Source organism: Bacillus sp. 166amftsu (genome assembly GCF_900107445.1).
Taxonomy (GTDB): domain Bacteria; phylum Bacillota; class Bacilli; order Bacillales; family Bacillaceae_G; genus Bacillus_A; species Bacillus_A arachidis.
In genome coordinates this window covers 1-104,790 of sequence record NZ_FNQA01000011.1, presented here as the reverse complement: position 1 = coordinate 104,790, position 104,790 = coordinate 1, and the positions used below count along the sequence as shown (strand labels likewise).

Here is a 104,790-nt window from a genome sequence, read left to right as displayed (position 1 = left end):
TGTTCGGTGGCTTCGCGCCTTCCAGCGAGGCAAAAATCGCCTCTAGGTCAGGAGCTCCATCCTCCTCACATTCTAAGCGAGCCGCTGCCGCTTTTTGTTATTATAGCCACGGCTTATATGTCGAAAAAACAAAATGGATATATGAATAGAATATATTTCCTTTAGTGGAATAAATTTTTTAAAAACTGAACATAATGAGATGTACAAACAGTAATAAAGTGAGGGGTAGAAAATGTTATATCTACATGATGTATGGGTAAATTGGTTTGAAGGTGAAGAAAATGGGTATAACGTTTGTAATTTTTACGAATGGCGGAAGGATGATACGATCGAATTATTAGATCAAGTGCCATTATTAAAAGTAGATTCTACATTATATCATTACATCGAGAACGAATTATTGGAACTTCCGCAAAAATTATTGGAAGACGTACATCATAAGGCGTATATTCGTAAAAATCATGAGCGTTTGCAACAGGAGTATTGTTTTGTTGTTACAGATGGAAAAGGAATTATTGCAGTGGATTCAATTGGCTACAATGTGCCGATTCGAAAAAGTAGGCTTATTCCACGTCAAGAGCAGATGGTATATGAGATGGTAGAAAATGTACAAGCAGAAAAGTATGAGTTTCAAATGGAAGAATCACAAAAAGAACATCATATTTTATCGCCATCGCCATATATTATGAATGGCTTAACGCGTAAAGAAAGACAATTAAAACAATTGCTTTTTATGGCGTTAGATCAACTACATACAACGAAAAATCCAGCTGAGATTCGCTATTGGTATACAGAATGGAATCCATCTGCATATGGAACTGTTCAACATATGAAATTTGAAGATGTTTGGGAGCGCCTTTATGAAGAAGCGCAATATGGCTGGTCAGAGAAGCATGAACAGCTATGTGAACGCCTTGTAAAAGGGCAACCATTCTTTGAAAAGCTATGGGAAATGGAAAATGAGCAAAAGGTAAATTAAAAAAACCGCCAAATTTGGCGGTTTTTTTAATTTAGTCGAGCTCCAGTGGGAAGAATGTTCGGTGGCTTCGCGCCTTCCTGCGAGGTAAAAAGCGCCCCTGCGTCAGGAGCTCCATCCTCCTCACATTTTAAACGAGCCACTTCCGCTTTTTGTAGTAATCCAGCTCCGGCTCCTAGCCCTTCGCTTTTTATTATTACCTACGTTTTCTGCTTAATCCCATTGCATTTTCAACTTTACGTAGTTGTTTGAATGCAACGCGGTTTGCTTTTTCAGCACCTTTGTCAAGGATTTCATCTAATTCAGGAGAGTTGATTAGTTCGTTATATTTTTCTTGAATTGGACGAATTGCTTCTACGACCACTTGGGCTAAGTCACCTTTAAAGTCGCCGTATCCTTTTCCTTCGTACTCCGCTTCTAGTTCTTCAATTGTTTTGCCTGAGAATGAAGAGTAGATTGTTAATAAGTTGGAAACACCAGGTTTGTTTTCTTTGTCGTATTTTACGATGCCGTCAGAATCAGTTACGGCACTTTTAATTTTCTTTTCGATTGTTTTTGGTTCGTCAAGCATACTAATCATTGACTTTGGATTTGGATCAGACTTACTCATTTTTTTCGTAGGCTCTGTTAATGACATAACACGTGCACCTACTTTTGGAATACGAATCTCTGGAATTGTGAAAATTTCACGGAAACGTTTATTGAAACGCTCTGCTAAATCACGAGTTAATTCCATATGTTGTTTTTGATCATCACCAACTGGCACAATCTCAGTATTATAAAGTAAGATGTCAGCTGCCATTAATGGTGGATACGTAAGTAATCCAGCTGGAATAGACTCTTTACCAGATGATTTATCTTTATATTGCGTCATGCGCTCTAATTCTCCAACATATGCGATAGATTGCATAATCCATCCTAGCTGAGCGTGCGCAGGAACCTCTGACTGTACAAATAAAGTTGATTTTTCAGGATCAATACCACAAGCTACATATAGTGCAGCTAGGCTACGGATATTTTTGCGAAGCTGTACAGGATCTTGGGCTACTGTAATTGCATGTTGGTTTACAATGCAGAAATAACAATCATGTTCATTTTGTAACTCCGTAAATTGTTTCATTGCACCTAAATAGTTCCCAAGCGTAATTGTTCCGCTCGGTTGAATACCAGAAAAAATAACTGACATAAGTAATTCCTCCTTAAATTGGATATGTATTGTTAAAGAGTAGGGAGTCGCTTTTTGAGTAATCTAGCTCCAGCGGCAAGAATGATCGGTGGCTTCACATCTTCCTGAGAGGCAAAAAACGTCTCTACGTCAGGTGCTCCATCCCCCTCACATTCTGAACGAGCCGCTGCCGCTTTTTAAATACAAAAAAGCCCATTCATCCCAAATGATATAGGGACGAATGGACCGCGGTACCACCCTAATTATTTCACAGTTGTGAAATCTCTTGCATCCATTATAACGTTGGATATAACGCCAAAGCCTACTTCTTTCGGTTCGGTTTGGTGCTCAAAAGCCCATTCCATACTGTACAATTACTTGTTCTCACCAACCACAAGCTCTCTGAAATTGCTGCAATATGTACTCTTCTTTCTCATCGCATAAATATGAATTTATTATAATATAGCTCTGTTTTTAACAGCTGAGCAAGCCGCCACTTTTTGATATAAAATGTTTTGCAAGTAATTATATCATATAGAAAATCGTTTGCAAACTACATCAAAATAGTAAAGCTAATAAGTGTAGAGATGAGACCTAACAGAATACCTGTAAGGCAGATAGGGTATGTCCATGTGAAAGAATACGTTTTATATATTCTTTCTTTTTTGTTTGTTGCTGGTTCTTCTTCTTCAATTAAAGATTCTACTTTTTTGTTCGTTCCAAATACTTTTTGGAACGCATATATCGTTATGTTGAAAAAACCACTTTGAAATAAGAATAAAAACCCTCCTATAATGATGAAAAAGAGCGCAATATAAAACATAATATTGACAAAATTCAACAAATATTGAGCTGAAGATAAGAATGCTCCAATACTAGAAGCGATTATTGCCAACGATATTAGTATACAAGTATGAAAAGAAAGTTTATTCAAAATATTCCCCTCCGTCAAAATATTACTAGAATTATTATACTATAAAAGTTATAATGAGTACTAGGAATAATTATTTGAAAATTATACGCAATTTCGTATTTTATTTCAATATGATGGGAGCAATGTTAAGTACTCCATTTACAAAAAATAAAAAAAATAAACATTTTATTAAAAATTTTAACAAAAAAACAAAAAACTATATTCACAATCGTCACATTATATGTATAATGAAAATTGTAGAAACTTGGAGATTATTCTTTCAATTCTGCTTTTTAGCAAGTGGGGGTACAGGAAGTGCACTTAGGGGAGGCAGTTCAACATGAAGAAAAAGACGTCGCTATTACTTGCATCGACATTGACTGCAAGTATGTTACTTGGGGCTTGTGGGTATCAAAAAGATGATGCCAAAGCAAAAGGGAAAGAAAAAGAGAACAGCAGTAGTAATGGAAAACAAATTGTTAATTTAACGGAACTATCTGAAATTACGACAATGGATGCGTCTATGACATCAGATTCCGCATCTTCAATGGTATTAAATAACACAATGGAAGGATTATACCGTGTTGGAAAAGACCAAAAGGCTACCCCAGGCGTAGCGGAATCCTATGAGAAACTAGAAGATGGTAAGAAATATATCTTCAAATTACGAAAAGATGCGAAATGGTCAAACGGAGATCCTGTAACAGCACATGATTTTGTTTATTCTTGGAAACGTGCAGTGAATCCGGATACAGGCGCTACATATTCTTATATCATGTTTGATATAAAAAATGCAGAGAAAATTCATAAAAAAGAGTTACCAGATACTGAATTAGGTGTAAAGGCAATTGATGCCCATACATTAGAAGTAGAGTTAGACAATCCTGTTCCTTACTTTGTTGATTTAACAGTTTACCCTGTGTTCTACCCATTAAATGAAAAGTATATACAATCACAAGGGAATAAATTTGGTTTAGAGGCAACTACAACACTTTACAATGGACCATTTGTACTGAGTGAATGGAAACATGAAAGAAGCTTCCAGTTTAAGAAAAACCCGTCATATTGGGATAACAAAACAGTTAAGCTTGAAGAAGTTAACTTTAATATTGTGAAAGATACAGCAACGGCCGTTAATTTGTATGAGACAAATGCAATTGATCGAGTAGATTTAAAATCTGAATTTGTGGACAAGTACAAATCAAGTTCAGAATTTAAAGCAACGAAAGAAGCAGGAGTTGCATACTTACGTTTCAATCAAGGAAATAAATTTTTAGCAAATAAAAATTTACGTAAGGCAATTTCAATGTCCTTTGAACGTGAAAATGTTGCGAAAGTTATCTTAAATAATGGAGCTATCCCGGCGTATGGATTTGTTGGTAAGGATTTTGCTGAAGGGCCTAATAAGAAAGACTTCCGAGCTGAAAGTGGAAAACTTGTAGACACGAATGTAAAAGAAGCGAAGAAATTATGGGACACAGCAAAGAAAGAGCTTGGTACAGACAAAGTTGAATTAGAGTTGTTAAACTTTGATAACGAAGATTCTAAGAAAATTGGTGAATTCTTAAAAGGTGAGATTGAAAAGAATTTACCAGGAGTGACAATCAAGATTAAACAGCAGCCATTCGCACAAAAAAATAAATTAGAAGATGCGCAGCAATATGATGTTTCTCTTGGTATTTGGGGTCCAGACTACCCAGATCCAGTGTCATACTTAGATATGTTTGTTACTGGTGGTACACAAAACAAAACAGGGTATTCAAATCCAAAATATGATGAACTAATTTTAAAAGCAAAAACAGATACGAAAGATTTACAAGCTCGTTGGGACAATCTTTTACAAGTTGAAAAAATGTTAGTTAAAGAAGATGCGGTGATTGCACCAGTTTACCAAAAAGGAGCATCTTATATACAAAAGGGTACCGTAAAAGATATTGCCAAACATAATTATGGTGGTAAATATTCCTTTAAATGGGCATCTGTTGAGCAAAACTAATTTTTATTCCATCGTTTACAAGGGTATATGCCTATGATGGGCGTATGCTCTTATTTTAAAAAAATAAAAGTAAGAATATTTCAAACTATCTTATTGCTTTTGAGAAAAATGGGGAGGTGCTTGATTATGGGACGTTATGCATTAAAACGTTTCGTGTACATGGCTTTGACGTTATTTTTAATTACTACGTTGACATTCTTTTTAATGAAATTACTGCCGGGTTCTCCGCTTAAAAACCAAGAGAAATTATCTCCGGCACAAAGAGAGATCATTTTGGAAAAATATGGTTTGAATGATCCGGTACCAGTGCAATATGCGCGCTACTTAGGAAACTTAGTAAAAGGTGATTTAGGAGTATCATTCCAATATGATAACCGTCCAGTAACTGAGATGATTGTTGATCGTATTGGACCATCAGCACAACTTGGATTCCAAGCAATTCTATTAGGAACATTTATAGGCCTAATTTTAGGGATTGTTGCAGCACTTCGTAATAATACATGGGTGGATTACGGGGCAACCATAATTTCCGTACTCGGGATGTCGGTACCATCATTCGTATTCGCAGCATTATTACAATATTTTGTAGGGGTAAAACTTGGTTGGTTCCCAGTGGCATTCTGGAAAGGACCTGAATTTACAGTTATGCCTACGGTTGCTTTATCGATGGCGGTTATCGCAACGATTGCTCGTTTTGCTCGTGCAGAATTGATTGAAGTTATGCAAGCTGATTACATTTTAACAGCGAAAGCAAAAGGGATTAGTCAAGGAGTTATTATTATAAAACACGCACTTCGTAACGCATTGATTCCAGTTGTTACAATTTTAGGACCAATGGTTGCAGGGTTAATTACAGGAACACTTGTTATTGAACAAATCTATGCTGTACCTGGACTTGGGGAACAGTTTGTTAAATCCATTCAATTAAATGACTATACAGTTATTATGGGAACAACAATTTTCTATAGTGCAATCTTTATTTTAGTTATTTTTATCGTGGATATTCTATATGGAATTATTGATCCTCGTATTCGTTTAGCGGGAGGGAAAAAATGATGAAAGATTTACAGAAATTATCTCCAGATCTATTCCAAATAGCTAATCAAAGTAACATTGATAATGAAGTCATTGCCCGTCCGAGCTTAACGTTTTGGCAAGATGTGAGAAGACGTTTGTTTCAACATAAAGGAGCAATGTTTGGACTTGTATTGCTGATCCTTATTGCGCTTTTGGCAATTTTTGGGCCGATGGTAAGTAAATATTCTTATAAAGATCAAGATTTAGGCCGTGCAAAAATGCCGCCGAAAATTCCAGTGCTTGAAAATGTTCATTGGTTACCATTTGATGGTACAGACCAATATGGCGTTGATCAATATGAGAAACGTGATATTAAAGAGTATTTCTGGTTTGGTACAGATGATCTTGGGCGTGATCTTTGGACAAGAACATGGGAAGGAACACGCGTATCATTATACATCGCTCTTTTGGCAGCGGCAATTGACCTAGTAATTGGGGTTGCATACGGAGGTATCTCAGCGTTCTATGGCGGACGAGTAGATAATATCATGCAGCGTATTATGGAAATTATTAATGGTATTCCGTATTTAATTATCGTTATTTTGATGGTAATTATTATGGGATCAGGTATTTGGTCCATTACACTTGCGATGGCCATTACCGGTTGGATTGGTATGTCACGGATTGTGCGTGGACAGATATTAAAATTAAAGAACCAAGAATATGTATTAGCATCTCGTACATTAGGTGCAACAAATACACAATTAATCGTAAAGCATTTAATTCCGAACGTAATGGGACCAATTATCGTTATGACAATGTTTACAATTCCTACAGCAGTGTTCGGTGAAGCGTTCTTAAGTTTCATTGGACTTGGTATTCAACCACCATTTGCATCGTTAGGTTCTCTTGTAAATGAGGGGTATAAATCGATTCAAACATATCCACATATGATGTTCATCCCTGCGGTTGTCATCAGTGTGTTAATTTTAGCATTTAACTTAATGGCAGATGGATTACGCGATGCGCTAGATCCAAAAATGCGTAAGTAAACGAGGAAGGAGAGGTAAAAATGAAAACATTGCTAGAGGTAAAAGATTTACAGGTCTCCTTTGATACACACGCTGGCGAAGTACAAGCTGTTCGCGGAGTTACATTTGATTTGAAAAAGGGAGAAACATTAGCGATTGTAGGAGAATCTGGTTCTGGGAAATCAGTTACTTCGAAAGCACTAATGGGATTAATCCCTAATCCTCCAGGACGCATTAAAGAAGGAGAAATTGTATTTGATGGTCGTGATTTAACAAAATTAACGGAAAAAGAAATGCAGCAAGTGCGTGGGAAAGAGATTGCAATGATTTTCCAAGATCCGATGACATCATTAAACCCAACGATGACAATCGGTAATCAAATTATGGAAGGTCTTATTAAACACCAAGGGATGAGTAAAGCGGATGCTCGTAAAGTTGCTTTAGAGCTTCTTGACCTTGTTGGAATTCCAAACCCAGAAGCGCGTTTAAAGCAATACCCACACCAATTTTCTGGTGGTATGAGACAACGTGTTGTTATCGCAATGGCGCTAGCTTGTAATCCGAAATTATTGATTGCGGATGAGCCGACAACAGCACTTGACGTTACAATTCAAGCGCAAATTTTAGAACTTATGAAGGACATTCAGCAGAAAACAGAAGCAGCGATTATTTTCATTACGCATGATTTAGGCGTAGTAGCAAACGTTGCGGATAGAGTTGCAGTTATGTATGCAGGTAAAGTTGTTGAAATTGGTACGGTTGATGAAATTTTCTACAACCCAAAACATCCGTATACATGGGGATTGATCGCGTCTATGCCAAGTTTAGATGGTTCAGAAGCTGAGTTATATGCAATTCCTGGAACACCTCCAGATTTATTAAAACCGCCAAAAGGGGATGCATTTGCACCACGTAACCCACAGGCGTTAAAAATTGATTTCGAAATGGAACCACCGTTATTTAAAGTAAGTGATACACATTATGCAGCAACATGGTTACTTCACGAGCAAGCACCAAAAGTACAACCGCCAGAAGTCGTTCAAAAACGAATTCTTCAAATGAAAGCAGGTGAACAACATGACTAATCAACGTGAGAAATTAATTGAAGTAAAAAATGTGAAGCAGCACTTTAATGTTAGTGGTGGTGTTGTAAAAGCGGTCAACGATATTTCATTTGATATTTATCGCGGTGAAACATTTGGACTTGTAGGGGAATCTGGTTGCGGAAAATCAACAACTGGAAGAACGATTATCAGGTTATACGATGCAACTGGTGGAGAAGTGTTGTTCGATGGTGAAAATGTACATGGTAAGAAGTCACGTGCAGAATTAAAGAAATTTAATCGTAAAATGCAAATGATTTTCCAAGATCCATATGCGTCATTAAATCCTCGTATGACAGTTGGAGATATTATTGCAGAAGGCATTGATATTCACGGTTTAGCAAAAAGTAAAAAAGACCGCATGGATCGTGTGCATGAATTATTGAACACAGTTGGTTTAAATAAAGAGCATGCCAATCGTTTCCCGCATGAGTTCTCTGGTGGACAACGTCAACGTATCGGAATCGCTCGTGCACTTGCGGTAGAACCAGAATTTATTATTGCGGATGAGCCGATTTCAGCACTTGACGTATCGATCCAAGCGCAAGTTGTAAACTTATTGAAGCAACTGCAAAGAGAAAAGGGTTTAACATATTTATTCATCGCTCATGACTTATCTATGGTAAAATACATCAGTGATCGCATTGGTGTTATGTATCGGGGGCAAATTGTTGAATTAACAAGTAGTGACGAGTTATACGAGAATCCAATTCATCCGTATACAAAATCACTATTATCAGCAATTCCGCTTCCAGATCCAGATTACGAGCGCAATCGTAAGCGTATCGTATACGATTCATCTCAGCATCAATATGGAAATGAAGAGCCAAAGATGCGAGAAATCCGTCCAGGACATTTTGTTCTTTGTTCCGAAGCAGAATACAAGAAATATAAAGAAATCTATCAATAATAGAAAAGAAGCGGCCTGGGAGGTCGCTTCTTTTTTTATACATACAAATTAGAAAACTGATATAAACTCTTTCTTTTTGGATGGGAGAGAGTATCAGCTCATGTAGGCGGTCAGATCGCCATACTTTATGAATTTCCTTTTGTATTAAGCTTGAACAGGTGCTGACTCTTCAGAAGTCTCCGGTTTAACAAGTGCATAATTTTCCCAAGCTCTACTTCTCCAGCGGAAGAACATGATGATCGCGCGCGTCCACTCATCAATGGCAATGGCTAACCAAATACCAGGCAGTCCCATGTGTAAATAAAATACAAAAAAGTAGCCAAGTGGTAAACTCATTAAGACCATTGAGAATGCCCCGATTAAAACAGGATATTTTGCATCACCAGCAGCCCGCAAAGAATTAATGATTACAATATTCATTGTTCGCCCTGTTTCTAGCAGAATACTTAATAAAAGAACGGTTGATCCTAAAGTGATAATATCATGGTTATTTGTAAATAGTCCCATTAACTGTGTACGGAATGTTATGACGAGAATGACCATACACAACGTGACACCGATGGCCCATTTTACACTTTTCCACACGCGTATATATGCTTCATCTTTCGCATTTCCACCAACTAGACGCCCAACGATGATTGCTGTTCCCATTCCGATGGCGATAGCAAATAAATAAGTAAACATTGAAATGTTTGTCGCGTATTGTCTTGCGGCCAAGGATTCTGTTCCTAAGTATGTCGCATAATATAAAAAGACAATTTGACATGCTTGATACATAACTTGCTCAAAAGCCGATGGGATACCAATTTTTAAGATTTTTCCTACATATTCTTTTGATAAAGTGAAGTAGTATTTTAATTTGACGCGGTATTCCATGACGCGATATAGTAGCCAGAAGAAAACAATGAGTGCGATAAGTCGGCTGAAAGCAGAGGAAATAGCTGCCCCTTGAACACCGAGTTCAGGCATACCGAACTTTCCGAAAATAAGTATATAATTTCCAGCAATATGAAGAATATTCATCCCTAGTGAAATGAACATCGCTTGTTTTGTAAATCCATGAACACGAATAATTGCGGCCAGTGAATTGATAATGGCTTGAAGAAAAATAGCTCCCCCGACAATCGATAAATAATTTTGAGCGTAAGTCAATACATCACCTTGTAAATTCATTGCAGTCATCATATGTTTTGAAAATAAAAGAAAAACTGCGCTTATAACGAGCCCGACTCCTAAATTTAAAGTGATTGCTAATGCGGATATTTTTGATGCTTCCATATATCGTTTAGAACCAAGATACTGCGATACAACAATAGCAGCCCCATTTCCGATTACTTCTAGTACTAAGATTGCGATATGAAGGTATTGATTCGCAGCTCCAACACCTGATACGGCGTCATCTGATAGTGCACTTAGCATAAAAGTATCAGCAATCCCCATTAACATAAAAAGAAACACTTCTAAAAAAATGGGCCATGTTAAGAAGAATAAATTTAACTGTTCTTCTTGCCCTTTTTTGGATGTAACCTCTGTCATATCATCCCTCACTTTACTGATATCTTTTTAAACAAAATGTATCTTAACACACTTTAGCAACACTTGCATTGATTTTGGAACTTGGTTAACAAATATATATTTCAAAGAAAAATAGGACATATATAGGTACAAATATAGAAGCGGTCGGATCCTTTTTTAGCCCCATGCCGCGTGAAGACAAAAGGAGAGAAGAGTGGAGATATCTTTTTTAGATCAGCAACCTATATAGAAAAATCAAAATGGATTTATGTATGGTGCATGTGAAATTATAATAAAAGTTTTGCAGACTTGATGAAAGGGAGAACTAACGTATATGAGAAGGGAATAATCATGCGAAAAATATTATATAATATAAAATTAATTATACTCTGATAATTTAGATAATTAAAAATGTGGTTAAATTTAGTATTTTAGGTGTTTAAATACGCAATATAAAACGTTTGCAAAAAAATGCTGTATTAGCAGAAAATTTTAATAAGATAGGAAAATAAATATACAAAGAATGTATTTATGTGTATAATATGAATTATTAGAACATACATATATTTCTTTCTGTTTGAAAATGAAAGGGCTAACATTTTTGGGAGGGGTAGCAGAATGAAGAAAAAAGTACCAGTTTTTGTAGCATCGACATTAGCAATGAGTATGATTTTAGGGGCGTGTAGTAGTTATCAAAAGGACGAGCCACAAGCGAGTGCAAAAGGGGATAGCGGCAAGGCTAACGGGAAACAAGTCATCAATTTAACTGAAACACAGGAAATTCCAACAATGGACCCAGCATTATCAGCTGATGCAGTATCATCACGAGTGATGAATAATACGATGGAAGGGCTATACCGCCTTGATAAAGGAGACAAACTTGTCCCCGGTGTAGCAAAATCAAGTGAAAAATCGGCAGATGGGAAAAAATATACGTTTAAATTACGCGAAGATGCGAAATGGTCAAATGGAGATCCTGTAACAGCGAAAGATTTCGTATATGCTTGGCAGCGAGCGATTAATCCAGATAAAGCTGCAGTATCAGCATATATCATGTTTGATGTGAAGAATGCACAGAAAATTAATAAAAAAGAAATGGCGCCAGATCAATTAGGGATAAAGGCCGTTGATGATTATACATTAGAAGTAGAATTAGAACATCCAGTTCCTTACTTTGAAAATTTAATGATTTATCCACTTTTCTATCCAGTAAATGAAAAGTATGCAAAAGAGCAAGGGGACAAATTTGGTTTAGAGGCAAATACGACACTATATAATGGACCGTTTGTATTAAGTGAATGGAAACATGAAAGAAATTTCCAAATACAGAAAAATCCATCATACTGGGACAATAAAGTAGTGAAGCTAGACGAAGTGAACTTTAATATTGTAAAAGACATGGCAACATCGATTAACTTATATGATACAAAAGCGATAGATCGTGCTATTTTGAGATCTGAGTTTGTTGATAAATATAAAGGGGATAAAGAGTTTAAAACTGAAAATGAAGCTACTATATCCTACCTTCGTTTCAATCAGAAAAATGAAGCTTTAGCAAATAAAAATATACGTAAAGCAATTTCTCTTGCCTTTGAACGTAAACCACTTGTTGAGACGATTTTAAACAATGGCTCTACTGAAGCGACAGGATTAATTCCAAGCAAATTTATTACTGGGCCAAATAAAAAAGACTTCCGAGCTGAAAATGGGGAGTTAGTAAAAGCAAATGCGAAAGAAGCGAAGAAATATTGGGAAGCTGGTAAAAAAGAATTAGGAAAAGATAAGATTGAGATTGAGCTATTAAATGAAGATGTAGATTTATCTAAGAGAACAGGGGAGTATTTAAAAGGAGAGTTAGAAAAGAACTTACCTGGTTTTACATTAAAAATTAAGCAACAGCCATTTGCGCAAAAGCTTAAACTTGAAGAAAGTGGAGACTATGACATGACATTTTCTTTATGGAGTCCAGATTTCCCAGATCCAGTAACGTATCTTGATATGTTTGTAACAGATGGTGCGCAAAATAGAATGAAATATTCTAATCCGAAATACGATGAAATTATTATGAAAGCGAAGACTGACGGTAGCGATGTACAAGCACGCTGGAATAGTTTACTTGAAGCAGAAAAAATGCTACTGGATGATGCGGCAATTGCTCCTGTATATCAACGCAGTTCAGCTTACTTACAACGAGGAACAGTGAAAGATATTTATAAACATAATTACGGCGGAGATTTAAGCTTCAAATGGGCATCGGTAGGAAAATAATTTAAAAAGAAGCAGGAGAAATTCCTGCTTCTTTTTAGTATGTTCGTTTTTTATAAATCCCTTTTCCGCCAACTTGCTTCCAGCCGGATTGTACTTCCGCACTTTTATCAACAAATTTCATTTTCTCTTTCCCGCCAAATAGCGTTTCGCCAATGCCATTTGTAATGACACCAATCAATGCTGTAATTCCAATAACGAGGGCAGCGACAATGGCAAAATCAATAAAAAAAGCAACCATATGGAATTCCTCCTTTTGCCTGTCCGTAACTTTATTGTATGAAAAAAAAGAAAGAAAAGAAAGAAAAGTTAGAAAATAAATTTATTTTACTTGAAAATAAGCTAGACAGTAACTAGGGGATTTAATAGAATAAAAAAAGAACAAACGTTCTGCGTACTCGTATGTCTTACATTTCACCGCTGTTTTATGATGAAAAGAGTAAGGAAACGATATCTTTAGCAACTGGTTGATTGAATGGACAGCTTCTATAAACATGTTAAGAAGTAGCACCAAAGGTATATATATTAATAAAGTAGAAGGATTTGTTCCATGGAAAATCCATGACAATTTTAGCTTAATGAAAGATGAGTTTTCCCATTGAGAAAGGAAATTTCCTGTATATTTCTTTCTCAATCTATTGTATAATGATTATAGAAGTTACTTATTTAAAGTAATTGTTGTTTAATAAGAGTTACTTGCTTAAAAGTTGTTGTTTACATGTAAGGCAATTTTTCATTATGTTGTAGGATAAGTTATAGTGGGGAATTGCTGGAAAATAGAAATTTAAACTGTAAGTAGTACAGAATTTGTACTCTTTAAGGAGAGTGAGTCTTGTATGGTAACACTATATAGTTCTCCAAGTTGTACGTCTTGTAGAAAGGCGAAATTATGGCTAGAGGAAAATCATATTCCTTATACAGAACGCAATATTTTCTCGGATCCATTAACGATTGAGGAAATTAAAGAAATTTTACGCATGACAGAAAGCGGAACGGATGAGATCATTTCAACTCGTTCGAAAGTTTTCCAAGAGTTAAATGTTAACTTAGAATCTTTACCACTTCAAGATTTATATAAGATGATTCGTGACTACCCAGGCATTTTACGCCGCCCTATTATGATTGACGAAAAACGCCTTCAAGTAGGTTATAACGAAGATGAAATTCGTCGTTTCTTACCACGTACAGTAAGAACATTTCAGTTACGTGAAGCACAGCGTCTTGTAAATTAATAATAAAAGTTTTGTATATGAAAACCTTCTACTGTAAAGTAGAAGGTTTTCGCATACATATATTCATTTGTATACAACCCATTTTGATTTTTGGCTATATAAGTTGCTACTATGCTTGGGAGGATGCTCTCTTCCGCCTAAATAGAAAGGTTTTTCAGTTTGAGTTTATATAAATCTATATCAAATTAGAAAATACAAACTTCACTTTGCATTTCCTAATTTGATATGTTGCACAATAAATCCAATTGTTAATACTGTGAAAATAAAGAGGAAGGGCATACTTGTTGCAAAGATAGGGTTTTGCTGAAAAAAGTTTGTAAGCCGTGTTTCATGGGTGATCATTTTTCCAGCGGTGTAAGCAAGAACTGCTCCTCCGCAATAAATGAGAAAGGGAAAACGCTCCATAAGTAGTAAGATGAGCTTGCTTCCCCAAATAATAATAGGAATGGAAATTAATAATCCGATAATCACGAGTGTGAAATTTCCATGAGCAGCCCCCGCAATCGCAAGGACATTATCAAAACCCATAACGAGATCGGCAAATACAATTGTACGAATCGCTTGAAATAATGTCGTTTTTCCTTGTATAGAAGAAAGATCATCGCTATTATCAGTAAGTAAATTTACGGCAATCAGTGTAAGTAAGATGCCACCAATAAGCTGTAAGAAAGGAATATCGAGTAAGTAGACGGCAAGTATTGTAAGGAGAATTCGCAGTACGATTGCTAGGCCCGTACCAATAAAGATCGCTTTATTTCGTTTCGATTCGGGCAAGTTTCGGCTTGCAAGTGCGATTACAATTGCATTATCGCCGCCTAATACAACATCGATACCGACAATCATTAGTATAGATGTCAAAAAATCTAACTCCATTATTTTGCCTCCATTTATTCTGTTTTAATAAAGAGTACAGGTGTGGATATATGTATAGAATAAAAAAAGTCTGACCAGCTCTATTACAATTGTACGGTGCGAAGTGTAATTGTATGTCCATTTTTTTATTAATGAGGTTTATATGGTAAGTGTATATAATGGAATATATAAGAGTAAGGAATTATACTTGATTTGCGAACAATAATCTAGGCGAATGACTGTTTTTGTAAAATAAAACGATTTTATTTCCATTCTGGAGAATCTTATCATAAAATGAAAGTACAAGAATCTATTGATTTGTCATATGAGTGGGGAATCCCTTCATAACAATTCCAAATAGGAAGGGAGAGTTGTATTTTGGACATTGAAAGAATTAATGATCATACGATGAAATTTTTTATTACGTACATTGATATAGAAGATAGAGGGTTTAATCGTGAAGAGATCTGGTACAATCGTGAACGAAGCGAACAATTGTTTTGGGAAATGATGGATGAAGCGCACGATTATGATGATTTCTTTATTGATGGACCACTGTGGATTCAAGTACAGGCGCTTGATAAAGGCATTGAAGTACTTGTAACAAAAGCGCAGCTTTCAAAGGATGGACAAAAATTAGAATTACCAATAGGTCTAGATAAAATTATTGATATCCCTCTAGATGAGCGGATTGAATCACTATTTCAACAAGAATTAGAGGAAGAGATAGAGGCGGGGACAAACTTTAACGAAGATGGAACATTAGGCTTTTTAATTAAATTTGATGATTTTGAAGATGTCATTTCTTTAAGTCATCGTCTCATATTTGAAGATATAAAAGATGAATTGTATTCGTTTGAAGACCGCTATTATGTATATGTTGAATTCGATGAAGTGCTACACGATGAAGAAGAAATTGACCGTATTTTAAGTATTATTTTAGAGTATGGGGAAGAATCTACATTAACGGTTCACCGTGTAAGTGAGTACGGCAAACAGGTCGTTAAAGAACATGCACTTGAGACGATTCGCAGTCATTTTCCTTCTAAAACTTAGGCCGATTTCAATATTATGAAATCGGTTTTTTATATGCTGGGTATGACAATAGAAATGCTTCGTAAGTAGGGGGGAAGAAATGAAAAATACGCTAAAGTTACTTGTCTTTTTTCTAGGTTTATTCGCAGCGTTTGTTTCGTTACGCATGTTTATTGATGTAGCATTTTATTCGGATGTTATAGGCATAAAAGATATTTCGTTTTTAGGAATTATAAGTATCGTATTTACTGTTTCTGCATTTTTAATTGGGTGTGTTATTTTCTTAGAAAACAGGCATCCATCTAAAACACTGACGTGGTTAATTGTACTAGGCATTTTTCCTGTAGTTGGTTTTTTTGCCTATTTATTATTTGGACAAAATTTTCGCAGAAAACGAATGTTTCAAAAGAAGGCTCTTTTGGACGAACAAGCTTTTTTGCAGTACAAAGGGCATGATGATTATAACGAACGCATTTTGCAAAATCATAAACATCAAGAATTATTATTTCGTTTAGCGGATAGGCTTGGCGCCTTAAATATTTCATTTCAGACAGAAACAAAAGTGTTAACGAATGGTGATGAAACGTTTCAATCGATTTTAGCAGGATTGCAAAGAGCGAAGCATCATATTCATATGGAATATTATATTGTACGTGATGATAAGCTCGGTACACAAATTAAAGAGATTTTAATGCAGAAGGCGCAGGAAGGTGTTACCGTCCGTTTTTTATATGATGCGGTTGGAAGTTTCAAACTGTCAAACGCTTATATTGATGAACTAAACGATGCAGGTGTAGAAATGATTCCATTCTTTCCGGTTCGTTTTCCGATTTTAAACGATAAAATTAATTACCGAAATCACCGGAAAATCGTTGTGATTGATGGAAATGAGGGGTTTGTAGGCGGGCTAAATATTGGTGATGAATATTTAGGGAAAAATAAATATTTTGGATTTTGGCGAGATACACATTTATATTTACGAGGTGAAGCAGTTCAAAGCTTGCAACTCATATTCCTGCAAGATTGGTTTTATATGACAGGTGAAGCTGTATTAGCACCTGAATATTTACAGGCGAAAGCTGTTGATGGAGATCATTGGGGCGGTGTACAACTTGTTGCAGGCGGGCCGGATAATAAATGGGAGACAATTAAGCATCTTTATTTTGCAATGATTGCTTCGGCAAGGAAGTCCATTTGGATTGCTACGCCATATTTTATTCCAGATGATGATATTTTATCTGCATTAAAAGTAGCAGCTCTTGCTGGCATTGATGTCCGTTTATTAATGCCGAGTAAACCAGATAAACGGACTGTATTTTATGCATCGAGGTCTTATTTTCCAGAGTTATTAGATGCAGGGGTAAAGATATATGAATATGAAAAAGGTTTCCTGCACAGTAAGATTGTCATTGTTGATTCTGATTTAGCATCAATTGGTACAGCGAACATGGATATGAGAAGCTTCCATTTAAATTTTGAGGTGAATGCCTTTTTATATGATACAAATAGTATTCGAAAGCTTGTTAAAGATTTTGAAGATGATTTACAAGTATCAAGTGAAATTCATGTGGATCGCTTTCATAGACGCCGTCTTCATAGGAGGATTGTGGAATCAGCGTACCGTTTACTATCGCCTTTATTATGAAGAAGAGGATATTCTTACAAGGATGTCCTCTTTTTGTTTAGAAAGGAATTTGTAATAAATTGTAGAATACAAAGCAATATAGAAAGGATGTGGTATGATGTTTGTCGCAAGGCGAGAAAATGGAGGGAAGGTTCACCTTCTTGAAAGCCAAGATGAAAAGGAACTGCTTACAATGCGAAAGAAAGAGCGCTTTTTTTGTCCGGCTTGCGGGCGGGAGGTACAACTCAAGTTAGGTAAGCAAAAGAGATGGCATTTTGCTCATAAGAAAGTAAATCAGTGCCTCGTTTCATCTGAGCCGGAATCTGCTTATCATATGTGCGGAAAGGAACAGTTATATAAATGGCTTAGGTCACAAGGGTTTCATGTGAAAATCGAACATTACCTCCCAGGGATTCGCCAAAGACCCGATCTTTTTATTGAAATGAAAGAGAGACAGATTGCAATTGAATATCAATGTGCCTCTTTATCCACGGAACAGTTATTAAAACGAACTTCTTCCTATTGGAAAGCAGGAATACAAATCATTTGGATATTAGGCGGAAATCAAATGAAAAAGCACTCTGCTTACTGGATTTCATTATCCTCATTTCACTTTCTCTGCATACAATCTTATCCTCAGCCTTTCCTTCTCTTTTTTTGTCCAAATACAAAATCATTTATGAAATGCGAACTGCTTACGCCGTTTTCTACAAATGTTTATTTTTCACACATCACTCATTTTTCGGTGCGCACCGTTACTTTTGAGGATCTCTTTTGCCAAGCAGTCATTACGAAAGAACGATTGGAGCGGGAGTGGCAAAAGAAAAAGATTTATTTTCGAACGAATGTCCTTCCAATTTGGAATTATAGTCATAAATCACTTTTACACCTTTTATATCAATATCATCTTTCACCTTCTTGTTTTCCATCTGAAATTGGTGTTCCTCTTCCATCTGCATTTGCGTTTCAAACACATCCTTTTATATGGCAAGCTCTTCTTTGTATAGATTTTATTGGTAAATTTAAAACTGGAGAATATTTTTCATTACATTCCGTTTTTTCCTATGTAAATAAAAGACGTAATATTCAGTGGCGCACGTTACCTTATTTTTCGCAAAATGTATGGAGGTTAGCGATTCTAGAATATATAACATTTTTATGTAAAGCAGGAATGATTGAAATGGTGAATGTGCATAAGTACCGAAAAATCAGGCAATTTATGATACTGAAAACGGAAGAGGAGATACAAGAATATGATGCGATTTGTTTGTCGCATGCACTATCGTTATTCGAAACAAAGTACAACATGAGAGAAGGAAAAGCGGATATAATAAGAGAGTACATGGAAGGAATTACATAACAAGAATCGAATTGTACTAAATAGAGATTCGAAGGAGGGTTTATAATATGGCTGATCAAAAAACAGCAAAAGCATTGCCGGACCGTAGTGAGATTGAGGAAATGAACACATGGCGCTTGGAAGATATTTTCCAAACGGATGAAGAATGGGAAAAAGAATTTCAAGCAGTGAAAGAGTTATTGCCGAAGTTAGCTGAATTTAAAGGGAAACTAGGTGATTCTGCTGATTCATTATTAGCGGCTTTACAGTATGAAGATGAAGTTTCGATGAGATTAGAAAAATTATATACATATGCTCATATGCGTTACGATCAAGATACAACAAATTCTGTTTATCAAGCGTTAAATGATCGTGCAACCAACTTATATTCTCAAGCTGCCAGCAGCACGGCGTATATCGTTCCTGAAATTTTAACAATTGCAGAAGAAAAGTTACAATCCTTCTTACAAGAAAACAAAGAATTAAGTGTATATGAACATGCTTTAGAAGAAATTACACGTCAGCGTCCACACGTACTATCAGAAGCTGAAGAAGCATTGTTAGCTGAAGCATCTGAAGTCCTGAGTGCATCAAGTAATACATTTGGTATGCTGAATAATGCGGACTTGAAATTCCCATCTATTAAAGATGAGAATGGTGAAGAAGTAGAAGTAACACACGGTCGTTATACTCAATTTTTAGAAAGTGATGATCCTCGTGTTCGTCATGATGCATTCCATGCAGTGTATGAAACGTATGGGAAATATAAAAATACATTTGCAAGTACACTTAGCGGTGCGGTGAAACGCAATAATTTTAATGCGCGCGTTCGTAAATATGATTCGGCACGCCAAGCAGCGTTAAGCAATAATAACATTCCTGAAACAGTATATGACCAGCTTGTTAAGACGGTAAATGATAACTTACATTTATTGCACCGATATATTGACATTCGTAAACGTGCATTAGGTCTTGATGAATTGCATATGTACGATTTATATACACCGCTTGTACCAGAAGTGAAAATGAATGTGAAATATGAAGAAGCACAAGACATTCTACTCAAGTCATTAAACGTCCTTGGGGATGAGTATGTTGAAATTTTGAAAGAAGCATATGAAAACCGCTGGGTAGACGTGTATGAAAACAAAGGAAAACGAAGCGGTGCATATTCATCTGGTGCATATGGAACAAATCCGTATATTTTAATGAACTGGCACGATAATGTAAACAATTTATTTACACTTGCACATGAGTTTGGTCATTCTGTGCATAGCTACTATACAAGAAAAATACAACCACATGTTTATGGTGACTATTCAATCTTCGTTGCAGAAGTTGCATCAACTTGTAACGAAGCACTTTTAAATGATTATTTACTAAAAACGACAGAAGATAAGAAAGAGCGTTTATATTTACTAAATTATTATTTAGAGGGATTCCGTGGAACTGTATTCCGTCAAACGATGTTTGCTGAATTCGAGCATATCATTCATAAAAAAGTGCAAGAAGGTCATGCAGTAACGCCAGATATGTTAACGGAAATTTACTATGATTTAAATAAAAAATACTTTGGCGATGCTTTAGTCATCGATAAAGAAATTGGTATAGAGTGGTCTCGTATTCCGCACTTCTATTACAACTATTATGTATATCAATATGCAACAGGATTTAGTGCGGCAACAGCTTTATCAAAACAAATTTTAGAAGAAGGACAACCAGCTGTAGAGCGTTATATTAACGAATTCTTAAAAGCTGGAAGCTCCGATTATCCAATTGAAGTACTGAAAAAAGCAGGAGTAGACATGGCATCTCCAGAGCCTGTTAAAGAAGCACTTCAAGTATTTGAAGAAAAGTTAAATGAATTAGAAGCATTATTATTTGAAGGGAAATAATAATGAAAGAAGAAGGGCGAGAGGAAAATTCTCGCCTTCTTTCTTTTTAGCCTTGTTACATAATATTGTTGATTTCAGTAAAAAGTAAGGGAACTCCTAATTGATGGAGTTCCCTTGTTTTGTTAAGCCCTCGATTATTAAATAGAAAAATCGGTCCAAGTATGTTAAACGATCGTGTTGATTATTTATCAATTTCATCTTAACTACGTTTTTTGAAAGAGTTTCAGTTGTTTCATGTAGTCAACAGCCTTTGTTTTATTCTTTTGCTTAGAAACATATTTAGCCTCGTTTTTATCTCTATAATAGTGATTAAATGTATCTTCACAAAGAGTACCGTCTGAAATGGCTTTTTTAACGGCACAGTGTGGCTCGCTTGTATGTGTGCAATCAGAAAATTTACATCCTCTGGATAAACCTGCTATATCTTCAAATCCAAAATCTAAGTTTTCTTTCGGGTCTATCATTTCAAATCCTAGTCTACTAAAATTCAATCCCTCACCTACTTTTAATAATATCTAACAATTGAAATCTTATCTTGCTAGTTCTCTAAAAGAATTTAATTTTGTAAATTCTGATAATTAAAGTGTATCATACGTCATTTCCGTTGAGAACAGATAGTTTTCAACCATCATTTTACTAACTGTTGTATCGTCATTTCGAGCTCTGATTTATTCAAGAACTCTTTCAGGCCGTATTGATTTGCTATGCTTAACATTCTAATTTCTTAGGTGATGTCCTTCAGTGTCATGCGAAACAAACCGCTCTCGTACTTTTTGTATGAAGAACAATCGTCTGTTGCTTTCGAATATCAACAGAGAAATTTAACATAGCGTTCTTTTTAAAAACCTTTAAAACGCTTTCTATGATTGAAATAAGAGAGGCTAACGAAGATGATTGCAAACAAAAGCGGCAAGGCAATAATCTTTGGGAATGCTTGTAATAGTGAAAGGATGTACAGGAAAAAAGAAATACAAGTACAAAAAAGAAGAAAGAAGATATGTGTTTTTTTCATCAAATCCCTCCTAAAAAGTTTCTTTTTATAGCTTATTCAGTAATGAAAACGTTTAGAATGTGACAGAAGTGTGAAATTCGACAAAAAGGGTTGTCATCTGACGTCGAATCTTGTAATATAATAGATGTGAACGAATTCACATACAAACATATACCCCTTTGTTTGAACGTGAAAATTTCTCCCATCCCCTTTAATATTTTTATAAGCCGTAAAGAAAAAGACCTGGTGTTTACACCAGGTCTTTTTCTTTTGCAATCCATTTCCAATAACGCTCACATTTTACTTCAACCATTCGTACTTTTCTTTTTAATGACAATTTTTTGAGCTCGCGTTCTATTTCTTGCTCCGAGCAGTCATAGATAAATGCAATTTCTTTAGATGACATAAATTGAGCCATCTCTAGCAATGTCTCTAGTGGTGGTAACGGAGCAGGCTCGATATCAAATTTTACAAGTTCTTTTAAGAGTTGTACGTATACATTATATGAATAAATGCCCGCAATCTTAATGCCTTCCTCATCTGAATTTGCATGGAAGAATACAAGAGAAGGGATTTCGGTGATGTGCATTTCATTTGTGAACTTTAGATCACATTGGAATGCTTTTTTTGCACTAATTGAATGCAAATCTTTTTTAAATTCTTCTACATCAATACCGCTTTGCTCTGCGCAAGCAAGTAGTAATTCTAAATCTGGTTTTGATACATTTTCAAGAAAAATGTATTCTTGGAGTTTCCGCAAAAATTTCGAACCTGCTTTTCGGCCTTGTAACTCAGCTGCTTTAATTGCAATAGAAACTAAATACGGTGTAGATGAGGCATCTTGCATATGCACTTTTCCATCACATGAAAAGCCTTGCAAACTTGTTGTTTTTTCCCACACAAATCGAATATTAGCAGGTTTATTCCATTTGTGTGGGGAGGCGATTGCCCCTTCCACTTTGCCGGTTAATATGTGCCGAATCGAAAAATATGTTCCGTATTCGAGCCATAATTTAATAATAACTGGTTCAATGTCCCAGCAATCTTTGCAGAGCGGATCAATAAACAAATAGGCTTCTACAGATTTATGTTCGCACTTGGAAAGAGAAGGAATGCGTATATGCTTTGCTTCCTGTTTATCCATTACGCTTCACCTGTTTCGTTTGGAGTGTTGACCATATGCTGCGCAGTTAATGTTAAACGTTCAAAAACAAATTCTCGAATCTGCCCGTGTACTCCCGTATCTTCCATCGCTTGTTCCATACATGCTAACCAGGCTTTTGCTCGCTTTGGTGTAATCTCAAAAGGGAGATGGCGTGCTCTTAGCATAGGGTGACCATGTTCCTCTGTATACAAATTCGGTCCACCTAAATATTGCGTTAGAAATTGCTTCTGTTTCCTGGCTGTTTCTGTCAAATCGTCTGGGAAGATCGGAGATAAGTCAGGGTGTTTACTGACATAGGAATAAAACGTATCGACTAATGTTGCAATGGCTTGTTCACCGCCAATTGCTTCAAATGGTGTCATCGGTTGCTTGTTCATCCTGTATAAACTCCTTTTTCCATCAAATGTATATCTATTGTAGCAATGGATTGTCACGAAGAGCAACTAAAGAGCTTTCGTACAATCTTTTGCTTAAAATAAAGTGAAACTTTAATCAGTTAGAGTCTTACTGACCGTAAGAACCCGATTGGTGAGGGCTAACCATCAGTGAGAAAAACGTTCGCTCATGGAAGTTTCACTTTAGCGTGCTTCGTTTTGTTTTGCAAGAAAAAAGCGTTGCACTTTATTTTTTGTATGACGAACAGGTATATGATATTTGTTTAACAAATTGAGGAAAGCCGCTTTGCCCGCTGCTTCATCTTGTACTTCATACTCAAGTTCATAATCATCGTGATTGTAATAGAAACTATGATCAAATACAAGTGTGCCGCCTTCGAATGTAGTTTCTGCTCGCTTTGTTGTTAAGCTTCCCATATAAGCTAAAGTAGAAACAGGGATTTGAAGTTTATGTAGTTGATCTAGCACAGGGCCCGTAATGAGCTGATTTGTTTCCATCATTTGCATTGCTTCCTGCTTTGTTACAGATTGATGAGTTTCTAGTAATCCAACTTCAGCGGGTTGTTTTAAAGTGAGTGTATACGCTCCACCTTTATAGCGAATACGAAGAGCAGAGCCCGCTGCTTTTAAAGAGAACTGAGGTGTTTCAAAATAATGATTCACTTGCTCTGCAAGTGATTGAATGGAAAAGGCGTTACATAATACTTGAAATTCTTCTTCTGTGACCATATTTTTAAATTCAATTTCAATTTCTTGTGTCATGGTTTAGGCTCCTTCTTAAAAATAATTCTTTAGACATTATCGCTTTTTCACAAATTTGGTTCAATGTTTTATTTGTTTGCGTCTATGTTATGATACAATAATAGTGTGAAGTAAGACAGGAAGTTGATATGGAGGAGTTAGAGCATGCAGAATAAAATTCAAGTTAAGAGCGTAGAAGAAAGAGAAAATGCTCTTATTTTTTGTGCGGAAAATACTGAAATACAAGTGGAGGAGTTAACAGCGCGTAATCACGTACTTGTAGACTCAGATCATTTATCATTTTTATATATTTTAGAAAACGAATCATCTTTCATTTATGTAAGTATTCCGCATACATGCTGGGAAGCAATGCAAGATGCAATGAAGAATGATAAAACGATGTTTGTTCGCGTAAATAATACTGAAATTGAGTTAGAGCAATTGAAGGAAGAAGTAGAATATTTAATTGAAAATATTGAAGGTAATGCAAATTATGGAGAAGAGCTTGTAACGGCTGTAGAAAAAGTATTTCTATAAGCAAATGGATTGACTTTGGTGGTGGTTGAAATGAATCGTAATTGGGAAGAATTTTTAGCGCCATATCACCAGGCGGTGGCAGAGCTAAAAGTGAAATTAAAAGGAATGCGTTCTCAGTTTACAATGTTAACAGAACACTCTCCGATTGAATTTGTAACAGGTCGAGTGAAGTCGGTTGCAAGCATTATTGATAAGGCGGAAAAGCGAAATGTACCGCTTGACCGGCTCGGAGAAGAAATGCAGGACATTGCTGGTCTTCGGATGATGTGTCAATTTGTTGATGAGATTAAGCCTGTTGTTGAATATCTTCGAAAACGGAATGACTTTGAAATTGTGGAAGAACGAGATTATGTAACGCAAAAGAAAGAAAGTGGCTATCGTTCGTATCATGTTGTAATTAGTTATCCCGTTCAAACGATTTGCGGAGAGAAAAAAGTATTAGTTGAAATTCAAATTCGCACGCTAGCAATGAATTTTTGGGCAACAATTGAGCATTCTTTAAATTACAAATATAGTGGGCGTTTTCCAGAAGATATTAAAGTACGTCTTCAGCGTGCGGCAGAAGCTGCATTTTTATTAGATGAAGAAATGTCTTCGATTCGTCTTGAAATTCAAGAAGCACAAAAGATTTTTTCGCGCAAACAAGAAGCGAAAGAATCCGAATCATAAACTAAAGGGTGTTGGGCGATGAAATTTGCAATTATGTCAAAGGGAGATCAATCATCAAACGCACTTGCAAGTACAATGACCAATTACTTGCAGGATTTTGGATTTACAATGGATGAAGCAAAGCCGGATATTGTCATTTCTGTTGGGGGAGATGGCACGCTCTTACATGCGTTTCATCGCTATTATAACCGATTAGATGAGACTGCATTTGTCGGTGTACATACAGGGCATTTAGGATTTTATGCCGATTGGTTGCCTACAGAGGTAGAAAAACTTGTCATTGCGATTGCTAAAACGCCGTTTCAAGTAGTGGAATACCCGCTTTTAGAAGTCATTATTCGCTATGTGAATGGCAGTAAAGAATCGCAATATTTAGCAATGAATGAAGCGACAGTGAAAAGCGCAGAAGGTACATTAGTAACAGAGGTAGAAATTCGCGGGGAATATTTTGAAACATTCCGCGGGGATGGTCTTTGTATCTCTACTCCTTCGGGAAGTACAGCGTACAATAAAGCGCTAGGCGGAGCGATTATTCATCCTTCTATTGAAGCGATTCAAATTGCAGAAATGGCTTCGATTAATAATCGTGTGTTCCGTACAGTTGGTTCACCGCTCGTTTTACCAAAGCATCATACATGTGTTCTAAAACCAACTGCAGGAATGAATTTACAAATTACAGTGGATCATTTAACGATGGTGCATCAAGATGTAAAGTCAATTCAATACCGCGTTGCAAACGAGAAGGTAAGATTCGTTCGTTTTCGTCCGTTCCCATTTTGGAAACGTGTCCGCGATTCGTTTGTTGCGGGTGAGTAGAGAGGATTTATGCATTTGAGAAGATTTACATTAAAATGGTGTATGACAGAAGCAGAGAAGGGAATGCTCATCCGGGAGTTTCTAAAAGTGAAAGGGATCTCTAAAGCTGCTTTGACAGATATAAAGTTCCAAGGCGGGGCAATTGAAGTTGACGGTAAGCATGCGACAGTGCGGCACGTATTACAGACTGGGGAAGAATTACAAGTGTTCTTTCCAGTTGAGGAGAGAAGCGAAGGAATGCTTGCTGAAAATATTCCTTTACACGTCCTATATGAAGATGAATCTGTACTGGTGATGAATAAAGAACCATACATGTCTACGATTCCGTCTAGGGAACACCCAGCAGGAAGTGTCGCCAATGCGCTACTTTATCATTATAATAAGCAGAATCTCGCAAGTACAGTGCATATCGTAACGCGACTCGACCGTGATACGTCAGGACTTATGCTGATTGCAAAAAATCGTTTCATTCACCACCTTTTATCAAAACAGCATCAGCAAAAGCAAGTGAAACGAACTTACGAAGCAATTGTTCATGGAGAATTGATAGAAGAATCAGGAACGATTGATGCCCCAATTGGAAGAAAAGATGATAGTATTATTGAACGAATTGTATGTGAAGACGGCCAAAGGGCAGTTACGCATTTTCAAGTGCTAGAGAGATTTTCTGATAAGACGCGAGTTTCATTGCAGTTAGAAACAGGAAGAACGCATCAAATTCGTGTACATATGGCATATTTAGGCCATTCGCTATTAGGAGATGACTTGTATGGAGGGAGTAAGTCGCAGATAGGGCGACAAGCGCTCCATAGTACGAGTTTAACGTTCTATCATCCTATTTTAGAAAAACAGATGACATTTCATGCGGATGTGCCGGAAGATATGAAAGAATTATTGAAATAAGCTGCCTTGAGTATTGAAGTGACCGAAAAAAGTTAGACAGGTTATTTCATTAGGTAGCTTTTGGGGCATGAGCCTGGGTATTGTACCGGGCTCATGCCCTTTCGTTTTGTCTTAATTCTTTTATGGTATGTATGATTTACTTTGTGTCCGCGATTCGTAAGTTCATCACGAATATGACGATACACATAAAGCCCTTCAAGTTCGTTATAAATGGCTTGAATTACCCCTTTTAGTTCTCCATCTGGATCAGGACGATCGAGTTTTTTATCCAATAATAATACGTGCTTCGTGGAATACATATTCACTATATATTGTTTTTATAACGAACTCTACATGGAATATTATATCCATATTAAGTTATTAGGAACACCCAATGTTGTTTCACAACTGAAAGGAATTTGAAAAAAAACTGAAACTTTTCTCATTAAAATTCAATCTTACTTAAAAAATGAAAGAAAAGTGAAATTTTCCAAAAGAAATTCTTTGTTAAAATAAAAAGCATAAATAAAAAAAGTGTTGACATATGGAGAAGAATGTACTTTTTCAAGATGTAGTGGGGGAAAAAATGAGATTAGAAAAACAATTAATAAAAAAGACATATTATGAAACATTCCTAATGGAGAATGAAACAAATCCACCTCTTCAAGTACTTGGAGAAGCATATTTAAACGAACAAAAAAATGAGATTTCCGATGGATCTTATATTCGTTTTGCACAGGGTGAATTTTATTATCACCATCAAGATTTTGAAACAGCTATTTTTAAATGGGAGAAAGTCAGTAATGAATTAGCGCCATGGGCACAAAAAAATATTGCGGATGCTTATTTCGAACTTGACCAATTATCAGTTGCTGAAAATGTTTATACCTCGATTACTACTGATAACAAAATACTTATGACTGAAATTGTACTGCAATTACTGTCTCTTTACATCGAGCAAAATAATCTTGATTCAGCTTTCGGTGTTATTAAAGAAGCGGTTTCTTTAAATCCCGATTATCCAAACGTCACAACAATTGCACGTTCCTTTTATGAAGAACAGCAGGATTTTGACAGTGCAGTAGAGCTTGCTGTGAATGAGTTAATTCGAACAGAATCTTTTCCATGGTTTGAGGTTCTAAAAGAATATATCGATAAAGGATTTACTAAAAATCTTTCACCAGACTATTTTTATCAAGTATTAGCTACATTAAATAATGTAGATCAAGTACAATTTACGCAAATTGTTTCATCGCTTTGGCACAGCTATAAAAATGAACAAAATTACTTATTATGGCTTAAAACAATAAATGAATTTTTATTACATATTGAAATACATTCGTCCGATAGATGGGACGAAATTTCTGCTCTTTACGAAGAAACGTACTTTGAATTAATTCAAGGTCAATATATGCTAAGACAATTACAGGATATCATTCCTAACTTTTTAACAAATTGGTTAAAGATAGCCAATCCGTCTCATTCTGTATTTCCATCTGCAGCAGTATTGGCATGGAATGAGAGTTTCCCTTCCAAAATAGATTCAGAAAATATAAAACATGCGGCAAGCCTACTGTCATATTCTATTAATCATGTGAATGGCTTAGAGCATAGTTTACATCTTTTTGAATCTATTACACAGTGGGCACAAAAACATGATTTAGAAATGGGTCATCGATTTAGATGGTTAGTTGGTGAGCTTGCAGATTTAAGAACAAATCGCCTTTTAGTAACTGGAACTTCAGGAAATGGAAAAGCTTCATTTATTAACTCTATACTAGGAGAAAATATATTAGAAAACTCAATCTCAAATGTAGTTGTCTTTAAAAATGACGCTCATACAGAAATTAACGCGATAACAGATGCAGCAATTACAACAACTGAGAATTTCTCGGATTTCTATAACATGATGTCCATGCATCGCCAAACATATAGAGATAGAGCATGTGTTGAATTTAAATTACCATGTAGATTTTTAGGTGAAAATAAACTTACATTCGTTGTTGCACCTAGCTTTAATAGGAACAACGACACTAGAGATGAGATATTCGAATATTTGAATTCTGTAGACGAATTATTATTCGTATTGAATGCGGATTCACCTTTTACTGATAAAGAACGTGACATTCTATTAAGTATCCAAGAACATATACCAAATCTACAAATTCATTTCTTATTAAATAAAATCGATAACATTTATAGTGAAGTAGAAGTGAATAGAGTTATACATGATACGCAAGCGAGAATAAACGCATATTTTCCGTATGCGAGAGTTTTCCCTTACTCTTCGTTATATACAAACAGTCAACAACTAAATGATTTAACTGAGTTTATTCATTTTAACTTTAACCATAAAAACATCGATGCAGAACGTACTGAAAAGCTATTGTTTTTCATTCGAAAAACAATTACATATCTTTTGGATAAACGCGTCGAGATGGAAAATGATCTAGTGGATTCTATTAATTGGAATGAAGATATGTTAGTTAAACTAAATGGTTGTATTAATAACCTTACTGCTTTTCAGAAGGAAAAAATTCATTTAATTACAGAATCATATCGTACAATGAAAAACGAAATTACGAATGATCTTACAGAACATATTCCGAAACTATTGCAGAGTTGTTCTGATTTAATTAGTGAAGAAAGCGATTTTGGGCACATTGATATTGAACTAAATACAGCGATGAACGAAAGAGTTCAAAAATATCTAGAACAAACTGTGTTACCTAATCTTGCTCGCTCTATGCAAAATTGGATTGAAACTTCTAATAACGAGTTCCTTCAAAGTCAATCGTACTTAGAAGAAATCAGTGAAGGACTTAATTCTTTATGTGGAGAAAATCGAATACAGTTAGAATGTGACTTTAAAGTGCTTGATGATTGGCGCAGAGATACTGATAGAATGACAACTAGAATACAAATGGAAGAAGTAAATATCTTACGCCGATTTACACCAGCACAATTTTTACTGAAAAGTGCCGGTAAATTATTTGGAGTTCTTCCTAAAAATAAAGCTATGCTATATAACAAATACAAACAGTATTTAGAAAATGAAGATTATACAGATGTAACGGCTTCTATTATGAACAAATTTTTCTTGCAATTTGAGCTGTTTGAAAACGCACTAGAGCGAGATATTAATATATTCTTTAGAAATCCATTTGGCTCATTGAAACAAGCTGTAGAAAACACTCATTTAGAAATACAAGAAAAACAAGATACACTGCATAAAATGAAATCAAATCCTGAAGTTTATCATGATTCTATAACGCTCTTTGAATTGAGATTACGTCAATGTGAAGTGATCTTAAATATAGGTGAGGATAATTCCTATACAGATTTAACTTTAGAAACAAGCATAGAATAAACGTAAAGTAACTCCAAAATCTACAATAAAAGTTGATTTTGGAGTTGTTTTTTATTTCCTTTTCTTTTTTTGGCACTCTGCATTTAGACGGTAAATCCTTTAAACGCGGCAAGACTTTATTATGTAATTGCACGGAATTTTTCTGATACAAAGGGCATCGAAGAAGGAACTGAAACAGTTTCCATCTCTGGATAAAGCAGTCCTGTTAATTTCCCGCCAAATACAGCACCTGTATCAATATTTACCGTATGATTTACAAAACGGGGTTCTGCGACAGGTGTATGTCCATATACAATCCACGCTTCCCCTTCATAATGCTTCGCCCAATCATGGCGGACAGGTGAACCATCGGGATGTTTTTCTCCTGTAATGTCACCGTATAATACGAAAGTTTGGACTTTCTTATCAGTCCTTCCAATATACTCTTGGCGAATACCAGCGTGACAGACAATGAGTTTACCGTTATCTAATACATGGTAGAGAGGAGATTGTTCATATAAATCAATAAACTTTTTCTGCACTATTTTTTGCTCACGAGTAGGTAATGCTTCATATTCAGCGACAGTTGTTTCTAAACCATGTGATACTTGTACTTTACGTCCAATAAAATAACGATACAGTTTGTTGCAATGATTCCCAGGAGCATAATAGGCTTCTTTTTTATTCATAACAAGCTCCCACACAATTTCAATCATGCGAAGGGATGCCGGGCCACGGTCAGTAATATCTCCGACAAAAGCAAGCTGTCTCTTCTCTGGATGGACAGGAAGACCGCTATCCCAGTTATAACCGAGCTGCTTTGTTAATGATTGAAACTCTTCTAAACAGCCGTGGATATCTCCGATAATGTCGTATTTCATTTCACAACCTCCATCTAATTTTTACTTAGTATACCTAAATTGGGTATAGAAAAAACCATACCCACTGGATATGGTCTAATCAAACATAAACGTTTTCGTTCGCGATCGTACGTTCAGTATGAAGCCAATCGCAATCATATATGTGAGTAAGGAACTACCTCCATAACTCATAAGAGGAAGCGTAATCCCTGTAATCGGAAGCAATCCAATTGTCATCCCAATATTTTGGAATACTTGGAACGTAAACATTCCAATCGTTCCTGCACATAAATAGCTACCGAATGGATCATTACTTTCTAAAGCAATATGAATCATTCGATAAATAAGAAGGAAGAAAAGTGAAATAACAACACTTGCTCCTAAAAATCCGAATTGCTCGGCAATGTTTGTAAAAATAAAATCGGTATGCGGTTCCGGGAAATATACTTGACCATTTTCCCAACCCTTACCATGCAATTCACCTGATCCAGTTGCTAAAACAGATTGCCTCAACTGATATCCTTGCGTTTCGTATTCATAAGGTGCTAGCCAGCCGTAGAAACGATCTAATTGATATTCTTTTAAGATATGTTCTTTAAAGAATGCTGTATGTTCAAAATAAATATACGTTAGCGTAGAAGCAGCTGCTATAACGATCCCAGCTAACCCGAAAATAAAGCGCCAGCGTACACCTGAAACTAAAATCATTGCTGCAATCATTGCTGAAATAACCATTGTATTTCCTAAATCAGGTTCTTTCGCAATTAAAAGTAGCGGCGGTAAACTTGCGCCGAATATTTTCCCGAGTAAAATTAAATCCTCGCGTGGAGAGCGAAACGGATATTTTTCATTATGATTGACGATAATGCGGCCAATAACAATGATTAAAAATAATTTCATAATCTCGGAAGGCTGGAAGTTACCAAGACCTGGCACACTGTACCAGGCAGTAGCACCTTTAATTGTTACAGCTCCAGGAATTTTTAATTCAAGTCCAATAAGTAAAATCATCGCAAATCCATACAAATACCAAGCAATTTGCTTATATCGGTCAAAATCAATAACCATAATTGCAACAACTGCGATGGACCCAATGACATACCATTGAATTTGTTTTGCTACAAAGTTTACTTTTTGTAAGGCTGGTGGTAAAGATGGCTGAGCACTTGCAATGGCAAAACAACTAACAATTGCAATTGCAAGTACAATCAGGATCAATATGTAATCTATTCGATATTGGGAATTCTTGTCTTTCACCGTACGTAGTCCTTTCTATTACTCTTTGCGAAATGAAAAAAAGACGCTATTACCATATTAGCGGATTTTGAGTGGTTTGCAAATATGTTGTTTTGATTTTGATTGTGAGATGTTAGATTATATAAATATAAATAGAGATAAAACCTTTCTTTTTTAGATGGGAGAGAGGCTCCGCCCGTGGATAGAAGCGGTCAGTGCCTATTTTATCCCCATGCCATGTTTAAAATAAAGGAAGAAAATGAGTGCGGTTCCCCTTTTATCTTTCATATTCGCAATCTATATAGCCAGTACATGTAACATAAGAAAAATTGAAATTATATCATTGCAGGAAAGTGAAAGAGTAAAAGAGAAGTAAAGAACCAGTCATACTAATAATTTTGTTTTGCCTTATTTTGAATTTGTGATATGATATAAACATATTACCAGGTACTAATAACTGATGTTATTTAATAAATTTAGGGGGATAAATAAATGAATCTTCTCAACTTAAAAGGAAAAAACATTATCGTAATGGGAGTTGCGAACCAACGAAGCATCGCTTGGGGTATCGCTCGTTCACTACATGAGGCAGGAGCAAACTTAATTTTCACATATGCAGGTGAGCGTCTAGAAAAGAACGTACGTGACCTAGCAGAATCATTAGAAGGACAACAATCACTTGTTTTACCATGTGATGTAACAAACGATGAAGATATCGCACGTTGCTTCCAATCGATTAAAGAAGAAGTTGGAGTTGTTCACGGATTAGCACACTGCATCGCATTCGCAAATCGTGATGACTTAAAAGGTGAATTCGTTGATACATCTCGTGATGGATTCTTACTTGCACAAAACATTAGCTCATTCTCATTAACAGCTGTAGCAAGAGCTGCGAAGCCATTAATGACAGAAGGCGGAAGCATCGTAACATTAACATACCTTGGCGGAGAGCGCGTTGTATCAAACTACAACGTAATGGGTGTAGCAAAAGCATCACTAGACGCAAGTGTAAGATACTTAGCAAACGACCTAGGACAACACAACATTCGCGTAAACTCTGTATCAGCAGGTCCAATCCGTACATTATCAGCAAAAGGTGTTGGCGACTTTAACAGCATTCTAAAACAAATCGAAGAACGCGCACCACTTCGTCGTAACGTAACACAAGAAGAAGTTGGAAACACAGCGTTATTCTTATTTAGTGATCTAGCAACTGGAGTTACTGGTGAGAACATTCATGTGGATTCTGGGTATCATATTTTAGGGTAATACAATTCCATATACTTGAAAATCGAGCAGCCAGCTGGAGACAGCTAGCTGCTTTTTTGTGTACTAAATTTAGAAATAGGCATGAAATGAATTGTACTCTCTCATATACAAATTGTACATGGTTCGGTTAGTACCATATGACTATAAGTGGTATATATACCGCAATTGAAAAGTAAAATGGGTAGAGATAAGGTTTAGGGTGAAGAGCATATTAGGTTTTGCGGGTAGAAATATATAATAGTTCAGCCAACAGATTTTTAGAAATGAAACAGGTTTATTCACAATAAAAAAGAGTAATAAGATGGATAAAGGGAATTATTCTTGCCGGCGGGTATAGGATCACGTCTATACCCCATTACAAAGGTAACAAACGTTTGCTTCCTGTGGGAAGATTTTTTCCTTCATAGAAATAAATATCGACACATCGTTTATCCCGCTATTTGAGGGCAGTAAGACACCACCTCAAAATTCAGCAAAGGCAAATAAGTTCGGTGGGGGATCAACTACCCGAAAAAGCCCGATTCGTGAGGGCTGATTAAAGTTTCACCTTATTTCTATGAAGGAATTTGGCGTAGTGACTAAGCATCCAATTTATTCGATTTTAAATTATCATGTATTGTGATGAAAAGGATTTCATTCTGTGAGGTCATGGAAGGGGGGGCTTGAAGAGAGGGAGAATGAATGACTAAGACAATAAATTTCTATGTACATAACTCGAAATTTATTTGGCTCATAGTGATATATAATAAGTTTCTTTATTCTGAAACCTTTACTTCCTTACGTCATATTATAATTATTAAGTCGATAACAGAGCGAAACACTATTTTACTAGAAGTACTGTTCTAATATTTGTTTGAAAATATTTGTAATTCTCCTACAAAAGTTGGTAAAGCGTCTTTATGAAAATGTTGATAATCCTATATTCTAAAGTAGAAGAAGGAGGTTCGGTTATGAAAGAAATTTTCAAGCGTATTTATCAAAATAATTTATGGGGAGGAAAACAATCTGTATCTGGACCTGGATCAGATGTTGAACAGACTGAAACAATTGTAACGCAAATTCCTATTTTAATTCATAATTTTAAAATTAAAACTATGTTAGATGCACCTTGTGGGGATTTTAACTGGATGACACATATTAATTTAAATGTAGACTACACAGGGGTGGATATTGTTCCAGAGTTAATCGAAAAAAACAATAAAATGTATGCTAACCCCAAAAGAAAATTTCACTATTCGGATATTACTCGGGACCCTCTTGCTAAGGTAGATCTAATTCTTTGTCGCGATTGTCTTGTACATTTCTCGTTTCAGGATATTCAACTAGCACTTCATAATTTTAGAAGAAGCGGTTCAAAATATCTTCTTACTACAACATTTACTCGAATAGAAAGTAATATAGATATAGTTACAGGAGATTGGCGTCCTTTAAACTTTGAAAGACCACCTTTTAACTTTACAAAACCTTTGTTCATTATTAATGAAAATTGTACTGAGAATAATCTGCGATATTCAGATAAGTCCTTAGCGCTGTGGGAAACGGAGAGTATACCTCCCTGCTAAGTGTAGAATACCTTAATCTTAAAATAGAGAAAGATGGAACTTTACATTAAGAAAGGGGACTATCAAAATGGATGATTCCCAGTTCTTTATTTTTACCGGAAATGAGAAATTCTGCGCACAGAATCTATTTCACTCTGTTAAAAATTCCTTTACGTATGAGTTTTTGGTAAAGCCCCGAGCCGTTCATAAAATAGATAGAGAGTCTCAAAAAGGTTGCTCTGGCACCTTTGGACAAAGATATTTAATTAGTGCAGAATATGGTGGGGATGAAGAAACAGCAGGGGTAGGAGTATCTGTAGGGACAAATGGAATATCTGTTTATGAGCATTCGGTCAATTATCTACCTGCAACTCTAGTTTTCCAAGGTTTCATCTCTGATTGGACGCATGTAACAGTAGTATATGAAGATCGGACCCCTACTCTCTATATAAATGGAGAATTAATAAAAAGAGGATTACCTAGTACAAAAGCTAATGTCCTAGCATCGGGAGTTTTTGGTGGACTTGATCCCTATGGTTTTTTTATTGGGCAGCTAAAATATATTAGAATATGGGATTATCCAAAATCAGCAAAACAAATTAAGGAAATTTTGACTCAAAAGCTAAAGAATAAAGAGAAGGGTTTAGTTGGTTATTGGGAATTTCAGCGTGACTCTTCTGAGGGTTTAGTATTTAGTAATCATAAATTGAACGATATACCGAGAAGAGGGATTTTATTTGTTATGAATCCTATAGGTGGGGGAACTGAACACTATCAAAACTTATATATAGAGAAAAATAAACATAAGTATGAAATTTATAAATTATGGTTAAATTATAATACTTTTCATATCAAAAATATAAATAATGAATTTAATCAATCGTACAATTTTAAATCTTATAATTTTACGATTGAAAAATTTCGAAATATATTGAGTATATTGGATATTGAGTTAATCTATATCAATCACTTGATTCTTTTTCCTATACCATTATTAATGAATCTTATTCAGGATTCTGGCGTAGACTATATTTATTTTATACATGATTTTTATTGTGTATGTCCTCTAGTGAATCTAATAAATAGTGATGGAATATACTGTAATAATGAAACGAATGAATTTATATGTCAAAATTGTTTGAATAAAAGTAAAGCTATAAACATTAAGAATTGGAGAGAGAATTTTTTATCTTTTTTACAAGGGGCCAAAAAGGTAATTGCTCCAAGTAATAGTACAAAAGAAATGATACAGAAACATTTTCCGCTTGTTCATATAGATGTTAAGGAGCATTCTCTATCTAGTACTGTTCGTTATACCTTCAATCCTCAATTTGTAAATGAAGAAAAACTTAATATAGCGTTTGTGGGATATAATTATTATATTAAAGGATCCCATATTTTGTATGAGTTGAAAGATGCTATAGAAAGAGAAAAACTGCCTATCTATATAAAAGTCATTGGTTCAACAGATAGACATCAGAGTTTTAGAAGTACAGATGGGAAATTTATTGTAACAGGACCCTACGATAATACTCAAATCTCGGATCTTCTTGCAAGTCATAAGGTATCTCTTACCATAATGTCTTCTATCTGTCCTGAAACTTTTTCTTATACAACAACTGAAGCTATGTTCTCTGGTTATCCTGTTATAACTTTTGATATGGGGGCACCAGCTGAACGAGTTAGAAGGTATAATGGAGGCTGGATTTTAGAATCTGTAAATAGTACTAGTATTTTGCAACTTTTAAAACAACTGTTGAATAACCGGAATGAAATCTTGGAAAAGGCAAATAATCTATTAAATATTTCTCAGAATAAACTCTAATTAATAAATCTTTAATAAGGGTGTGTATATATGTCATTAACAAGTATTATCATATTGACTTTAAACAATTTTCAAAAAACTAAAACATGTATAGATAGTATTTATAGATTTACTGGTCAGCCATACGAGTTAATCATGGTTGACAACGGTTCGACAGATGAAACTTTAAAGTACTTGAAAAAACTTTCAGATATCAAGTTAATATGTAATAAGCAGAATAAAGGGTTTGCTGCAGGATGTAATCAAGGTATGAAGATAGCAAAAGGAACACAAATATTATTATTAAACAATGACACAATTGTCTCACATAATTGGCTCTTTAACCTTCTTCAAACGCTAAACTCTGATTCTCAAGTGGGCATGGTAGGACCATTGTCTAATATGACGCTTCCAAAACAGTTATATCGAGTAAACTATGCTAATGAAACAGAATATCATGATTTTGCTCTAAAGCACAATATACATGATGCCTCCAAATGGAAACCAGCAACTATTCTAAGTGGTTTCTGCTTATTATTTAAACGTAAAGTAATGGAACAAATAGGGGAAATGGATGAACAATATATGATAGGAAACTATGAAGATGCTGATTATTGCTATCGAGCATCTCGATGTGGTTTTAGGTTGCTTATAGCAGGTGATACATTTGTTCATCACGATGGAAACTCAACCTTTAAAGATAGCGAGCTGAATATAATATCAATATCTAATGAAAACAGGGCAAAGTTCATAAAAAAGTGGGGCATTGATGCAAATGAATTAATTTAAAGATTAGTTGAAATGATGCAGATAATTTTATAGATTTCTCTCATTTACATGAAACTTGTCACAACACTTATGCATATACAAAAAACATAGAAAATTATACCGTTTCAATTGATAGTAGACACAAACAAACTATATAAGGAAAACCAGTCATTAGTATGTCTTTTGATGCATATGCACAAATTGATTTCACAAGGAAGAATATGTGAAAGTTGATTCCAAATGGTTATGACAGTTTCAAGAGAGAAAAAAGCCTATTCTTATGATTCTTGACAACATATCTCTACAAAGCTGACAATCTGGAGAAGTTTCCCGTGACACAAATGATTTCATAACTTTCAGCTGCATGCCTTGCCACTATGTAACTTCTAGTTAGTTCCTTTATCAAAGACGTGGGATATTACGGTACGAAGAATATGGATGTTAGAAGAAAAGATACATATTGTTCTAGAGGAAATGCTTTTAGGTACGATTACGAAGAATTAAAAAAGATAGTGTGCATTACAAAGGGGAATATCTATATTTTTCTATGCGACATCAAGTTTTTTATATAGCGTCTTTCTGAGTCTAGTTACTTCGCTTTCTAGAATGAATTAATTCATAACTCTTACCTTTAGGCATATTATGTTTTGTGTCACCCACTTTTATGAAATACATGAAAAATTCAAAAGAGGTGTTTTATATGAGTGATTTTATTCAAGAGTTTCATAAACATTTCTATGATAGCTTAGTATGGTCCACAAACAAATGGCTAGGTGTTCCAGTTCACAAGTCTCCTTTAGATTTATTTTTATATCAGGAAATCATTTATGAAATTAAGCCTGATCTTATTATTGAATGTGGGACATATGAGGGAGGAAGCGCTCTGTTTTTTTCATCAATGCTGGATTTAATCCAAAAGGGGCAAGTTCTTTCTATTGATATCGCACCTCAGCCCAACCTTCCTAATCACCCACGATTAACTTATTTACGAGCATCTTCAACATCCTCTGAAGCTATGGAAAAAGTACAAAGCATGATTAATCCGGAAGATGTGGTCATGGTAATTTTGGACTCCGATCATAGTAAAAATCATGTGCTAAATGAATTGGAATTATATAGTAAAGTAGTTACTAAAGGAAGCTATTTAGTTGTAGAAGATACGAACATAAATGGTCATCCTGTATTACCAAATTGGGGACCAGGGCCAATGGAAGCACTAACAGAATTTTTAAAGGAAAATAATGAGTTTGTCATAGATAAAAGTAAACATAAGTTTTTTGTAACCTTTCATCCTAACGGGTTTTTATACAAGATAAGATGAGAGGTACATGAAAAAGTTTTACGAAAAATTGCTTCTACAAGTTGCTTATGCCATACAACTTCCAATTAGCCATGATGTTTTGCTATCAACAGTTCGTTTCCGTAAAGGATATGCGTATGAAGGCTTATGTGCGATTTACGTAGATATAACGCATCAGTTTTATTACCGAAATGTTTATCTGAGACACTAATGGAATGGTTGAAATGTTAGTGCACATTTAACATGCTTTATTAGAAAAATGTTAAGACCAGTTCTACTCCCTTGGAATATATATTCACATCGATAAATGAATTTTAGGAGGATTGTTTATGAAATGGGTATATTATAATCCTGTATTTGATGTTGATCGTATTAATCCATCTGTTAGGCTTCTTTCGACATGGAGTGGACATAATAACTTTGCATATGATCTAGTAAGATTTATGAAACCTGGAAAAATAGTTGAATTGGGGACATATTATGGTTCTTCTTTTTATAGCTTTTGTCAAGGGATTAAAGATGAAAAACTTGCAGTTAAATGTTTTGCTATTGATACTTGGCAAGGCGATTTACATGGTGGGTTATATGGAAATGAGGTTTTTGAAACTGTTACTAACATCACAACCCAGTGCTATCCAAGTATAGGATGTATGATTCGTTCCACATTTGACGATGCATTGAATTCATTTGAAGATGAAAGTATAGATTTATTGCATATTGATGGTTATCATACATTTGAAGCTGTTTCGCATGATTTTGAAACATGGTTACCTAAAGTTGCAAAGAGAGGTATAATTTTATTTCATGATATTGCAGTATATGATCGTGATTTTGGGGTATGTAAATTATGGGATACTTTAAAACAACAATATCCTTATCTTGAATTTACACATTCATATGGTTTAGGGGTCTTATTTCCTAAGGGATATGATGAAAAATTTAAAGATATATTTAATAAATCACATGAATTACAAAAGAAATATACAGGAAATAATATTTAAAATATCATAAAAACCAATAGAGCGGTTCTATTGATTAGTGAATGACCCCCATTTTTAACCGTGTGGAATCTATTTAGCCCTTAATGAATTTGGACACCTGTTAAGAGTGGTTTTATACTTATTGAATAAATATGTACCATTAAAAACTCCTCTGAAATAGGAAAAAAATAAACAATATAGTGCTAATCCCTAACAGCCTGTTGTTTGAAAACTTTTACAAGTACTTTCAGCGCTAAGGAATTTCATGAAAGCAGGAAAGGAATCGAAAAGGCGAAGACATAATAATGATTTCTAGGCATAAACTACAAGTTTATCTATGCTCAAGCGAATTCTTTCCTGCGCAGAACAAAATAGCTTTGAAAAATGGTTGATACAAGTAAAGAAGAATGACATATCTGAAATACAACAATTTATCAAATATATCCGAACAGATATAGAGATTGTGCAACATGTCTTATCTTATTCTAGGAGTAATAGACTTGTTAAAGGTTATGTTAATCGACTCAAGGTTATCAAATGACGAATATATAGGCGAGCTAGAGAAGTATTCTATCAAACTACATAATATATTCTTGAAATAATGTGGATTAGGGGTATTATGATACCCTGTATTCCTTCACTAAAATTACAGAAGAACTATTTTACCAACGTTACTAACAGTCATGGCATTAATAAAACTTAGAGTTACTTTCGACAACACTTGCTATATGTGGTGGTAATTGTTTGATTTTAGATTGAAGACGTTTCTGAGCAGCACGACCTAAGTGGCGTTTGTTTTCGATATAGTACGCACATATGGAAATTTCATAGTCAAAAAGATAGTCGTAGACATGGTAATCTACAAAAAGAATATCTTCTTTTGGGAAAGGAATTTCTTTTCCTTGTAACGCATACATCAAACTTATGCTATTTTTTGCTTTCAGTCGATACATTCTTGCAAGGTGGGATAAAGGTTCCGCTCTACAGGGTCTGTACTCCCAAGCATTTTGAAGATAAGTAGTAGCAAGAGAAAAAAATTGTTCTTCCTGATGGATGAAGGTATCTATTGTAGATTGATCAACTTTTGATTCGTTTTTTTCTGACTCTATAATTAATTGCTCACGTTGGAAAGAAGCTGTATTTGCCAAACGTTCATAACGGAGACCAATTTGTAAGAGGGCATAAAATACTTCTTCCGCCCATCCGCCCGCTTCCACTCTTTTTTTATACCATTTGATTGCTTCATCTAGTTCATTGAGAACGGATAATGTTTGTGCTAAGTAAAACATGTATCTGATTTTTAAATCGGGTGGGGTTGCTTCATCGTGAATTCCTTCTAATAGCAACCGTTTATCTCGTTCAAATTTATCACTCTTACTCCCACCGTCTCCTTGATCATTGATAATTAGACTATCGAGTTTCTCAACTGTATCAAAGTAAGTAAGCTGATCAGCCTTTAATTTAGAACGATCTAAATCCCAATATTCATGTGTAACTCCAACGGATCGCCATGGTAAAGATGTTTTAAGAATACGAGAAAGCCAATATTTAATGTGACTATCATATTGCATAGTCAAATAATGATCCTTATCTAAGCTACACTTATCAAAATGAGGTTTAACTTCTAAAACCATATCAGCATCGAGCAACAACAAATAATCAGCCTCTGGATAAGTTTTTTGCGCCAAAGACACAGCTAAACTTCGATTATATCCAAAATTTTTAAAAGGTTCATGGTGCACAGTGCCAGGTATATTATTTTCCCTGCACCAGTTTTCAATAATTTCAGGTGTTCCATCAGTCGAACCTGTATCACAAATCGAAACAAAATCAATGATAGATTTAGTTGGATTTAAACATCTTTCTATAATTTTTGATTCATTTTTTACAATCATACAAAGACATATTTTCTTTTGTGATTCTATGCGTTTTTTTGTTTTTAATTTATTTTTAGCCACTATTTTCCCCCCTATTTTGTTCAAAAGGTTTTATTCGTACAACAACATCTGATTTTATATACTTTGAACAAGTGCTAATAAAGAGTTATATGTCTTCTAAAGTATTGTTAATAACTTTCAATCTTACAAATTCTCCTCATTTTAATCATTTGCCTTGCAATCTAATGGGTGCGCTATTGGTATGTGCAACTTCATATACGTAATTAATTACAATGGTAAAGCATGTAAGTATTTTGTTTTACTTTATGTGCGGAAACCATATTAGGCATGCGCTAGATGTATCATATGCAGTAGGCTTTAATTTTGTGAGTCTCTTTAAGCTGACGTTAAAGAGTTATAGGGCTTACCGTAGTAAAAAGTATATCGTCAACATAAATTATAACGACATTAATGTTATAGAAACGATTATTCTATTGATTGGGACATCAAATATTTTTAGTTGTTTTATATTTAGGGAAATATAATTTTTGGGAGAGCAAATATTTGAAAGCTTTAGTCACAGGTGGACCTGTATCTATATTGTTGATTTCTTATTGGAAAACAATATAGATACAGTGGTTGTTGATAATTTAGTTACTGGGTATGAGTATAATATTCCATCAAAAGTTGCCTTCTATCATTTTGATATAAGGGATCCAAATATCGATAAAATCTTCATGGCTGAAAAACCTGATTTTGTGATACATCAAGCGGCACAAGTATCTGTACAGGAATCTGTAAAAAAGCCATTTTACGATTACAGTGAGAATGTAATGGCTACTGTTAATATTCTTCAAGCTTGTATAAAGTATAATGTGAAAAAAATTATTTATGCATCAACTGCTGCTGTATACGGTAATCCCCAATACTTCTCTATTGATGAGAACCATGTTCTTAATCCTGTATCATTTTACGGTTTATCAAAACTGACCAGTGAAGCATATATTCAATTATTTGCAAAGCTTTATGGTTTAAAGTATACAATTCTTAGATATTCCAATGTTTATGGTACAAGGCAGAATACAGATGGAGAGGCTGGTGCCGTTTCCATTTTTATAGATTGTTTATTAAAGAATGATAGTCCAATTATATAAGGTAAGGGAAATCAAACACGAGATTTTATTTTTGTTAAAGATGTAGCGCATACTAACTTCTTAGCATTAAAAAATGCTGACAATCAAATATGTAATATAAGTTCGAATCAACAAATTTCAGTCAATGAACTGCTGGATACAAATTATAATTTAATAAAAATAGAAGATAAAAGAATATACAAAGAGGAGAGACCGGGGGACATTATTCATAGTTATTTATCAAAGGATAAAGCTAGAAAATACTTGAATTGGCACCCACAATTTTCATTGCTTAAAGGATTAGAGGAAACGATTTCTTTTTTTTATAAAGAATAAAGAAATATTACAACAAAATTATGAAATGTAAAGTAGAATATATTTAATTACTGGGGCTTTCTCATGATTGATGAGAAAGCTCTTTTCTTATGATAGGTATTCTAAAACTTGTTAAATGGTTATTTTTTACATAACAGGGTAATGAAAACGATTTCTTTATTTTCTGCTTTCAACTATATCGCTTGTACGAAAGACATATATATGTAGATAGTAAATATAATGTGTAAGGGAAATAAAAGATAGGAGTTGTTTAAAGGTATTTGGAAATCTATACGGCTATTCTGAAGTAGGGTAGGTTAGAGCGTAAAAAGCGGTGTGTAGCGAGTATTTTTCTTTATATAAAAGACGAAATAATTGTTTATCAACTGCAGCTAAATGATGGCTAGAACAATAGTCAGATCTAATTTCACTGTAATCAAGGTGCTGAAGCGGTTGAGGAGAATAAAAAATACTGTTTCTAAATAATAGTGTAGCTGTTGCTTCGGTGCAAATGATGTTTTCAACTGGCTCTTAAACGGTAAATTTAAGGAGAGTGAATTGGACAATGAGTGAAAATACATTTTTATTTGTTACGTGTGTGAATGATGATCATCTATATGAAAAATGTAAGAGACATATACAATGCTTGTACGTTCCAGAAACGTATACTATAGAATTTTTAGCGGTTCGTAATTCTAAGAGTATGACACAAGGATACAACCAAGCAATGCTACATGATGCCAAGTATAAAATTTATCTACATCAAGATACATTCATTATTTCCCCCTATTTTTTATTTAGCGTATTATCTTTATTTCAAAATGATTCTTCGTTGGGAATGCTTGGAATGATTGGATGTAAAAACATCCCTAAGAGTGGGATATGGTGGGAGGGAAAGGAGAGAGTTGGGAAAGTTATTGAGGAGAGAAGAGGAGCTTTTCGCACGCTTACATTTGAGCAGCACGAGCATTGTATACCTTATGTGCCCGTGCAAGCGATAGATGGACTGTTAATGGTTACACAATATGATTTACCTTGGCGAGAAGACTTGTTTACGGGCTACCACTTTTATGATATTTCGCAGTGTTTAGAGTTTCTTAAGAAAGGATATAAAGTAGGGGTAGCAAGTCAATTAGAATCATGGTGTATACATTGTTGCGGGGATGACTTTGATGCACGTTCATATGAAGCGTATAGAAAAGTATTTATACAAGAGTATATGCCTTTGCTTATAAAATCATAGATAGTAAAGTAAGAGATTAAATGTGCCAATATTTTTAGATGATAGAACAGAAGAGCGTATAAACGGTTTAGTAGTTCTTTAATGGAAGATAAGCTCCTTTACAAGCAAGGAATTAGCTAAAGAGGAATATAGAAAAGCATTATGCACATATATAGGGTATGTAGAGAGTTTGCAGGATCCAACTGATAATGTATGGAGATTGAAAGTTGTAGTGTATGAACCAAAAATAAAAATGTTTTGAAGGGGGAGGGATAAAATGAAAGGGATTATCCTTGCCGGTGGAACTGGATCTCGATTGTACCCTATTACAAAGATCACAAATAAACATTTACTGCCCGTCGGTCGCTATCCAATGATTTATCACTCTGTATATAAGCTTCGAGAATGCGGCATAACAGATATTATTGTCATTACCGGGAAAGAACATATGGGTGATGTAGTCAGTTTTCTTGGCAGTGGGGCTGATTTTGGGGTGTCCTTCACATATCGTGTGCAAGAGAAAGCTGGAGGAATTGCTGAAGCACTTGGATTATGTGAGACGTTTGTAGGAAATGAGAAGATGATTGTCGTTTTAGGAGATAATGTTTTTTCTGACAGCTTGAAACCGTATGTGGAAAATTACAGAAAACAAGAGGTGGGAGCAAGAATTTTATTAAAAGAAGTAGATGACCCACAGCGCTTTGGGGTTCCTCATATTCAAGATGGTAAGGTTGTATGTATTGAAGAAAAACCGGCGTCTCCAAAAAGTAACTATGCTGTAATCGGAATTTATATGTACGATAACAGTGTGTTTTCGATGATCAGTCAGTTAAAACCCTCTAATCGAGGAGAATTGGAAGTAACAGATATTAATAATGAGTATTTGGAAAGAGGAGTACTTACCTATGATACGCTGCAAGGATGGTGGACGGATGCTGGAACGCACCATTCACTGCATAAAGCGAATACATTAGCGCAGCATGTAGATTTTGGTGATGAGTTTAATAGAGGGGGAGAGAAGGTTTGAAGACGATTCCTGCATCGCTTTCTGATGTTAAGTTCATTGAACCAAGTGTGTTTCATGATGCGCGTGGGTATTTTAAAGAAAGCTATAATGAAAAGGTGCTGCAGCAATTCGGCATCCATCACAAATTTGTACAGGATAATACATCGTACTCAAAGGAAGCGGGTGTAATAAGAGGGCTGCATTTTCAATTGGAACCAAGAGCTCAAACAAAGCTCGTACAGGTTATACAAGGTGCGATTTTCGATGTCATTGTAGATTTGAGGAAGGGATCTCCAACCTATAAGAAATGGCAAACATTTTTGCTAACGGGTGATAATCATCGACTGTTACTTGTACCAAAAGGATTTGCACATGGTTTTTGTACACTCGTTCCTCATACAATTGTACATTATAAAGTTGATGAATTTTACGATGCGTCATGTGATAGTGGAATCGCATGGAATGATGAAGAATTTGCTATTTCATGGCCCGTAAGTAACCCGGTTTTATCAGAAAAAGATGGCATGTTGCCTAAGTTCAACGAAACCACTCATTACTTTCAATTTAAGGAGATATCGACATGAATGTACTAGTCACAGGAGGAGCAGGATTTATCGGTAGTAACTTTGTTCGTTATTTTCTCAAGAAGTATCCTGATTCCCGTGTTATTAATTATGATCTGTTAACATACGCTGGCAATTTATCTAGTATCAAAGATATAGAGCCTCTTAGTAATTATACCTTTATACAAGGAGATATAAGAGATGCTGAGAAAATTCAAGCTGTAATGCAAGATTACAAAATTGATAGTATTGTGCACTTTGCAGCGGAATCGCACGTAGACAGAAGTATACAAGGTCCTATGGAATTTTATACGACAAACATAGTAGGAACAGCTGTATTATTAGAAGCTGCTAAAGCTTTCGGTGTTCAGCGATTTCTTCACATTTCAACAGATGAAGTGTACGGATCTCTAGGAGAAACGGGTCATTTTACGGAAGAGACTCCTATCTCACCAAATAGCCCTTATTCTTCTAGTAAAGCCAGTTCGGATTTAATCGCTCTTTCTTATTTCGAAACGTACAAACTTCCTGTAATTGTTACACGCTGTTCTAACAATTATGGTCCATATCAATATCCAGAGAAACTCATTCCGCTTATGATTACAAATGCAATGGAAGATAAGGAACTTCCTGTATACGGGACGGGACAAAACGTGCGGGATTGGCTTCATGTATTCGATCATTGCGCAGCAATTGATTTAGTTCTGCATAATGGAAGAGACGGAGAAATATATAATGTTGGAGGCAATAATGAAAAGAGAAACATAGAGATTGTGGAAACGATTTTAGAAAAGCTAGGAAAATCCAAGCGTATGATATCATTCGTTCCAGACCGCCTTGCTCATGATTGGCGATACGCGATTGATTCGTCTAAGTTACAGAGAGAGTTGGGATGGAAACCGGTATACTCATTTACAAAAGGCTTAGAGGATACAATAGAATGGTATAGGGAGAATGAACAATGGTGGAAGCCGTTGAAGAGTAGGTGAGATAAAGTGAAAGTACTCGTTACAGGAGCAGGAGGTCAGCTTGGTAAAGAATTTGTTGCGTATTTTGCAGAAAAGGACTGCACATTGTATCGTTTCACAAGGAAAGAATTAGATGTTACAGATACAACATCAGTTTTCTCTACTATAAAAAATCTAAATCCAGATATCGTCATTCATTGTGCTGCATACACAAAAGTAGATGCTGCGGAAGAAAATTGGAAAGAAGCATATGCTGTAAATGCATTGGGGACAAGAAATATAGCAGTAGCTTCGGAAGCAATAGGAGCGAAACTTGTTTATTTTAGTACGGATTATGTATTTGATGGAATGCAAACACGTGATTATCATGAATTTGATCAAACAAATCCCCTTAATGTGTATGGTGCTTCTAAGCTAGCGGGGGAAGAAGCAGTAAAAAACTTTCACAGTCGGTACTTTATTACGAGAACATCGTGGCTGTATGGCGGAGAGGGTCCAAACTTTGTACGGACAATGCAGACGTTGGCTCAGACAAAAAAGGAGCTACGCGTTGTGGGAGATCAAATTGGGTGTCCTACTTATACAAAAGATCTAGTATGTAAAGCTGGAGAGATTATACAAACGAATCAATATGGAACTTACCATGTGTCCAATCAAGGGGAATGTTCTTGGTCTGAGTTTGCTGCTCGTATTTTTCAGGAAATGGGAGCGGATGTTAATGTTATCCCTGTGAAAACAGAAGAATACGGAGCGAAAGCAGAAAGACCACGCTATTCAGTTTTACAGCACCTGTGCCTAGAACTGAATGGTTTTGCTCCTATGAGACAGTGGGAGGAAGCGCTGAGAGAATATGTAATCGAGACTTTGTAATGACAGATGAAAAAGCATTCAGATACAAAACAGGCTGTGGAGAAGACTTTCTCCACAGCCTGTAAATCGTAGCTCCATTAAGGAGCTGTGATTTTGTCAATTAATTAGACAAAATTCTGCACACAACCATCACAACCTCCGCCAGTAGGTTGGAATACGACGTTGTCAATAAAGGCCGTTCCTCCATTTCCATTGTCGACTAAGATGTTTTGGAAAGTAATACACGCTAATGTGGCATTGTCAGGCACACATACAACGAGAGTGTAAGGTTGGAAGGAACTCTGACCTTGATGACCTTGTAGGACAATGTGTGGAATAGGATTTTGAGTATTCTGTGAACCTGCAATATCCGCAGGGCTAGGAGGACATGGCGTTCCCGTTGGCAGTGGAATCTGTGGGAAAGAAACGGATGCTACAGGTATAGCTCCATCCCTTACATCAGCAGTAAAGGAAAGCGTATAACAACAACCCGGATCGACATGGACAGTCTGGCTGACACTTGTGAAGACCGCTGCGCCTACTGAAGTTGGTTGAAGCTCTAAGGCTAGGATGCGTGTTCCGCCGGCTGGGCCTTGTTGGTTGGGTGGGCTGGCTGAGCCTGTGACCAAAATACCGCTGTGGGTGTTTTGCTGCTGGTCGTTTAAGAGTGCTCTAGCCGTCGGATTCCAACCTGTAACAAATGCTCCAGTCGTACCATCAAATCCAGGATCGTGGAGTAGGTTGTTACATGGACAACAACCTGGCCCCGTAGGTCCAGTCGGCCCCGTAGGTCCAGTCGGCCCCGTAGGTCCAGTCGGCCCCGTAGGTCCAGTCGGCCCCGTAGGTCCAGTCGGCCCCGTAGGTCCAGTCGGTCCCGTAGGTCCAGTCGGCCCCGTAGGTCCAGTCGGCCCCGTAGGTCCGGTCGGTCCAGTATTACCTGTTCCAGCAGCTCCAGTTGGCCCAGTTGGCCCAGTCGGTCCGGTCGGTCCAGTATTACCTGTTCCAGCAGCTCCAGTTGGCCCAGTCGGTCCAGTATTACCGGTGTTTCCGGTATTTCCAGTGTTACCAGTCGGTCCAGTCGGCCCAGTTGGCCCAGTCGGTCCGGTCGGTCCAGTAGGTCCAGTTGGTCCGGGTTGAGGTAAAGGGAATAAACAATTAAGCGGTATGCAGTTATGTTGATTAAACCTATCCAAGTTAGTTCCTCCTCATCTTCTGTATAAAATTTATTAATAAATGGTGACAACAATACAGTGTATGAATGGTAAAAATAATGGTACCAGGTATTTACTCTAAAAGGTGTAAAGGAGCTTTCTCTTGTAAACAGAAAAAAGATAAGGAATTCTTAGATTTGTGAACAAACTAAAAAAGAAGTATTCTACCTTTATGAATGATAGTATACTGATATTTTTCAAGAAATAGGAACTAGTGTTACGATTCTTCCTGTGAAAACAGAAGAATATGGAGCGAAAGTAGAAAGGTCATACTATTTGGTGTTACAGCTATTATGTTTGGAACTGAATGTTTTTGCTCCTATGAGGAAATGGGAAGAAGCGCTGAGAGAATATGTAATAGAAACTTCGTAATGACAGATGAAAAAGCATTCAGATACAAAGCAGGCTGTGGAGAAGAGTTTCTCCACAGCCTGTAGATCGTAGCTCCACTATGGAGCTACGATTTCGTCAATCAATTAGAAATTCTGCTCGCATGAATTTGGATCACAACCTCCACCGGTAGGTTGGAATACGACGTTGTCGATAAAGGCTGATCCTCCCGGTCCAGGTGAGACTAAGATGTTTTGGAAAGAAATACACGCTCTTGTCGCACCGGCAGGCACACATACAACGAGAGTATAATGAGAGAAGGTAGATTGAGGGTGATTATTATTCGGTACAATGTTCGGAATATTCTGACCAACGATGTTCTGAGGTGAAGGCGGGGTCACGCAATCTAAGCCTGCGCTAAAAGATACAGATGCTACGAGCAGTGCCTGAGCTCTTGCACTAGCAGCAAAGGAAAGTGTATAGCAACAACCTGGATCAACATGGACAGATTGGGTGATAAATGCTCCAGGTTCAATTTGTACAGCCTGGATGCGAGCTCCGGTTGGACTGATCAAAACGCCGCTGTGGGAGTTGTTGTCTGGCTGAGTTCCTGTATCTACTACTGTGGCTCCAGCTGAAAAATTCCAACCTATAACACCACCTGTAGCTCCATCATCAAATCCAGGATTGTTGAGCAGGTTGGTACATGGACAGCACCCTGGCCCAGTCGGCCCAGTCAGCCCAGTCGGTCCAGTCGGCCCAGTTGGTCCAGTCGGCCCAGTTGGGCCAGTATTTCCTGTTCCAGCTTGCCCAGTAGGCCCAGTCGGTCCAGTAGGCCCAGTCGGCCCAGTTGGTCCAGTCGGCCCAGTCGCCCCGGTTTGGGGTAAAGGGAATAAACAATTAAGTGGTATGCAATTATGAAACCTATCCAAATCAATTCCTCCTAATTTCTTGTATGAAATTTAAAATATAGAAACTTTAATATATTGTATGAAGGATAAAAAATAATGGTACTGCTTATCTTTGAAAATGGGACACCTCTTTTTGACACATTTTGGTTTGCAATATTCCTATAAGAAATGATGTCTATTCCTTATTATTGATAAATTTAAAGGCAAGTTCTTCACTTTTGGGAATATACTTTGAAGAGAAGTGTTGTTGACAGGAGGGAGAACCTTGACTAAAAAGCAAACTGAGGATATAAAAAACCAGCCTCGTCTTTATACGGCAGAACCTAATTTGGAGAAAAGTAAGTGGAATATACAACAAACGTTTATTCTTAAATTGAATCAAAGCGTTTCTGAAAAAAAAGAAGAAGTGCAAAATGTTGTGAAAGAAGAGCAAGTCGTCGAGGAAGATAAAGTAGGGCCATTTGTTCAAGAAGAAATCGTTACATCGGATGAAGAAATACTAACAGAACAAGAACAACAAGGAAGTTCAGACATTATAGAAGGTATTGAGTTAGTGGAAGTAACAGAAGTAACAGAGGTGTTAGAAGAAGCCGAAGAATCAACAGAGGTGATAGATGAGTTAGCGGAAGAAAAAGAGGATGGGAAGCCACAAATTTTTTTAAAAGATTTGACGAAAAAATCGTTTAAGGATATGGACAATGAAGAGAAAATATATTTTTTTCTTCATAGACCGCATTACATTCCAAATGTAAAATGCCGCATAATAACAGTGAAGGATATATATGTAGGGTTTATCATTTCGTATGAAGATGGTTATGTATCTATTAATTCAGCACAAACATTCGAAAAATTCCAAGTGAAGTTTGAAGAGATTGTATCGATTCAAATTATGGGGATATAGAAAAGGTGGTAGGAACACCTACCACCTCATAGTTTTTTTGTTTTACAAATTGTTCTAATCAAGCGATTATACGCCTGGAACATTTACATCACGTAAACATTGAATCGCACAGAAACAATTTAAATCGACTGTAATAGATAAATTTGTAGAGATTAATTGTGGTATTGTTTGTTTTAAAAACGCACAAACAATATCCTCAGGTGTTGCAGCCGTTTCTGGAGTAAGTCCAGGCGGAACTAATATCTGTAATACAGCGCAGCAATCATCTACGCTCGCTACGCGATAAATAGGGGCACTTGCACAGATATCATCACTTGATATTCCAGGATTGTTTTCTTGGAAGAATACGGAAGAAAAAAGCTCTCCTTCTGTAGTATATAACAAGAAAGGGCGAGTGTTTGCGAATTTAGCGCCTTGATTTGCTCCTAAAAATGGAACGTCACAGCCTGTTGGGCAAGCAGAAGAAGCACAATCTTGCAATTCATCGATAAATTTTACCACGTCACATACGCAGTTTGAGCGGTGATGGTGATGATCATGTCTTTCATCTTTACAACTCATGAATTTCACTCCTTATATTTAGTTTTCATTTACACTATTAGAGTATTGAAATAGGAGCAAATCGGTTACGGTTCATAGGATGTTTTTTTTTCGGGATAAGCCTTTATTTGTCCTCATTTAAAGGAGAGTAAAGTCTTCGGCTTTGGATGCTTACGATATGTTTTATGTTTCGGTAAATAGAAATAAGGAGATGAGAAGAATGTTCTCCAATAGTTGGTTTTTATTCTTTATTTTTTCGTTAGCTGTGTTTCGGTTTACGCGTCTCATTGTATACGATAAAATTACCAGCTTTATACGCTCTCCTTTTATTGAAGAAGTACAAATTCAAGAACAAGACGGAACCATGTCTACATATATGAAAGTGAAGGGGACTGGACTCCAAAAATGGATTGGTGAATTGTTAAGTTGTTATTGGTGTACAGGTGTATGGATTAGTGCATTTTTACTTCTCTTTTATCATTGGATTCCTAAAGTTGCAGAACCTGTATTAGCGTTATTGGCACTCGCCGGGGCAGCGGCTATTATTGAAACGATAATTGGACGATTTGTTGAAGAATAGAGGTTTTTAACTGATGATTAGTTGAAAAATCGGACTTTAATAGCGTAAAAATAGGTGAACAGAAAGGATAGGCTGTTCATATAGTGAATAGATAGAAATGCACAGCAGAGGAGATGTTTGTTATGGAAGATAATCTGCAATCCAATCCATATAGTCTTCAACAGTGGCAGCAAATGCAGCAACAAGCGCAGCAACAACAGTTATATCAGCAACAGGCACACCAATTACAACAGCAAGGCTTCGTAAAGAAAAAGGGTTGTAATTGTGGTAAGAAAAAAAACATTTCTAATCAACAAAATCAAGGTTGAAAAACACTCATGTTATCGTGAGTGTTTTTGTTTTGTATGAAAATATATGAAAAAGAATTTTTGTAATAAGACAATGAAGCTATATTGTATCGGAGGGGGGATATGCCTTTAAAGCATGGCATATAGCGAAGGGGTAATTTTGCGGACATATTGAGATACTACAGTGAAGAATCGGGAAGCTAATGGACGAGAAAAATTATATATGTTAAAAGGTTATACTATGCTGTTATATGCTCAGCAGATTGTAACAAATGCATCACGCAAACATTGAATACCACAAAAACAATGTAAATCAACCGTGACACGAGAGGAAGTTGCATGCAATTCAGCATGTGGAATACTTAAGTAAGTACAAACAGGGTTTGGGCTCGTGTCAGGTTCTTTTCCTACAATAACGATCAATGCTTGAAGCACGGCGTAGCAATTTTTATCTACACTTTGTACACGGAAAATAGGAGAGCGGCAATATTTATTTGCAGAAGGAACAGATAATTCGAATGGGTTTCCTGAATTTGTGAATAAAATAAATGGCCGTGTGTTTGCTGCTTTTGCTGCATAATGCGAACCAAGGAATGGAGCATTATACTGCGATGAATAAGCAGTAGATGTGCATTCTTGTAATTCATGTATGAATTTGACAACATTACATACACAGCTTTCATCAAAGTATGTATCATGCCCGTCGCTAGAATTACAGCTCATATTGTTCACTTCCCTACCCTCAAGTTTTTACTATTAGAATATGAGTCGAGAAGAGTCGATATTACGGAGGACAAAGGTGATTCCTGTTTAAAGCAGTGGCGGATTTGACGAATTGTATTGGACAATAAGCAGGATATTATTTGAGGAATATATGAAAAAATCCAGCACCATATGTTAAGGTGTTGGATTTTTTTGTAAGTCTTTCTGGGCAATATATAAAAATCTCGATACATCTAATTTTTTTCCTCTAAAAAATTGCGGAGAGGAAATATACAGTTCTTCTTTTGCGCGAGTGATGGCGACATACATGAGCCTTCTTTCTTCTTCTAACGCTTCAGAAGTATCAGTCACACGGTCATTTGCATCTTTTAAAGAAGAAGAATGAGGCAGTATACCATCGCTTGCTCCAAGTAAAAAGACACATGGGAATTCCAGTCCTTTTGCATTGTGAATTGACATGAGAGAAACTGCATCTTTTTGTTGCATTGTTTTTAATGCTTCCATTTCTTTTTGGCTTTGAATCGCTGCGCTTACAAATTCTAAATAGGAAGGGATATCGGTAAATCGAGTAGCCGATTCCATTAATTCTTCGAGCATTTCTTCTTGTATGTCTTTATGCATCGTAAAGGAAGAGCGGTCATTGCTTTGTAGGTATTCTAGATATTTACCTTTACCTTTAATAATTTCTTTTAGTGCTTTCTTTGGTTCTAATTCTTTAATGAATTTAATGAAGTCAATCCGTTCGTTTATTTTTTTGACTTGGAATGGTTTTAAACTCGGATTTAGCAATAGAAAATGGAGGAGGGAAGGGAATCTTCCTTCGCCGTATTTCCACTGCTCGCGTTCAATAAATGAGATGCATTCATCACGGCCGATATACATCGTCGGCAATATGTTTGAGAGCGATTCGATTCGAAACGGTTCATATGCGAGACGTAGCTGATCGAGTACGGGCTTAATTAAAGAATGCTCATAGAACGATTGGCTTGCACCGTGTTTGATAAACGGAACTTTATGAATCGTTAGTTGGTCGAGTAAAGAACGACTGACAGAGTGCGTACGATACAGCAAACAAAAGTCTTTGTATTCTCGTTCGCCGCTCGCTACTTTATCTTGAATGAGTTGCAGGATTTGATTTGCCTCATCAAGAGTAGTGGCAGGGCGTGCATAAAATGGCTGTATACCTTCTTCATGAACAGAATATAATTCTTTTTTAAAGCGTTCTTGATTCAGTTTAATGACTTCGTTTCCAAGACCAACGATAAATGGATTAGAACGATAATTTGTATTTAAAGCAATAATGGTTGTATCTTCAAATTCTTTTGGGAAGGATAAGATAATTTGATGGCTCGCGCCGCGCCAGCCATATATCGCTTGATCGTCATCTCCCGCGATAAATAAATTATTTCGCGGCGAAGCTAACAGTTTTACAATCTCATATTGCGCATACGACGTATCTTGAAATTCATCGACTTCAATGTAATGGAATCTATTTTGTAATTGCGTTAATAAAGGTGCGTTATTTTCAAGCATATAGAATGTTTCTAGTAAGATATCATCAAAGTCTATATATCCGTATCTTTGTTTTACATCTTCATAGCGTTCATATACTTCACGGAATTCTTGTTCAACGGGTGTTTTTGCTTGTACATCTTTTGGACGATTTAATTTATTTTTCTCGAGTGAAATCATTGCGAGCATTGTTTCTGCGTCATAATCGTCTTTTAAGCGCAATTCTTTCAAAATTTTCTTTATCATAATTTGTTTATGTTTTTCATTTGCTAAAATCTGCTGGTTGTATCCTTGACTGCGAAGCAATTTTAAAAAGACGGAATGGAATGTGCCTGCGACGACATATTGGCTTGCAGAACGGTTCATTCCAGGTAAACCTGCTACGCGGCTTCGAATTTCTTCAGCAGCTTTTTGTGTAAACGTAAGTAGTAAAATGTTGCGTGGATGAACATTTTTTACATTAATTAAATAGCCAACGCGAGTTGTTAACACAGATGTTTTCCCGCTCCCAGCTCCGGCCAATGTAAGAACAGGGCCTTCTGTCGTTCTGACTGCTTCTAATTGTTTTTCATTTAAATAGACGCCTTGTCGCTCTAGGGCACGAAAATAAGCTGCATCTGCTTCTTTCTCTGGGATTAAATCAACAGAGGTTTTCGGGATATGATATATTGCCTGCGGAATGCTAGCATGTGTTAATAATTTTTGCGAAAATTTCTCCATTGTCATAACTTCACCTTCAAATATGGGATCAAATAATAACTTTATCGGAAGAAAGGCGAAAAGGCAATGTTAAAAAGAGTATATGGACATGTTTGCATTCGGATATTTTGAATACTGGGGTCAGTTTTATGTAGAATTTTTGAAAAGTATAGGACATACGTTTGCGCAAAAATAAGGATTTAGAATATTAATATATTTAAAGTGCATTTTCTATAGTGGTGTATATGATAGTCTATCAAAAATAGAGAGGTCATGTATTGTGAAGAGAAGGGAAGAGAGTCTCTGTTGTTGTCACTACGTTGCATTTCCAGTTTGTAATGCGCCGACAGGACCTAGGAGAGTAACAAATGAAATTTATTATGCTCTTTCAGATGGTCAGAAGTTAATTTATACAAATAGTGATGGGCTACAGGAGTATGGAACTACACAGATTTTGTCACCGAATCAAGTTTCGTGTATAAATTTATTTGTGAATGGTGTTCTTCAACTACCCATAGCTTATAGAGTTGAAGAGGGGCAATTGACACTTTTAATTAATGAAGCTCCAGTAAAAGGTGCGCCAATTACACTTCAGTTTATTACTATATATTAAGAAAGGATGAAATCTATACGATGGCAGTTTCTCTTATTAAAATGGTAATTACAGCAACGAGTACGATTTCAGGAGAGGTTACAACAACGACGAATACGACCGTTACTCCTACTGGTAACAGATTTGTGGCGTTTGTAACGGCAGGGATGGTTGTAGGAGGAGTTACTACAATTCCTGCAGCGAATTTTGCAGATGATAGCGGAACGGCAGTAGTAAATTTACCTGCTATAGCAGGTGATTCTTATGTGAATCTGTACGTGAATGGTGTGCTTCAACAAGCGGATCTTATGACGACTTTATCGACAACACAAGTAGTTCTTGGTGCAGCACTTACAGAAAGCCAGCCTGTAATGCTAGAATTTATTAATGTAACAGCAGCTTCTACGTCAACTTCTACGAATAATTTAACAGTTAATACAACAATTAACACATAAAATTGATTGGTATCAGATTTCTTGATAGGGATTATAATCTGATTGAGTTATACTTCTAGCTAATAGAAAAAGCCTTAGCTCTATATTCTTATAGGCTAAGGCTTTTTTCATTAGATTAAATTTCTTTTATCATAACAACATGTGGTATATCTGCTTCTATAAATACATCAGAAACAGTTTCATATCCGAGCTTCTTATAAAAAGGTTCCGCTTGTGTTTGCGCATGAAGTTTCAATTTTGGTAGCGATTCTTCTTTCGCATATGCTTCGAGCGAGTCCATAATGATTTTTCCGACACCCTTTTTGCGATGGGAAGCGAGAACGCATATCCGTTCCATTTTCCCGATGTCATCAACGATGCGAAAGCGACCTGCCCCAACTGGAATATCCTCATCATATATAACGATGTGTTTGGAAGTTTCTTCAAATTCATCGTATTCTTCTTCAGCAGACACATGTTGTTCTTCAACAAAGACTTGTTTGCGTACAGAGAATGCGTCTCTTAGCTGCTGATCTGTTTGTACGATTTGTGCTTGCAAATTAGTTGTTCCCCTTTCCAATATGGAATGTTTCATATACTGTCCATGTTTCATTTTCTAATTGATATAGAAGGTGGAAACGGTCGATTGGTTGCTCGTAATAAAAGTCTTTCATACGTAAGCGACCTAATACATCAGCATGCTCTGCATCTGATAAATTTTGTCCAATTGTTAAATGTGGTACGAATGCATATTCACGCTCTTGTGTGAAGAATCCTTTATGCATTTCTTCATTTAACAATGTAAGTTCAGGTGTTTTTTCTACTTTGAAATAAAGAACATTATTAACAGGTGCGAATGAGCTTACCTTTCCAACATGAAGGGTAAACGGATTTGTTTTGTTTGCGATTGTATGCAGTTCTTGTACAATTGCTTCTAATTGCTCATCTGGTGCCTCAAAGGGTGCTTTTAATGTAATATGTGGTGGAACTAATGCATAATGCGGATCATAACGCTTACGCAATCCGTTCGCTTTATCTTGAATCATTTTTGATGGGAAAATTACAATGCCTAGTTTCATCTTTCAATTCCTCCCTTTGTAAGTCTAGTTAGATTTTGAGAAAAATAAATCTCTTTTTCTATTATATCAAATAATTCTGAACACTGCTCCCTATTATTTCATTGATAGAATGTAAGAAAATGCTTTTGGTAAATCATTTTGCCAATATTTCCATGTATGATTTCCCTCAAATTCTTCGTAATGCGTTGTGAAATTTTTCTCTGTAAGCAAGGCATGTAATTCGCGATTTGGCTCTACAAAATCAGAAATTTGCCCATCCGTTCTTTTCACAGCAGTTTCTTCTGTCCCAATTACATGATAAATTTCTAATGCTTGTGGCTCTGTAAAATTTTTTGCAAGGCTCAGTACGGTTTCATCAACAAATGGGGACTGCATAACAACTTTACCAAATGTATGCGGATACATAAGTGATGTCATAAAGGACACTGTACCGCCAAGGGAATCGCCAATTAATACGCGACCTTTTCCCATTTGATAAGTTGGATAGTTTTCATCAATATATGGAACGAGTTCGTGAGCTAGGAAACGAATGTATGCGCTATTTTTCACATCGTTTGGAAAGTATTTTTCTTTACGATCGTGCACATTTTTATATGGAATACCGACAATAATTGTTCGGTCAATTTCTTCATTTTCACGAAGATGCTCAATTACGCGGTGCGCTTTACCAAGCTGGAAATAATCTCTTCCGTCCTGTGCAATTACAACGGTGTGCTTGTGCAGCGGTGTATAATTAGCTGGTAAATAGACGAGAAGTGTAATCTCTTCTTGAAGTGATGTACTGTAAAATGAAAGTTCTTCTATTCTCCCGATTGCTTGACTCATGTGTGATCCCCCTAAATAAAAAATATGCTGTAGTTGCTTTGTGAGGGTAGCGCAGATAGTCAAAATGAAAGGATATATTTACTACCTGTGCTTCTCATTTTATATTCTACCATAGTAGTATGAAGAATCTAAAAAAATAGTATTCATATGATGGAAGAAAGGTTGAGGTAAAAGCTTTCTTTTTTAGATGGGAGAGAGGGTACGGCGATGGATAGAAGTGATTCAGCCCACATCCTAAGTGAAAACAAGGCGAGACAGTAAGCGCAGGTTCTTTTTTGTTTTTCATAACGAAGATTTATATGTTGAAAGATTAAATTGGATTTATATATAATGAGGTGGGGATTTTTACAGGAGAGGGGCAAAACAGCTTTGAAACAAGAAAAATCAATCGCACTACCGTTAGCAGTTTCTATTATAGCCATTTCATTTGCAGCAGTTTTCGTAAAGATGTCCTCGGCGCCATCTTCAATTTTAAGTATGTATCGATTATGGATTATTGTAATCCTTATGCTTCCAATCGTTTGGAAAAAGCGTGAAGAGTTTCGCAGAATTCAAGCGCGAGATTGGTGTTTTTTAATAGGATCTGGATTCTTTTTAGCACTGCATTTCCTTTTATGGTTCGCCTCTTTAAAGTTTACAACTGTAGCAAGTTCAACGATTATTTTAGCGCTCCAGCCCATCGTATCGCTAGTTGGAGGTTTTTTTCTGTTTAAAGAAAGAACGACTTCTTCAGCGATTGCCACAATGGGGATTGCCATCTTAGGTGTAATGTGTATTGGATGGGGAGATTTAGGATTAAGTGAGCAAGCGGTGATAGGAGACATTTTATCCTTTTTAAGCGTAATTGCAGTTGTTGGTTATTTATTTATTGGGCAAACAACTGTAAAAAAAGTTTCACACTGGATTTATAGCTTTACCGTGTTTGCATTTGCGGGGCTATTTATAGCTATTTATAATGTAATCATGAGTGTGCCATTTACAGGATATTCCACATGGGATTGGTGGATTTTCATTTTGCTTGCGATTGTACCAACTGCTTCACATATGATTAATAACTGGTTATTAAATTATGTGAATGCCACAACGATTTCAATGAGTATTTTAGGCGAGCCTGTTGGTGCGTCTATACTTGCCTTTTTCTTGCTTGGTGAGAAGTTAAATGTGATGCAAGTGATTGGTAGTGTTCTCGTATTATGCGGTGTGTCTATTTTCTTGCTGCAGCAGCAAAAACGTACGCAAAAAGAGCCGGTGCAAAGTGTAGCATTTACGCAAGAGCTGTAGTGTATGTATAGATAATTAGTAGGCTGTTAGGGGCGATCCTAACAGCTTTTTCTATATAAATTGAAAAACTGATAAAAAACCTTTCTTTTTGGGTGGGAGAGAGGAACCGTTCCTTTTTTAGCCGCATGCCCAGTGGAGTCAAAGAGAGAAAACGAGTGAGGATATCCTTTTTGTTGAGTAATAATAAAATTGTTTACTTACAAATAAAATCGTTACATTTACAAAAAAGATGCATGGATATATTCAATTTATTTGGCGGGGGTCGCTGCCTGTTTTGCTCCATTTCTTGCAGGAAGGGACTATTTCCTTCTATTTTTCACCATTCCTCTTGCAATTCTTATCATTTGGAGCTGGTTTACAACAGGGTATACGGTAGAGAATGAACAAATTATTATTCGATATGGGCCGATGAAAAAAAGAATTTCAATTAAGGATATAAGGAAAATTTCAAGAACAAAAAATCCACTAGCAGCTCCGGCATTGTCCTTTGATAGACTGGAAATACTTTATGGTTCTCAGTTTCAAGCAGAGCTTGTCTCACCGAAAGATAAGCAACAATTTGTTTCTTTGTTAAAAAGCATTCATCCGCAAATTGAAGTGGAATATCATATAATGAACAAGTGATAAGAGTGGTCTCAAGAGCCACTCTTATTTTTATTCTCTCGATGTACAGAGAAAAATGGGAAAGCGAGACGGAGATGAAGAAAAATCACGCTGATTTAAAGGTTCACTTTATATTTTGATGCTGAAATTTAAGATTTGCTGGCTATATAGGATGTGAAGTTGATATGTATATGAATTATATGAAAAGCAGAATAACTAAAATGGAATTTTCATAAATAGTAAAAGGAATGAAATTAGTTTTCATGTAAAAAATGGAAAATTATATGATTTGTTCTCAGAGGGGAGAGCGGAAAGAAAATGGAATTAATTAGATGGGCCGTTGAACTAGGAGCTTCAGTACATGGTGGTACACCCAATGAGCTGTTACCTGCATTGGAATATTACTATGATCGAGATCATCTAAAAGCCTTTTTGATTGCAGGTCTCCTTCTTGAAATGGATCTCTCACCGAGTCAAAGAGAGGCTGTTGAGCTGAAAAAATGTATATCAGCGTACTATGCGGGATTGCATAAGATTGGGAAAAAATATGCCGATAAACTTCTAGCTGAGCATCCTGAAGTAGTTCTTTATCAAAATAATGTAAAAGCATTTGAAGCGTATTTCAACGAATCTTATGACTATTGTCTTTATATATGGCCATATACATATATAAGTTTTATTGATGTTGCCAGGGCTTTAAAATGGAAATTAGAACAGCAGGGGAAAACGGCGATTATATCAGAAACACTATTAACAAACGCGAATAATACAATAGTTTTTGGTGCACATTCATATGTCCGTACTCCTGTTGAGATTCCAGAAGATGCGATTATTTATAATTTAGAGCAGCTATATGATGGATGCCCTTATGATAATAATATTTATCGCAATATATTGAGGAATAGGATAATTTGGGATTACAGTTCTCAAAATATTGCTTGGTTGAAAAAGAAAGAATTAGGAAAAGAAGTGAAACATGTCAAAATGAATTATGCTCCTACTTTAAAGATTAAAACAGATACTTTTATAAAGCCTATCTCTGAAGACATTGATGTATTATTTATCGGTGCTATGAATAAGCGCCGTAATGCAATTTTTGATCAGTTAAAAAAGCTTGCACCAGATTTAAATATTATTTTTAATAGCAATGTATGGGGAATTCTCAGAAATGAACTTATCGCGAGATCCAAAATTGTTTTAAATCTACACTACTATTTAACGGGTATTCTTGAAACGCCGAGGATTTCTTACGCTGTCGCGAATCATAAATTCATTATCTCTGAAACTAGTAATCCTGATGATGAAGCAGAGTGGCCAGGAATTGTTTTTGTCCCTCATGAAAAGATTGCGGAGACAGTTATAGAGTATCTCCAAAAGCCAGAGGAACGTAAAATGTTAGCAGAAAAGGCCCATGATTATTTTAAGTCACAAGGATAAATAAAATCCCTTGCTTAACAAAGCAAGGGATTTTATTTTGGATTTGTTATAAAAGGATGAACATAAACGACGCATAAATCTCGAAATTTCCCTTCGGCAGTTGTTACGATCACGACAGCTCGCCCAGGTTTTTTTCCCGTTATGATGGCTTTGTCGTCATCTGTATGAATTGTTATAACGTCATGATTCATATTTGTCCAAATAAGTTCTTGATTTGTTGCTTGAATTGGGAGAACAGAGGCAGATAATTCAGCGCTTTGTCCTACTTTTATTTTTAGTTTGTTTTTTTGTATATGCACACCAATTACAGATACAACAGAAGGAGCAAGTGAAATTCGAGGTTTTGATTGTATGTTTGGGCAAGAAGTATTTGTGATAGGTGAAAAATTTTTTTGATTTTGGTTTCTTATTGATGCCATCATTTCGAAGTCTCCTCTCTGTATAAGTGCTGATACTAATACTATAACGAAGTAGTGTTATAGTTAATTTAACGAAACATAAAGAAATTGTTAATTTCAAAGAAAAAATTGTCGAAAGGTACATAAAAAAGAACCTCCACTTTTATGATGAAAGTGGAGGTTCTCTATTCTAAAAAATATTATGCAGTTTTTTCAAATTCCTCAAACTGCTTTTCAACTTCTTTTGAAGGTTTTGTTAGTAAACTAACAATAACAATCGCTAGTAAGCTTGCTGTGAAACCTGGAATCATTTCATATAGGAAATCTTTTAAAAACTTAAATTGTGTCCACGTGATAACAGTTGCAGCACCAGCGATCATTCCAGCTAACGCGCCCCATTTTGTCATACGTTTCCAGTATAAGCTTAGTAAAACGACAGGACCAAATGAAGAACCGAAGCCAGCCCAAGCATAGCCAACAAGCGCTAAGATTGTGTCGTTTTGTTTAAATGCTAATCCACAACCAATAAGTGCAATAACAAGAACGGCCATACGACCAACAAATACAAGCTCACGATCAGATGCAGAACGTTTAAAGAATGTTCTATATATGTCTTCCGTTACCGCACTTGATGTAACAAGAAGCTGAGAAGAGATTGTACTCATAATAGCTGCTAAAATAGCTGCTAATAAAAATCCAGTAATTAATGGATGGAATAAAATATTACCTAGTTCAACGAAAATTGTTTCTGGGTCAGAGAGCTTTAATCCTGCTTTTGAATAGTAAGCGATACCGATAAGACCAGTAAACATAGCTCCCACTACAGAGAAAATCATCCAGCTCATACCAATTCGGCGTGCGCTTTTAATTTCTTTTACAGATGAAATAGCCATAAAGCGTACGATAATATGAGGTTGTCCAGCATAACCAAGACCCCAGGCGAATAATGAAATAATACCTAATACGGATGTTCCTTTAAAAATATCTAATAGTGCTGGGTCAATAGATTTAATTGTATCAAATGCTGGTCCAAGGCCATTTACATTCATAATTGTTACGAGTGGGACAAGGATAAGAGCAACCACCATGATGATTCCTTGAACGAAGTCTGTCCAACTTACAGCTAAGAAACCGCCGAATAATGTGTAAGCTACAACAACGCTTCCAACAATAAGTAATCCAACATGATAATTTAGTCCAAATGAATTTTCGAATAATACTGCACCTGAGACGAATCCTGAAGCTACATAAAATGTGAAAAAGATCATAATAACAAGTCCAGAAACAAGGCGTAGCATATGAGATGCATCATGGAAACGATGCTCTAAAAATTCTGGAATAGTAATAGAGTTGTTAGCAATTTCTGAGTAGGTACGTAAGCGAGGAGCGACATAGATCCAGTTTGCGTATGCGCCAAGTGTAAGGCCAATCGCAATCCAGCTACTACTTAATCCAACGCTAAACATAGCACCGGGTAATCCCATTAACAACCAGCCGCTCATATCGGCTGCTCCAGCACTTAATGCTGTTACTGCGGGGCCTAGTGTACGCCCGCCAAGCATATAATCTGTTAAGTTGGATGTCTGTTTATAGGCAAAATAGCCAATGACTAGCATCCCGAGCATGTAGATAGAGATAGAAGTTAAAATTAACATCTGCGTACTCATGTAGTTCCCCTTCCTTTTGTAATATCTTTTGATGAATTTTGCATATTTATAATCTATCATGATTATTTCAGAAAATCCATATACAAATACGAATTTTCTGAAATGTAAGCGTTTTTTGACATTGGTTTATTTTTCGAATATATAATTTTCTGACAAAAAACTTTGATTTTAATAGAGTATTTATTATATTTACATAAAAACGGGTTGTTTTGTCAATATAATATTGAATGAAGAAAAAATATTTTTTTTTTGAAAAGCATTGACTTTTCGGAAAAGTAGAGAATATAATGAATGCAACTTAAAAAAAATGCAAGCGTTGATGAAGAAGAGTACGTATTATGAACATGTCAGAGAGCTGATGGTTGGTGCGAATCAGTATGGAATTAATATGGAATGGCCTTCGGAGCTTCCAAACCGAACCGAAAGAAGTAGGCTTTGGCGACATGATCTCATCGATACAAGAGACACGTATTAACTTTTGATACGGCAAAGTGCGTTACATGTGTAACGAATTAAGGTGGCACCACGGGAGTACCCGTCCTTTTTATAGGATGAGTACTCCCTTTTTGTGTATAAATATTTGTTCAAAAAGGAGGATACGGAGTGTAGATAGAACTACATGAGTACCAGACTGGCGACGCAGGCGAAGAAATGCGAAAGCTATCTTTACCGGACTTTTTGAATATCCTGTATAAAAATAAATGAACTAAATAAACTAAATCGTTTAAGTAAGAAGAGTACGTATATTGGAGACGTTCCAGAGAGCCGGGGATAGGTGGGAGCCCGGTGCGGTGCCATATACAGAATGGGCTTACGAGAGGTATGCTGAACCGAAAGAAGTAGGCAACCCGGGTTCCGCCGTTACAAGGATAAGGTATATATTTGTACCTGAATAAAGAGGGATGCTTTTGCATCCAAACGAGGTGGTACCGCGGTAAATTTATCGTCCTCTGCATATTCCGATATGCAGGGGACTTTTTTATTTTAAATAGTGAGGTGGCAGTCATGATAACGAAAGAACAATTTCAACAGAAGCAAGGAAAGACATTTTTGGTCATTGATGAAGAAGAAGGAGATAGTGTGACACCGATTGCTTTATATCGCCGGATGAAAGGTGAGAAAAAATTTTTACTCGAGAGCTCACAGCTTCATCAAGATAAGGGACGTTATTCCTATTTAGGATGTAATCCATACGGAGAAATCAAAAGTAGTGGCACAGCGGTAGAGATTACGATAAATGGTAGGAGTGAACAGATAGAAGAAAACGTATTGCAAGCATTGAAAAAGATACTTGCGCCATCGGAGGTGGAAAGTCCATTTCCATTTTGCGGAGGAGCAGTTGGATATATTGGTTATGATGTGATTCGGCAATATGAAGATATTGGAGAAGAACTGTTTGATCCGATAAATATTCCAGAGGTTCATGTATTACTATACCGCGAGTTTGTTGTATACGATCATTTACGTCAGAAATTATCGTTTGTATATGTATACAGAGAAGACGATACAGACTCTTTTGAAGAAGTGTATGAGAGATTGCAGGTATATAAACAAAATGTGTTACATGGAGAAGAAGAACAAGTAACAGAAATGCAGTCTTCTTTATCCTTTACTTCTTCTATAACGGAAGAAAAGTTTTGCGAAATGGTAGAAAAGGCACAAGAATACATTCGAGCTGGTGATATTTTTCAAGTTGTATTATCTCAGCGTCTGCAAAGTGAATTTATAGGCAATTCATTTGCATTATATCGCAAACTTCGTATTGCAAATCCATCACCATATATGTTTTATATTGATTTCCAAGATTATGTTGTGCTTGGTTCTTCACCAGAAAGCTTACTGTCTGTACGAAATGATAAGGTGATGACAAATCCGATTGCAGGAACAAGACCACGCGGAAAAACAAAAGGTGAGGATGAAGAGATAGCGAAAGAGTTGTTAGCAAATGAGAAAGAGCGTGCTGAACATATGATGCTTGTAGATTTAGGGAGAAATGATATCGGGCGAGTGAGTGAAGTCGGTTCTGTTAGATTAGATAAGTATATGGAAGTAGAGAAGTACTCGCACGTTATGCATATTGTATCTGAAGTTTCCGGAATATTAAAAAAACAAATGAGTTGTTTTGACGCATTAGCTTATTGTTTGCCAGCTGGCACTGTATCCGGAGCACCGAAAATTAGAGCGATGGAAATTATAAATAGATTAGAAAAGGAAAAAAGAAATGTATATGCCGGAGCAGTAGGATATATAGCTTTTTCTGGAAACCTTGATATGGCGCTTGCGATTCGCACAATGGTTGTAAAAGATAAGAAAGCATATGTGCAGGCGGGAGCTGGTATTGTCTATGATTCAGATCCAATTGCTGAATATGAGGAGACATTGAATAAAGCGAAAGCACTTTTGGAGGTAATGAAATGATTGTACTCATCGATAATTATGATTCGTTCACTTATAACTTGTATCAATTGTTGGGGGCGTATTACAAAGGGATAGTGGTACTGCGAAATGATAAAGTGACGGTTCAAGAACTTAAAGAAATGAAACCAAAAGCAATTATTCTGTCGCCAGGACCTGGAAAACCAGAAGATGCAGGGATTTGCATCGAAGTAATCAGGCATTTTTATAAACAAATTCCGATTCTTGGCATTTGTCTTGGACACCAAGCAATTATTTCGGCATTTGGTGGGGAAATTGTAAGGGCAGAACATATAAAACATGGGAAAACATCACGGGTAAAACATAATGGCACATCGATATTTTCATATGTCGCGCAGCCGTTAACTGCGATGCGCTATCATTCACTCGTGGCAGCGAAGCATACGATTCCAAAGTGTTTCGATGTACTAGCAACAGCGATGGATGATGGGGAAGTCATGGCAGTTTGCCATAACTATTATCCACTCTTTGGATTACAGTTTCACCCGGAATCAATTGCGACGGAAGAGGGCGGGAAATTAATGCGTGCATTTTTATCTAATGTGAAAGAGGAGGAGCGAGTATGAACAGTTATCTACGAAAATTAGTAGAAAGCCAGAACTTAACGGAACAGGAAATGTATGAAGCAGGCCTTGCACTCTTAAGTGAAGATATATTAGAAAGTGAAATTGCTGCTTTTTTAGCATTGTTAAAGGCAAAGGGTGAAACAGCGGATGAAATATATGGTCTCGTTCGTGCTCTTCGGGAAAAGGCATTACCATTTGCAAGTCATATAAAAGGAGCAATGGATAATTGCGGAACAGGCGGAGACGGTGCACAAACATTCAACATTAGTACAACATCTGCTTTCGTACTTGCTGGTGCTGGTGTAAAGGTGGCAAAGCATGGGAATCGCGCTGTTTCTAGTAAAACAGGGAGTGCGGATCTATTAGAAGAACTCGGTGTCAATATTGCATGTACGCCAAGAGAAATTGACTATTTATTAGAAAAAGTAGGCATAGCTTTTCTATTTGCACCAGCGATGCATCCAGCACTTAAGCGCATTATGAAAATAAGAAAAGAGCTAAATGTACCGACCGTTTTTAATTTAATCGGTCCGCTTACAAATCCGATTGATTTAGAAACACAGTTTGTTGGCATATACAAACGAGATATGCTCATGCCTGTAGCAGAGGTATTGCAAAAGCTCGGTAGAAAACAAGCGCTTGTTGTAAATGGAAGTGGATTTTTAGATGAAGCATCTCTGCAAGGAGAAAATCATGTGGTGATTTTAAAAGATAATAAGATTATAGAAGCAAGTATTACGCCAGAAGAATATGGGTTTTCTCGTGTGAAAAATGAAGAGATTAGAGGCGGAGATGCAAAAGAAAATGCCAATATTACATTCGGGGTACTACAAGGGAAAAAGAGTGTATATCGTGATACGGTGTTATTAAATGCAGGTCTAGCCCTTTTTGCAAATGGAAAAGCAGGGACAATTGAAGAAGGGATTCATATTGCGGCTCAAAGTATAGATTCGGGAAAAGCACTAGCGAAATTAAATGAATTAATTGCAGCTAGTAATAAAAGATTAGAGAAGGTGAACTAAATGGGAACAATTTTAGATAAGATTGTTGAGCAGAAGAAAAAAGAAGTAGGAGTGCTGCGCGAAACATATACGCCGGTGAAGAAAAAACGGAAGTCACACTCCCTTGTAGAAGCGTTGCAGAAATTCACAGTCATTGCTGAAGTGAAGCGAGCTTCACCATCTAAAGGGGATATTAATTTACATGTAGACGTAACGAAACAAGTGAAAACGTATGAAGAGTGCGGTGCCGGAGCTGTTTCTGTTTTAACGGATGGTCAGTTTTTTAAAGGATCTTTTCACGATTTAGAAACGGCACGATCAAATAGTAATATTCCGCTTCTATGTAAAGACTTTATCATCGATACGATTCAAATTGATCGGGCGTATGATGCTGGAGCGGATTTCATTTTACTTATCGTTGCTGCCTTGCCGAAGCAAAAGTTACAAGAATTATATGCATATGTACAAGAGCTCGGATTAGAAGTAATTGTAGAAGTACACAATGAGGCAGAATTAGAGATAGCGCTAGAACTAAACCCTCATGTGATTGGAATAAACAATCGTAATTTGAAAACATTTGAAGTAGATCTCAGCACAACTGAAAATCTAGGAAAACGGCTAAATGAGGAAAATATACTTTGGATTAGTGAGAGTGGAATTCATACGGAAGAAGATATCATGCGTGTGAAGAAGGCCGGGGCAAAGGGTATTCTTGTTGGGGAAGCGCTGATGACTACACCTTCCGTCGGAGACTTTTTCCAATCGCTGAAGGTGACAACATGAAAGTGAAGATTTGCGGCATTACCGATGTAGAAACAGCAAAAGTAGCTTGTGAATACGGCGCAGATGCTATTGGATTTGTATTTGCGAAAAGCAAAAGGGAAATTACACCTGAAAGAGCAAAACAGATTATTGATGAGCTTCCAGTTGATGTAATGAAAGTGGGTGTGTTTGTAAATGAATCGGTAGAAGTCATCCGGGAAATCGCAAATGATTGTGGCTTAACGCATGTACAACTACATGGGGATGAAGGGAATCATCATGTTAAAAGATTGAATATTCCGTCTATAAAAGCGGTTGGTGTACGTTCGAGTGAAGATATAGAGCAATCATCAGACTATGAAGCTGATTTTCTCTTATTTGATAGTCCGAAAGAAAAGTTTCATGGTGGAAATGGCAAAACATTTTCTTGGCAGTTACTAGATGATATGCCAGATGAAATTCGCAAAAAGTGCATTCTAGCTGGTGGATTACACATTGAAAACATTAAAGAAGCGATTAGAATTGTTAAGCCGTATATGGTAGATGTCAGCAGCGGAGTAGAAACAGATGGCAGGAAAGATCGTGAGAAAATAAAACAATTTATTAGAAAAGCGAAGGAGTGTTAGGTATGAAGTATGCATATCCAGATGAAAAAGGTCATTACGGTATATATGGAGGACGTTACGTTCCAGAAACGCTCATGCAGTCCGTTTTAGAATTAGAAGAAGCGTATAAAGAAGCGATGCAAGATGAAACCTTTCAGAAAGAATTGGAGCATTATTTACAAACGTACGTCGGAAGGGAAACACCGCTTTATTTTGCAGAGAACCTGACAAAGTATTGCGGCGGGGCGAAAATTTATTTAAAGCGTGAAGATTTAAATCATACAGGAGCTCACAAAATTAACAATACAATTGGGCAAGCGCTTCTTGCAGTACGAATGGGTAAGAAAAAGGTTGTAGCTGAGACAGGAGCTGGACAACACGGAGTTGCAACGGCGACGGTATGCGCATTACTCGGTTTAGAGTGCGTCATTTTCATGGGAGAAGAAGATGTAAAACGCCAAAAGTTAAACGTCTTCAGAATGGAACTATTAGGAGCAAAAGTGGAAAGTGTTGCAGCGGGTAGTGGAACGCTAAAAGATGCAGTAAACGAAGCGCTTCGCTACTGGGTTGCACACGTGCACGATACGCACTACGTAATGGGATCTGTTCTTGGACCGCATCCGTTCCCGCAAATTGTACGTGATTTTCAAAGTGTAATTGGGAAAGAAACGAAGAAGCAATATGCAGCGCTTGAAGGGAAATTACCAGAAGCAGTTGTGGCTTGCATTGGCGGGGGAAGTAATGCGATGGGGATGTTCTATCCATTTGTACACGATGAAGAAGTTGCTCTTTACGGCATAGAAGCAGCAGGGAAAGGCGTTCATACAGAAAAGCATGCAGCAACACTAACGAAAGGAAGCGTTGGCGTCCTTCATGGTTCGATGATGTATCTCCTACAAAATGAAGAAGGACAAATTCAGGAAGCACATTCTATTTCAGCAGGGCTAGATTATCCAGGAGTTGGGCCAGAACATAGTCTGCTAAAAGATATTGGCCGTGTCTCTTACAACTCAATTACAGATGAAGAAGCGTTGGCTGCATTCCAGTTACTAACGAAAAAAGAAGGAATTATTCCTGCGTTAGAAAGCTCACATGCTGTAGCGTACGCACTTAAACTGGCGCCTACGATGAAGCAAGGTGAAGGACTTGTCATTTGTTTATCGGGCCGCGGTGATAAAGATGTTGAAAGTATAAAACGTTATATGGAAGAGGTGTAAATGATGGGAGTAGAAAGAATTACGGCAGCGTTTCAAAATGGAAAAAAAGCATTCATCCCATATGTAATGGGGGGAGATGGTGGCTTAGAAACATTAAAGGAACAAATTCGCTTCTTAGATGAAGCAGGAGCGAGCATTGTTGAAATTGGTATCCCTTTTTCTGATCCAGTTGCAGATGGACCAACAATTCAAAGAGCAGGAAAACGAGCATTAGATAATGGCACAACGCTCGGTGGAATCTTTCAGGCATTAGCGGAAGTAAGGCAGGAAGTAAATATTCCATTTGTACTTATGACCTATCTAAACCCGATTTTAGCATTTGGAAAAGAACGGTTTATCAGAAGCTGTCTTGAAGCTGGAGTAGATGGAATTATCGTTCCAGACCTGCCATATGAAGAACAAGATATTATTGCACCACTTCTTCGTGATGCGAATATTGCTTTAATTCCACTTGTTACAGTAACGAGTCCAGTTGAACGGATTGAAAAGATTACGAGGGAATCGCAAGGGTTTGTTTATGCGGTAACGGTAGCGGGGGTCACTGGGGTTAGACGTGACTTTAAGCAAGAAATTCATAGTTACCTAGAAAAAGTAAAAGCGCATGTACACCTTCCAGTAGTTGCTGGATTTGGCATATCGAAGGCTGAGCACATAGAGGAAATGATTACTGTATGTGATGGAGTTGTTGTTGGGAGTAAGGTAATTGAGTTATTAGAAACAGGAAAGCAGAATGAAATTTGTGAGTTAATCGCTACAGTGAAATAATAAGAAGAGGCTACCTGCTAAGGGGCCTCTATTTTATTAGGAAATAAAGGTGTTTGTTATGTATGAAAACACATGAATCAAACAGCTGAACAATGAGGGACTTTCATTAGAAGCAGACAATCTTTATCAAAATATACGCACAATCGAGTGGAATTTCCGTAACACGAATGATTGACGTAAACCAAAGGTGTTGTTAAAATTATTTCCGGGATCAATGTGAAGTTATTCACAAATTGTAGTTTTGAATGTGAAAACATTCACAAAAGTTGAAAGTGTTTCTTAAAAATATTCTTTAAAAGGAGTGATACGTTATGAAAAGAATCGTAACACTAAGTACTCGTAAACTGACAGATACAGTAAAACATGGCGGATGTGGTGCATGCCAAACATCTTGCCAATCAGCTTGTAAGACGTCTTGCGGAGTTGCAAATCAAAAATGTGAGAATACAATGAACAGATAGAAAAGAAGAAAGATACCGCCCAACTGCTTTCCGGATGGGCGGTCATTTTTATCTCATATGAACAAGAAGTAAAAGCTCCATTAACGGAAGTGTTACTTTATAGATAAAAGGAGTTTGATTATTAATCATGATTCATCAATATAAACTAAAAGGGTACAACATTGTACTCGATACTTACAGTGGATCAGTACATGTTGTTGACGACCTCGCTTATGAAATCATCGCGCTGTATGAGACTACTGCTGCAGAAGAAATCATAACAATGATGTTAGAAAAATACGTACATGATTCCGATATCTCTGAGAAGGACATTCGGGAAACCATTGCAGATATCGAAGAGCTAAAAAATGATGGACAACTCTTTACTGAGGATGAATATAAGAGCCTCTCAATTGATTTAACAAATCGCCAAACTTATGTAAAGGCTCTTTGTCTCAATGTTGCACATACATGTAACTTATCATGCGAATATTGCTTCGCCAGCCAAGGGAAATACAATGGAAGTAGAGCGATTATGAGTTATGAGGTTGGTAAAAGAGCTATCGATTACCTATTGGAAAACTCCGGTCACCACAGAAACCTCGACATCGACTTCTTTGGCGGAGAGCCGCTTATGGCCTGGAAAGTTGTAAAACAGATTGTTGCTTACGCAAGAAGTAAAGAAAAAGAGTACAAAAAAACAATTCGCTTCACCTTTACTACAAATGGTATGTTGCTAAACGATGAAGTCACTGATTTTTTGAATAAAGAAATGTACAACGTCGTATTGAGTCTTGATGGAAGAAAAGAAGTCCATAATCACCTTCGTAAAACAGTAACTGGAAAGGGAAGTTACGATTATATCGTTCCGAAATTCCAGGAATTCGTTAAAAAACGTGGAGATAAAGAATACTATGTGCGTGGAACCTATACTCACAACAACGTTGACTTCACCAATGACATTTTTCATATCGCAGATCTTGGTTTCGACAAGCTCTCGATGGAACCAGTTATCTGTAATCCTGGGGAACCATATGCACTCACCGAAGAGGACCTTCCAGATATTTATAACCAGTACGAAATTCTTGCTAAGGAAATGATAAAGCGTGAGGAAGAAGGTAATGGATTCACTTTCTATCATTACATGCTTGACCTTTCAGAAGGCCCTTGCATCCAAAAGAGAATTTCGGGCTGCGGCTCAGGAACTGAATATCTCGCTGTTACGCCATGGGGTGAGCTTTTCCCTTGCCACCAGTTCATCGGGGATAACGAATACAGCATGGGAAACATCTGGGATGGGATTACAAAACAAGAGATGCAATGTCAATTTAAAGAAAGCAATTGCTACTCGAAGCCAGAATGTCAGGACTGCTGGGCAAAACTTTACTGCAGTGGCGGTTGCCCTGCCAACGCACTGCACGCAACCGGCTCCATCAATGGAATCTACGATTTCAGCTGTGACATCTTCCGTAAGAGAGTAGAATGTTCCATGATGGTTAAAGTAGACGAATCCATGAGAGCTATGGAAAGAAACAAACAAGCCGTGGCTCAATGAGCATAAAGATATGATAAGGCTGAGAGATAAGTCGAAAATTTGATTTATGCTCAGCCTTTCTAAAGGTGGAAAGCTTCTTCACTTTTTTAAACATCGCGACTTTAGTTCAAATCTACATTCCCTTACATAATTACAATTCTAATCAATCTCTTATCCGTTTTCTAATCTCAGCAGCTAGGTTAGTAGGATTATCAATTTCAAAAAAGACATATTTGTATTTTTCATGACCATCTAGTTCGATCATTACAAGAGGTACTCTGTTTTCATAAGAGAGAAAATACCATTCATCAGCATATTTAAAACTACCTTCAAAAATGTTAAGTGCTGAAATGGAAGTTCCAGGCATTCGGAGCATCCATTGTGGAGCATCAAAATAGTCAACATATACATTTTGAATCGTATTATAAGGGATTTTCAATTTCAATTTTAGGGCAAAGAACCCTGTTACTCCATTTAATTTTAGCGTCATACTATCGTTATCAAACTGTATTTCTCTTCCCATATGCCCCCTCCTCATTTTTGTGAAATGGAACACTGTTATCTAAATTATACCATTTAGATAATAACAACGAGGGGTATTTCTTGACTTAGATTGTATATACGCCAAGGTAACATAGGAGTATTATGTGTCTACTACTGCATCACATAAAGGGATTTGAAGAACTGTTACGAATGAATTGAATATTCTGCCAACTGTTATATAATAGTTACAATTGTATTTTATAAGAAATGAGATGATGGTATGGCTGTTTTGTTGGCTCTTATTCCAATTATGATGATCTTTATTTGTTTATTTGTATTTAAGCAAACATCGCTTAAAGCTTCATTAATTTCCTATGCTGTATGCGGTGGAATTGTTTTACTAACGCCAATGTTTCGACTGCAAATGGGAGAAATTGTACATGCAACGGTTAAAGGCAGTTTAATTTGTTTTATCGTCGGATATGTTTTGTTTTTTGGTATTCTTTTATTTCACCTCATGAACAAAATGGGTTACATTGACCAAGTTGCACGCTTTATAGAGCATGTTACACGGGATCGATTATTACAAATGCTCTTAATGTGTTTTGGGATTTGTCCACTTATTGAATCAGTAAGTGGATTTGGAATTGGTTTTATGGTGTCAGCTCCTATTTTTCTTTCACTTGGCTATAAACCGTTTCAAGCAGTTTTGTTATCCTTTATCGGTTTACTAGCAAGTTCATGGGGGGCGATGGCAACGGGAACAATTATCGGATCGCAGCTTATCAATATGCCATTAGTAAACTTAGGATCTAGTACAGCACTACTTAGCATTCCGATATTCGCGTACTTTATTATATTTTCTTTGTATGTAGTAGGTGGGTGGTCTGCGGTAAGACAGAAATGGAAGGAAGCAGTAGGGTTTTTTCTCTTATTTTCTGTAGCTATCTATCTTTCTAATACATATGTTAGCGTTGAACTAGCTGGGATCTTAAGTTCAATTGTAACAATTACATTTGGCTTCCTTATCATTAAAATATCAGCAAGGCAGGAAAAGGAATTGTTATCGGAGCATGCTGCAACGACGCAGCGAGAAGTTTCTATTTTAAAAATTATAAGTCCTTATTTATTTTTAACAGTTTGTATTTTGCTTTCTCGTCTCATTCCGTCATTACATAATATATTGCAATCTTATGCTATTCTTGATTTACCAACGTACTCTTATAAACTAGCATTATTATATTCACCTGGATTTTGGCTTGGGGTTACATGCTTATTTACCATTGTGTTCTTCCGTATTCCTTCTACTATTCTAAAACAATCTTTATTGCAAACAGTAAAGCAGTGGATACCGTTTGCGATTACAACGACAATGTTCATTGCCATTTCAGAATTAATGGGTGCGGCGGGTATGCACACATTGTTAGCAGAAGCAGCAGGGCAAACATTTGGAACGATATTTGTTTTTGTTGCCCCGTTCATTGGTGCGATTGGTGGTTTTTTAACAGGAAGTAACGCAGGATCGAATGCGATGTTTATAAAACTACAAATGCAAACAGCGCAAAACGTAGGGCTTCCATGGCAATATGTTACGACGCTGCAAAATACAGCATCATCTGTAGCGACGATTGCTTGTCCATCACGGATTACACTTGGGGCCTATTTATGTAATATCCCGCACTGTGAGAATGAATTATTAAAGAAGACGACGCTTATGATTTTTGGAGCGGTGTTGATTGTGGTGGTAGAGGTTGCCGGGTGGTATGCATTGCAATAAAATATTTGATGAAATCCTCTGCTTTAGGAGGATTTTTGCTTGTTGGTGGATAATTTATAAAAGAACAAGTGTTTCTATTTTGTGAAGAGGAGATGATCCCATGCCCCTAAAAAACTACGGCGTTCTAAAAGGTATAGCACGACAATCCATGATTGGAAAAGGGAAAACACCTCATTATCAAGTTCATTTGCAAGATGAATTAGGAGTAGACTACCGCGTTGCGATGAATGTGAAATCGCAGAGTTATCCATCAGAAGTACTATATTATGCAAGTGAAAATATAAAATCGAAAGCTATTAAGATTTTACCGACATTACCATTTGGATTTACAGAAATTAAAAATAATGAACCAAAGGTAGCTTTAGATTATGTGCGGGGAAATTTATTTGATTCAAAACAGATGATTCCTTTGCCGCCAGAAAAATCGGGAACTGACAATGATTTAAATGAAAAAATAGAATATTATATAAAACGAGCAATAGAAGAAAAGGCAATTATTTATGCATTTGGAGAACGATGGGGTCCGGAAAATAATGTGCCTGATCGATATTTTCATTTTAAACCTGGTAATGGGATACATGATATTCATATGAATCAAGGGAATGTAGAGAAGTGGCAGGGAGATGATGGCACATGGCAAGATGGCGGCCTATTCATCCATTTTGAGAAAAAGCAGCAATGGATTGGGATTTTCCTTGCGTTTCAGTCGCAGTCTTGGTGTACAGACGAAGAGGGGCATGCTCGGGTTCCAGTGGAGCAGTGTAATTATATAACTAAAAATTAATGAAAACAGCTAGTTCATTTTGAACTAGCTGTTTTCATTTTGTAGAACATAAAGCTGATGCATACAGCGATACATGAAAATAGTATGGCAATACTAGAGAAAGCAAGTACATACATATTGTACTTCACTACATTCCCTATTAGTTGATTACTATCATAATGAAACAGCCCTGCTATTGTATTGAAGAGGAAAAGAACGATAAATATAGTAATTACACCATCTAACGAACCTTCTATATCCGGTTTGCTTAAGGCGATGTGTGCAGAGATACAAATCGCGATAAAAAGAAAAAGCCAAAACAAAGGATTAAATAAGTTGCTAACTGTAAAGAGACTTTTTAATAAGAGAATGGATGATAATAAAATATTTTGCAGTATATCGATATTGATAGAAGCGGTTTGAGTATTTGTTTCAAGAGCATGCATAAATACTGAATAAGATTGTGGTACGAAATAATACATCAAAAGTATCAAGGCGACCATCCCTGAAAAAATAGGAGCAATTCCGATGAAAAAGTTCCCTATTCTTTGATATATGCTTCTTTGATTATATTGATGCTTCACATACCCCAGAAAACCGTTATTTGTATTCGTAGGGAACAACTGAATGGCTACAATTTGATGCCGGAATAAGATACACATAACAGCATGTCCTAATTCATGAATAGGAACGCCAATCCAAGCTGATAAAAGGAATCCTTTTCTACCAAAAGCTTTCGTCCAATATGTTCGTGTAAGAGATTCTAAATATCCTAATAAAAAACCAACCAAAATGATGATACCGATTAAAGAAAATAGTTGTACCAAACTAGTAATGAATATTTGAAAAAGTGTGTGTGCGAGTTCCATAGTTTTTGTCCAATCTATTATTTTTTTATGGTGTATAAACTTTTACATATTGTATATAGATAGAAAGGGTTTTGTCAAAATGTTGCTAGACAGAAGCATGGGGTTCTTGTAGTCATGTTTTGTCTCCTCGTACATATATTAAAGTTAGATCGTAGCGGAATGGATCCTGTGTGTACATGGATCATCGCATATATATTGATTGGTCTTATATCAAAACAATAGTCGATACCTTAAATAGAGGGATAACGAACTTCTAACGAAAAGGTGGCTGAATGGATGAAGGTTTGTGCAAAATGTGGTTCACAATTAATGGATGGCGTGCAATTTTGTCAAAGTTGTGGAACGAGAATAGTTGAGCATGAGCGGAGAGGAAGTGAGAAGGAACCACAGATACGAAAGAAAATGAGCCGAGGAAAGATAATATGGATTGGGATTATCGTTCTTTTTGTTGTTAGTTTTGGCGGAGCATATATGTATGGAGCAAAGTATTATTCTGCAGAAGCACAAATCGATAGAATGATTACGATGTTACAAGAAAGGGATGCGGAAAAACTAATTGATATGGTTACAACAGATGACCCGCAATTTGTAGTAGATAAAGAGAGTGTAGCTCCGTTGTTTTCGTATATAAAAGAATATCCTTCCTATGTTCATGATTTAAAAGCTTCTATACAACAGCAAAAGAAGAAGGAAAATAATGTAGAAAAAGTAGATTTTGTATTAACGAAGGATGGAAAATACCTCTTTCTATTTGATCGATATAAATTGAAAGCAAAAACGTATTATGCAACGCTCCTTACGAATGAAAAGGATGCATTGTTAAAGGTAAATGGGAAAGAGTTAGATAAGACAACTGATAAAATGTTTGAAAAGCAATATGGACCATTTTTTCCTGGGATTCAAACGTTCCAATCAGAGTTTAAAAATGATTATGTGAAGCTAGCGCGTGAAGAAAAAGTTTTGCTTATGAAACAAAATCAAAATAATGTAACGGTTGATCTATCGTTACAAGGGCACTACATTACCATTCAAACAAATGTAACAGGAGCAACATTATATGTAAACCAGAAACCGATTACGACTCTCACAGGGGAAGAATTTAAATGGGGACCGGTAGCTACTGATGGGAGCGTTTCTATTTATTTAGAAAAAGAGGGCGCAAGCGGAAAAGAACGAACAAAGGTGGAACATATATCAACAAACCAATACTATACATTATCGTTTCAAAAAAAATCTGAAGAACAACAGTCACCTTCCTCTTCGCCACCAGTAACAACAAAGTATGTATATAACGGATTTTTCTTTCCTGATAGTCATATTCGTAAGTTAACAAGTGCAGAGCTAAACGCTTTAACAAAAGATCAATTGCGGATTGCGAGAAATGAAATATACGCTCGGCATGGCCATATTTTTCAAACGAAAGATATGCAGGACTACTTTTTAAAACAGTCATGGTATCGAGAAAATCCATATTATTCAGGAGCGCTGAATGATATCGAGACGTATAATGTTGAACTTATAAAGTCAAAGGAGTAGGCAAATGAAATTCATTTCCTTGTTATAGAAATGAAAGGTACATCAAGGATCATGGTGATGTACCTTTATTATTTATATGGTTGCATTTCATGTAACAAATCCTTTTATGTTTCATGGTAACGATGACATGATTCCGGTTGAAAAATATAGAAGGATGTAAAGGTGAAATTCCCTTTTTATGATTTCTGTAATGGTATGAGGGGAGCTCTAGCTGGTTCGCGAGAAAAAAAGATATGAAAGAGAAAATTGACTCTACTTGCTCTGCCAGTTGTGCTAGCTTGGACATTGGCTAAAGAACTGGAAGAAAGTATGGCTTCAGAGTTCGGTGGAACAGTAATCTCGAGTTTACTGCTTAATCCTTCTGATGTGACAACTGTTATTGTGTCGTAAGAGAGGTTGATAATTTTAAGGATACCAAGTGGATAGACAGCCTCGTCAGGCTGTGATGTGGATGCAAATAGGGTAGATTTCCAAATTTCTTGAAAAAAGGTACTGCTATCAGCTGACCAAGCTTGTGCACCGTAGAGTGTTGCGCTAATGCTGAATTCCTGTTCAAGTGATTGAGCAACTTTTGGTTCAACAGGAGTAGAGATAAGAAAATTACTACACACCGTTTTTTTCACCTACTTTCCATTACGATTGTTATAGCATATTAATAATCGAGTTTGTGAGACACGACATTTTACCTATAGCCGTTCAAAGGAGGGGAAAAATAATAAAAAACCACTCTTTTTTGGGGAGAGCAGCGTCCACCTGTGTGTAGACGTGGTAAGAGCCCTATTGTTTTCAAAGTATAAGTCAAATGGATCTATATACAAAGATGCACGTTGTTATGTTTGGAGGAAAGGGGTTTATTTGTAAACAAAAGGAAGAAAGTATTATACTTTGTATAAGATACGTATAGAGAAAAAGGATTTATTTATGATCAATTTGGAAAATGTAAACAATAGAGACTGTAAGAAGGAGTGATTTGGTGAATTATGTAATCATTGGTGGAGACGCTGCTGGCATGAGTGCGGCCATGCAAATTGTTAGAAATGATAAAGATGCAAAAGTCGTAACGTTAGAAAAAGGTGAAATATACTCCTATGCGCAGTGTGGACTTCCATACGTGATTAGTGGTGCGATTGCTTCCACTGAAAAATTAATTGCACGGGATATTAAGACATTTCGTGATAAGTATGGAATTGATGCTAAAACACATCATGAAGTAACGAAAATTGATACTGAAAACAAAATTGTACATGGTATACATACAAAGGAAAAAGTGAAATTTCAATATAAATATGATCGATTATTGATTGCAACAGGAGTTAGACCTGTTATGCCAGATTGGGAAGGAAAAAATCTGCAAGGTATTCATCTTTTAAAAACAATTCCGGATGCCCATAAAATATTGGAGACGTTACAGGAACAGAATGTTGAGGACGTAACAATTATCGGGGGCGGGGCAATTGGTCTTGAAATGGCTGAAACATTTGTGGAACTTGGAAAGAATGTGCGAATGATTGAAAGAAATGATCATATCGGTACGATTTATGATGCTGACATGGCAACGTATATACATGAAGAAGCAGCAAAGCATAATATTGAAATTGTGACAAATGAACATGTAAAGGTATTTAGGGGAAATGAGAAAGTTGAATTTGTCGAAACAGATAAAGGAATGTATAAGACTGACCTCGTTCTAGTATCAGTTGGTGTGCAGCCAAACACGGAGTTTCTTACAGGAACAGAAATTCGCAAGAACAAAAAAGGGGCGATAGAAGTAAATGCATATATGCAAACGAATGTGGAAGACATCTATGCAGCAGGAGATTGTGCAACGCATTATCACATCATAAAAGAAACGCATGATCATATTCCACTCGGTACTACTGCGAATAAACAAGGGCGCCTTGCTGGACTAAATATGATTGATACACGAAGGGCGTTTAAAGGAACGCTTGGTACGGGCATTATTAAATTTATGGGATTCACATTAGCAAGAACAGGTTTAAATGAAAAAGAAGCAAGTGGGTTGAAAATACCATATAACACGGTGAAGATAGAGGCAACAAGTATGGCTGGCTATTATCCAAATGCAACGCCACTTTATGTGAAATTAGTATATCGCTCTGATACAAAGCAACTATTAGGTGGACAAGTAATTGGAGAAGAGGGTGTAGATAAACGAATTGATGTCATTGCGATGGCACTCTTTCATAAAATGAGCATTCATGATTTAGAAGATGTTGATTTAAGTTATGCACCGCCATATAACAGTGTTTGGGATCCGATTCAACAAGCAGCACGGCGAGCGGAATAGTACTTCTTATAGAAGTACTATTTTTTTTGAAAACAGCCAATTATACAAAAGAGACACAAAAGCATATTTTCCCTTGAAAAATGTAGTACTTATCTATTATATTTTCATATAGTATTTATTTTTTACATACATAAAAATACGATAGAAACAAGTTAGCACTGAATGATGCAGGAGGATAAGGAATGTCGATCAATATGAGAACAGTAGAAGAGTGGATTGCGGAATCAAATGCAAGACATGAGGAGGACTTTGGAGAAATTGTCCAAGAAATAAAGGAATTATGTGTTGCGGTTGATAACGCTACATTAATTTACCCGAAACATGTATTTTGTTTTGGGAAAAAAGCGGAAGTCTTCTTCTTTTTCCAAGATCATGTTGTCGTTGGTCAAGCGAAAGAAGAGTACATTGAAGTTAAAAAATTAAAATATGAAGACATTACAGATATAAGTCTAAAAACAAATGATAAAAATACAACGTTACAGTTGAAATTCTCAAATGGGAATTCTATCATGCTGGATAGTTTAAATGATAACTGTGGAGCGAAAAATTGGTTGTTTGCAAGACAGATTAAAAGTATTTTTAAAGTGATTTAATAGAGAAAGCAGACCTTAGAAGGTCTGCTTTTTCTATGATTTGCTCCCCACTATACAAAGGCATCCTTTTTCTTCGTAACATTTCACATGTTGAAAACCAGTTTTACTGAAAAGGTCTACTAATTCTTCTGTTGTCTTAAATTTTTGCATATGATAATTGATTTTGAAGGTTTCAGCGACAATCATAAAGGCACCATTCGGTTTTAAAACTCGAAATACTTCTTTTATATCATTCTCTAAATCAGGCCAAAAATAATGTGTTTGAAAGGCCGTGATGAGATTGAAAAACTCATTATGATAAGGAATAGAAGATACGCTTGCTTTACGAATAATGACCTTTTCATTTTTCACATCTTTTATATTGAATTTTATTGAATTTTCTACTGCTTTTTCTGAATAATCAATGCCGTATATTTTTCCTGAGGTATTTATTTTAGACAGTGTATGTATGGTTCGGCCGCCTCCCCAACCAATATCGAGTATGATTGAATCTTTGGGGATATTTATTTTCTGTAATGCCCAATTTGTTAATCTAACGTGCGCTGTATTCATAATACAAAGCATGGAAGAAGCGATAGAACCTCTAGGGTTTTTAGCTTGTTCAATTAACTTTTGTAATACACTCAACCTGACCTCTCCTTTTATATAAATTACCTAAATTTGTATATTCTCTTTGAGCAATTCTAATCCCTTTAAAAAACACGCCCTTTGCTAGCACATTGTACTGAGCGAAGGGCGTGTTTTTAGCTATGCAAATATCCTTTTAACCAAGTGCGATGGCGATAAGGACCAATTGGAATTTGAATAAGGGTCGTTTCTCTTTTTTTATCAAATTCATACAGTTTGTCACATAAGTTTGCATCAAATCCTAAGAGCGGATGTCCTCCCATATCCATAGCTGAGGCTGCTAAGACGAGCTTTTGAACGAGCATTCCAGCTTCCATTTGTTGAATTCGATATCCTCTGTAACCTAAATCGTTTTTTAAATAATCTTTAGTTCCTATTACATGTAAACAGAGTGGTACTTGAAAGAGATTTACATTGTCCATTGTCATACCGGATTGTAAAGGGTGACGTAGATCTCCAGTTTGAATTTGTTCTAATGCATGAGCATTACTGTCATAGGAATAGGCACCATTTGGCACACCTTCTACGTTATAAAAGCATCCGTACAGTGATAATCGCGATTTTGTTTTTATATGTTCTCCGTCTAAATCATTTTGATAAGGAAAGGAAAGGGTTGCTTCATGAAGCAAAGTAGCTAGTTGTGTAGCGCTTATTTTCCTTAAGACAAAATCGATATCAGGTGAATAACGTTTTTGACAAACAGTTGCGAAATCATATGATAATGGCTCTACCATGGGGAGTTTCAAAGTTTGTGTGTAATGTGGAACGATTGTCTCTTCAGTTATAGTTCGAAATAGGTCTGTTGAATCCAACATAGATGCTGCATTCATTCTTGTTATGAGAGAGTAATCAGTAAAGTTCTTTGATCGAACAAAGTGTTCATGCTCTAAAACGGGAAGCTGTTGTAAGAGTTCATCAGAAGTGAAATTTGTACTTGTATTACTTTGATAAAACCATTCTTCTGTAGGCTGGGTAGATAACGGAATAACTGCATACACACTTTCTTCTTGTTCAGATAGTCCAAGTAAATGATTGATAGCCCGATCTAGAAATTGAAAATATACACCCGATGTATAGCCAAATTGCTTAGAGACTTCTAGTAATTGACCGACGAGGACACCAGTATCGAGACCTTGGAGGCGATACGAAAAATTATTATATTTAAAGAAGTTTTTCCAAAACATTGTTGATACGAAAGCAGTGCCGAAACAAGAAGAGAGGTTGCAGCGATTTCCAAGTGCTTCTGTGAGATAAGAGTCAAAATTCCCTTCACGTAGTAATACGAGACGATGATGCGCTACGTCATAATGGTAAATTCCATGCGGATAATGAATTGTTTTTAAATACAAATATAATTCATTTGGATATAAAGCTCCTCCAGAAGGAATAAATCTTCGGTATATATTTGTTGTTGATTGTTCTTCTAAGCCGAGGGAAGGCTGGCAAAATTGAGTTAGGCCAAATGTATACCAAAGGCAATGCCCAATTTGTTCTATGGTAGGTTCATTAGATAGCTTTTGATCTCGTAATGTTAGAGGTACCTCTAGAGAAAGAGGAATGACAGGTAGATTACGGTATAGTTTATAGGGAAGGGGGGCATCAGCCCAGTTGATGTCCTTGTCCTCGGGCATGACTTCATCAATTGAAAAATGTAAATGGTGTAGAAATGTTTCTAGTTGCATCAACAAGCCTCCTTATCAAGCAATAATCCCCCACATTAAAAATCAGCAAAAGCAAAGAAGAGAGGTGGGGGAGGAAGAAAAACTACTGATTCAAGCGCTACTTTACTGTTTCTTTATGGAAATGGATGCGGATGTGGATTTAGTTGTTCTAATGTAAGTGGTTCGCTTGTATATCCAAGTTGCATTGGTACGGTAAGTGCTCTTTGGAGTCCTGTTGTACGAGTAAGTTGATGACCAAATGTCATTGGCAACATACCAGGAATTAATACTTTCACACAAGATAATCCGTTTTTCTGTATGAGAGGAACAGTTTGGTCAATGACAATTACCTCAAGCCCTGAGTGATGTAGTAGATCTAGAAGATGGCGAAGGTCTGAAGTTATATCCCGATCAATCGCTTTTAGCTGATCCATTTCTTTAAATGTTCGCACAGCTCGATTGTCATTTAGTAAAAATTGAAGGCGTTCTTCAGCTTCTGGTAAGCCATATACCATACTATGATCTTCCATTTGGGTAACGAGATAGGGATCGCGTAAACATTGCTCATATTTTTGTTTGTTTGCTTCAAGTTTCTCATCCAGTATAAGCAACATACCTGCTAATTCATGAATAGCACTTTTAACAGCTCGCAGCGGTTCTATATGAGCACCACCTGCACAGACGAGGTTCATTCCACCCTTTTTTGTATTTTTTGCAATTGCCCATATACTTGGAATACCATGCTCCATCGTTGCATCAAAAACATGTAAATCATAACCTGTAATGGTCCGCATTCGTTCAATCATCAATTGTAATTCCACATCGCCTGCGGAAGCTAGATCAAGGCGGGGGAGTGGCAATTGTGCATACCACGTTAGCAAGAAAGCGTCGCGTTCGACTATTTCTAAAATGCCATGGAAAATCGCTTCTTCTAAACTACCTCCAATTGCACAGCCGTTTGAAGTTTCATAAACAAAAGCGTCCCTGTGCCCTAGGCTATAATATGCAATTGATTCCGGAACTAAGATGGGACGGTTTTGTGATAAAGAATAACCCCATACCCAATCTTGAGAATAATCGGGATCAAATGGTCTGAATGGAAAATTCTCTTTTTCATAGTGTTCATCTGTATGTACACCAATTGTAAGAGGATTGATGGCTTTATCTTCTAATTCTCGATAGCTGCCATGAACATTTGTCCGCTTCCCGCGAGGGGCCATTCCGCAGTATCTCTCTAGTCCTTCTAAAATCGCAGTTGCCTCGCTTATCCTGAATGAATGTGTTCGACCTGCAACTCCTTCGTTACCAAAAAGTAATGGCATATTTACAATAACATCAGCGAATGGTAATAAGGAATGCTGCATCTTTCCATTCAAAAGTCCTGTTCGATAATCTAAATAATCTTTCGTTAAAAACGTATTTAAATCTTCAATAGAACGACATCGGTAGCTTTCAGTACTCGTTTTAAAGCTCGGTTGCAGAGATAGATAAGCAGAAGCTTCAGTGTCATCAGGTATTGTGCTACACACCGGACATACAGGATCAGGAAGAAACGAATGACGTGAACATTGAAGAGTTTGCATGTTAAGTAAAATCACTTCTTCAGCTAAAGAAGTACCCCCTTTTGTTACTATCTTTTCTGTTTCAGCATGAATAAGGTGACACATTTGTAGTAATGCACTTTGCGTTGCGCATATATCTCGTTGCACGGCAGCATCCTTTTTTAAGGAGTATTGCCGCTGTAACTCCCACATTTCTTTTTGATCAAAACCAGCTATAAACCGTCTTGCATCAGCACAATGAGAACATCCTGCTGCATGTGGCTGAACATAAGGGCCAATGATCCCTTCGCCAAATGAAGTAAAACCTCTTAGCCAAGGAATGTTAGCGGATCGAAACATTTCTTCAGCTTTATGATGGATAGAGGAAGGAGAACCATCATGTAGTACGAGAGCAAGTTTAATGTTTTCAGGGAGGGGTTCTTCAAGTGTGTTTTGATGAATGATAGAGTAGTGACCAGATAATTGCTGATTTACATAGCTTGCAAGTAGGCCATCTCCTACAATTAGTATTTGACGCTCCATCAGTCCACCTCCTCTTTTATTACCACACCAACTACACCACCTAATCCTTCTTTTAAAAATGGTTCAATTGCTAGGTCGAGGACGTAGGGATAAAGATTATGTTCCTTTAAATTCTGTAAAGCGAGTTGTAAGGATTCTAATGGTGGAATTTGTTCTTCTTTTTGTACTTCAATTCTAAACGACTCAGCATCGTGTAAAAGAATAGATGATTCCGATAATATATTAGAGTTATAGGGGATTTCGTAGTTTTGTGTATGAAGAAGTGCTTGTTGTAATGCGTCTCTTAGAGCTAGTGTTATATTTAGGTTCGCGCTACCATACCACTGATTGTGTATACGGGCCCAAACAACCGGAAAACCTAGTACATTTTCACCAATCCCTATCTTTGGTTCCCCATGTATCACGGAGAGTGCACGTAAATAAAATTGGCAGTGGTTGTCATGAATTTCTGTTACTTGTAGTGGCACAATTTCTTCTGTTTGTCTTAACTTCCTCGCTTGTAATGTGTGGGTTAAATGGTTTTGTAGCGCACGATACACACCTTCTAACATCGTTTCCCCAGCTCCGATTCCAATGAATTCATCTTGGTCAGGAATAAGGAAATTAACCATTTGAGTTACATATGTTTCAATTCCAGTTAGACCTGCCACGCGGCGTGCTTCATCATGAGTTAATCCGCCGCAAATAATAGTAGGGAGGAGGGAAGTAGGTCCTTCTGATAATGGATTGGCAACTTGAACATAGCACTGGGACAACGGTAATTGGTTGAGATCTTGTTCATCCCATATGTGAAAAACTCCAGCTTTATTTGAGGTTAACTGGTCAAAAAAACGAAAAAGCTCATTTGAATGTTTTTGATCTGCATGTCGTTTTAAAGTGTCATCAAGGTCTTGTATTAATTCTATCGTAAAATTTTCAGGGGCTATAAGCGGGTGCTTCATAAATGGATGCCAATTTCCTTCGAGCGTTTCAAAATCTAATAGAAAGAAGTGCTTCTTTGTCTTCCTATTTGAGGAATCTGTAACATGTTTGAATAACTCAAAAACAATTGTATTGGCTAACATAGCACAAGCAATTGGAGAGACGGGATCTGGTGTTTGATCTTTTTGAATAGCAGTTTCATGTATACGGTGCCATGCGGATTCCCAGCATTCTTCAGAGTCAGAAGTAATGACAGGACCAGCTAAGCCTACATGCTGTAAACATAAAGCAGGAAGAAAGTTTTTCTTCTCTTCTCTACAAATTGCATGTATGGCCCTAAGTTTTTCGATATTGCCATTTTGAGATACATATAGAATCCAATCAAATGGATGAAAAACTTCCTGTAAAGAATAATTTCTCGTTGTATCTATTTCTTGAACAAGTACATCTGCATCAGTAGCATGTGCTTGTTGTACAAGTTCATTTAGCCGCGAGAGATTTGTTGCATCAGGATCGGTAATTAGGTAATGAAATTCAGGTAGACCAGATTCAAGTAAAGAAGAAATTAATGAAGTGAAAATAGGTCCAGAGCCAATCGCTAACACTTTAGATTGGCGATACATTTGAAACTTTAGAGGACCTGAGTGAGAGTAAGCCTCTAAAAATTCAATTTGCGGTTCGTATCTCTCAAGTAATGCATCTTCTAATTGGTGAGGGGCATCTTGATTCAGATCTCGAACAAAACCATTTTTGTGCAAAAGTTCTCCAATTTCAAACACTCTATTTTGATAAGGGAGGGGAAGCCCATTTGTTAGCTCTTCTAAAGTGTGTTCTCCATTAAACATAGGCATTAATTTTTCAATCCATTCATAGATTCCATTACCTTGTATCCGGAACGAACTGGAGTTATTTCGAAAATAAACACCCCCATTGGAATCGGGGAGAAAAAAGGTATCCTTGTTCATTTTTAGCTTTGTGGAAGCTTGCAGCGTACTCATTCTATTCCTCCTTATCAGTAAATTCTAAACACACATTATCAGTGTATGTACCGTGATTTGTCCCTTATGAGTTATTTTGATTATTCACTATATAAATCACTGTTATATAAAAAAGGCTACACGAAAGAATACATTGATTCTTTCGTGTAGCCAGTATGATTTAGAAAGCCTATCAACCTTCTAATAATAATGATTTTGGATCTTCAAGCATTTCTTTAACAGCAACTAGGAAGCTAACTGCTTCTTTACCATCGACGATACGGTGGTCGTAAGATAGTGCAATGTACATCATTGGACGGTTTTCCATGCGTTCTGCATCGATTGCAACTGGTCTTACTTGAATTTTATGCATTCCAAGAATACCTACTTGTGGGCTGTTTAGGATTGGTGTTGACATAAGGGAGCCGAACACACCACCGTTTGTAATTGTAAATGTACCACCTTGTAGTTCTTTTAATGTAAGTTTGTTGTCGCGTGCTTTTTTACCTAGTTCACGAATTTCGCTTTCGATTTCAGCGAAGTTTAATTGGTTTGCATCACGTACAACTGGAACAACTAATCCATCTGGAGCTGCTACAGCGATTCCGATGTCATAGAATTTTTTAATGATAAGCTCGTCACCTTGAATTTCAGCATTTAACAATGGGAATTGTTTTAATGCTGCCACAACAGCTTTTGTGAAGAATGACATAAAGCCAAGACGAACATCATGTTTTTTCTCGAACGCGTCTTTACGTTCTTTACGTAATTCCATAACTGCAGTCATATCAACTTCGTTAAATGTTGTTAACATTGCAGATGTTTGTTGAACTTCTACAAGACGTTTTGCAATTGTTTGACGGCGGCGGGACATTTTTACGCGCTCAACTGGCTTTTCAAATTCAGTAGTTACTGCTGGTTTTGGACTTGTTTTTTCTTGTTTTGGCTCTGCTTTTGGTGCAGCAGCATGTGCTTGTACATCATGTGGTCTCACGCGGCCAAGTGGATCAGTGCTGCGTACTTCATTTAAGTCGATTCCTAATTCACGCGCCATTTTTCTAGCAGCAGGTGATGCGATAGGACGATCTGTATTTGGAAGACCTTGTAAAGCTGTTTTAGTTGGTGCAGCACTTGGAGCCTCAGCTTTAGGTGCTTCAGTAACTTCTTGTTTTGGTTGTTCTGCTGCTGGAGCAGGTGCTGATGTACTTACTGCAACGCCGTTTGCATCTAAAATTGCAATTACGTCACCAACTTCAACTGTATCTCCAGGCTCTCCTAGTAGTTGTGATACAATACCTGAATCTTCTGCAATGATTTCTACATTGACTTTATCTGTCTCAAGCTCAACAACGCTGCCACCTTTCTCAACTTTGTCGCCTACATTGATAAGCCATTGTGAGATAGTTCCTTCTGAAATAGATTCTGCAAGCTCAGGTACTTTAATTTCGATCATTTTAAATGTCCTCCCCTTATTTGCCTAACGGTGTGTTTTGTCTTCTTTTCTCTTCGGTAATCTCAATGCTTCAAGCTTGATTGGGCAGAAATTCTTTACAACCTAGTAGGTAAGGAACTCTGCCCAAATGAGCATGAGTAAATCACTTTCGTTTTTAGTTGCTATAAACTTCTATTTCTTGTTTGTCTTGACGGAAGTTGTACTTTGTGTCTAATGCATGTGCAACGATAAGTTCTTGTTCCGCTTTGTGTGCATGTGGATCGCCGCCTGATGGACTTGAGCGATCTGGACGTCCAATGTAGCCTGTTTTTACTTTATCGCCAGCAAGTTCAAACAGAATTGGAGCCATGTAATGCCATGCACCCATGTTTCGTGGTTCTTCTTGTACCCAAATAATTTCTTCTAAGTTTTTAAAGCGTTTCATGATAGATTGAACTTTTTCAGCAGGGAATGGGTACAATTGCTCAATGCGAACAATATGAACTTCATCTAAATTGTACTCATGTTTACCTGATTCAACCTCTGCTGCTATATCAATTGCCATCTTACCAGTTGTTAAAACAAGACGTTTTACTTTATTTGGTTTTGTACCAAGGTTTTCTTGCTCTAGAGCCATTTGGAAACGACCTTCGCTTAATTCTTTTCCAGATGAAGTAGTAAGCGGATGACGTAATAAGCTCTTTGGCGTCATAATGACTAATGGTCGAACAGCTTCTGTACCAAGGATTGATGCTTGACGGCGTAAAATATGGAAGTATTGTGCCGCACTTGTTAAGTTTGCAACAGTCCAGTTGTTTTCAGCAGCTAGTTGCAAGAAACGTTCTGGACGTGCACTAGAGTGCTCTGGTCCTTGACCTTCATAACCATGAGGCAGAAGAAGAATTAGACCCGATTTTTGTCCCCATTTCGCTCTTCCTGCTGAAACATATTGATCAAATAATGCTTGCGCAGTATTTGAGAAATCACCATATTGTGCTTCCCACATAACTAAAGTTTCTGGAGCGAACACATTATAACCGTATTCATAACCGACAACAGCAGCCTCAGATAACGGACTGTTATGAACAGAGAATGATGCATTAATATTCGGTAAACGATGAAGTGGTGAATATGTTTCGTTTGTTTCTGTATCATGTAATACGATATGACGGTGTGCGAACGTACCACGTTGTGAATCTTGACCAGTTAAACGAATTGGCGTACCTTCTTGTAAAATGGTAGCGAATGCTAACGATTCAGCAAGAGCCCATTCCACTTTACCGCCATCTTCAAGAGCATCTTTACGACGTTCAAGAATTTTCTTTACTTTAGGATATACATTAAAGCCTTCTGGCCATTGTAATAGTCCTTCGTTTAATGCACGTAAAGTTTCAATTGGAAGACCTGTATCAATTGGTTGAATACCTCTTGCAACTACGTCTGGAACTTTAACGTGTATTGCTGCATCACTAGTATCAGCAGGTGGTACTTCTGCATACTCAGCTTTCAATTGTTCTTGCACAAACTGTGTAATTGTTTCAACTTCATCAGCATTTAAAACACCATCAGTTTGCAGTTGCTCTGCATAGATTGCTCTAACTGTCGGATGGTTTTTAATTTTTTTATAAACTTGTGGTTGTGTAACTGCTGGGTCATCCATTTCGTTATGACCGTAACGACGGTAACCGATTAAATCGATTAAGAAGTCTTTTTTGAACAGCATACGATATTGGATTGCAAGGTCAGCAGCTGCAAGACAAGCTTCTGGATCGTCAGCATTTACATGGACGATTGGAATATCGAAACCTTTTGCAAGGTCGCTTGAATATTTTGTAGAACGAGAATCATAGCTATCTGTTGTAAAGCCAACTGAGTTATTTGCAATAATATGAATTGTTCCACCAGTTTGGTATGCGTTTAGTCTGCTTAAGTTTAATGTTTCAGACACGATACCTTGACCAGGGAATGCAGCGTCACCATGAACTAAAATTACGAATGATTTCGAAGTATCTTGTTCAGGATGACCAGCTTTTTTACGATTTTCTTGAGCTGCACGTGCATAACCTTCCACAACAGGGTTAACAAATTCAAGATGGCTTGGGTTGTTCGCTAACGTTACACGTGTTTGAGCATCTTCAGCCCCAACAACTTGCTCTCTACCTAAATGGTATTTCACGTCGCCAGTCCAGCCAGCATTACTATTTACACCTTCTATAGTTGCATGTTTGAATTCTGCAAACATGTGACTATATGGTTTTTCTAGTACGTGAGCGAGTACGCTAAGGCGCCCGCGGTGAGCCATACCAATCATAACGTCACTTACGCCGCCCTTAGCACCTTCAGAAATAATTTCATCTAGTACAGGTACAAGCATATCAACGCCTTCAATAGAGAAGCGTTTTTGACCTACAAATGTTTTATGCAAGAATTGCTCAAAACCTTCAACAGCTGTTAAACGTTTTAAAAGAGCAGTTCGTTTTTTATTTGGTAGTGGTTGACGCAAGGAATTTGATTCCACCATTTGATGCAACCACGCACGTTCTTCACTATCTTGTATATGAGAAAATTCATAGGCTAAAGATTTTGTATAAACATCTTTTAATCTATTAATTACATCAAGAGCTGTGTGAATACCAATTGGTGCATCTGGCCATACTGTTTTTGCTGGAATCGCTTTCAAATCTGCATCGCTTAATTCGCTCATTACTTTCTCGATGAGAGATTGTCCATTTGTTAGCTCTTCCATTGGATTAATATGAGCCAATGTATGACCGAATGAACGGATATTCTCAACAAGTTGAACGACTTTAAGAATCTTTTCAATGTTTCCTGTGTTTTGAGGAGAAAAATTTATTTCTGTGTTGTCCCCTGTTACGACATCTGCTTGGAATGTAGGAGCTCCAAAAGTTTCAAAAAGCTCTTGTAATTCCGGATCAACTGAACCTTCATTAGTCACGTAACGATCATACTGTTCAATAACATAGCCAAGGTTCGGACCATGGAATTTGGCCCAAGGGTTTGTCGATGTATTCTTCCTCGTCATTTGTTTAAACCTCCCAATGCATGTAATCCTTTTTTCATAATGTGAAAGAATGCATTTTGCTCTTTTCATAATTGATGAATCAGTAATGAATGTAAATGTTATCTTTACTCTTATGTTATTACAATAATTTACATAATACCAAACATTATTACTTATCCGTTTTGTAAAAAAACATTCACAATTACTTATCACCCAAGTTAATCTTTCATGTTATAAATTAATTTTAAGGAAAAAATAGGTGATTTCATCTGGTACATCAGTATTTAAAACAAAATCTTCCAGATGAAAGTATAGGATAAATTGAAAGAATGTTTCGACAAAAATGATTTGATTTATGTATATTAAAATAATAAGCGCTTTCAAGAATATTATACAACAATACAATGGAATATAGTATAAAAAATAAAAAATTATGAATTTATCGTAAACTTTGTTTCGATAGTGTTAAATATTGAAAGGAAAAAAGAAGTATTTGCTTATAATTGGTGATTGTCATTTGAAAATGGTTCATAAATCGTTAGTTTTTGCAAATATAACTGAAAATTGCTCGAAAATGATAGCAGGCTTCATTTCTATAGGAGAAGAAGTGTAATATTTTAAAAAGATAAAGTGCTTATAACGATATTAATTTTTCCTAATGATAGCCGATTGATATAGCAAATTTCTTTATGTAGATTAAGTAATAAGGAAGTGAGATATTATAACAGAATCGTTTAGAGTGTTCTTATTTGTTGTGACTCTCCATTTTTATACTATTCAACAATTATTTAAAATGAAAAGTGGATAAAAATGGGCAGGAAAGAAATAAGGAATCAATATGAGAACTAGATGAAGGGGATTTACGAAAGTATGAATGCTGTGTTCCTTTTGCGTAGAGATACATAGGAGCTGTGAAATGAAAAGGGAAACAGATAATGGGGATTTTGGTGTTCATGTCATTTGGCTGATAGTATTTTCAATGGTTCTATCGATAGTTGGTTTAGTTCTATTTATGCATTCGTTATAAAAATCATCTTGATTAGAAATAAAAGATGGGAGTAGGGAGCTTTGAGGAGTTTATGTAAAGTAAACTTGACGTAAAGGTTGCTTTACATTTATACTCTGTGTAAGGAGGAGGGGAATATTTCCTTGGAAAACAAAATGGTAGAATACAGAAAAAAATTTGGCCTGTCACAAGAGAAGTTAGCTGAAAAACTTGGTGTTTCTAGACAAACTATTATTTCAATTGAAAAAGGAAAATATGATCCATCACTTCCTTTAGCATTTGAAATTGCGAACACATTTCAGACAACGATAGAAAATGTATTTATTTATGAAGGGAAAGAGAACTAAATCTACATAGGGGGGAAAGAAAGATGAACTACTCACAAAAATATTTTTTGATTATGGGGATTATCTTTTCTGTTATGAGTGGATTTATGCTATTTATAGGTATAATGGCGCATTCTTCACCACCGTCACAAACGTACACATTACTAGCGATGACAGTCATGTGCTTTTGCTTAAGTTATCTCCATCCACAATTTAAGGAGAAAGACGAAAGGATGAAGTTAATTCGGCAAAAAGGAATGTTCTATTCTTACTTTGCGTTGTTAGCGTATTATATTCTATTTTCAATCGGATTAAATTTAAAGATCATTACATTGTCTGCTGCAGAACTGCTTAATATTTTAGCAGCATTAACAATTTGTACGGTCTTTATTTCATTCGTTATTTTGTCTAAAAAATATTAAAGCTGAAATGAGAAAGGTGAATGAGATAGATGCAAAGTATATTTGCTTTTGGGATCGGGCTGCTTTTATTTTTAGCAGTGTACTTATTTATTCGTAAGGATATACAAGGGAATACATTGACGAAGAGAGGTTTCTATAAGCTGATGGGGTGTTTAGTAGTCATGCTTATAGCAATTGTCGTAATGATTGTCTTGGTGAGTAAACAATTATAAAAAAGTATAGAATAAAGCCCTGTTTTTGTTTAAGTGTCAAAAGTAGGGTTTTTATTTTTCTTTAACATGGGGAGTACATACTTTGGTAGATAAGAAACAAACTACTACCATAGTGAACGAGATGGCAGACGGAGATACTGGTGGTTGATCTCTTGAATGGAAAAACAAATGGGAACAAGGAAAAATCCTTGTTTTATTTTTTTGGACAGAATTATTAAGTAGAATATTAATAAATGAAGATGTTTGAAGGTGGTACTAAACTCTTTTCTTCCTTATTAGTCTATGCGATAGATATAAATATGCTTGGACAACGAGAAAAAGGAGTTTGATTTGATAAAGTTTGTATGAGTTCGCAACCGAAAAATATAGGTTGCGTTTTTTTATTACTATGATTTTTAGTTGGAAAATTAGATTAATAGAAAAGGAAAGCCCATTAGATCAATTTGCACTTTATATATTATTTGTTGGTACTGCAATAGGCATTTGGTCCGACCATGAGACAAGCTCTGAATATGATAATAATAAAGGAGATGTTGAATAATGGGGTATATCGTCGATATTTCGAAATGGAATGGTGATATTAATTGGAGAGTAGCAGCCCCGCAGCTTGACTTAGTGATTGCTAGAGTACAAGATGGATCAAACTATATAGACCCAATGTATCAATCATATGTGTCTTCAATGAAAGCTTATAATGTTCCGTTCGGAAACTACGCTTTTTGTAGATTTGTTTCCGAAAATGATGCAAGAGTAGAAGCAAGAGATTTTTGGAATCGTGGTGACAAAAATGCATTGTTTTGGGTAGCTGATGTTGAAGTGAAAACAATGGAAGATATGAGTGCAGGAACACAAGCTTTCATTGATGAGTTACGCATACTCGGTGCTCAAAAAGTAGGGTTATATGCGGGACATCATGTGTACAGCCCATTTGGTATGGAAAAAGTAAATGTTGATTTCGTATGGATCCCGCGTTATGGGGATATCAAACCAGCGTATCCATGTGATATGTGGCAATATACTGACGCAGGGAATATATCTGGTATTGGCAAATGTGATTTCAATCGTTTAATTGGAGATAAGCCTTTATCATGGTTTTTCGGAGAGAATGAGCCTGCACCAGGGTTTCTTCCTCCTGATTGGAAAACGAATAATTTAGGTTCTATCACTGTAACGGTAGCTATAGCAAACATTCGTGAGGCGCCATCCTTACAAGCAAAAGTTGTACGTCAAGCGACAAAAGATTCTGGACATGTATACCTAGATTGGTTTTATGATGGTTCTCATTTTTGGTATAAAGTAGCTGAAAAAAATTGGATGCGCGATGACGTATGTAAAATCAATAAAGATGGCAAAACAAAAGGTGTCGTTTGGATTTCAGGAACGAACATCAATCTTCGTAAAGGAGCGTCCAGAAATGACCAAGTTGTAGGAAAAGCGAATAGTGGAGCTTGGGACGTTCATTTTAGATACGAAGATTGGATTTACGTATACAAAGATGGCGTTGAAGGATGGATGTATTTTGATGAATCTTATGTGAAATGGATTAGATAAAGTGAAACTTTAATCAGTGGAGGGCTTCATCCCCCACTGATTATTATTTGAACCAGTTTGTTCTGCTGCACAAATGCATTTTTACAAGTTAAGCTTCTCGATAGTTAATGATGCAGCATTAATTTTGTGCCCGTTTAGAATGGGTAGTAACACATCTGTAGTTGATCCTATATTTCGAAGCTGTAGTGTTGAGCATTTGGGAATATGGATAATAGCCTGTCCAGAAAGCATCAGACTCGCTCCAGTCACTTGTCTTTGTATACCATAATTAGTAAGTCGCCCACTTACTAAAGAATCATTTAAAATTAAACCATATATTGAAGTAGAAGCAGGACCATCAATTAATAATAGATATTCGACTTTATAGTCGCCCGATTTAGGTATTATTAGGGTGTCACTAGGTGGGGTAAACTCTATACGATTTAATGGACCATTTCTATTAAATTCTATGTTTGCACCTGGTTTAATTTCTATAGGATGGTTACCTACAAGTGTAACGTAACCATAAGCTGGTTTCGACATTATTATGCATCTCCTTATTTATTATTCTTATCATTGTATGCGATCAAGTTAAAAATGATTGAATGTTAGTCTAGTAAAAATGAATTATGTATCCCCTATCTATGAGTGAGCATTATAAATAGACGTATAAATCATTCAAAGTACAGTGAGTAATACGCGTTTGTTTCAGACTTGTTCCTTTTAAACGATTTGAAGACAAACAAAAAACGCCTGTAGTGAAGCAGTCTGCTAACTGCGAACTATTTTTTGTAAAATTTCTATAAGTATGAAAAATGTTGTTCTGTGTAATTACTTCCTCATGGTAAAATATTCTATATAAATATTTAAAAGCGGAATGATTATGGGGAATATTAAAGTTACTCCTGAAGAGTTGCACAAGGTTGCAGGGTCTATTCGATCAACAATCACCAATGTAGCGGCAACACAAGAGCGACTAAAGAAAGATATTGATATGCTTTGTAATGTTTGGATGGGTGCAACCTATATGAAATTTAATACAGATTTTCGAGATTCACCTCTTAAAATGGAAAAATTTACAATAATATTAGAACCACTGGAGAAGTTTCTTCTTGATTCTGCTAATAAATTCGAACAGGTAGATAACATGGATGTTGCTATTGCAATGGCTTCTGGTATTTTAACAGGAAAACCATTTAAAGGGGATGTTGAAACCCTTACAGGTTCCACAAAAGTAAATACAGAGGATCGCTATCGTATTAAATTAGGAGGATCGTTGTTAGAGGGAGAATATGAACTTTCTGAGAATAGTAAGCTGGGATTCAAAGCTGGGCATGCAGAAATAGAGGTAGGAGCTCCTTACAAATTCAATACGATAAAAGAAGATTTATTAACGGGAAAGATTATTGGAGCAAAAGGTGGAATTACAGCATTTGAAGATGGTCTTTCTTTTAAAAATCCTTATGTTTCAGAAATATCAGTAACACAAAAATTCATAAATGCTTCAGTCGCATATGGAATTGAGGAGTATACGTTTAAACAAGATGCAGAGGTGACAATACAAAAATATGAAGCAAAGCTAGACAGAATTGACCTACCTGATTTTATTCAATTTTTTAAGGATTACGATCTTGAAGTTTGTGCTGAATTTGGACTCGGCACATTCGGTGGTAAATTCCATGGGGGTCAAGAAGTTGGTGTGTATATTGGTGGTGGTTTATTTGCTAAATTTGTTAAGCAAGGAGAAGAATAGTTGTGTTTAAACAAGCGGGAATTATAAAAAAATTGTTTTTTCAGCCTTGCTTATATTTCGTTTGTTTGCTCCTTATGGGTGAGGGGAAAATTAGCACTTATTGCTTTTGTACTTATACTGACTGCTTTATCTTTTCGTACAACAAACTTATTGGAATCTATAACTCATAAATTTAAAAAGGATCGAGATAAGTATTTTAATTGTTTTAGGATATTTTTATCCCATATTTAAAGGCGGACTAAAGTTCTGTATGGGCTTTCCCGTATCGCGAAATCTGTTACTGTGATATCGATATTTTCTTGTTCTTTAAAATATTGGATAGCTATTTTTTTAGCTTTAGACGCTATTTGTTCTTTTTCTTGATTATCTTTGTAATCCATATATTTATAGCATCCTTATAGTATGACTGAAATAATAAGGATAATTACTATCGATTTTCTATTCAAGTAAAGTCCTCTATACTTATTTATTTTTTTCTTAATCCGTATCGTAACCTATACTTTCTACTTTATAATTATCTCTATAGTTTATATTTGCAGATACTCTACGTGTTGTATTATGAGTAACATACCCATATACAAAAACTACTCCAAAGTCTGAAGGGGCAAATTGAAAATCTGTTACTGTAATTTCCAGGTTTTTATCCTCTTTAAAATATTGAATAGCAACCTGTTTAGCTTTTTCTTTTATGACTTCTTCTTCATTATTTTTCTTATAATCCATATATTTATATCCTTCTATGAAAATTGAAATTATTATAATTACAATAATCGGAATTTTTTTCTTCAAGATATCCCCTCCAGAATAAACTATTTAGGAGTGAGAGAATAGGAAAAACGTAAGATACCAGGGTTAATGTGTAATTTCGAAAGGAAATATGTATGGTAAGTGATGTTAACTCAATAGCATAATGAAAAAGAAACCAGCTCGTTATTTGAGTCGGCTTTGTTTATATACTTGTTGGTTTTGCTATACCCCGTATGTCATTTCATCCAAAAATTCCCCACCATTTCTAAGACATATCACTATCCTAGAAATTGCACAATTAAAATAATGCTTTCTTGTTCCGATGGATTCTTCTGGAACAGGTTCTAAATCGTAAAACATGTCCTCTTTTTTATGAAAATACATTTTTCCAACTTTTTCTGGTGATTCTGATGGATAATATTGATATACAACTATTTCCTCATCTTCAAATTCTTTATTCATTGTTATATGGATTGCCATAGTTTATCTCCTCCATTTCAATTCTTCATCTATATTGAGTACTTTCCAAGGGCAATCTGATCTTAAAGTTGCATCGTGTGCTGTTTTATAATCTGTTTTAAAAATCCCTTCAAATCGAGATTCAAAATATTCCTGTTCTAAAATTATGTAGGAAAGGGAAGAGGTAGTAAATATAAAAATGGAACTACTAGTTACGTTTTATAGAGATAAGGATTTAGCAAAAAAGGGGGGGGCTAAAGAGGTAATGATGAGCAGGCAAAATATTTCTTAAATAAAAGGGGAAGTAATGCAGAGATAGTTGAGTTTGATATACCTAAATGGTTAGATGATTTTATAAATGAATATGCAATACCTCAAAAAGGATATAAATCAAATTCACTAAATCAAGGAGGAACTGCACCGAAAATAGTTGACCCAACAATGCCAGGGAATTCTTATGAATTGCCAGCACCTTGGATTGAAAGGATGGAATAATATTCCGAAAAAGGCAGGGTTACAAAGTAATAATAAAAGGGGGATATTATGATATTAGAACCACTTTATGCAGAAAATATTGTAGTAGCAGTCATCTATAATAATGAATTTAAATGGTATGTAACAGATAAAGAATTATGGTTTTTAGATTATAATAAGCTAAATAATGCATATAAAAATTTAGGCGTAAGCATTGAAGATAATGACGAAGCTGAAGAAAGAAATGGAATGAAAGTATTAGATAATGAAAATGTAGAATTGTTTTTACCAAGGATTAATAAATATATAACAACTAAAGAGGAATTAAATTATTTATTACTTGAAAATATTAAAAGTAAAATTGAAGGAGAAGATTTATTAGATTTTAGTCCGGTATTATTAATTAACTTTGATGATAAAAACTATATTCAATGTTTCCAGAGCCAGCATCATATGAAGAATATGTACCAAAAGATTGGAATGGTAAATATGAAGATTTTACTGAGTTAATACCTAAATTAGAGAAATATTGGATAGATGAGTTTAATAATAATCTATTGTTACTATAATTTAAAAGGGATAAGGATAGTGAGGGAATGAGTAATGAAAATGTAATAACTATATTAAATGAGGAATTTGAAAATGATAAAACTGGTGAAAAGGTTCATGTGAATTGATATGAGATAGAGGGTATAATTGTTTATTTTGATTGTAAAGCAATTGAAAGAACAGGAGATTATAGAATGTAAGGCCCAGACGAAGTTTATCTATATTCTTTATCTGGGTTTTGTCTATGTATTTGATATTATAGAGGGTGAAAATGTTATTAGAGAAAAAAGTCAATTTGCAATATTAATAACTTATATGACCAACTTTATAATCATTACTGTAATCTATACTTGTAGAAACCTCCTTCTTTTTGTCATCAGATACATAAATTCTACTACTAGAGATATCTGGAGAAAATTTTATTTTTAGTATAAAGGAGTACAACAGTAATGAAATATCCATATAGTTTTGAAGTACTTAAAAATAGAAAATTAGTTATGAGGCTTCCTCAAGAAATTAAACTTGTTGAAACTTTTTTAGGCGTTGAAGTTTCTGCGTTTGGAGATTGGATTTTAGAGGGAATACATAGTGTTTTAAACGGGGAAAAAGATTGCATAGTAGTAAATGGCAACATTTGTGGTATAGAAATTCGAAAAGATACAACTACTGTCCTAGACAATTTGGCCGAAGATGGTAAGGGAGAATTTTGTGAGATAGAAACGATTGAATTAGTAGACTTAATTCATATTTGGCTAGATAAACAAAAAGAATATAAAAAAGGGAAAAATAAAGAATTGTAATAATTTAAGTGGCTGACTTCTACATGAAGTCGGCTTTATCTATTATTTCACATACCTCCCATTATCTTACGTTTTAAAGTAGTTTTCTCTAGGGAAAACGACTTTAAAATACGAAATAATAGGTTTTCTTTTACGCTTCTATATCTTTTCCCTCTGTTACCACTTTATCTCTCCACAATACAAGTAGTTTTCTAAATTCAGAGGTCTCAATTTTATACTGGTTATTTGGGGGACTCATAAAAAAGTTAATAGCACTTGTATAATTAGGTTCGATGTAGACAGCTGCCACGTTTCCCTCAATTTCATATTGCAGGAATTTTTTGTCTACTACATCATCTAAAATCTGTATATATTCATCCGCCTCATCATCTAAAATATCTTCTAAAAAATGAGAAATAATAGAAATCTCTTTTGGCAAACGTATTCTTAAACCGCCAAGTCCATCACGATAAAATTCATATGTCTATTTCATTTTTTCCCTCCTTGTATAAACAGGGTACGCGGTTATTATCTCATTGTCTTCTATAATCATCTCTACTTGCTACCTTAACAACTTTACTTACTCCTTTATCTCCTAGGACACCCAAAGCTAATTGAGTCAATCCGTATGTAAAGAATTTTGTACGGCTTTCTGCATCGCCGTTGACAACATCTTTATCCCAAGATTCAGAGACTGCCTGCCCCATCCCTTTTAGTGTGTCGATAGGATGCAACAGAGAATTGCCGAGGTTTTCCCATGTTTCTGCATCACCTAAAGATTTAAAACCGTCTACTGTATCGCTTACAGCTTCACCAGCACCAGACCAATCTCCATCTATTATTTTCTCAAATGTAGATTTTTCTTTTAGGTTTTCTTGCTTCACTGCATCGCTAGCATTTGAAAGTGGGCCACACGTCGTGCCTGGGATGGTGTTGATCCATCTAATGGAGAAAAGCTATCAACTTGGGAAAGATTTTTAGCTGGGGGGAATGGTAGTAGCTGGTCTTACCTCTTTTGGAAAGATAGCGAAAGTCGATAAGGGCGTGAAAATGACTGCAAAAGTGGCTGAGATGGCTGATACAGCTACAAAGGCAGCAAAAATAGGCACTGGGCAAAAAATTAATCAAAGCTTGACAAGAGAAATGATTATTGAACAGTTAGATGGAGTTACTAATCAGTCTACAAAAATTGCAGAAGGTTTACGAAATGGAGATATTAAATTAAATGTTCTTGGCGATGAATTATTTGATATGTATACTGGTGCTACAGATGCTAAGGAAATTCAAGTTGGAAATCAAATATAAGTAAGAAGTAGTTCACAACCCATTGTAAGTGATATAGTTCATGAAGGCACACACATTATAGACTATAACAACAAATTTGGGATGTCCGGTATTTCATCCTGGTCTTGGGAAAAGAGAGCGTATTACTATGAGCGGCAATTTCAAATAAACTCAGGATTAAAACCAAATTTTATAATTTAAATGACATACAAGTACACATTTGGAGTAATTACAAAAATCAAATATATGATCCTTATTAATAAAATAAGAGGAGGTTTGTAATGGATAATTTTATCAAAGATATAGTAACATACACTAAAACAGGAAATTCAAATATTCTTTTAACCAACTATTCATCAGAAATTGTGAATACATTAAGTTTTAATACTGCAATTATTGATGTATTGAGCTGGTTAAAGCTAGGGTATAAGAGAGAACAGTGGATGAAAGATAAAAAGTATATGAAACATAAACCATTAAAAATAAATATGGACCATACTTGGTGTGAAATTTTAAAAGAACTAGTAGAAAACGATGACCGATTTTCCAATTATTTCACAATTACTGATACAGCTTTTGATTTTAAGGAAACCATATCAGAAGAAATACGATTAGAATCTAGAAAAACAGCTTTTAATTTGTATAATCCTCAAATGAGAAAATAAATTGATGTTTTGTTAGATTCTGAAGACAAGGAAAAGATATTTTAAAACACAAGATAAAGTGTTGACCGCCAGAAAACATATAGAAGTAGATTAAAATAAAGCCGACTTATATTGCTTAAATTCTTGTTTATCCACATGAAATTTTTCACCAGTTGCAACGTTTTGTACTAAATATGTTTTACTGAAAATTGATTTTATCCCAAAATAAACAGCGTAGAGTATAAGAGACCATCCCAATGTAGGAAGTAATAAAATAAATGCAATAACAATAAACCATATTTCAGCAGTTGAATTTATTCTTTTTAGGACTAAACGCTTGCCAGTTGCAGCTTATGATTGCTCTAATTGTTGCATACGTTGAGGGTAGAGAAGAAGACATAGAAAAGTATGAAGAAAATCTTAATGAAGCCATTAAGATAATGCGCTCATCGATAGAGAATATAGAAAGAATTAAGATGGGTAAGTCAAATAATTTAAAAGATTTATGGAAGCAAGGTTGGAAACGTGAGAATGGACAATGGATAAGACTAGAAGAAAACGAAAGAGGAGCTAGCAAAAGCTAACCGCTCGGCTCCAGGGAGATTGGAGAAAAGATCACTATCATGGAAGTGGGTCTAGATGTAACCATAGTATGTGCAGGATTTAGGGTTTTATTCAGACAAATCAAAAAGAGCACCTTCGAACAGTGCTCTTTAAGGGAAAATAAGCCTTGGAATTAAATGAAAAGTTGTAAAAGGATACCTTTCATTTAATTGCTTAGATATTATTTTTTGGTTCAAAGTAGTATATGAGTATTGAGAAAAAAGTGTGAAAAAGCAAAAGAGCAGCTAGCAAAAACTAACTGCTCAAGACTACAAGGGGGTTGGAGAAAGATTATTGTATCTACATTATTGACGGAATATTGGGTTTTATTCAAGGGGAAAATTTATACATTCAAAGTTAACATATACATGTTTGGAATATGTCAGAGTTACTTATAAATAATCATAGCTTTAACGATTTCATAATAGTACTTCTTTCATGTTTTTGTTTGATTGTTTTCAGCAGTTAAAGTTAGAAGAAACTTAATCATTATATCACTTCTTTATTTATTTTTACTATTAAATATTTTTTCGATTAAGAAATAGGTTGCTTTAAGTTGATGAGTGCCTAAAGAAATTATTGCAACTGTGTAAGGTTAAATTTATGTAATGTTAATCGATAGGAAATCAAGATAATTGAGTGTATCTTAAATAGGTGTAACTTTGGAATAAAGTTGGATTAAAAACCTTTTACAAATCCATATTCTGTGTTACACAAAAAGACTCCATTTTGAAAAAAAGATTGATCAAAATAGAGTCTTTCTTTGTGACTGGATGTTCAATTTTTATAAAAAAGTCTGATCAAAACACATTTAGAATTCTTTAATTGAAAAGATATAGCATCGCATCTTTCTTATAAACATCGTGACTTTATTTCACATCCATACCTTCTGCGTAAAAAACTATTTAGTTATTATGCATTTCTACGTTTAATAACTAATATAGCTCCAAGGGTTAGTAACAAAAGACCAGCACTCACTGAGAACCACATAGAGGACATATTTGCACCTGTGGCTGGTAATGTTCCTGCTTTTGCTGTTTTTTCTGTTTTAGGTTGCTCTGGCTGTGATTTTTCTGTTTTTTTCTCTTTGAACTTCACTGTATGATCCATATCGTCAAGGGACATGTTAATTCCGACTAATTCATCATCTTGATATAGTTTTTCAAACACTACTACTTCCTTCCCTTGTAGTTCAGAAGCATTAAATGTGAAGTCAAGTGTAATAGAACCATTTTTCTCTTTTGCAGTAAACTTAGATTCTGCGGTTACTTCTTTACCATCAACTAATAATGGTTTGTGTGTTGCTTTATCCATTAGTTTACTTTTTGCTACATATTCTTTACCTACGATTAAGTCAGTGTATTCAATTTTATCTTGGATAGTTACAGATTTTGTAGCGTCTAACTCTTTAGAGCCATCGGCTTTGTTAGTAGCAGTTGTTTTAATTAAAGGTTCCACGAATCGAACTGTATGATCCATATCGTCAAGGGACATGTTAATTCCCACTAA

Annotated in this window: 98 protein-coding genes, 6 pseudogenes and 3 other annotated features; of the genes and pseudogenes, 64 read left to right on the top strand and 40 right to left on the bottom strand. The window is 36.1% G+C overall.

The window, feature by feature from the left end:
• Positions 1–232: 232 nt before the first annotated feature.
• A complete protein-coding gene (locus BLV40_RS20320; protein ID WP_090693282.1) occupies positions 233–979 on the top strand; it encodes a YjbA family protein in 747 nt (248 codons plus the stop codon).
• 193 nt (positions 980–1,172) lie between these two features.
• Here BLV40_RS20320 and trpS read toward each other — a convergent pair whose 3' ends face one another.
• Together trpS and BLV40_RS20305 are read right to left on the bottom strand one after the other, a co-directional pair.
• Positions 1,173–2,162 carry a tryptophan--tRNA ligase gene (gene trpS / locus BLV40_RS20315; protein WP_090693277.1) on the bottom strand — a complete coding sequence of 330 codons (990 nt, stop codon included), beginning with the start codon at positions 2,160–2,162 and terminating at the stop codon, positions 1,173–1,175.
• Positions 2,163–2,371: 209 nt separating this feature from the next.
• Positions 2,372–2,587, bottom strand: a binding site (T-box leader).
• 107 nt (positions 2,588–2,694) lie between these two features.
• The gene (locus tag BLV40_RS20305; protein WP_026590454.1) at positions 2,695–3,075 is read right to left on the bottom strand and encodes a DUF3899 domain-containing protein; all 381 of its coding nucleotides are present in this window, start codon (positions 3,073–3,075) and stop codon (positions 2,695–2,697) included.
• 110 nt (positions 3,076–3,185) lie between these two features.
• Here BLV40_RS20305 and BLV40_RS29825 point away from each other — a divergent pair, with 110 nt between their 5' ends.
• From BLV40_RS29825 to BLV40_RS20275, 6 genes are all read left to right on the top strand, one after another.
• Complete coding sequence (locus BLV40_RS29825) at positions 3,186–3,398, top strand: hypothetical protein (protein ID WP_026590453.1); 213 nt, start codon at positions 3,186–3,188, stop codon at positions 3,396–3,398.
• Entirely contained in the window at positions 3,395–5,050 is a 1,656-nt protein-coding gene (locus BLV40_RS20295; protein ID WP_090693275.1) for a peptide ABC transporter substrate-binding protein, read from the top strand. Before BLV40_RS29825 ends, BLV40_RS20295 begins: the two co-directional genes overlap by 4 nt.
• Before the next feature lie 126 nt (positions 5,051–5,176).
• On the top strand, positions 5,177–6,106 hold the full coding sequence (opp3b, locus tag BLV40_RS20290) for an oligopeptide ABC transporter permease (RefSeq protein ID WP_026590451.1): 930 nt from the start codon (positions 5,177–5,179) through the stop codon (positions 6,104–6,106).
• Complete coding sequence (opp3C, locus tag BLV40_RS20285) at positions 6,103–7,119, top strand: oligopeptide ABC transporter permease (protein WP_026590450.1); 1,017 nt, start codon at positions 6,103–6,105, stop codon at positions 7,117–7,119. Before opp3b ends, opp3C begins: the two co-directional genes overlap by 4 nt.
• 20 nt (positions 7,120–7,139) lie before the next feature.
• On the top strand, positions 7,140–8,183 hold the full coding sequence (locus tag BLV40_RS20280; RefSeq protein ID WP_026590449.1) for an ABC transporter ATP-binding protein: 1,044 nt from the start codon (positions 7,140–7,142) through the stop codon (positions 8,181–8,183).
• Complete coding sequence (locus BLV40_RS20275) at positions 8,176–9,111, top strand: ABC transporter ATP-binding protein (RefSeq protein WP_090693272.1); 936 nt, start codon at positions 8,176–8,178, stop codon at positions 9,109–9,111. Before BLV40_RS20280 ends, BLV40_RS20275 begins: the two co-directional genes overlap by 8 nt.
• Before the next feature lie 144 nt (positions 9,112–9,255).
• Here the strand turns inward: BLV40_RS20275 and BLV40_RS20270 are convergent, their stop codons facing one another.
• Positions 9,256–10,647 carry an MATE family efflux transporter gene (locus BLV40_RS20270; protein WP_090693270.1) on the bottom strand — a complete coding sequence of 464 codons (1,392 nt, stop codon included), beginning with the start codon at positions 10,645–10,647 and terminating at the stop codon, positions 9,256–9,258.
• Positions 10,648–11,244: 597 nt separating this feature from the next.
• On the opposite strand from BLV40_RS20270, the gene BLV40_RS20265 reads away from it, so the two are divergent.
• Positions 11,245–12,894, top strand: coding sequence for a peptide ABC transporter substrate-binding protein (locus BLV40_RS20265; protein ID WP_090693267.1), 1,650 nt, complete (start codon positions 11,245–11,247; stop codon positions 12,892–12,894).
• Between the two features lie 34 nt (positions 12,895–12,928).
• Here the strand turns inward: BLV40_RS20265 and BLV40_RS20260 are convergent, their stop codons facing one another.
• Positions 12,929–13,132, bottom strand: a complete 204-nt coding sequence (locus BLV40_RS20260) for a hypothetical protein (RefSeq protein WP_090693264.1) — start codon at positions 13,130–13,132, stop codon at positions 12,929–12,931.
• Between the two features lie 595 nt (positions 13,133–13,727).
• On the opposite strand from BLV40_RS20260, the gene spx reads away from it, so the two are divergent.
• Positions 13,728–14,123: a transcriptional regulator Spx gene (gene spx, locus BLV40_RS20245; RefSeq protein WP_000258267.1), complete on the top strand. Its 396-nt coding sequence runs from the start codon at positions 13,728–13,730 to the stop codon at positions 14,121–14,123.
• 201 nt (positions 14,124–14,324) lie between these two features.
• On the opposite strand, the gene BLV40_RS20240 is transcribed toward spx, so the two are convergent.
• Positions 14,325–14,996, bottom strand: coding sequence for a TerC family protein (locus BLV40_RS20240; protein WP_026590445.1), 672 nt, complete (start codon positions 14,994–14,996; stop codon positions 14,325–14,327).
• A gap of 357 nt (positions 14,997–15,353) precedes the next feature.
• On the opposite strand from BLV40_RS20240, the gene mecA reads away from it, so the two are divergent.
• The 4 genes from mecA to pepF all read left to right on the top strand — a co-directional run bounded on the left by mecA (position 15,354) and on the right by pepF (position 20,868).
• Complete coding sequence (gene mecA, locus BLV40_RS20235; RefSeq protein WP_026590444.1) at positions 15,354–16,031, top strand: adaptor protein MecA; 678 nt, start codon at positions 15,354–15,356, stop codon at positions 16,029–16,031.
• 79 nt (positions 16,032–16,110) lie between these two features.
• Positions 16,111–17,655, top strand: a complete 1,545-nt coding sequence (cls, locus tag BLV40_RS20230) for a cardiolipin synthase (RefSeq protein WP_090693262.1) — start codon at positions 16,111–16,113, stop codon at positions 17,653–17,655.
• Between the two features lie 97 nt (positions 17,656–17,752).
• Positions 17,753–18,994 carry a competence protein CoiA gene (locus tag BLV40_RS20225; protein ID WP_090693259.1) on the top strand — a complete coding sequence of 414 codons (1,242 nt, stop codon included), beginning with the start codon at positions 17,753–17,755 and terminating at the stop codon, positions 18,992–18,994.
• A 47-nt stretch (positions 18,995–19,041) separates the two neighbouring features.
• Positions 19,042–20,868 carry an oligoendopeptidase F gene (gene pepF, locus BLV40_RS20220; RefSeq protein ID WP_090693257.1) on the top strand — a complete coding sequence of 609 codons (1,827 nt, stop codon included), beginning with the start codon at positions 19,042–19,044 and terminating at the stop codon, positions 20,866–20,868.
• A gap of 203 nt (positions 20,869–21,071) precedes the next feature.
• Here the strand turns inward: pepF and BLV40_RS20215 are convergent, their stop codons facing one another.
• The 4 genes from BLV40_RS20215 to BLV40_RS20195 all read right to left on the bottom strand — a co-directional run bounded on the left by BLV40_RS20215 (position 21,072) and on the right by BLV40_RS20195 (position 24,181).
• Entirely contained in the window at positions 21,072–21,332 is a 261-nt protein-coding gene (locus BLV40_RS20215; protein ID WP_090693367.1) for a P-loop NTPase family protein, read from the bottom strand.
• A gap of 777 nt (positions 21,333–22,109) precedes the next feature.
• Positions 22,110–23,003 (bottom strand): ClpXP adapter SpxH family protein, encoded by an 894-nt coding sequence (locus BLV40_RS20205; protein WP_026590439.1) that lies wholly within the window; start codon positions 23,001–23,003, stop codon positions 22,110–22,112.
• Positions 23,003–23,401 carry a globin domain-containing protein gene (locus BLV40_RS20200; protein WP_026590438.1) on the bottom strand — a complete coding sequence of 133 codons (399 nt, stop codon included), beginning with the start codon at positions 23,399–23,401 and terminating at the stop codon, positions 23,003–23,005. The genes BLV40_RS20205 and BLV40_RS20200 overlap by 1 nt, the downstream gene beginning before the upstream one ends.
• A 201-nt stretch (positions 23,402–23,602) precedes the next feature.
• A complete protein-coding gene (locus tag BLV40_RS20195) occupies positions 23,603–24,181 on the bottom strand; it encodes a CYTH domain-containing protein (RefSeq protein WP_090693251.1) in 579 nt (192 codons plus the stop codon).
• 144 nt (positions 24,182–24,325) lie between these two features.
• Here BLV40_RS20195 and BLV40_RS20190 point away from each other — a divergent pair, with 144 nt between their 5' ends.
• The 4 genes from BLV40_RS20190 to BLV40_RS20175 are packed head-to-tail and all read left to right on the top strand — an operon-like array spanning position 24,326 to position 27,085.
• The gene (locus BLV40_RS20190; RefSeq protein ID WP_026590436.1) at positions 24,326–24,697 is read left to right on the top strand and encodes a UPF0738 family protein; all 372 of its coding nucleotides are present in this window, start codon (positions 24,326–24,328) and stop codon (positions 24,695–24,697) included.
• A 30-nt stretch (positions 24,698–24,727) separates the two neighbouring features.
• Positions 24,728–25,366 carry a GTP diphosphokinase gene (locus BLV40_RS20185; protein ID WP_026590435.1) on the top strand — a complete coding sequence of 213 codons (639 nt, stop codon included), beginning with the start codon at positions 24,728–24,730 and terminating at the stop codon, positions 25,364–25,366.
• A gap of 18 nt (positions 25,367–25,384) precedes the next feature.
• Positions 25,385–26,182, top strand: a complete 798-nt coding sequence (locus BLV40_RS20180; RefSeq protein ID WP_090693249.1) for an NAD kinase — start codon at positions 25,385–25,387, stop codon at positions 26,180–26,182.
• Between the two features lie 15 nt (positions 26,183–26,197).
• Positions 26,198–27,085, top strand: coding sequence for an RluA family pseudouridine synthase (locus BLV40_RS20175; RefSeq protein ID WP_090693363.1), 888 nt, complete (start codon positions 26,198–26,200; stop codon positions 27,083–27,085).
• Positions 27,086–27,216: 131 nt separating this feature from the next.
• Here BLV40_RS20175 and BLV40_RS28150 read toward each other — a convergent pair.
• Positions 27,217–27,380: pseudogene (locus tag BLV40_RS28150) on the bottom strand (IS3 family transposase); the annotation flags it as partial.
• Positions 27,381–27,650: 270 nt separating this feature from the next.
• Here BLV40_RS28150 and BLV40_RS20170 point away from each other — a divergent pair.
• The gene (locus BLV40_RS20170) at positions 27,651–30,434 is read left to right on the top strand and encodes a dynamin family protein (protein WP_090693360.1); all 2,784 of its coding nucleotides are present in this window, start codon (positions 27,651–27,653) and stop codon (positions 30,432–30,434) included.
• 119 nt (positions 30,435–30,553) lie between these two features.
• On the opposite strand, the gene prpE is transcribed toward BLV40_RS20170, so the two are convergent.
• Positions 30,554–31,294 (bottom strand): bis(5'-nucleosyl)-tetraphosphatase PrpE, encoded by a 741-nt coding sequence (gene prpE / locus BLV40_RS20165; protein WP_090693244.1) that lies wholly within the window; start codon positions 31,292–31,294, stop codon positions 30,554–30,556.
• A 75-nt stretch (positions 31,295–31,369) separates the two neighbouring features.
• The gene (locus tag BLV40_RS20160; protein WP_090693241.1) at positions 31,370–32,530 is read right to left on the bottom strand and encodes an FtsW/RodA/SpoVE family cell cycle protein; all 1,161 of its coding nucleotides are present in this window, start codon (positions 32,528–32,530) and stop codon (positions 31,370–31,372) included.
• 471 nt (positions 32,531–33,001) lie between these two features.
• Between BLV40_RS20160 and fabI the strand changes: the two genes are divergently transcribed.
• The 7 genes from fabI to BLV40_RS20125 all read left to right on the top strand — a co-directional run bounded on the left by fabI (position 33,002) and on the right by BLV40_RS20125 (position 40,192).
• Entirely contained in the window at positions 33,002–33,778 is a 777-nt protein-coding gene (fabI, locus tag BLV40_RS20155) for an enoyl-ACP reductase FabI (protein ID WP_026590428.1), read from the top strand.
• 950 nt (positions 33,779–34,728) lie between these two features.
• A complete protein-coding gene (locus tag BLV40_RS20145) occupies positions 34,729–35,340 on the top strand; it encodes a class I SAM-dependent methyltransferase (protein ID WP_211482129.1) in 612 nt (203 codons plus the stop codon).
• A gap of 67 nt (positions 35,341–35,407) precedes the next feature.
• Positions 35,408–37,144 carry a glycosyltransferase gene (locus BLV40_RS20140; protein WP_090693237.1) on the top strand — a complete coding sequence of 579 codons (1,737 nt, stop codon included), beginning with the start codon at positions 35,408–35,410 and terminating at the stop codon, positions 37,142–37,144.
• A gap of 30 nt (positions 37,145–37,174) precedes the next feature.
• A complete protein-coding gene (locus BLV40_RS20135) occupies positions 37,175–37,912 on the top strand; it encodes a glycosyltransferase family 2 protein (protein WP_026590425.1) in 738 nt (245 codons plus the stop codon).
• 679 nt (positions 37,913–38,591) lie between these two features.
• Entirely contained in the window at positions 38,592–39,212 is a 621-nt protein-coding gene (locus tag BLV40_RS20130; protein ID WP_244525429.1) for a cephalosporin hydroxylase family protein, read from the top strand.
• 7 nt (positions 39,213–39,219) lie between these two features.
• Positions 39,220–39,402: a hypothetical protein gene (locus BLV40_RS28145; RefSeq protein WP_139265580.1), complete on the top strand. Its 183-nt coding sequence runs from the start codon at positions 39,220–39,222 to the stop codon at positions 39,400–39,402.
• 118 nt (positions 39,403–39,520) lie between these two features.
• The gene (locus BLV40_RS20125; protein ID WP_090693233.1) at positions 39,521–40,192 is read left to right on the top strand and encodes a class I SAM-dependent methyltransferase; all 672 of its coding nucleotides are present in this window, start codon (positions 39,521–39,523) and stop codon (positions 40,190–40,192) included.
• 668 nt (positions 40,193–40,860) lie between these two features.
• Here BLV40_RS20125 and BLV40_RS20120 read toward each other — a convergent pair.
• Positions 40,861–42,129: a glycosyltransferase gene (locus tag BLV40_RS20120; protein WP_090693230.1), complete on the bottom strand. Its 1,269-nt coding sequence runs from the start codon at positions 42,127–42,129 to the stop codon at positions 40,861–40,863.
• A gap of 554 nt (positions 42,130–42,683) precedes the next feature.
• Here BLV40_RS20120 and BLV40_RS20115 point away from each other — a divergent pair.
• The 6 genes and pseudogenes from BLV40_RS20115 (at position 42,684) to rfbD (ending at position 48,125) form a co-directional block, all read left to right on the top strand.
• Positions 42,684–43,517 (top strand): annotated as a pseudogene (locus tag BLV40_RS20115) (NAD-dependent epimerase/dehydratase family protein).
• Positions 43,518–44,061: 544 nt separating this feature from the next.
• A complete protein-coding gene (locus BLV40_RS20110; protein ID WP_090693226.1) occupies positions 44,062–44,739 on the top strand; it encodes a glycosyltransferase family protein in 678 nt (225 codons plus the stop codon).
• 256 nt (positions 44,740–44,995) lie between these two features.
• On the top strand, positions 44,996–45,745 hold the full coding sequence (locus BLV40_RS20105; RefSeq protein WP_090693223.1) for a sugar phosphate nucleotidyltransferase: 750 nt from the start codon (positions 44,996–44,998) through the stop codon (positions 45,743–45,745).
• Positions 45,742–46,308: a dTDP-4-dehydrorhamnose 3,5-epimerase gene (rfbC, locus tag BLV40_RS20100; protein WP_090693219.1), complete on the top strand. Its 567-nt coding sequence runs from the start codon at positions 45,742–45,744 to the stop codon at positions 46,306–46,308. Before BLV40_RS20105 ends, rfbC begins: the two co-directional genes overlap by 4 nt.
• Positions 46,305–47,276: a dTDP-glucose 4,6-dehydratase gene (gene rfbB / locus BLV40_RS20095; protein ID WP_090693217.1), complete on the top strand. Its 972-nt coding sequence runs from the start codon at positions 46,305–46,307 to the stop codon at positions 47,274–47,276. Before rfbC ends, rfbB begins: the two co-directional genes overlap by 4 nt.
• A gap of 6 nt (positions 47,277–47,282) precedes the next feature.
• Positions 47,283–48,125 (top strand): dTDP-4-dehydrorhamnose reductase, encoded by an 843-nt coding sequence (rfbD, locus tag BLV40_RS20090; RefSeq protein ID WP_090693213.1) that lies wholly within the window; start codon positions 47,283–47,285, stop codon positions 48,123–48,125.
• A 104-nt stretch (positions 48,126–48,229) separates the two neighbouring features.
• Here rfbD and BLV40_RS20085 read toward each other — a convergent pair whose 3' ends face one another.
• Positions 48,230–49,297, bottom strand: coding sequence for a hypothetical protein (locus BLV40_RS20085; protein WP_170833681.1), 1,068 nt, complete (start codon positions 49,295–49,297; stop codon positions 48,230–48,232).
• A 494-nt stretch (positions 49,298–49,791) separates the two neighbouring features.
• Positions 49,792–50,577: a carbohydrate binding domain-containing protein gene (locus BLV40_RS20075; protein WP_090693210.1), complete on the bottom strand. Its 786-nt coding sequence runs from the start codon at positions 50,575–50,577 to the stop codon at positions 49,792–49,794.
• Positions 50,578–50,821: 244 nt separating this feature from the next.
• Between BLV40_RS20075 and BLV40_RS20070 the strand changes: the two genes are divergently transcribed.
• On the top strand, positions 50,822–51,457 hold the full coding sequence (locus BLV40_RS20070) for a CotO family spore coat protein (RefSeq protein WP_090693206.1): 636 nt from the start codon (positions 50,822–50,824) through the stop codon (positions 51,455–51,457).
• Positions 51,458–51,523: 66 nt separating this feature from the next.
• Here BLV40_RS20070 and BLV40_RS20065 read toward each other — a convergent pair whose 3' ends face one another.
• On the bottom strand, positions 51,524–52,018 hold the full coding sequence (locus BLV40_RS20065) for a CotY/CotZ family spore coat protein (RefSeq protein WP_026591483.1): 495 nt from the start codon (positions 52,016–52,018) through the stop codon (positions 51,524–51,526).
• 199 nt (positions 52,019–52,217) lie between these two features.
• Between BLV40_RS20065 and BLV40_RS20060 the strand changes: the two genes are divergently transcribed.
• Together BLV40_RS20060 and BLV40_RS20055 are read left to right on the top strand one after the other, a co-directional pair.
• Positions 52,218–52,577 (top strand): DUF1360 domain-containing protein, encoded by a 360-nt coding sequence (locus BLV40_RS20060; RefSeq protein WP_090693203.1) that lies wholly within the window; start codon positions 52,218–52,220, stop codon positions 52,575–52,577.
• Between the two features lie 113 nt (positions 52,578–52,690).
• A complete protein-coding gene (locus BLV40_RS20055) occupies positions 52,691–52,885 on the top strand; it encodes a cytochrome C oxidase subunit III (protein WP_139265579.1) in 195 nt (64 codons plus the stop codon).
• Between the two features lie 234 nt (positions 52,886–53,119).
• Here the strand turns inward: BLV40_RS20055 and BLV40_RS20050 are convergent, their stop codons facing one another.
• Positions 53,120–53,587 carry a CotY/CotZ family spore coat protein gene (locus BLV40_RS20050; RefSeq protein ID WP_090693196.1) on the bottom strand — a complete coding sequence of 156 codons (468 nt, stop codon included), beginning with the start codon at positions 53,585–53,587 and terminating at the stop codon, positions 53,120–53,122.
• Between the two features lie 174 nt (positions 53,588–53,761).
• A complete protein-coding gene (locus BLV40_RS20045; RefSeq protein ID WP_090693193.1) occupies positions 53,762–55,825 on the bottom strand; it encodes an ATP-dependent helicase in 2,064 nt (687 codons plus the stop codon).
• A gap of 253 nt (positions 55,826–56,078) precedes the next feature.
• On the opposite strand from BLV40_RS20045, the gene BLV40_RS29435 reads away from it, so the two are divergent.
• Entirely contained in the window at positions 56,079–56,411 is a 333-nt protein-coding gene (locus tag BLV40_RS29435) for a DUF4183 domain-containing protein (protein WP_348519732.1), read from the top strand.
• A gap of 20 nt (positions 56,412–56,431) precedes the next feature.
• Positions 56,432–56,845, top strand: coding sequence for a DUF4183 domain-containing protein (locus BLV40_RS20035; RefSeq protein ID WP_090693188.1), 414 nt, complete (start codon positions 56,432–56,434; stop codon positions 56,843–56,845).
• 115 nt (positions 56,846–56,960) lie between these two features.
• On the opposite strand, the gene BLV40_RS20030 is transcribed toward BLV40_RS20035, so the two are convergent.
• From BLV40_RS20030 to BLV40_RS20020, 3 genes are all read right to left on the bottom strand, one after another.
• Positions 56,961–57,383: a GNAT family N-acetyltransferase gene (locus BLV40_RS20030; RefSeq protein WP_026591477.1), complete on the bottom strand. Its 423-nt coding sequence runs from the start codon at positions 57,381–57,383 to the stop codon at positions 56,961–56,963.
• Position 57,384: 1 nt separating this feature from the next.
• Positions 57,385–57,903 (bottom strand): YjcG family protein, encoded by a 519-nt coding sequence (locus BLV40_RS20025; RefSeq protein ID WP_090693181.1) that lies wholly within the window; start codon positions 57,901–57,903, stop codon positions 57,385–57,387.
• 93 nt (positions 57,904–57,996) lie between these two features.
• Positions 57,997–58,728, bottom strand: a complete 732-nt coding sequence (locus BLV40_RS20020) for an alpha/beta hydrolase (protein WP_090693176.1) — start codon at positions 58,726–58,728, stop codon at positions 57,997–57,999.
• 369 nt (positions 58,729–59,097) lie between these two features.
• Here BLV40_RS20020 and BLV40_RS20015 point away from each other — a divergent pair, with 369 nt between their 5' ends.
• The 3 genes from BLV40_RS20015 to BLV40_RS20005 all read left to right on the top strand — a co-directional run bounded on the left by BLV40_RS20015 (position 59,098) and on the right by BLV40_RS20005 (position 62,049).
• Positions 59,098–60,009 carry a DMT family transporter gene (locus BLV40_RS20015; protein WP_090693173.1) on the top strand — a complete coding sequence of 304 codons (912 nt, stop codon included), beginning with the start codon at positions 59,098–59,100 and terminating at the stop codon, positions 60,007–60,009.
• Between the two features lie 216 nt (positions 60,010–60,225).
• Positions 60,226–60,633, top strand: coding sequence for a PH domain-containing protein (locus tag BLV40_RS20010; RefSeq protein WP_090693172.1), 408 nt, complete (start codon positions 60,226–60,228; stop codon positions 60,631–60,633).
• Between the two features lie 297 nt (positions 60,634–60,930).
• On the top strand, positions 60,931–62,049 hold the full coding sequence (locus BLV40_RS20005) for a CgeB family protein (RefSeq protein ID WP_090693169.1): 1,119 nt from the start codon (positions 60,931–60,933) through the stop codon (positions 62,047–62,049).
• Positions 62,050–62,081: 32 nt separating this feature from the next.
• Here BLV40_RS20005 and BLV40_RS20000 read toward each other — a convergent pair whose 3' ends face one another.
• Together BLV40_RS20000 and putP are read right to left on the bottom strand one after the other, a co-directional pair.
• Positions 62,082–62,471 carry an Ig-like domain-containing protein gene (locus tag BLV40_RS20000; protein WP_139265578.1) on the bottom strand — a complete coding sequence of 130 codons (390 nt, stop codon included), beginning with the start codon at positions 62,469–62,471 and terminating at the stop codon, positions 62,082–62,084.
• A 176-nt stretch (positions 62,472–62,647) separates the two neighbouring features.
• Positions 62,648–64,114: a sodium/proline symporter PutP gene (gene putP / locus BLV40_RS19995; RefSeq protein WP_026591471.1), complete on the bottom strand. Its 1,467-nt coding sequence runs from the start codon at positions 64,112–64,114 to the stop codon at positions 62,648–62,650.
• 307 nt (positions 64,115–64,421) lie between these two features.
• Positions 64,422–64,660: a binding site (T-box leader), on the top strand.
• A gap of 168 nt (positions 64,661–64,828) precedes the next feature.
• Positions 64,829–65,068 (top strand) — a binding site (T-box leader).
• A 51-nt stretch (positions 65,069–65,119) separates the two neighbouring features.
• Between putP and trpE the strand changes: the two genes are divergently transcribed.
• The 9 genes from trpE (at position 65,120) to scfB (ending at position 73,461) form a co-directional block, all read left to right on the top strand.
• Complete coding sequence (gene trpE / locus BLV40_RS19985; protein ID WP_026591470.1) at positions 65,120–66,532, top strand: anthranilate synthase component I; 1,413 nt, start codon at positions 65,120–65,122, stop codon at positions 66,530–66,532.
• Entirely contained in the window at positions 66,529–67,116 is a 588-nt protein-coding gene (locus tag BLV40_RS19980; protein WP_090693162.1) for an aminodeoxychorismate/anthranilate synthase component II, read from the top strand. The genes trpE and BLV40_RS19980 overlap by 4 nt, the downstream gene beginning before the upstream one ends.
• Complete coding sequence (gene trpD / locus BLV40_RS19975; protein ID WP_090693160.1) at positions 67,113–68,138, top strand: anthranilate phosphoribosyltransferase; 1,026 nt, start codon at positions 67,113–67,115, stop codon at positions 68,136–68,138. The genes BLV40_RS19980 and trpD overlap by 4 nt, the downstream gene beginning before the upstream one ends.
• Positions 68,139–68,900, top strand: coding sequence for an indole-3-glycerol phosphate synthase TrpC (trpC, locus tag BLV40_RS19970; RefSeq protein ID WP_090693157.1), 762 nt, complete (start codon positions 68,139–68,141; stop codon positions 68,898–68,900).
• Positions 68,897–69,505, top strand: coding sequence for a phosphoribosylanthranilate isomerase (locus BLV40_RS19965; RefSeq protein ID WP_139265577.1), 609 nt, complete (start codon positions 68,897–68,899; stop codon positions 69,503–69,505). Before trpC ends, BLV40_RS19965 begins: the two co-directional genes overlap by 4 nt.
• A gap of 2 nt (positions 69,506–69,507) precedes the next feature.
• Complete coding sequence (gene trpB, locus BLV40_RS19960) at positions 69,508–70,701, top strand: tryptophan synthase subunit beta (protein WP_090693154.1); 1,194 nt, start codon at positions 69,508–69,510, stop codon at positions 70,699–70,701.
• Between the two features lie 3 nt (positions 70,702–70,704).
• Positions 70,705–71,466, top strand: coding sequence for a tryptophan synthase subunit alpha (trpA, locus tag BLV40_RS19955; protein ID WP_090693336.1), 762 nt, complete (start codon positions 70,705–70,707; stop codon positions 71,464–71,466).
• A 311-nt stretch (positions 71,467–71,777) separates the two neighbouring features.
• Positions 71,778–71,927: a six-cysteine ranthipeptide SCIFF gene (scfA, locus tag BLV40_RS19950; protein ID WP_079999468.1), complete on the top strand. Its 150-nt coding sequence runs from the start codon at positions 71,778–71,780 to the stop codon at positions 71,925–71,927.
• Positions 71,928–72,054: 127 nt separating this feature from the next.
• Positions 72,055–73,461: a thioether cross-link-forming SCIFF peptide maturase gene (gene scfB / locus BLV40_RS19945; protein WP_090693152.1), complete on the top strand. Its 1,407-nt coding sequence runs from the start codon at positions 72,055–72,057 to the stop codon at positions 73,459–73,461.
• A 142-nt stretch (positions 73,462–73,603) separates the two neighbouring features.
• Here scfB and BLV40_RS19940 read toward each other — a convergent pair whose 3' ends face one another.
• Positions 73,604–73,963, bottom strand: a complete 360-nt coding sequence (locus BLV40_RS19940; RefSeq protein ID WP_090693150.1) for a hypothetical protein — start codon at positions 73,961–73,963, stop codon at positions 73,604–73,606.
• A gap of 240 nt (positions 73,964–74,203) precedes the next feature.
• On the opposite strand from BLV40_RS19940, the gene BLV40_RS19935 reads away from it, so the two are divergent.
• Positions 74,204–75,700 carry an L-lactate permease gene (locus BLV40_RS19935; RefSeq protein ID WP_090693145.1) on the top strand — a complete coding sequence of 499 codons (1,497 nt, stop codon included), beginning with the start codon at positions 74,204–74,206 and terminating at the stop codon, positions 75,698–75,700.
• A 100-nt stretch (positions 75,701–75,800) separates the two neighbouring features.
• A complete protein-coding gene (locus BLV40_RS19930; RefSeq protein ID WP_090693141.1) occupies positions 75,801–76,484 on the top strand; it encodes a DUF2278 family protein in 684 nt (227 codons plus the stop codon).
• A 14-nt stretch (positions 76,485–76,498) separates the two neighbouring features.
• On the opposite strand, the gene BLV40_RS19925 is transcribed toward BLV40_RS19930, so the two are convergent.
• Positions 76,499–77,332, bottom strand: coding sequence for a hypothetical protein (locus BLV40_RS19925; RefSeq protein ID WP_090693138.1), 834 nt, complete (start codon positions 77,330–77,332; stop codon positions 76,499–76,501).
• 276 nt (positions 77,333–77,608) lie between these two features.
• Here BLV40_RS19925 and BLV40_RS19920 point away from each other — a divergent pair, with 276 nt between their 5' ends.
• Positions 77,609–78,868, top strand: coding sequence for a TcaA 3rd/4th domain-containing protein (locus BLV40_RS19920; RefSeq protein ID WP_090693135.1), 1,260 nt, complete (start codon positions 77,609–77,611; stop codon positions 78,866–78,868).
• 176 nt (positions 78,869–79,044) lie between these two features.
• On the opposite strand, the gene BLV40_RS29430 is transcribed toward BLV40_RS19920, so the two are convergent.
• Entirely contained in the window at positions 79,045–79,479 is a 435-nt protein-coding gene (locus BLV40_RS29430) for a hypothetical protein (protein ID WP_090693133.1), read from the bottom strand.
• 362 nt (positions 79,480–79,841) lie between these two features.
• Between BLV40_RS29430 and BLV40_RS19910 the strand changes: the two genes are divergently transcribed.
• Complete coding sequence (locus BLV40_RS19910; protein ID WP_090693131.1) at positions 79,842–81,176, top strand: FAD-dependent oxidoreductase; 1,335 nt, start codon at positions 79,842–79,844, stop codon at positions 81,174–81,176.
• A gap of 182 nt (positions 81,177–81,358) precedes the next feature.
• Positions 81,359–81,769, top strand: a complete 411-nt coding sequence (locus BLV40_RS19905; protein ID WP_090693127.1) for a DUF3908 family protein — start codon at positions 81,359–81,361, stop codon at positions 81,767–81,769.
• 33 nt (positions 81,770–81,802) lie between these two features.
• On the opposite strand, the gene BLV40_RS19900 is transcribed toward BLV40_RS19905, so the two are convergent.
• From BLV40_RS19900 to BLV40_RS19875, 6 genes are all read right to left on the bottom strand, one after another.
• The gene (locus tag BLV40_RS19900) at positions 81,803–82,396 is read right to left on the bottom strand and encodes a class I SAM-dependent methyltransferase (RefSeq protein WP_090693121.1); all 594 of its coding nucleotides are present in this window, start codon (positions 82,394–82,396) and stop codon (positions 81,803–81,805) included.
• 116 nt (positions 82,397–82,512) lie between these two features.
• Complete coding sequence (locus BLV40_RS19895) at positions 82,513–84,078, bottom strand: SagB family peptide dehydrogenase (RefSeq protein ID WP_090693116.1); 1,566 nt, start codon at positions 84,076–84,078, stop codon at positions 82,513–82,515.
• A 113-nt stretch (positions 84,079–84,191) separates the two neighbouring features.
• Positions 84,192–86,141: a TOMM precursor leader peptide-binding protein gene (locus BLV40_RS19890; RefSeq protein ID WP_026591451.1), complete on the bottom strand. Its 1,950-nt coding sequence runs from the start codon at positions 86,139–86,141 to the stop codon at positions 84,192–84,194.
• Positions 86,141–88,060, bottom strand: a complete 1,920-nt coding sequence (locus BLV40_RS19885; protein ID WP_090693113.1) for a putative thiazole-containing bacteriocin maturation protein — start codon at positions 88,058–88,060, stop codon at positions 86,141–86,143. The genes BLV40_RS19890 and BLV40_RS19885 overlap by 1 nt, the downstream gene beginning before the upstream one ends.
• Positions 88,061–88,232: 172 nt before the next feature.
• The gene (odhB, locus tag BLV40_RS19880) at positions 88,233–89,492 is read right to left on the bottom strand and encodes a 2-oxoglutarate dehydrogenase complex dihydrolipoyllysine-residue succinyltransferase (RefSeq protein WP_026591449.1); all 1,260 of its coding nucleotides are present in this window, start codon (positions 89,490–89,492) and stop codon (positions 88,233–88,235) included.
• A 154-nt stretch (positions 89,493–89,646) separates the two neighbouring features.
• Complete coding sequence (locus BLV40_RS19875) at positions 89,647–92,514, bottom strand: 2-oxoglutarate dehydrogenase E1 component (RefSeq protein WP_026591448.1); 2,868 nt, start codon at positions 92,512–92,514, stop codon at positions 89,647–89,649.
• Positions 92,515–93,642: 1,128 nt separating this feature from the next.
• Between BLV40_RS19875 and BLV40_RS19870 the strand changes: the two genes are divergently transcribed.
• The 4 genes and pseudogenes from BLV40_RS19870 to BLV40_RS29425 form a co-directional block, all read left to right on the top strand.
• The gene (locus BLV40_RS19870; protein WP_026591447.1) at positions 93,643–93,846 is read left to right on the top strand and encodes a helix-turn-helix transcriptional regulator; all 204 of its coding nucleotides are present in this window, start codon (positions 93,643–93,645) and stop codon (positions 93,844–93,846) included.
• A 23-nt stretch (positions 93,847–93,869) separates the two neighbouring features.
• Positions 93,870–94,247 (top strand): hypothetical protein, encoded by a 378-nt coding sequence (locus tag BLV40_RS19865; RefSeq protein ID WP_026591446.1) that lies wholly within the window; start codon positions 93,870–93,872, stop codon positions 94,245–94,247.
• A gap of 29 nt (positions 94,248–94,276) precedes the next feature.
• The gene (locus tag BLV40_RS19860; protein WP_026591445.1) at positions 94,277–94,459 is read left to right on the top strand and encodes a DUF3976 domain-containing protein; all 183 of its coding nucleotides are present in this window, start codon (positions 94,277–94,279) and stop codon (positions 94,457–94,459) included.
• Between the two features lie 540 nt (positions 94,460–94,999).
• Positions 95,000–95,554: pseudogene (locus tag BLV40_RS29425) on the top strand (glycoside hydrolase family 25 protein); the annotation flags it as partial.
• Between the two features lie 537 nt (positions 95,555–96,091).
• On the opposite strand, the gene BLV40_RS19845 reads toward BLV40_RS29425, so the two are convergent.
• Positions 96,092–96,532 (bottom strand): hypothetical protein, encoded by a 441-nt coding sequence (locus BLV40_RS19845; RefSeq protein ID WP_090693105.1) that lies wholly within the window; start codon positions 96,530–96,532, stop codon positions 96,092–96,094.
• Positions 96,533–96,872: 340 nt separating this feature from the next.
• On the opposite strand from BLV40_RS19845, the gene BLV40_RS19840 reads away from it, so the two are divergent.
• Entirely contained in the window at positions 96,873–97,742 is an 870-nt protein-coding gene (locus tag BLV40_RS19840) for a WXG100 family type VII secretion target (RefSeq protein ID WP_090693103.1), read from the top strand.
• A gap of 227 nt (positions 97,743–97,969) precedes the next feature.
• On the opposite strand, the gene BLV40_RS28670 is transcribed toward BLV40_RS19840, so the two are convergent.
• From BLV40_RS28670 to BLV40_RS19830, 3 genes are all read right to left on the bottom strand, one after another.
• Positions 97,970–98,122: a hypothetical protein gene (locus BLV40_RS28670; RefSeq protein WP_170833679.1), complete on the bottom strand. Its 153-nt coding sequence runs from the start codon at positions 98,120–98,122 to the stop codon at positions 97,970–97,972.
• Between the two features lie 97 nt (positions 98,123–98,219).
• Positions 98,220–98,531: a hypothetical protein gene (locus tag BLV40_RS19835; RefSeq protein WP_244525428.1), complete on the bottom strand. Its 312-nt coding sequence runs from the start codon at positions 98,529–98,531 to the stop codon at positions 98,220–98,222.
• Between the two features lie 180 nt (positions 98,532–98,711).
• Positions 98,712–98,969: a hypothetical protein gene (locus tag BLV40_RS19830; RefSeq protein ID WP_090693100.1), complete on the bottom strand. Its 258-nt coding sequence runs from the start codon at positions 98,967–98,969 to the stop codon at positions 98,712–98,714.
• A gap of 240 nt (positions 98,970–99,209) precedes the next feature.
• On the opposite strand from BLV40_RS19830, the pseudogene BLV40_RS29820 reads away from it, so the two are divergent.
• From BLV40_RS29820 to BLV40_RS19815, 3 genes and pseudogenes are all read left to right on the top strand, one after another.
• Positions 99,210–99,443 (top strand): annotated as a pseudogene (locus BLV40_RS29820) (WXG100 family type VII secretion target); the annotation flags it as partial.
• Positions 99,444–99,491: 48 nt separating this feature from the next.
• Positions 99,492–99,991, top strand: a pseudogene (locus BLV40_RS19820) (hypothetical protein).
• A gap of 429 nt (positions 99,992–100,420) precedes the next feature.
• Positions 100,421–100,771 carry a hypothetical protein gene (locus BLV40_RS19815; RefSeq protein WP_090693096.1) on the top strand — a complete coding sequence of 117 codons (351 nt, stop codon included), beginning with the start codon at positions 100,421–100,423 and terminating at the stop codon, positions 100,769–100,771.
• 130 nt (positions 100,772–100,901) lie between these two features.
• Here the strand turns inward: BLV40_RS19815 and BLV40_RS19810 are convergent, their stop codons facing one another.
• Both BLV40_RS19810 and BLV40_RS19805 read right to left on the bottom strand, forming a co-directional pair.
• The gene (locus tag BLV40_RS19810) at positions 100,902–101,195 is read right to left on the bottom strand and encodes a hypothetical protein (RefSeq protein ID WP_244525435.1); all 294 of its coding nucleotides are present in this window, start codon (positions 101,193–101,195) and stop codon (positions 100,902–100,904) included.
• Between the two features lie 88 nt (positions 101,196–101,283).
• Complete coding sequence (locus BLV40_RS19805) at positions 101,284–101,634, bottom strand: hypothetical protein (protein WP_090693093.1); 351 nt, start codon at positions 101,632–101,634, stop codon at positions 101,284–101,286.
• Between the two features lie 18 nt (positions 101,635–101,652).
• Between BLV40_RS19805 and BLV40_RS19800 the strand changes: the two are divergent.
• Both BLV40_RS19800 and BLV40_RS19795 read left to right on the top strand, forming a co-directional pair.
• Positions 101,653–101,821 (top strand): annotated as a pseudogene (locus BLV40_RS19800) (pre-toxin TG domain-containing protein); the annotation flags it as partial.
• 494 nt (positions 101,822–102,315) lie between these two features.
• Complete coding sequence (locus BLV40_RS19795) at positions 102,316–102,699, top strand: hypothetical protein (protein ID WP_090693088.1); 384 nt, start codon at positions 102,316–102,318, stop codon at positions 102,697–102,699.
• A 90-nt stretch (positions 102,700–102,789) separates the two neighbouring features.
• Here BLV40_RS19795 and BLV40_RS29420 read toward each other — a convergent pair whose 3' ends face one another.
• The gene (locus BLV40_RS29420) at positions 102,790–102,996 is read right to left on the bottom strand and encodes a hypothetical protein (RefSeq protein ID WP_244525434.1); all 207 of its coding nucleotides are present in this window, start codon (positions 102,994–102,996) and stop codon (positions 102,790–102,792) included.
• On the opposite strand from BLV40_RS29420, the gene BLV40_RS28665 reads away from it, so the two are divergent.
• Positions 102,987–103,262: a hypothetical protein gene (locus BLV40_RS28665; protein WP_211482128.1), complete on the top strand. Its 276-nt coding sequence runs from the start codon at positions 102,987–102,989 to the stop codon at positions 103,260–103,262. The genes BLV40_RS29420 and BLV40_RS28665 overlap by 10 nt on opposite strands.
• 931 nt (positions 103,263–104,193) lie before the next feature.
• Here the strand turns inward: BLV40_RS28665 and BLV40_RS19785 are convergent.
• A partial coding sequence (locus BLV40_RS19785) for a VaFE repeat-containing surface-anchored protein (RefSeq protein ID WP_139265576.1) occupies positions 104,194–104,790 on the bottom strand: 597 nt, incomplete at its 5' end.

Bases quoted from the DNA above. Each gene is read 5' to 3' on its own strand.
- BLV40_RS20320 (WP_090693282.1), top strand. From the start codon at position 233: ATGTTATATCTACATGATGTATGGGTAAATTGGTTTGAAGGTGAAGAA.
- trpS (WP_090693277.1), bottom strand. From the start codon at position 2,162: ATGTCAGTTATTTTTTCTGGTATTCAACCGAGCGGAACAATTACGCTT.
- BLV40_RS29825 (WP_026590453.1), top strand. From the start codon at position 3,186: ATGATGGGAGCAATGTTAAGTACTCCATTTACAAAAAATAAAAAAAAT.
- BLV40_RS20295 (WP_090693275.1), top strand. From the start codon at position 3,395: ATGAAGAAAAAGACGTCGCTATTACTTGCATCGACATTGACTGCAAGT.
- opp3b (WP_026590451.1), top strand. From the start codon at position 5,177: ATGGGACGTTATGCATTAAAACGTTTCGTGTACATGGCTTTGACGTTA.
- opp3C (WP_026590450.1), top strand. From the start codon at position 6,103: ATGATGAAAGATTTACAGAAATTATCTCCAGATCTATTCCAAATAGCT.
- BLV40_RS20280 (WP_026590449.1), top strand. From the start codon at position 7,140: ATGAAAACATTGCTAGAGGTAAAAGATTTACAGGTCTCCTTTGATACA.
- BLV40_RS20275 (WP_090693272.1), top strand. From the start codon at position 8,176: ATGACTAATCAACGTGAGAAATTAATTGAAGTAAAAAATGTGAAGCAG.
- BLV40_RS20270 (WP_090693270.1), bottom strand. From the start codon at position 10,647: ATGACAGAGGTTACATCCAAAAAAGGGCAAGAAGAACAGTTAAATTTA.
- BLV40_RS20265 (WP_090693267.1), top strand. From the start codon at position 11,245: ATGAAGAAAAAAGTACCAGTTTTTGTAGCATCGACATTAGCAATGAGT.
- BLV40_RS20260 (WP_090693264.1), bottom strand. From the start codon at position 13,132: ATGGTTGCTTTTTTTATTGATTTTGCCATTGTCGCTGCCCTCGTTATT.
- spx (WP_000258267.1), top strand. From the start codon at position 13,728: ATGGTAACACTATATAGTTCTCCAAGTTGTACGTCTTGTAGAAAGGCG.
- BLV40_RS20240 (WP_026590445.1), bottom strand. From the start codon at position 14,996: ATGGAGTTAGATTTTTTGACATCTATACTAATGATTGTCGGTATCGAT.
- cls (WP_090693262.1), top strand. From the start codon at position 16,111: ATGAAAAATACGCTAAAGTTACTTGTCTTTTTTCTAGGTTTATTCGCA.
- BLV40_RS20225 (WP_090693259.1), top strand. From the start codon at position 17,753: ATGTTTGTCGCAAGGCGAGAAAATGGAGGGAAGGTTCACCTTCTTGAA.
- pepF (WP_090693257.1), top strand. From the start codon at position 19,042: ATGGCTGATCAAAAAACAGCAAAAGCATTGCCGGACCGTAGTGAGATT.
- BLV40_RS20215 (WP_090693367.1), bottom strand. From the start codon at position 21,332: ATGATAGACCCGAAAGAAAACTTAGATTTTGGATTTGAAGATATAGCA.
- BLV40_RS20205 (WP_026590439.1), bottom strand. From the start codon at position 23,003: ATGGATAAACAGGAAGCAAAGCATATACGCATTCCTTCTCTTTCCAAG.
- BLV40_RS20200 (WP_026590438.1), bottom strand. From the start codon at position 23,401: ATGAACAAGCAACCGATGACACCATTTGAAGCAATTGGCGGTGAACAA.
- BLV40_RS20195 (WP_090693251.1), bottom strand. From the start codon at position 24,181: ATGACACAAGAAATTGAAATTGAATTTAAAAATATGGTCACAGAAGAA.
- BLV40_RS20190 (WP_026590436.1), top strand. From the start codon at position 24,326: ATGCAGAATAAAATTCAAGTTAAGAGCGTAGAAGAAAGAGAAAATGCT.
- BLV40_RS20185 (WP_026590435.1), top strand. From the start codon at position 24,728: ATGAATCGTAATTGGGAAGAATTTTTAGCGCCATATCACCAGGCGGTG.
- BLV40_RS20180 (WP_090693249.1), top strand. From the start codon at position 25,385: ATGAAATTTGCAATTATGTCAAAGGGAGATCAATCATCAAACGCACTT.
- BLV40_RS20170 (WP_090693360.1), top strand. From the start codon at position 27,651: ATGAGATTAGAAAAACAATTAATAAAAAAGACATATTATGAAACATTC.
- prpE (WP_090693244.1), bottom strand. From the start codon at position 31,294: ATGAAATACGACATTATCGGAGATATCCACGGCTGTTTAGAAGAGTTT.
- fabI (WP_026590428.1), top strand. From the start codon at position 33,002: ATGAATCTTCTCAACTTAAAAGGAAAAAACATTATCGTAATGGGAGTT.
- BLV40_RS20145 (WP_211482129.1), top strand. From the start codon at position 34,729: ATGAAAGAAATTTTCAAGCGTATTTATCAAAATAATTTATGGGGAGGA.
- BLV40_RS20140 (WP_090693237.1), top strand. From the start codon at position 35,408: ATGGATGATTCCCAGTTCTTTATTTTTACCGGAAATGAGAAATTCTGC.
- BLV40_RS20135 (WP_026590425.1), top strand. From the start codon at position 37,175: ATGTCATTAACAAGTATTATCATATTGACTTTAAACAATTTTCAAAAA.
- BLV40_RS20130 (WP_244525429.1), top strand. From the start codon at position 38,592: ATGAGTGATTTTATTCAAGAGTTTCATAAACATTTCTATGATAGCTTA.
- BLV40_RS28145 (WP_139265580.1), top strand. From the start codon at position 39,220: ATGAAAAAGTTTTACGAAAAATTGCTTCTACAAGTTGCTTATGCCATA.
- BLV40_RS20125 (WP_090693233.1), top strand. From the start codon at position 39,521: ATGAAATGGGTATATTATAATCCTGTATTTGATGTTGATCGTATTAAT.
- BLV40_RS20110 (WP_090693226.1), top strand. From the start codon at position 44,062: ATGAGTGAAAATACATTTTTATTTGTTACGTGTGTGAATGATGATCAT.
- BLV40_RS20105 (WP_090693223.1), top strand. From the start codon at position 44,996: ATGAAAGGGATTATCCTTGCCGGTGGAACTGGATCTCGATTGTACCCT.
- rfbB (WP_090693217.1), top strand. From the start codon at position 46,305: ATGAATGTACTAGTCACAGGAGGAGCAGGATTTATCGGTAGTAACTTT.
- BLV40_RS20065 (WP_026591483.1), bottom strand. From the start codon at position 52,018: ATGAGTTGTAAAGATGAAAGACATGATCATCACCATCACCGCTCAAAC.
- BLV40_RS20060 (WP_090693203.1), top strand. From the start codon at position 52,218: ATGTTCTCCAATAGTTGGTTTTTATTCTTTATTTTTTCGTTAGCTGTG.
- BLV40_RS20055 (WP_139265579.1), top strand. From the start codon at position 52,691: ATGTTTGTTATGGAAGATAATCTGCAATCCAATCCATATAGTCTTCAA.
- BLV40_RS20050 (WP_090693196.1), bottom strand. From the start codon at position 53,587: ATGAGCTGTAATTCTAGCGACGGGCATGATACATACTTTGATGAAAGC.
- BLV40_RS20045 (WP_090693193.1), bottom strand. From the start codon at position 55,825: ATGACAATGGAGAAATTTTCGCAAAAATTATTAACACATGCTAGCATT.
- BLV40_RS20035 (WP_090693188.1), top strand. From the start codon at position 56,432: ATGGCAGTTTCTCTTATTAAAATGGTAATTACAGCAACGAGTACGATT.
- BLV40_RS20025 (WP_090693181.1), bottom strand. From the start codon at position 57,903: ATGAAACTAGGCATTGTAATTTTCCCATCAAAAATGATTCAAGATAAA.
- BLV40_RS20020 (WP_090693176.1), bottom strand. From the start codon at position 58,728: ATGAGTCAAGCAATCGGGAGAATAGAAGAACTTTCATTTTACAGTACA.
- BLV40_RS20005 (WP_090693169.1), top strand. From the start codon at position 60,931: ATGGAATTAATTAGATGGGCCGTTGAACTAGGAGCTTCAGTACATGGT.
- BLV40_RS20000 (WP_139265578.1), bottom strand. From the start codon at position 62,471: ATGATGGCATCAATAAGAAACCAAAATCAAAAAAATTTTTCACCTATC.
- putP (WP_026591471.1), bottom strand. From the start codon at position 64,114: ATGAGTACGCAGATGTTAATTTTAACTTCTATCTCTATCTACATGCTC.
- trpE (WP_026591470.1), top strand. From the start codon at position 65,120: ATGATAACGAAAGAACAATTTCAACAGAAGCAAGGAAAGACATTTTTG.
- BLV40_RS19980 (WP_090693162.1), top strand. From the start codon at position 66,529: ATGATTGTACTCATCGATAATTATGATTCGTTCACTTATAACTTGTAT.
- trpD (WP_090693160.1), top strand. From the start codon at position 67,113: ATGAACAGTTATCTACGAAAATTAGTAGAAAGCCAGAACTTAACGGAA.
- trpC (WP_090693157.1), top strand. From the start codon at position 68,139: ATGGGAACAATTTTAGATAAGATTGTTGAGCAGAAGAAAAAAGAAGTA.
- BLV40_RS19965 (WP_139265577.1), top strand. From the start codon at position 68,897: ATGAAAGTGAAGATTTGCGGCATTACCGATGTAGAAACAGCAAAAGTA.
- trpB (WP_090693154.1), top strand. From the start codon at position 69,508: ATGAAGTATGCATATCCAGATGAAAAAGGTCATTACGGTATATATGGA.
- trpA (WP_090693336.1), top strand. From the start codon at position 70,705: ATGGGAGTAGAAAGAATTACGGCAGCGTTTCAAAATGGAAAAAAAGCA.
- scfA (WP_079999468.1), top strand. From the start codon at position 71,778: ATGAAAAGAATCGTAACACTAAGTACTCGTAAACTGACAGATACAGTA.
- scfB (WP_090693152.1), top strand. From the start codon at position 72,055: ATGATTCATCAATATAAACTAAAAGGGTACAACATTGTACTCGATACT.
- BLV40_RS19940 (WP_090693150.1), bottom strand. From the start codon at position 73,963: ATGGGAAGAGAAATACAGTTTGATAACGATAGTATGACGCTAAAATTA.
- BLV40_RS19935 (WP_090693145.1), top strand. From the start codon at position 74,204: ATGGCTGTTTTGTTGGCTCTTATTCCAATTATGATGATCTTTATTTGT.
- BLV40_RS19930 (WP_090693141.1), top strand. From the start codon at position 75,801: ATGCCCCTAAAAAACTACGGCGTTCTAAAAGGTATAGCACGACAATCC.
- BLV40_RS19925 (WP_090693138.1), bottom strand. From the start codon at position 77,332: ATGGAACTCGCACACACACTTTTTCAAATATTCATTACTAGTTTGGTA.
- BLV40_RS19920 (WP_090693135.1), top strand. From the start codon at position 77,609: ATGAAGGTTTGTGCAAAATGTGGTTCACAATTAATGGATGGCGTGCAA.
- BLV40_RS19905 (WP_090693127.1), top strand. From the start codon at position 81,359: ATGTCGATCAATATGAGAACAGTAGAAGAGTGGATTGCGGAATCAAAT.
- BLV40_RS19895 (WP_090693116.1), bottom strand. From the start codon at position 84,078: ATGCAACTAGAAACATTTCTACACCATTTACATTTTTCAATTGATGAA.
- BLV40_RS19890 (WP_026591451.1), bottom strand. From the start codon at position 86,141: ATGGAGCGTCAAATACTAATTGTAGGAGATGGCCTACTTGCAAGCTAT.
- BLV40_RS19885 (WP_090693113.1), bottom strand. From the start codon at position 88,060: ATGAGTACGCTGCAAGCTTCCACAAAGCTAAAAATGAACAAGGATACC.
- odhB (WP_026591449.1), bottom strand. From the start codon at position 89,492: ATGATCGAAATTAAAGTACCTGAGCTTGCAGAATCTATTTCAGAAGGA.
- BLV40_RS19875 (WP_026591448.1), bottom strand. From the start codon at position 92,514: ATGACGAGGAAGAATACATCGACAAACCCTTGGGCCAAATTCCATGGT.
- BLV40_RS19865 (WP_026591446.1), top strand. From the start codon at position 93,870: ATGAACTACTCACAAAAATATTTTTTGATTATGGGGATTATCTTTTCT.
- BLV40_RS19860 (WP_026591445.1), top strand. From the start codon at position 94,277: ATGCAAAGTATATTTGCTTTTGGGATCGGGCTGCTTTTATTTTTAGCA.
- BLV40_RS19845 (WP_090693105.1), bottom strand. From the start codon at position 96,532: ATGTCGAAACCAGCTTATGGTTACGTTACACTTGTAGGTAACCATCCT.
- BLV40_RS19840 (WP_090693103.1), top strand. From the start codon at position 96,873: ATGGGGAATATTAAAGTTACTCCTGAAGAGTTGCACAAGGTTGCAGGG.
- BLV40_RS28670 (WP_170833679.1), bottom strand. From the start codon at position 98,122: ATGGATTACAAAGATAATCAAGAAAAAGAACAAATAGCGTCTAAAGCT.
- BLV40_RS19830 (WP_090693100.1), bottom strand. From the start codon at position 98,969: ATGGCAATCCATATAACAATGAATAAAGAATTTGAAGATGAGGAAATA.
- BLV40_RS19815 (WP_090693096.1), top strand. From the start codon at position 100,421: ATGAAATATCCATATAGTTTTGAAGTACTTAAAAATAGAAAATTAGTT.
- BLV40_RS19795 (WP_090693088.1), top strand. From the start codon at position 102,316: ATGGATAATTTTATCAAAGATATAGTAACATACACTAAAACAGGAAAT.